Consider the following 115343-nt stretch of genomic DNA (forward strand, 5'->3'; position numbering starts at 1 on the left):
GGTTTAGGTGCATGTTTTTTATCAGCCATGGCCTTTGTAACTGTCAGAGCTTTAACCAGTACAGAACCACCTGAGCGTATTGTTTTTTATTTCTGTATTTTTGGTAGCTTAATTTCATCAATTCCAATGTTCTGGCATTGGCGCATTTTCACTTGGCACGAACTGGCATTACTGGTTGCCGCTGGACTTTTAGCAAACATTAGTCAGCTTTTTATGTCTTATGCGTACAGCTTAGCGCCAGCAGGACAAATTGGCCCAATGAACTACATCGCAATTGTTTTTGCAGGAATTTGGGGATTTATTTTTTGGCATGAATTACCGGATCTGTTTAGTATGATCGGCATATTTATTATTTTATTTGCCATTTTGCTCTGTAATCCATTTTTACAGAAAAAATTATTAACTCGATTTAAGTAACGGACTTAGCTCATTTAATTCATTTGCTGTATTCGATACTCATTCGGTGAAATGCCTGTCCAGTGCCGATAGGCTTTTCTAAAATTAGAGGTATCTGAAAAGCCAATTCTCTCAGCAATTTCATCTATAGATAAAGTCGTCTCTCGCAAATATTCATCCGCAAGACGGCGCCGAGTTTCATCTAACAACTCTTGATAAGTCAAACTAAAACCTGCCAAGCGCCGATGTAAAGTACGTTTTGAAATATGCAACCGCTCAGCCATTTCTTGAGCTGATGGAAAAAGCCCCGTTCCATCCAATAGTATTAAACGAATTGTTTTCACCAACTCAGGCTCTTCAGGTGCAGTAGTGCCTAACATCCGCTCACAAAAAGACTTACACATATCTGCGGTAATCGGGTTGGCATTTGGACAAGGCACATCTAGCCACTTTAAATCAAAGTGCCATTGCATCACTCCTGCATTAAACTGAACGGGACAATGAAAAACTTTTTCGTACTCTTCTGCGTAATCAGGTGCTGGATAAGGCAATAAAAGCTTCTTTGCTTGAAATGGCCCTTCAAGCACACGTTCAATTAAGGTTTGCATTGAGCTAAACCAAAATTCGCACACCAAAGGCAGAAGCTTGCCCAGTGCAATAATGTCCTGCCCTTCAAAAACAGCAGCGTCATCTCGAATATAAAAAGACTTCTTTAAAATAGGGCCTGCAAGCTTAATATGCCGAATTCCAAGCTCTACTGCTTGTCTAAAATTGCGCGAAGAATAGAGTGCATAACTATATACCCCGAAATCTGACAGCCGCTGCTTTTGTCCTGCACGTAGTCCAATTAAGGGATCGTGAGATAAACGTTGAATATTTTGAAATAACTGAATTTTTTGAAGTTGAGAAATATATAAAGAGGATTGATTCATGGTGTCTGGTGAAATATTTGTACCAGATAGAACATCTGGCATTGAATGACCTTGTGAACCCATTTCATCAAATAAACTGCTCAATCCCAGCAAATATGTATTAGAACCTAAGGATGTATTATCATAATTTCCTTCGATAATACTATTTTCATTTTTATAAAGATTATTAGGCATTTAACTTACACCATCCCTAGAGTGACGTGCATAATGGCACTAAATTACCTCTTGTTGTCTCAATTTAACATCGACCATACGACGCTTCAAGCATAAAGTATGATAAGCAAAAGTATGGAAGGAACAATAATGGAACGCTCCACTTTAAAAGAATATAGCGGCTCTGCCACTGAACATATGGAACTTATCTTTTCCAAACAACGTGCCAATTTTGAGGCGGACCCTTACCCAAGCCTTGAAACACGCCGTACAAAACTGCATCAACTCAAAAAACAAATTATTCGTTATCAAGATGCTTTAGCTGCTGCGATTAATTCTGATTTTAGTTCAAGATCACTTGATGAATCTAAGTTACTTGATCTGCTTGGTTCAGTGTTGGAAGCCGATCACGCGATTCATCATTTACGCCGCTGGATGCGTCCAAGTAAACGCCGTACCGAGCTTTTATTTTTATCAAATCGTTTAAGTGTGCAATACCAACCTAAAGGCGTGGTTGGTGTGATTGTGCCATGGAACTTCCCTGTTTATTTAGCACTTGGTCCGCTCATTGCCGCGTTAGCTGCAGGCAACCGAGTCATGATTAAGCTATCTGAAATTACACCGAACACCAATGCAATGCTAAGACGCATGCTCGCCGAAGTCTTTAATGAAGATGAAGTGGCCGTGTTTGGTGAAGAAATTACAGATCCAGCAAGATTTACCTCTTTGCCGTTTAACCACATTGTCTTTACTGGCTCTCCAGCTATTGGCAAAGTGGTCATGCGAGCAGCGGCTGAAAATCTAACGCCAGTTACACTTGAATTAGGCGGTAAATCGCCAGCAATTGTGGGCCGAAACTACCCGCTTGCCGATGCCGCCAAACGTATTACACATGGTAAAGCGACAAACAGTGGGCAAATCTGTGTAGCGCCTGACTATGCGTTGGTTCCTAAAGAAAGTATTGATGAATTTGTTGAAGCCTCTAAAGCAAGCTTTATAAAAATGTTTGGTCAAAACATCACAAACAATGAGAATTACACGTCCATTGTGAATGACCGTCATTTAAAACGTATTCAAGATATTTTGACCGACGCACAAGAAAAAGGTGCACGGATTATTCCTTGTGACACTTACAGCTTTGACCAACAAGGTCGTAGAATGCCTGTACAGATTGTGCTGAATTGCACACCAGATATGCGCATTATGAAAGAAGAACTCTTTGGCCCTATTTTACCTGTGGTTGCATACGATTCTTTAGATGATGCGATTACCTATGTGAAATCGGACGAACGACCTTTAGCGCTTTATTGCTTTACGCATAGCTCAGTAGAACGCGACCGGATTTTACGTGAAACTCATTCGGGTGGTGTGACCATCAATGATTGGGGCTGGCATGTAGTTAACCATGATGCTCCTTTCGGCGGTATCGGCAACTCGGGCATGGGGTCATATCATGGTGAAGAAGGTTTCCGTGAACTTTCTCATGCCAAAACTGTTTTTATACGACATCGGTTTTTCCCGACGCAGCTTTTCCACCCTCCTTATGGAACATTCCTACAAAAATTAGCAATCCGCTTTTTCTTGAAAAAAGGCGATCCAAATATTAAATAAGGATTCAAAAAAAAGCCTCGTTATGAGGCTTTTTTATTAGGTTTTACTTAATCAATGGGACGTAATAGAAAATTATGAAATTTACAGATCTTTATATAAGTATCTTCAAATAACTTTTCCATTTTAGGATTTCCATTATGATAGTCATCCCAAAATACTCCACTAAATTCTTTAGGTTCAATAGCAGTAGTTATGGTATCTTCCTGTTTATAAAATGAAATTTCCCAACCTTCAGGTATACTAGGATTAATTATTTCAAATTTAGAAATTTCTACAATAACAGGGGTACCGTCCGAATCACGGCGAACAGATACCTTTGTTTCATTTCGATATTCATTAAATTGCACCCCAAAACAGATGTATCTATTCCCAATAGTAAAATCGTACAAATTATTATCGTTACACTTAAGTATCATGGGTTTACTATTCCTTTTACTTTGTAATCTTTAGTTTTAAAATCAATTTAATTCATTTTAATATCTATGCCTATATTTAAAATCCTGAAATGCATTTCAGTCCTTATAAAAATTTTCTGAGTAAGTTTATTATTAGAATTTGTAACCCTAATCAAATTATCTTGAACAAAAAATTATAAGTTATTATTTTAAAAATAAAAAGCTAGGTCTCCCTAGCTTCGATATAAAGATTACCACACTCAATTTAAATATAATCAACCTTTTGTGCTTTTAAGATATCAAGCTGCATCATTTTTTTCTTTTTATATTTATAGGCAATAAACAAACCAATAAACCAGATTGGTGAACACTCAAGTGCAATTAAAGTGTCATGATCTAAAGCTAAAATTACGATAGTGAAAACTAAAAACAGCATCGTAAACCATGCCATAAATAATCCACCCGGCATTTTATATTGAGATTGAATATGTAATTCAGGGAATTTTTTACGATAGGAAATATAAGAAAGCACAATCAGCATGAATGTAAAAATACATAAAATTGAAGTGAGTGCTGAAATAATTGTAAACGCAGTCATAACATTTGGAACAATAAATAAAATAGATGTTCCCGCCGTCACACAAGCCATAGAAAACACAAGCCCTCTAATTGGAACCTTACTTTTCGATAATTTGCTAAAGCTTTTAGGTGCATCGTTGTCCAATGCTAGGCCATATAACATACGGCTGGTCGCAAAGATTCCACTATTGGCCGAAGATAGCGCTGAAGTTGCTACAACAAAGTTGATTAAACCCGCCGCAATTGGCAATCCAACCAAAGTAAACATTTCTACAAATGGGCTTTTTTCTGGTGAAACTTTTGCCCAAGATGTGACCGCAATAATACAAACCAATGCACCCACATAGAATAATAAAATACGTAAAGGAATAGAGTTAATGGCTTTTGGAAGTGATTTATGCGGGTCTTTGGTTTCAGCAGCAGTTGTACCCACAAGCTCAATACCCACAAACGCAAATATAGCAATTTGGAAACCAGCCAAGAAACCTGTTACACCATAGGGAAACATAGATTGTGTTTCAAACAAATGGCTAACCGATGCCTTAACACCATTTGGGGAAGTAAATCCGGTACTAATTAAGTAAATACCCGCAAGAATGAACAGAATAATGGCTGTAATTTTGATGAGGGAAAACCAAAACTCGAGTTCACCAAATAGCCGAACGGCTACAAAATTGAGTATGGTTAAGACTGCCAATGAAGTAAATGCAGGAATCCAGACAGGTAAATCGGGATACCAAAACTGCATGTACCCTCCGATCACAATCACGTCTGCAATAGCAGTAATAATCCAGTTACACCAATAGGACCAGCCCAGAAAAAAACCTGCCCACGGACCTAAATAAGCCGTTGCAAAATCGGCGAATGTTTTAAAATTAGTATTCGCCAGCAGCAACTCGCCCATTGCTCGCATTACGAAGAAAAAGAAGAAACCAATAATTAAATAGGTTAATACAATTGAAGTGCCTGAAATGCTTAATGTTTTACCGGAACCCATAAATAATCCAGTCCCGATTGCACCGCCAATCGCAATCATCTGAATATGACGATTGGTTAATGAGCGCTGCAATTTCTCTTCTTCTTGCTCAGTCATATGTTGACTACCAAGAAGATCTCCTTCCAGGAATTGCTTTCCGTTATTCTTACTCATGTAATATTTACTCCAATTTATAGCAACTGTCGTAAATGTTTTAATAATAAATAAATTATATGATTATTAATTTAGTCCACTAAATCATTTTAAAAATATTATTAAATCATTTAAAACCTTATAAATTCCTTTTTAAAAGCTATTACCTATAACAATAAAAATTAATCATAAATCCTTTCCTTCATTATTATATTAGCCTGACCTCTATCAATATAATTTCAGTAGACAATTAAAATATATAAATTAATTAAATATTTTAATTCTCTATATTTTATAGAATAGCGGTAGGCTAATGAATTCCAGCTCAGCGAGCAAGATTGTGTTTATCCATATACCAATCTTGCGTTAGCGATAATATAGTATTCCTTCTTAAATTTGGTGAAATGTATAGTATTTCTGCTTAATTAACAGCCATTCGTAAATGATCAGTCTCTTTGAGTTTGTTTGCCGCTTTTGGATTCGAAATGTGTCTAGCTCGAACACTTAGCATGCGAACGAAATCGCCATTTTTAGCATTCAATTGTTCTGCTTGTTCTTTTGTTAATTGCAATATGTTCTGATGAGGTTTGCTATACACAAGAATGGCGCGATAATTTTCATAGTCATCATTGGCCACAATGTAAGGTTCATCCCCTACCGCAATATTTTCAGGTTGTTCAAATTGGACCGTTACAGATTGACTTTCTTTAATCGCCCTTAAATTTTCAATATCGGCTTGCAATGTCGCCCCGCCATCAAAAATATCGACATATCCTTTATAGCGTAGCCCTTCTTCGAGTAAGAGGTTGTAGGCTGGTCGCGTGTTTGGGTGAACAATACCGATCGCAGCTTTAGCATCGTCAGGCAACATATCGACATAGAGTGGATGTCTTGGCATCAGCTCAGCAATAAAAGCCTTTTGCCCGACTCCACTTAAATAATCAGCTTTGGTAAATTCAATATCAAAAAACTTATGACCTACTGCATTCCAAAATGGTGATTGCCCATTTGCATCGGAATAACCACGCATTTCTGCCACAATGGTTTCTTCAAAATATTGGCGAAATGCCGACAGAAACAAGAAGCGAACTTTAGATAAAAATTTGCCATTTTTATTTAAGCGATAGTCCGGATCTAAAAATAAAGTACAAAGCTCACTACAGTTGGTGTGGTCATTACTCAAATATAGTGTTGGTAAAGCTTTATAAACACTTAGAGGTTCTGACGCATGAACTTGGGTCCCTACATGAAAATTGTACCAAGGCTCTTTTAAACCAAGTGCGACTTCAATACCACAGACCCCTACTACTTTGTTGAGTTCAGTATCTTCTAGAACAAATAAATAAACCTGATCTGCCTTTGGCAACTCACCTGCAACTGTCTTGCAAGCTCGGTCGATGCGCGCTGCCAATTTTTCTATATTGGGCTGTAAAGACGTCAAGCCAAAACCTGCTTTTTGAGCCAAGAGGTAAAGGTCATTAACATCTTTAGGTTCGATGTAGCGAATAATCATCATGCCACTTGTTCATCCTTTTGAAATGCTACGAAGCGAGCAAGCGCACGTTCAAAGCGTTTTAAGCCTTCATCAATATCAGCAAATGGAATAATCAGAGATGGTGTGAAACGTACAACATTTGGACCAGCAATAAGGCTAAGTAATCCTTCTTCACCCGCAAGGTTGTTAATATCTTTTGCTTTGCCAGCGAACTCTGATTTTAAGACGCAGCCAATGAGTAAACCTTGACCACGAATTGTTTCAAAGATTTCATGTTTTTCGTTTAATTTATTTAAAGCTTTTTTATAGTAATCATGGCGCGCTTTAACCCCGTTAAGCACTTCAGGCGTATTAATAAATTCAAATACTGCACCTGCAACTGCACTTGCTAACGGATTACCACCGTAAGTCGTACCGTGCGTACCGACTGAAAAATGCGGAGCAAATTTATCAGTTGTTAACATTGCACCGACAGGGAAACCACCGCCTAAAGCTTTTGCAGTCGTAAGCACATCTGGCATAACACCTGTGTTCATGTAGGCATAAAGTGCACCTGTACGGCCGACACCAGTTTGTACTTCATCAAAAATAAGTAAGGCACCAAACTGATCACACAGCTCGCGTAAACCTTTTAAAAATTCAATGTCAGCAGGAATAACGCCGCCTTCACCTTGGATCGGTTCAACAATAACTGCACATGTCTGCTCATTAATTACCGCTTTTGCTGCTTCCAAATCGTTAAAGGCAACATGGTTGATACCATTTGGAAGCGGCGCAAAGTCTTGTGAATATTTAGGCTGACCACCTGCCGAAACGGTAAATAAGGTACGACCATGGAAAGCATTTTTAAATGCCACAATGCCACTTTTACCAGCAATGCCACTGTCTAAACCGACTTTACGCGCTAGTTTCAATGCAGCTTCATTGGCTTCTGCACCTGAGTTACAGAAGAATACCTTGTCTGCAAATGTATTTTCAGTGAGTTGTTTTGCAAGGCGTAGAACAGGTTCATTGGTATAACCATTGCCTACATGCCAAAGTTTTGTTGCTTGTTCTGTTAAAGCATTCACTGCCACTGGATGCGCATGACCTAATGCGTTTACTGCAATTCCGCCTGCAAAATCAATATATTCTTTATTTTCTTGATCCCAGATACGTGAACCTTCACCACGTACAGGAATGAAATTTGCTGGTGCAAAAACTGGAACCATCCACTCGTTAAAGTCACTACGAGAAACTGCAAAATTATTCATTCTATCTAGTCCATTAAATTAAAATTATTAGGGTTAGCTGATGACCCTATTATTCAAAATCAAATTGATTCACAAAATTTGTATTTCAGTAAAAAATGAATTATTTTTTACCAATCTGATAATTGACAATTACAATATGGATAATATTGATCAAATTATTTTAGGTTTGCTTAAAGATAACGCACGGATGTCTGTTACCGAGTTAGCCGAAAAAGTTCACGTTTCGAGAGCAACGGTCAAAAAGAGAATCGAGTACTTAGAGTCTTCGGGCATCATTACCGGTTATACGGTACGGTTTAAGCCCAACGCAGAACGCAACGTTATCCGTGCATGGATGAGCATTATGGTCGAAGGGACTAAAGCGCAGTCTGTGATTAAAGAACTACGCCTAGAAAGTGCGGTCGAATGTTTGCATAAAACCAATGGCAAATGGGACATTTTGGTCGAGTTACGGTCTGACACTTTAGAAAACTTCGACAAAGTTTTAGAAAGAATCAGGAATATTTCAGGTATTTATAACAGTGAAACCAGTATTCTGCTGGCGAGCCATAAGACTTGATATTTCAGTTTAATTTCAAAGAATAAGAACAAAAAATTGATGAGCTAAGCATAAGGTTTGGCTCATCAAGCTGCTCTCTTCTAGTAAAATTCTTCTATTGTCATTCATCAAATCTACTGAACAAGTACAACAATGAACCTCTCCTAAAAATCTTCAATAAATTTTTTAATTTTTTTAAATAATCAAATCAAAAACTTAAAATCTAATTTAATCTAAATTCCAACTTTTTTCACTCATTCCCCTCATCAAAGCATTTGACAGAAAATTTAAAACATAATACATATAGTCTTATATGTTATATGTTAAAACCTAAGGACAAGGTATAAAAAATGGCTAACACTCAACTAAAACACTTTATTAACGGCGAATATGTTGCTAGCAAAGGAAATGATTATTTTGACTTGGTAAGCCCAGTGACTGGCGAAGTTTACGGTCAATCGCCTAATGCAACCGAGGCCGAAGTTGATGCAGCTTACGCTGCCGCAAAAGAAGCCTTTAAAATTTGGGGACGCAGTACACCTTCGACTCGTCAAAAAGCATTATTGAATTTGGCAGATGCTATCGAAGCAAATGCCGAGCGTTTAATTGAGGCTCAAAGCCGTAATACGGGTCAGTTAAAACACTTAATTGCATCTGAAGAAGTAGGTGCATCGGCAGATCAGGTTCGTTTCTTTGCAGGCGCTGCCCGCTTACTCAATGGCACAGCTTCAGGTGAATATTTAGAAGGTTTAACCTCTTCTATTCGCAGAGAACCAGTCGGTGTGGTTGGTCAAGTTACACCTTGGAACTATCCACTCATGATGGCTGTTTGGAAAATTGCACCAGCTTTGGCCGCTGGTAACACAGTGGTACTTAAACCAAGTGATACCACGCCTGAAAGTACCCTTTTACTGGCAGAAATTGCTGCACCGTTTTTCCCTAAAGGTGCATTTAATGTGGTGCTAGGCCAAGCTCAAGTGGGTTCAAAAGTTGTATCGCATAAAACACCTGCACTCGTTTCTATTACAGGTTCGGTTCGTGCAGGCTTACAAGTTGCAGCTTCTGCGGCAGCAAATTTAGCTAAAGCCCACCTTGAGCTTGGTGGTAAAGCACCTGTTGTTGTTTTTGAAGATGCCGACATCGATAAAGCTGTTGAGATGATTGCTTTAACGGGTTACTTCAATGCAGGACAAGACTGTACTGCTGCAACGCGCGTGATCGTTGCTGAAGCAGTTCACGATGAATTTTTAGGTAAATTAATTGAAGCGGCAAAAAATACACGCTTTGGTGAACCAGATGATCAAGACGCACTTTATGGTCCACTCAACAACGCTAATCAATTAAAGAATGTTAAAACCTTTATTGACAACTTACCTACTCACGCCAAAGTTGAAACAGGTGGCAAGCAAGCCGATCGTCCAGGCTTCTATTTTGAACCGACTGTGATTAGTGGTTTAAAACAACATGACGAAGCAATTCAAAATGAAATTTTTGGGCCAGTGATTACTGTTCAAAAATTTACAGATGAAAATGATGCCATTGAAAAAGCCAACGATATTGAATATGGCTTGGCTTCAAGTGTCTGGACTAAAGACCATGCACGTGCAACTCGCCTGTCTCGTGAACTTGATTTCGGTACGGTTTGGATTAACACCCATATTCCTCTAACTGCAGAAATGCCACACGGCGGCTTCAAAAAATCAGGTTATGGTAAAGATTTATCAGGTTACGGTTTTGAAGAATATACTCGCGTTAAACATGTAATGAGTTCAAATGAATAATAAAAATCAGATTTGAAAGGAGATCAAAATGAATAAACAAGAAATGAAAGACTTTGTGAGTAAGGCGCACCACGAGTTATTTAATTTACATGACACTACTGCTCTAGACCGCTATTTTTCGGAAGACTTTATTGAGCACTCTCCACTGGTTGCCAACGGTATTTCAGGATTGCGTCAACTGGTAGAAGACTGCCCCGACATGCAACATGAAGCTGTGCGTGTATTGGCAGATGGCGACTTGGTTGCAATTCATGGGCGCTTTCAAGGATTAGATGAAAACCCGTTAGTTGGCTTTGATATTTACCGAGTGAAAGACGGCAAAATTGTGGAACATTGGGATGGACTGGTAGCAGAAGCAGCTCCGAATGTGAGTGGCAGAACACAATTAGATGGTCCAACCGAAATCGTAACTCATCATGACCCAGAGGAAAATCGTGAGATTGTGACCTCTTTCTTTAAGAAGTCATTAATTGATGGTAATTACGAAGCATTTAAAGAATACACCCACGGCGATCAGTTCATTCAGCATAGCCCAGATATTGGTGATGGCGTTAAGGCAGTGATTGATTTTTTGAACAATATCCGTAATGAAGGGCAAGGTTTGGTATACTCCAAAACTCATCGCTCCATTGCTGATGGTCAATTTGTATTGACACATTCCGAAGGAAATATTGCTGGAAATCGACATGCCTATTTTGAATTGTGGCGTGTAGATAATGGCAAAATTGTTGAACTTTGGGATGCAATACCAGCTGTGCCTGAAGATGAACAGGCAGTCCATCAATATGGCGTGTTTTAATCATTTATCCGTTTCATTAAGCTAAGTCACTGACTTAGCTTTTAGAGAATTCGCCATGTCAGCATATACGATAATTTTTGCACCTATCGCTCAGGCAACTCGCTCGGAACAAGTTGTTGAACGCTTGGAAAATGCAATTATCTCTGGATTGCTCAAAAGCAATGAACAACTTCCTAACGAGGCGGATTTAGCTCGCTTAATGGGAGTGTCACCGATTACCGTTCGTGAAGCGTTAAATACTTTACGGGTAAAAGGTCTGATTGATACACGACGCGGACGAAACGGTGGAAGTTTTGTTTGTGAGTTACCTTCCGACTTACTCTTAAACAAACATCCTTTGCGTCAAGCTTCAAATGAATATCTTGCTGATCTAGGTGAATTTCATAGTGCAATTTTAAGCCATGGTGCCTATTTGGCAGCACAAAGAACCACTGAATATGAACTGGGCAAAATCAAAGAATTGATTGAGCAATTTGAACAAGCCGTTGAAGCAGACACTCGTGCCCAGCTTGATTTACGCTGCTTGCTCACTCTCACCTCTTTTGCCCAATCAGCTCGACTGGCAAATCAAGAGTTAACCATACAAGCCGAATGGGCTCCGCTCATCGCAGTGCTTTACCAAGATGATCAATTTCATCAATTGGTCGTCGCGCAATACCACCAACTTTTATCATCTTTTGTTCAAGGCAATGAAGATGATGCTGTTATTCAAGCACGAAAAATTATTTCGATGCTAACAGACCAAATGCTTCGATATAAGTTATCTATCGAATAAAAACAATAAAGTAGAGCGCTTATCAAATATCGAGTGAGAAATACGGAATTTTAGGAGTTATAGGAATGACCCAACATTTAGATATAGAAGAGCTTCAAAATTTGTTAAAGACGGTGGTTGAGGAAACGACAGCCATTACAGAAAAACTGGCAACTAAAGCGAGCAAAATTCTGTCAAAACATGAACCTGAAAAAACAAAAGATATTAAGCTTTCCGGTTCAGAACGTTCAGCTTTGCAAAAGGAAATTAAAAAGGCACTACAGGAAAGTCATTACAGTCAAGGCATCGGCTTTGCAAGTTATAGCCCTGCAACGCAAGAAGAACAAGATTATTGGACACTCGAATGGTGGTATAAAAAAGAAGATCAGTTACAACAAGCCAAACTTGAAAACTATCAAAATGCTCAGCGATTTTTAGATTTTCGCTCTTTTGAGTGGTTCCATAAACCTGCTCAAAATAAAAGTCCGTGCATCCATGGACCTTATGTCGATTATATTTGCAATGGTGCATACACCATCACCCTTGCCCATCCAGTCATGATTCGTGATCAATTTATCGGTGTGATTGCCACCGATATTTTAGTTTCCGCACTCGAAAAACTTCTCATGCCGAAGCTTAAAAACATTAAGCAAAAAGCAATCGTGATCAACGATTCTTCTCGCGTCATTACGTCAAATGACGTCACGATCAGGACAGGCACATTATTTAGAGAACAAAGCCCCGAGCAGGTTCTCTCACGACCGTGTCAATCTTTTCAATTGGTCGTTATCTAAAGTGAAGTCAAAAATACTAAATATTTGACCTTACTTTAGGGCATCACCAAAGCGAAACAGCACCTAAAGCCTCTGGCTTTTGTTCAAACTTTCTTCAAACAGACTTGCTCATTCAGGTCTTGGGGAAGTTTTGGCTCAAAAATAGCATCGCTTTTCCGGATGAAAAGCAAAACAACGAAATTTGAGGTTGAAATGACATGGAAAATAAAACGTCTTCCTTAAAAAAACTGTCTCTTTGGCAAGTCACGATTATTGGTATTGCCTACATGACGCCAATGACAGTGTTTGATACTTTCGGCATTGTCTCTGGAATTACCAATGGTCATGTGCCACTTGCCTATTTACTCGCACTTGGCGCCATGTTACTCACTGCTTGGAGCTATGCAAGATTCAGCAAAAATTCAGAAAAATCAGGCTCAGCATATAGCTATACTGCTGAAAGCCTAGGCCCTAAAAGTGGCTTTTTTGTCGGTTGGTGCTCCCTACTCGACTATCTGTTATTACCACTCATTAATGTTTTGCTTGCCGCAATTTATCTCACTGCCCTCATACCAAGTCTGCCTTACTGGTTTTGGGTGATTGTGTCAGCGAGCTTAGTCACCTTAGTGAACTGTTTCCGCATTCGATTACTGGCCAATTTAAGCCTATTGTTTGTGTTTGCACCCATTATACTCATGGTTATCTTTGTCTATTTAGTGATTCATGGCATTGGTTCTGCACAAGGCTATGATCATGTACTTACTTTAGCCCCACTCTGGCATGAGCACCAATCTTTACTACCGCTCGTGGCGGGCGCCTCAGTTTTGTGCTTTTCATTTCTAGGTTTTGATGCGGTTACTACGCTTTCAAATGAAACCAAGCAACCCACCAAAAATATTCCCCGAGCAGTCATGTTAACAACACTTGCTGGTGGATTCATTTTCTTTACCGCCGCTTGGTTTATTCAGCTTTATTTTCCAAATAATCTTCGCTTCCAGCACCCTACTGAAGCACTTCCTGAAATTGTGCTTTATGTCGGTGGTGCATTTTTTCAATCCATATTCTTATGCGGGCAAATTATGAACACCGTTGCCTCTGGCCTAGCCTCACATGCCAGCGCGTCACGTTTACTGTATATAATGGGCACTGACAATATTTTTCCTAAAAAGTATTTTGGGACAATTCATATCTCCTTAGGTACACCATTTTTCTCGGTTTTATTTGTTGGTCTTATTTCGATGTCCGCGGTTTTTCTAGATTTAGCACAAGTCGTAAGCCTCATCAGCTTTGGTGCTCTAGTCGCTTTTACAGCCGTAAACTTCTCGGTTTTTATGAAATTTTATATTAAAGATAAACAGCGCTCAGGGTTTAAAAATAAATTCTTAAACCTATTTTTGCCACTTATATCAGTCATCAGCATTATTTGCCTCTGGCTTAACCTTGACTCATCTTCACTGACTTTCGGATGTTTCTGGTTATCTTTAGGCATTCTTTTATTTATCTATAAAACGATTAAAAAACAAAGTATTGCTATTAGTAATGCTTATTAATTTTACAGGAACTTCATCATGAACATTATTTCTAAACCAAAGCTTCTAAAAGATGTGGAGTATAAACCAAGTAAATCTCTACAAATGGGTAAAGAATGGAGCTGGTTAAATCCAAAACATGCAAAATTCGACACAACAATTGAAAAAGACACATCGGTAGATAACCCAGCGAACTACTATGAAAGTTCACTTTCTGATTGGCATACATTTGACAGTTTAAAAGCTGATATTGAGTGTGATGTGGTTGTTATTGGTGGCGGTTTATTAGGTTCATCGACAGCCTTACATTTAGCTGAACAAGGCGTAGATACCGTTTTATTAGAAAAAAATCGTATTGGCAGTGCAGCCTCTGGCAGAAATGGCGGACAACTTACCCCCGGTTTGGCACGCTGGGAAGCTCAAGAAATGGCCGATCGACTGGGCTATGAAGATGCAAAAAAACTGTGGCATTTTACCTCAACAGAAGCCATGCAACTCATTGATGACATCTCAGAAAAATATCAACTCAACTTTGATCGAAAACAAGGTCATATCACTGCCGCCGTTCATGAAGGACATTTAGTGGGTCTAACCCAAGGTTCAGATGCACGAAAATATTTAGGTGAAGACCATACTCGCATTGTGGGTAAACACGAACTCATGGACTATATTAAGTCTGATTATTATACGGGCGGTTTAATTGATGAGTTGGGTGGACAAATCCATCCTTTAGCTTTAAACCGTGGCTTAATTTATGGTTTTTGCCAAAACGGCGGTTCTATTTATGAGCAAACAGAAGTTATTTCGATAGAAGAAAAACCAGATGGTATTTATGTTCAAACAGCCAATGCCGTCGTGAAAGCTAAAAAATCTGTAGTTTTAGCTGTTCACCATGCTTCGTTTAAACTTTTATCAGAACAAAACAATACGACTATTCCATTTTATACCTATGTAGCGACCACCGCTCCGTTAGAGCTTGATACAAAAGAGCTTCTGCCATTTGGGCATCCGGTTTATGACACTCAATTCCAGATTGATTATTACCGTCCTGTGTTTAATAACCGTTTATTGTTCGGTGGACAAGGCACAGGAACATGCTGGGGTCCAGAGAAAACCTTAAATTATCTAGAGCATCGATTTCATACGGTGTTCCCTCAAATTAAAAATTTAGAGATGGATTTTGTCTGGAGTGGAACGACTGATTTAACCGTAAATGGTGCAGTCGATAGCCGTAAGTTCGGCAATAAATTCCCGATTTACGCGGTTCATGGCTGGAGCGGTCACGGCGTTGCTCAGACCGTGCGTATTGGTAAAGCCATCGCAAGTGATTTTGTTGGGCAATCTAACGACTTTGAAATGTTATCTAAAATTGACCATCAAAATATTATATTTGGCCGCACACTTGCACCCGTTGTCATTCCACTCGCAAAAAGCATGTATGGCATTGGTGCAATGCTGAATCCCGGCAAAATGGTTTCTTTCTAATCTTTAAAAAACCTATTTTTCTTAAAAAAGGATTCGTACAGTTTTGTGCGGGTCCTTTTATTTACCTGAGTAAAATCCTTTTCAAACTAGGTTATCCCTAACCAATCTATTACAATAGCGCCAGCTTTTTAATTCAGCGCATATATTTTGAGCAACTCATCTTCCCAATTAAAACGTGGACTTAAAAATCGCCATATCCAGTTAATCGCTATGGGTGGTGCTGTCGGCACAGGACTATTTTTAGGTTCTGCACAAGTTATCCAATCTGCTGGTCCTTCCATTATTTTAGGTTATGCCATCGTTGGTTTGGTTGCATTTTTAATTATGCGCCAAATGGGTGAAATGATCGTAGAAGAACCAGTTGTAGGCTCTTTTAGTTACTTTGCACAAAAATATTGGGGAAGATTCCCCGGTTTTTTATCAGGCTGGAACTATTGGGTTGTCTATATTCTGGTCGCAATGACCGAGCTGACAGCAGTTGCTAAATATGTGCATTACTGGTGGCCCCATATTCCGGCATGGATATCGGCTTTATTTTTCTTTGTTCTAGTCACTTGTTTGAACTTGGGCAATGTTAAATTTTATGGTGAATCTGAATTTTGGTTAGCCATTATTAAAGTTGCTGCGGTCATTTCAATGATTGTGTTTGGACTATATTTATTGCTTACAGCCGGTAGCGACTCATTAGCTAGCTTTTCAAACCTATGGCAGCATGGTGGATTTTTCCCGCATGGGTTTTCAGGCTTGTTTTATATGCTCGCCTTCTTAATGTTCGCCTTTGGTGGCATTGAACTGATTGGAATGACTGCTGCTGAAGCTGAAAATCCAGAAAAAAGCATTCCACAAGCGATCAACCAAGTCATCTTTCGAATCTTGGTTTTTTATGTGGCTTCACTTGCAATCATCATGTCGCTTATTCCGTGGAATCAGCTTGACCTTGGTGGTTTAGATAAAAGCCCATTTGTCATGATTTTTAGCCAACTTGGAATTGGTTGGGCCGCACATTTACTTAACTTTATTATTTTGACTGCGGCACTTTCTGTCTATAACAGCGGTATGTATGCCAACAGCCGTATGTTATATGGGCTTGCAGTACAGGGCCATGCTCCAAAAGTTTTTGCACAAGTGAGCAAACAAGGTGTTCCTAAAGCTGCTGTTATCTTCTCTTCTATTTTGATTTTTGGTTGTGTATTACTGAACTATTTCGTACCAGAAGAAGCTTTAAGCTATCTCATGTACATGGCAGTGGCCGCTTTAGTTTTAAACTGGGCAATTATTAGCTTTACTCATTTAAAATTTAAGCATGCGATGAAACTTGAAAATAAAGTTGTCAAATTCCCTGCGCTATTTTCACCTTTGAGTAACTATATCGTTTTGATTTTTATTTGCATGATTTTATATATCATGTGGACTCAAGGCTTTGATAAATCCGTGATTTTACTTCCGATCTGGATCACTTTCATGTTTGGGTTATATAAATTTTTAAGTTGGAAAAAAGCGCTCTAGCATTCAAAAAAGGCTTATCCAAACAGGATAAGCCTTTAATCATTTAACAGCTCGTCACCCTAAGTAACTTCAGAAAATCTACTCAAAAAACCATTCACATTCTATTCATCATTGTTGAATGACCCTCTGCTAGAAACATTGATATGTAACCCTTCATCATTCTAAAGATTGGTTTTTAATGAGATAATTATTAAAGTACAAGTGTTTACATGATCTATAAATATTTGCGCTCATGTTCAGCTAAAATCAAAGCTGACAAGTTTATTGTTGCAATCACCGATCAGGCAAAGCGCTTAGTTATAAGTATTGATTTACCCACTCTTTGATTCAGCTCAATCAACTACGTCACTCAATGATGAAAGACAGGAAATTTTATGGAAAAAGCTCTGCAATGTCCTAAGTGTGGTTCTACAGAAGTTGAAGCACGTGACCATGACAAATTACTTAGAACAACTGGTGGTGTTTTACTAACAGCTGCTGGTACAACAGCAGGCACTGTGGGTGGTGCGGCAACTGGCGCTACTGTTGGGGCAGCTATTGGTACCGTTGCTGGTCCGTTAGGTGTGATTGTTGGCGGAACTGTAGGAACTTTTGTCGGTGCAATTAGTGCAGGAATCACTGGTGGTGTAGTTGGTAATATTTTTGGTAAAAAAGCGGGTGTGATGATCGACAAAAATATTTTTCAGGATTATCGCTGCCTAAAATGTAAATACCGTTTTAAATTAAAGAAGTAAAACGAATTAAGCAGGAGAACTAGTTGCTCTAGCTCTCCTGCTTAACCAAAAAATTTATAAACCATCTGGAATAATAATTTTTTATATAGCGCTCCATATCATTAATATATGAAGCAGCCTATTTTCAATAAATTAACACTTTAGCTAAAACTTTAATTTACTTAGCTACAACACCATCTTGTTGATACTTCGGTGAACGTGGACCATATAACAACCCCATACCCGGATTATAAGTCGTTGGGGTAAAAAGTTGAGTATTTACCATACTTGCTAATGGATAAGCCCGATCATTAAAGCTGCCAGCAATCTGTTCAACTAAAGCACCAACGACCATTCCGATTAAACCCGCGTTGCCATCATTACTTGCTTGAACAAGTTTTTTCTCGCCTGTCCAAATCACATCTCCAGTTTTTAAATCAACAAGCTTTGCATCAGCACTTACTGTCGCGACACTTTGAATGACTTGATATTTAGAGCCATATTCTTTAATTCGAATATATAAAGCAGCATCTGCGCCAAAAATCTCTTGTAATTTCTGAGGTGAGATAGACTGAGCATCGCTGCCATTAGTAACACCATTCTCTTTAAACATATTGTCTACAACAGAGATTGGAAAAACGTAATAGCCAGCTTCTGCAACAGGCGCCACCACAGTAGGCCAATAACTATAAGTCGCTTTTACATCAGGTGAATCATTGACTGGCGGCAATACCAAAATCGATTTTGGCATATGCGCTTTATAAGCCGTAATATCTTTATTCGGCGGTGGAGTAACAGCACATCCCGTAAATGCAAGGCTAGAAATAACCAAACCAGCAATTAAAAATTTCTTAATCATGATTTTGTATACCCACCATTTGCATTCATTTTTTGCAATAAACGATCCATTAAAACTGTAGACTCTGGATATACTTGACGTTCAAGCTGGAAATACTCGATTGCTTTTTGAGAATTATTTTCTTGTAAATATAATAATCCCAAATGAGCATATAAACCTGGTGGAACAGCTAAGCCCTTACCTTTAGTTTTTTCAATTTCAGCTTCTAATTTTGTGATTTGCGCACTTGGTGTAGCTTTCTCAGGTGCGTTATACATCAAATAGGTTTGATGAGTATAAGTTCCCCAATTATATAAAGGTTGAGGACCTGCGGCACAACCAACCAATCCCATAGCAAGAAAACTGCTTAAAAGAATTTTTTTCATCTAACACATATCCAAAATTATTGAACTGACCAACGGTTATTTTGAATATCTGCTACTAGATTATTAACTGCTTCACGAACAGCTAAATCGAGTACTTTGCCATTTAAAGTAGAATCATAAGAAGCTGTAGAGCCAAAACCTAATACTTCACGAGCACCTAATGCATATTCACCCGCACCTTGTACTGAATGCACAACTTCTGATGTTTTTACATCAACAACATTTAAATTAACTTTTGCATAAGCAACTTGCTCTTTACCGCGACCTAAAATACCAAATAATTGCTGATCGCCTACTTCTTTACGACCAAACTCAGATACATCACCAGTAATGACATAACGAGCGCCTTTAATAGATTGGCTTGTATTGCTATAATCAACTTCTTGTTTAATCTCAGATAAGTTGTCGCGATTTAAAACTGTAAAATAACCAGTTTGCTGTAAATGTGTCTCAAGAATAGTTTTCGCTTGCCCACCTAGACGATCTACATTGTCAGAGAAAACACCTCTCATATAACTAGAGCGATTATCAAATTTACCAATAGAAACTGGAGCTTTTACTCCGGTATATTTAATTTGAGATGTAGCTACAGCTACTTGTGGGCTTTGGATCGTTCTTGAAGTTTCAGTAGTTGAACACGCAATTAAACTGAAAGAACTCAAAGTAGTAATGATTAATATTTTTTTCATGGTTACTCTATAATGGTTACAAAATATAAAGAATACATATTATATACAAAAAGACTGTCAAACAATCCAGCAATTTAACCATTGAGTAAAAAATGCTATTTTTATTTTAGAAATATTTAATTAATAAAAACTCCTATTTTTATAGGAGCTTTTTGAATTTGGTTACAGTGATATATGTGTGCAAGCAATCTTATAAAATATTATAAATATAATGATAAATCGAGCAGCGATTATTGCTGGCCTTAGCTAAGCTTTTTAGTATCTTTTCTTAGCTCTGTTCTCACCACACCTACCCTAGAGTAATTAAAAAATAATCTAACAACCTTTCTCTTTCATCTGGCTTGTTTGGATCTAAAAGCTGAACCATTGCCCCATCAATCACAAATAAAAACATGTGTGCATCTTGTTTTGAAGCATTTACATGGGTTGCTAAAAGCAAATTATAGATTTCATTGATGAACCAGTTTCGATATTCAACGACCACCTGATACGCCTTTGGATGTGTCTTTGAAATCTCAAAAATAGCTTTAAAAGGCAAATGGTAGAGCCCTTCTAAATCGGCATGTAAAAAGTAAATTTTGCGAAGCTTTTCAAGCAGCGTTAAGTCTTTTTGAACATAGATGATTGAAAGCACTTCTTGTTTTAGACCATCTTTTTGGAAAGTCAGGCTCATTTCAATCAGCCTTTCTTTTGAGTGAAAGTAATTATAAAAAGTGGCTTTGGGAACTTTTACTGACTCAATAATTCGGTCAACCCCGACATTATGAAAACCATAGTTGTTAAACAAATATCTGGAAGTGTGAAGCACACTTAAAGCACGAAATGGGAGATCTGAATGTGGCATAGTTTTACCGTTATAAAAAATTCTTGTTGTATATAAATGAGATAAAAATGCCTTCACTCTTTTTTAAGCAAATAAAAGGCATAGCAAAGCCCATAAAGACTGTGCTTGGCACATCTCAAGTTTTATTGTTGATTAAGTTTTTGGTTAAGACGAATTAAAGTCCGCAAAGCCTAATGACTTTCAAACTACCCTAAAAGTTTAAGTTGTGTCGTTATAACTTTTGGCAAAGGCTGCCAAGAGATAATGAATGTGCAAAGCCAACTCCTTTTTATTGGGAGTTCTGCCAAAACATTAAAATTATGGTGGCAGAACGAAAGGGGGTTCGCAGACTGGAAACAAAGGAACCAGCACACCCGAAGGTGTCCCCCTTCCGCCCTACCGTAGAGAAAAAGGGGGCGAACGAGTTCCCGACACACAAAAACAAGAGTTTTGCATATCGACTTTGTTTTCCCGGTCTGCGACAACCGACTGGCAATGTGGCCAGCAGGCAAAGGATAGTGCTCTACCCTATTGCAGTCAAGCACACAAAACGACATTTGCTTTAAAATAGATCATTAAAAAGTAAGGATAAATAATGAGTGAGTTATTGTTAAAGAAGGGTTTATAAAAGAATTGAAATTTATATAGATATATTAGTTTCGACAGGTAAGATTAGAATATAAAAATGGAAAACCATGAAATGAAAATATCTTTATTAGATGTACAACAAGTATTCAATGATCTATTAAACCATAAAATCAGTCGAGACGATGCTGAAGAATGGGCAAGAAAAAGAATGAATGCACTGGATAACCAAGACTTAATTTTTGATCCTCCAATTAAAGAGGAGCTTCTTTGGAAAGCGGTAATATATTTAAGTGGTATTGGATTAAAGATATCTCCTGATAAGTACATGGAGGATGACATTGGCATTAAAGAAACATTTAATACTTATTGGAATCAATAATTTTTGCGAAGAAAGTTTATATTTTTTTAAATAGCCTATTTATGACAGACAGTTTGCATAAGGATATATTCTACTAAGTAAAGTGAGTAGTATGAAATGAATGATTCAGAAAAATTTTAGTTCAAATTAGAGTTACTACTAAATTTAAAATCGCAAGAAAACGCCAATACAACTTAAATCCTAATAAGTATGCTTCTCACGATAAGCTTTTACCTCGAACAAGCCAATAAGAAGGTAATAACAAATTGTTGTTTGCTTTTCATTCTATTTATTTCAATTTATAAAAAATATATAATATTCTCAATAGCTTTCTAATTATCTATTACTTTCAATAAAGAGAATAAAATGCAAGAACAAGCTTTACCCTCATCTCCTCAAGATTTGAATGAGGATCAAAATATTACGTCCCCACCCATTTCACAATCAGGAATTTATCATTTTAAGTTTCATGGTAAAGCCTCAGAATATTTTGGAATCTGGATCGTTAATATCCTTTTGACTATTATTACTTTAAGCTTATATGCACCGTGGGCTAAAGTTCGTCGCTTACGCTATTTCTATGGCAATACAGAATTTTTTGAACGTCGCTTTGATTTTACAGGGATTCCAACCAAGATTTTGATTGGACGTTTAATTGCATTAGGAATTTACGTCGTATTTGCAATTTCATCACAGTATTCAATGATTGCGACTGTGGTTGGACTAGTTGCGTTATATACAGCAGTACCTTGGTTAATTCGGGCTACTTTGCGTTTTACGGCAAGAAATAGTAAGTTCGGCAACACACGTTTTTATTTTGGTGGAACGATAAAAGAATCTTATAAAGTCTTTCTTTTGAGTATATTGGTATATATTTTCACATTAGGAATCTTTACACCAGTAGCTATTTGGCTATATAAAAAATATTATCTTAACAACTTATATGCTGGACAATTAAATTTTAAATTAAACGCAAATTGGTCTGCATACATGGCTGCATTTTATATACCCGTTTTTATTGCGCTTGGTGTAATTGCTATCTTTTCAATCTTTTACTTTGGTATTATCGGAACAATTTCTGGATTCTCATCGAACTCTGTAGTCTTCGGAATGTTTATGGTATATGCATTTATTGGATTATTTATTTATCCATTAATTGCTGCACGTCTTTTTATTACGACATGGAACAATACTACTGTTGGAAACAGTCAATTTAAAACAGACTGTAATCAATGGCGTTTTGCATGGATTGTAGCTTCAAACTGGATTGTAAAAATCTTAACTATAGGCTTAATGTCTGCTTGGGCTGCAGTTCGTATCCACAAATATCAGATTGAATCGATGAGTTTAATTTTATTAGATGATCCAGATCAAATGATGAATCTAGCTCAGCAAGAACAAAGTGCTTTAGCTGAAGAAATCAGTGATATTTTTGATATTGACATCTCTCTATAATAATCTGAGTTTAATAATTTATGTCCCAAGCAGTAGATATCATTTTCTATGATGGCATAGTCTCTAAACCTCACCGTGCTCAGATTTCAGCTCAATCTGAATCTGAAGTTCTAATTCGGTATGGTGAGCAATTAGAACTTCAGTGTCATTATCAATATACTGATATGAAATTGATTGGTGCGCTGGGGCAGTTACATCCAGTAATTGAATTATCTGATGATGCACGGATTGAATTTCATAGTGCATTACCTGAATGGTTTAATTATGCAACTAAAAAGGTTCAACATTCGATCTGGAAATTTGAACGCTCTCCAGCTCTTATTCTTTTTAGTGTAATTTTTGTGATTACTTTCGCGATCAGTCTCGTGAAATGGGGTGTTCCAGCTACATCCCATTATCTTGCTTTTCAATTACCTGAGAATACTTTAAAGAAACTAGGTGATGAAGCCGAGAATTATGTATTAAATAATTGGACTGCACCCAGCCAATTAGCACAAACTCAAAAAGACCAAATTACTAAACAATATTTGAATACTATTGCTGAAAACAGACCAGCCAAATTAGTCTTCCGTCAAGGTAATCAATTAGGAGCAAATGCTGTAGCATTACCTAATAATACGATCATCATCACAGATGAACTGATCAAAATGGCACATACTAATCAGGAAATCTTAGGCGTATTAGCCCATGAACAAGGCCATTTGATTTATCGCCATAGTTTACAACAAGGGTTAACTAGTTTAGGCCTAAGTGTATTATATATTGCAATGACAGGAGATAATTCAGACTTATTTACCTCATTACCTGCCGCTATGATTGGTGCAAATTATTCACGTAAATTTGAGTCCGAAGCCGATCTATATGCTTTACAGCTGATGGATAGGAAGCACATAGAAGTCTCGCACTTCGCAAATTTCTTACAACGTTTAAGCGATACAACAGAAGAAGGTATCGATAAAAAAAATCAGTCCAACCCGCCAACTTCTCAAGAAGAATCTTCAGCTAATAAACTATCTACAGCTGTTCTTGATACTTTATCTTCTCATCCTGCAACTGAAGAGCGTATTCGAATGGTCCATGATTTTGAGAAAAAACAAAAGCTAAATATTAAATAGTAGAAAGTGAGGATTCAGTCCCAAGACACTATGAAATATAAAATTAAGCTGAAGTCTTAATCTGCCCAACTCAATCCAAATTTTTATATGGGTTTCTAAGTACTAAAACATTTTTTTAAAGGCGCACAAAATAATTTATAGATTCACAAGCTCTATCTAGAAAATTTATGGTCTTTAGGAAGTGGAGCATCACATGGTTGATCCGTCTTTACATTGACCATTTTCACAGGCCCATCGTTGTAGATTGTTACCTTACAGCCTTTTACGACATATTCCTGTTGAATTCCACCATACATTTCATCCTCAGGAACAGCTGATGCAACATCACACGCCTCGTCAGCACGGCATGCAGCCTCATCTTCACCAACCTCTACAGCTTCTGCTCCAACTGCTTCCATTGCGTCTACAGCGCTCTCCTGCACTTCAGCATCTACAGCCTGTATCTTTGCTGCATATGTATTTGAAAGATTCATCATAAGAAAAATTGCAAGAAATGACTTACTACAGTGATTTATTAAATTCATGAACTATCCATATCTATTAATTTAAATTCAGCGTATACCGAGATCGATTTTACTTTGCAAGTTAGGGATGCAAAGGGGTTAGTATTATAAGGAGCTATTCTACCCATAATTATACATATAGCAGCAATAGTTGACCCGAAAGAATTCTTCAAACAATTACAAGATATTGACCATTATGAAGGTGTATTAACTAAAAATATAAAATTAAGCTGCATCTAAATCTGCCTAACTCAATCCAAATTTTTATACAGGTTTCTAAGTACTAAAAAACATACATATAAAAAAAGCCCCTGCTTTTAACAGGGGCTTTTCGAATTTGGCGGAAGCGGTGAGATTCGAACTCACGGAGGACTCACACCCTCGTCGGTTTTCAAGACCGGTGCATTAAACCGCTCTGCCACGCTTCCATGTGCGTAAGAATACAAAGCTTATTCATTTTATTCAAGAAAAAAATCACTGCTTTGTGTTCAAGTGCGTATTGTTTCATCAAATATTACAATCGAGCAGCTAATTCTGCACCATCTTTGATCGCACGCTTCGCATCTAACTCTGCTGCAAGCTTTGCACCACCAATAATATGATAGTTTGCTACGGTCGACTCACCCTCTTTTGGCATCAAGTCTTTTACCGACTCCTGACCTGCACACACCACAACAGTGTCTACACGTAAAAGTTGATCTTGACCATTATGTTCAATCCAAAGCCCTTCATCAGTGACTGCTTTATATTGCACACCACGGAGCATACGCACGCCATGCTTTTTAAGCTGTGCACGGTGTACCCAACCAGAAGTTTTCCCAAGCCCAACACCTAACGGCGTAGTTTTACGTTGCAGTAAGTAAATTTGACGAACTGGAGGTTCAATCTGGGCAGGTTGCATGCCTCCCTCAGAAACATAGTCAGGGTTCGGGTCAATTCCCCATTCACGTTGCCATTCGGCTAAAGGTTGAGGCTGTGGTTGATGTGGAGGTTTAAGTAAAAATTCAGACACATCGAAACCAATACCACCCGCACCAATCACTGCTACTTTTTGTCCAACTTCTGCCCCTTTTAAAACTTGAGCATAAGAAAGAACTTGTGGTGCATGGCTTCCTTCAATCTTTAATGCGCGAGGGATTACACCTGTTGCAACAATAACTTCATCAAAACCTTCGCGTTCAAGCTGCTCACGATTCACGCGAGTATTTAAACGTACATCCACGCCTGTTTTTTCGAGTTGGACTTTAAAGTAGCGAATCGTTTCATGAAATTCTTCTTTACCTGGCACTACCTTGGCAAAGTTAAACTGACCGCCCACATCTGAAGTGGCTTCAAACAAAGTGACTGCATGACCACGGCTCGCCGCAACGGTTGCTGCTGACATACCCGCAACTCCGCCACCTACTACCGCAATACGTTTAGGCTGCTTGGTTTTTAAATAAACCAGTTCAGTTTCATGACCTGCGCGTGGGTTAACCAAACATGACACACGCTTATTTTTAAAAGCATGGTCTAAACACGCTTGGTTACAGGCAATACAGGTATTAATTTCATCAACACGGTTAGTCGCCGTTTTATTTACCCAAAATGCATCGGCCAATAAAGGGCGTGCCATTTGAACCATATCCGCTTTGCCACTTGCCAAAATTTCTTCGGCAGTTTCAGGCATGTTAATACGGTTTGATGCAATAATCGGAATAGAAATATGTTGTTTTACATGGGCCGTGTAATCAACAAAAGCAGCACGAGGTACAGACGTTACAATGGTCGGAACACGGGCTTCATGCCAACCAATGCCGGTATTCAATAAAGTCACACCTGCCTTTTCTAGAGCTTTGGCAACAGTAACCACTTCTTGCATGGTGTTACCGTCATGAACTAAATCCAGCAAAGACAAACGGAAACAAATAATAAATTTCTCGCCAACTTTGGCACGAATCGCCTTAACAATCTCGACTGGAAAACGCATACGGTTTTCAATTTCACCACCCCAGCGGTCAGTCCGCTGGTTCACGTGGCTACTCAAAAATTGGTTAATTAAATAACCTTCCGAGCCCATAATCTCGACACCGTCATAGCCTGCTTTTTTGGCAATGTCCGCACACTGTGCATAGTCATCAATTGTGCTGAGAATATTTTTGTCAGATAGTTGACGTGGTTTAAATGGTGAAATTGGCGATTTAATCGGACTAGAAGACACCACAAAAGGTTGGTAACCATATCTGCCCGCATGCAAAATCTGCATTAAGATTTTAGAGCCATGTTTATGAACAGCATGCGTTACCAAACGGTGCTGAGGAACATCAAATAAGCTATTCATGGTTCCGCCAGCAGGTGCCAACCATCCTTGACGGTTCGGTGAAATACCGCCGGTCACAATTAGGCCAACCCCGCCTTTTGCGCGCTCTTCAAAATAAGCTGCCAGTTTTGGATAATTATAGAAACGGTCTTCAAGTCCCGTATGCATGGATCCCATCACCACACGGTTTTTAATAGTGGTAAAGCCTAAATGTAATGGTTTTAATAGATTGGCGTAACTTGTCATGCTGCGTCCCAATAGTTTTTGCAACTTGTTGCATAGTACTTTAATACTTTTTTTATGGTTTTGGATGACCAAGAGCAAAATTTTATCGAGGCTTATGGTCAATCCATCCAGCCCCAACCTATTGCTTTTATTTAATGACACTAATGAAATCTGGTTCTTTCTCCCATTTATATAATAGAAACAGCATAATCATTCCAAAAATGGTGACGCTTCATATTCATCCTATTTTCTTTTTAAGTTATTAAAAGTCTTTTCTTATTTGGACAACAATACTTCACTTACTTCTTCTCATTCTATAAGTGCGCTTAGTTTTTTATCAAATTAAAACTTCAAAGCAGAACAAGCGAATTAATGCTTTTTTTGCCAAAAAAAGCACCATGAATAGTGCTACAATAGCCGCCATTCAGAATTCTCGAGACCACCTGTACGGGGTCTTTTTTATAAATGTTAGGATTAGCAATGACTGATAATGCAACTATCTTGCAGCATGTACCAGTAGGCAAAAAAGTTGGGATTGCCTTCTCCGGAGGCCTAGACACTTCAGCTGCCCTATTGTGGATGAAACAAAAAGGCGCAGAGCCTTATGCATACACTGCAAACTTAGGCCAGCCTGATGAAGATGACTACGATGCAATTCCAAAGAAAGCAGAACAATACGGCGCTGTAAAAGCTCGCTTAATTGACTGCCGCTTACAACTTGCGCTCGAAGGTATTGCTGCAATTCAGTGTGGTGCATTCCATATCAGTACAGGTGGTGTTCCTTATTTCAATACGACTCCATTGGGTCGTGCAGTAACAGGTACAATGTTAGTTACTGCAATGAAAGAAGATGACGTTAACATCTGGGGTGACGGTTCAACTTATAAAGGTAACGATATTGAACGTTTCTATCGTTATGGTTTGTTGACCAATCCGAATCTTAAAATTTACAAACCTTGGTTAGATCAAAACTTCATCGATGAACTCGGTGGCCGTGCAGAAATGTCACAGTTCCTGATCGACAACGGTTTTGACTACAAAATGTCAAAAGAAAAAGCGTATTCAACTGACTCGAACATGTTGGGTGCAACTCACGAAGCAAAAGATCTTGAATACTTAAATGCTGGTATCAAAATCGTTGACCCAATTATGGGCGTTGCTTTCTGGAAAGATGACGTTGAAATCAAACCAGAAGAAGTGACCGTACGTTTTGCAGAAGGTGTACCTGTTGCATTGAACGGTCAAACTTTTGACAATCCGGTTGAGCTTATTCTTGAAGCAAACCGTATTGGCGGCCGTCATGGTTTGGGTATGTCTGACCAAATTGAAAACCGTATTATCGAAGCGAAATCTCGTGGTATTTATGAAGCACCGGGTATGGCCCTTCTTCATATTGCTTATGAGCGTTTGGTTACTGGTATTCACAACGAAGATACGATCGAGCAATACCGCATTAACGGTTTACGTTTAGGTCGTTTACTTTACCAAGGTCGTTGGTTCGACTCTCAAGCGCTTATGTTGCGTGAAACTGCACAGCGTTGGGTTGCTAAAGCTGTTACTGGTGAAGTTACTCTTGAGCTTCGTCGTGGTAATGACTACACCATCATGAACACTGAATCTCCAAACTTAACGTACGAAGCTGAACGTTTAACAATGGAAAAAGGTGATTCAATGTTCTCGCCTATGGACCGTATTGGTCAGTTGACTATGCGTAACCTCGACATTACCGATACACGTGCAAAACTTGGTATCTATACAGATGCTGGCTTGCTTTCAATCGGTCAAGGTTCTGCTATACCACAATTAGATAGCAAGAAAAAATAATTTTCTTAGCTCATAAAAAAGCCACCTACAAAGGTGGCTTTTTTATTTGAATGCTTTTACTTAAGCAATTTCTGGTAACTGTAAAGGCTGATAATAAATCTGATTACGTCCAAGCTGCTTAGCTCGATATAAAGCTTGATCAGCAGCATGAATTAAATTTTCCTGAGTGACTTTTAAGCCTTCTGTATAAACAGTAAAGCCTAAACTAATGGTAACCTGCTTAGAAACCAAAGATGCAGCATGAGGAATCGCTTGACGCTCAATGGCTTTATAAATATTGGCAGCCACAGCATAGGCACCTTGAGCGGGTGTTTTCGGTAAAAGAACGACAAACTCTTCTCCGCCATAACGGGCAACAAAATCAACATGTCGAATCGAATTTTTAATTGCAGAGGCAATAGATGAGATGACTTTGTCCCCCATCTGATGTCCATAAAAGTCGTTATAATTTTTAAAAAAATCGATATCAATAAATAAAACAGCCAATGGGCGCTGTTCTTGCTTTGCACGATAGTAAAAGAAGTCGAACATCTCATCAAAAGTACGTCGATTAGGAATTTTAGTAAGCGCATCTTGCTGACTTAAATGAAGCAATTCAGATGCCTCAATACGTAAAATCTGCTCGTTAAGTTCAGCAAGCTGATTATTTAAAAAAAGGCTTCTTTCTCTAGATGTGAGCATCGTGCTAATTGAAAAACCTAAAATACAGCTACCAAATAAAGCCCTTCCCAAAGCAATATAATCACAATTGGCTTGCAATAATAACAATAGAGAAAAAACAGCAATCGCTGCGATCAAACCTACATAAAGCATATGCAAAGGCTTTATACCGCTCAAAATAAAGCCAAGCATATATAGAAAAGAAAGCAGTAACATCGACTGATTTTTAAGAGCTGCATTTCCGACACTAAGAAGCAACATTGCATTGACAATAATGGTAAAAAATACAATCCCGCACGCAGCAATATAAAAATAATCGGTGAGTTTCTTAAACTTTGCAAAAACCCAAAATAGCAGTAGCGCACCTGCAATATTAATTGCACTTAATATGCAGTAAATAAAATCCCAAGTGATGTAAGGTACACCTATCACCAAATAGTCAGTAGGTAGCGCTAGCAAAATAAAAATGAGATAGGTTAAAACACCACTTGCTAAAAACTTGGAGATGTTTTGTTTGGTTCGTTCAAGATTTAAATGCCAGAACTTTTTTTCTAATTGATGAGGCAAAGGTGTATTGGCATAACGATGAGTATGTAGAGTTACCAGATATTCTATTTCTTCTTTTGCTTTGAGTAATTCATGTACATTCCCCCTATTTACCACTACTCAATTCCTAGCTCTTACACATTAACAAAATATAACATTATTTTTTAAGGCCTCTTGCGCTTTATTTTGCCATTTGTCCGTAATTCTCGTTACCATTTTCACACTTTATCGATTATCATTTGTTTTATTTCGAAGTTTGAACTGCCTTGAACTCTATTACCCTGCTCCAGCCAGATGATTGGCATGCACATTTACGTGATGGTTTAGCATTAAAACGTACCGTACCTGATTTGGCTAAACAGTTTGCTCGTGCGATCTGTATGCCAAACCTTGTTCCGCCAGTAAAAACTGTGGAAGAAGCATTGGCTTACCGTGAACGTATTCTTGCTCATGTTCCAGAGGGTCTCAATTTTGACCCGCGTATGGTGCTTTATTTTACTGACTTCACCTCACCAGATGAAGTTCGTAAAATTAAAGAATCTGGACATGTGAATGCCATTAAACTTTACCCAGCTGGCGCAACCACCAATTCTGATAATGGTGTGAGTGATATCCGTAAAGTTTATGCGGTTATTGAGCAATTAGAAGAGCATCAAGTGCCGTTATTACTTCATGGTGAAGTGACTCATAACCACGTCGATATTTTTGACCGTGAAAAACGTTTCCTTGACGAAGTACTCAACCCGCTTTTAAAACAGTTTCCAAAACTTAAAGTGGTACTTGAGCACATTACAACAAGCGATGCGGCTCATTTTGTTTTAGAACATGATCGAAATGTTGCTGCAACAATCACGCCTCAACATTTATTATTTAACCGTAATGACATGCTGGTCGGTGGTATTAAACCGCATTTCTATTGTTTACCAATTTTAAAGCGCCAAACACACCAAACAACTTTACTTGAAGTTGCGACGAGTGGTAACCCTAAATTTTTCTTGGGTACAGACAGTGCGCCGCACTCGCAAGATGCAAAAGAAAATGCGTGTGGCTGTGCAGGCTGTTATAGTGCACCTAATGCAATTGAACTTTATGCTCAAGCATTTGACCAAGTAGGTAAATTAGAACGCCTAGAAGGTTTCGCTAGCCATTTTGGTGCGGACTTCTACGGTCTACCACGTAATACTTCTACCATTACCTTGGTAAAAGAAGATAACCTTGTACCAGAATCTTTTGATTATTTAGATGATCAAAAAATTATCCCGCTGCATGCCGGGAAAACGCTGCAATGGAGAAAAGTGTGACACAAGAAACCTCTGTCCCGGTCATTGGCCAACGTTTTCGTGGCTTCTTACCTGTTGTTGTTGACGTTGAAACGGCAGGTTTTAATGCCCAGACAGATGCATTGCTAGAAATTGCGTGCATTCCAATTGTGTATGATGCTCAGGGACAATTTGTCCCTGGTCCAGCATTCCATGCACATATTAACCCGTTTGAAGGGGCTAACCTCGACCGCCGTTCGCTAGACTTTATTGGTATTGATCCATTCAATCCAATGCGTATGGCAATGGCTGAAGATGAACGGACTGCATTACGCCGTATTTTTAAATCGGTCAATGAAGTTCGTAAACAGCAACATTGTACGCATGCAGTGTTGGTCGGCCATAACGCCCATTTTGATCTTGGTTTTGTTCAAGCAGCGATTGCACGTACAAGCACAAAAAACCAGAACCCATTTCATAGTTTTTCAGTGATGGATACGGTTACTTTAAGTGCTGTTATGTTTGGACAAACTGTCCTTGCCAAAGCCTGCATTCAAGCTGGAATTGAGTTCGATGGTAAAGAAGCCCACTCTGCTTTATACGATACTCAGAAGACTGCTGAACTGTTTTGCTATATTTTGAACAAACTGTCTCCTTACCTACTTGACAGTTTGGTGGCGGCTTCTTAAGATACCGCCATCCTCAACGTCCCTATCGTCTAGAGGCCTAGGACATCGCCCTTTCACGGCGGTAACCGGGGTTCGAATCCCCGTAGGGACGCCAATTTCTTTTATAAGAAATTCATTTCATAATCAGATCATTTAAATTACATTATCTCACTTCAAATTTTATCCATGAGATAACTTAGTATTTTTCAAAATTTAAGATTTCAACTTTATTTCATCAATATGTGATAAAGGTTGTACTGTCGGATCATCTCTCTCAATAGTTATTGCATCAGCGACAAATTTTGTTTTTGTTTCACTTGAGTTTGATTCTATTGAAACTTGTAGTAACGAAACGGACGAAATCTTAAAATCAGCATGTATCTGTGCAAGCTCTGGTGTTCTTTTATAACGTATAACTTTAAAACCAGCTTCACGAATTAAAGCATCACGTTCTGCATCAAATTTCTCTTTTCCCTTATGACTTGAATCATCTAGTTCAACAATAGCGACAATATTGAATGATTTATCTAATACGACAAAATCAGCTACTTTCCGATTAAATAGATTACGTGTTGCGTATCCTTGTGCAGTCATAAAAGCGCTAAAAGCAACTTGTGCCAAAATAATATGTTCAGGTAAAGCTTCTTTTAGCTTCATAAATGTCGGTTGTTCATTCATGGTAATGATACGTTTTCCTTTGATTGGATTACGCTTTCCATTTCCACCTTTGCTTTCCCCTTTCTTTAAAATACTTAAAACTGCCAATATAATTATGACCAACAAAAACATGCCAATAAGCATAGACATTAAACTTCCCCTTGATAAAAGTAAAAAACATCTTAATTTTCAAAAAATCTAATTTAAAACGATTAGCTATGAAATATTCAATTGATTTTAAAGCTATTGTTTATATATTTGATGCTCTATTTTAAACTGTAATTTATACTTATTTAAGCCCATCTGTTTATACTTTTAATTTTTATATTCCTAAATAAAATACACTTGTCTAGATTTATCACTGCTTTAGTATTCCTTTTACACACATTTACAATATAATAATTCTTATTTTTATACTGATATTTATTATCAAAAGGTTTTAAATGGATCTTAAGCTTCGCCTCCTCTCCCTCAGCATTGCTCAATTCTGCTGTTTATCAACTGCTTTTGCAGAAACTGATAGTTCTTCCACGACTCTTGCTACGATTAAAATTAAAGCTCAACAGGCTTCTGACCAAACTTACAAAGTCGATAGCTCGAGTAGCGCGACACGTAGTGAAGTCGCATTAAAAGACACACCGCAATCGGTAAGTGTTGTAACCCAAAAAGTAATTGAAGATATTGGTGCGACACGCTTAATTGAAGCGCTTGATTTGGCAGGCGGTGTTGGACGAGCGAATAACTTTGGTGGTCAAGGCTTAACTGGTTTTAACCTTCGTGGTTTCACCAGTGGTGAGTTTTACCGTAACGGCTTCCCCATTAACCGTGGCTATCCAAATGCGCCAGACAGCAACACGATTGAACGTATAGATGTTTTACGTGGCCCCTCGTCTAGCTTATATGGTCGTGGTGATCCAGGCGGTACTTTTAATTTAATTTCAAAAACACCAAAGTCTGAGCAACAAACAACTTTAGGCGCTCAGCTTAACAGTGAAGGTTTATACCGCACCACTGTAGACACTACAGGCACCATTCCAAATGCAGAAAATATCGGTTATCGCCTAAATGTGATTGCAGAAGGCGGCGATAGTTATCGTGACCATATCGAATCTAAACGATACGGAATTGCGCCAGTCATTCAATGGCAAGCGACTGATGCAACTAAAGTAACCTTTGAAGCCGATATTTTACGGAATCAACATCCGCTTGATCGTGGGCATACGCGTTATCCTGCACAGAAGTCTTTTAATAGTTCACCAGAAACCTATTTGTGGGAAACAGGTAAATATAACAATCGACTCTACAATGATAACAACATGACTCAATTACGAGTTGAACATGACCTTGGAAATGACTGGAAGCTTAATGCGGGTGTGCAATATTTAAATGGCAAATTGCATGGCTATGCCGTAGAAGCAAATGGAATTCAGTCTGATGGAGAAACACTCGAAAGAAATTACAACTATCGCGAATTAAAATGGCAAGATACCGATGCCCAAATTAATTTAACAGGTAATTTCCAACTTTTAGGTTTAGCACATACCTTAGTGACTGGACTCGAATACGAAAACTATGATTACAAGTCATACATTATTCGTTCAGATCTAAAGTCAAATAACTACCCAATCAATATTTATAATCCTGTTTTAGGCCAACCTCTACCTGAGCTTAAAAATGTTACTACCCATGATCGTGAAAATTTAAAAACAACTGCCCTTTTTGTACAAGACCAAATCGATTTAAATGAACGTTTAAGTGCTTTATTGGGTTTACGCTTTGAGCACTATGAGCATGACTATAAAAACCTATTACCAAATACTGCAAACTGGAATACTAGTCACGATGCCTTTATTCCCCGTTTAGGGTTAGTTTTTAAAGCCCGTGACGATCTTTCAATCTATAGTAATGCAGCAAAGTCTTTTAAACCAAACACTGGCGCTAGCCGTAATGGAGAGGGATTTGATCCAGAAGAAGGCATGGCTTACGAGTTAGGTTTTAAATGGCAAGCGCTAGACAATATGTTGTCGGTTGACTCTGCTATTTTTTATGCTGAAAAAGAAAATGTATTAACTATCGATCCTGTTGATTCAGCTTACAAGGTTTCTGCTGGTGAAGTCCGTAGTCGTGGTATTGAGCTAAATATTACAGGTCAACTTACACCTGCTTGGAAAATTATTGGTGGATACGCATATACAGATGCTGAAGTGACTAAAGACAACACTTTGCAAAAAGGAACGTCTTTAGCCAATATTCCAAAGAACAGTTTTAACCTGTTAAATATGTATGAGTTTCAGGATGGTCCTTTACAAGGTTTAGGTCTAGGGGTTAATCAAAAATATATTGATAAGCGTGCAGGCCAAACAGCAAATAGTACCTACACCATGAAAGGTTATGCAGTTACCGACTTAGTTTCTTACTATCAAGCAACACCAAAACTTCGTCTTAACTTAGATCTGAAAAATATTTTCGATAGAACTTATGATGAAAGTGCCTTTAATTTATATGCATACCCAGGCGAACCACGTACTGTTCAGTTTGGTATGAGCTATACGTTCTAAAATAAATGCGCCATTTCAGCTTTTGAAATGGCGCATCGGATTAAGCAGATTTACGTGAATTCACGCGACCTTTTACCACAGCTGTAATATTGCCTTTGGCATAATTAAAAAAGACGACTAGTGGTGAAAGTTTCGGATTTGGCTTTTTGCCTTTACCAATGGTTTTAAATTGAGCGGCATACCAAATAATTTCCATGATTGCCATTTTATCGACAAAAGGTAGGCCTGTTTTAATTGGTTTTACTGCATAGCGTACGTCCTGCCCTGCAATTAAACGGTCTGTTAAATCAGTCTCAACTGCAAGCGGACGCGCAATACCAATAAAATCACAAGCCCCACTTGCGAGTGCTGCATTCATTCCTTCTACAGTACGGAATCCACCTGTCACCATGAGTTTACATTTAACATGTTGGCGGATCTTTTCAGCAAAATCTAAGAAATAAGCTTCACGAGCAATCGTGCTTGTCTTACGCTTATCAGCTTTAGCCCCTGCCATTGCAGGTGCTTCATAAGTACCGCCTGAAATTTCAATTAAATCAATACCAGCTTCATCAACTGCTTTAAACACTGAAATTACATCTTCTTCGCTAATTCCACCACGTTGAAAATCGGCAGAGTTCAGTTTGACTGAAATGATAAAATTCTCGGAGGTTGCTTCGCGAACAGCCTTATAAACTTCTAATAAAAAGCGGGTACGGTTTTCAACTGAACCACCCCATTGGTCGGTACGCTTATTCGTTAAAGGTGATAAGAACTGGCTAATCAAATAACCATGCGCACCGTGTAATTGCACTCCTTCAAAACCTGCTTTTTCACAAATACGAGCAGCGGTTGCAAATCGATTAATGATATCTAGAATTTCATCATGAGTTAATTCACGTGGCGTTCCAAACATAGTGGCTAAAGCTGGACTAAATGGTACTGCTGACGGCGCGACAGTCTCTTTATTTAATCCTTTTGGACACTGACGCCCTGGGTGGGACAATTGAATCAATTGCACCATTCCATATTTTTTACCTAATGCTGCCCACCCTTTTAAGCGCTCTAAATCACGTTCGGTTTCAATAACAACAACACCGGGTTCATTTTTTGCGGCTACATTGACCATGACGTTGCCTGTGATTGCACAGCCAAGCCCACCTTTTGCCCACGCCCCATATAAGCCTAAATGCAAGTCATTTGGTTGACCTTCATAATTTGCAAGCGCCTCACTCATTGCACCTTTAATAATTCGGTTTTTGAATGTGGTATTGCGAATTGTGATGGGTTGGGCAATCTGGTTCATGGTTAACCTCTTTTTTAGTTTTTTAGAGCAATTGCTCTAATTTAGACGAGTTATAGGGCATGTCAAGTTATAATCGATAGCTGACAATAGCATATGTCAATTTCAAAAAACATAAAAATATGCAACTTTTTGCATAAAATGCATAAATAAAATATTCCATTTAAAAACAATAATTTAATATTTTATTTTAAAAGCTTGCTTTAATTAATTGTCTTGTATATTCAGTCTTAGGCTTAGAAAACAACAGTTCTGTTTCCTGATATTCAACAACTTGTGCACGGCGCAACACCATAACTTTATGGCACAACGATTTGACTATATTTAGATCATGACTAATAAAGATATAGCTCAAATGTTCAGTTTTCTGTAATTGTCGTAAAAGTTTAATGATGGCTTTTTGCGTGGTTCGATCTAATGCAGAAGTGGGCTCATCCAAAATTAAAAGTTTCGGTTGAACGACTAAAGCTCTTGCCAAAGCAACCCGTTGACGTTGTCCTCCAGAGAGTTCGTGTGGGTAACGATGTTGAAAATCTTCAGGCAGTTCAACCTTCTTGAGAACAGATTTAACTTGTTCTTGAATTTGACTGTTTAATACTTCTTTTACTTTTAAACCTTCAGCAATAATCTGCCCAACCGTCATTCGAGGGTTCAAACTACCAAACGGATCTTGGAATACAAGTTGAAAATCAGATCTCGCCAAACGTAAAGCTTTGGGAGCCAACTGATTCAAATCTTGTCCTAAAAAATTAATCCGCCCTTCACTTTTAATGAGCCGCACTAAAGCCAGAGCCAAAGATGACTTTCCAGCGCCACTTTCCCCAACGACTCCAAGTGATTCACCTTGAGCAAGATCGAAGCTCAAACCTTCTATTGCAGTCACATAGCCCTGAACGCGATTAAAAATACCTTTTCTAATTGGAAATTGCACGCTAAGCTGTTGAACAGACAAAACATTCTTTTCTATTTCAAGAAGTTCTGCATTGCCAAAATCATGTTCTAATAATTGCTGTGTATAAGCGGTTTTAGGATTTGCAAAAATCTGGCTAAGCTCACCTTGCTCTACAACACACCCACTTTGCAATACAACCAGTTCATCGGCATATTGACGTACCAAATTTAGGTCATGGCTAATTAAAATAAGTGCCATTCCATATTTTGATTGTAAAGATTTTAAGAGTTCTAAAATCTGGATCTGTAAAATGATATCAAGTGCTGTAGTCGGCTCATCAGCAATTAAAATTTTAGGTTGCAGTGCCAATGTCATGGCAATCATGACACGTTGCCTTTGACCACCAGAAAGCTCATGTGGATAGCGTTTTAAAATCTGTTCTGGCTCACTAATTCCTACATCTGTGAGTAACTCAATGACTTGTTGTCGAACATTCTGTTTAGTCAAACCTAATAAAAAAAGGTTTTCACCTACAATATTTTCAACCCGATGTAATGGATTTAAAGCGGTGGCAGGTTCTTGAAAAATCATGGCAATTTGTCGGCCACGCACATTAGATTGAGCTTTTTCATCTATCTCAAGAATATTTTGGGAGCCAATCCAAACACTACCTGTTATTTCTAATTTTTCTTGTAGTAACCCCATGATTGCTAAACAGCTAAGTGATTTACCTGAGCCACTTTCGCCAACAATAGCCAGTGTTTTCCCTTCACTAAGCTGCAAATTAAGGCCTTCTAACAAAATCTTTTGATCGAGCGTTTGAATCGAAAGATGTTCAACCTTCAACAATGCAGGAGTAACATTTGTATTATTTTCTTGGGTCAAAAGCATCACGAGCAGCCTCCCCAATATAAATTAAAAGTGAAAGAACAATAGCCAGACTAAAAAAACCTGAAATCGCTAGCCATGGTGCATCTAAATTATTTTTACCTTGGAGCAACAACTCCCCTAACGATGCTGCATCGGGTGGTAAGCCATAGCCTAAAAAATCAAGAGCAGTTAAGGCACTAATATTAGTGGTTAAAATAAATGGTAACTGGGACAAGCTCGAACTGATTGCATTCGGCAAAATATGCTTAAAAATAATAACGCGGTCAGTCACTCCTAACACTTGAGCTGCACGAACATAATCAAGCTGGCGAGCTTTCAAAAACTCTGCTCTGACAATCCCCACTAAAACTGTCCAGCCAAAAAACAACATAATAAAAAATAGCCAATATACGTTTGGAACAAACATGCTGACCAAAATCATGACCATGAATAGCATGGGCAAGCCATTCCAGACTTCAACCAAACGTTGTCCCAATAAATCTACCCAGCCGCCATAGTAACCTTGAATGGCACCCACAGTAATGCCAAATAAAGCAGAACAAAAAGTTAAGGCCAAACCAAAAAGCAAAGATACTCTTAAACCATAAAGAATACGGGCAAAAACATCCCTTCCCTGATCGTCAGTTCCCAACCAGTTCTGCTTGGAGGGTGGTGATGGCACAGGAACTGCTAAATCTAAATTGGGAGTTTGATATGAAAATTTAATAAGTGGCCAGACTGCCCATCCCTGAGCATTAATCAGTTCTTGCACAGCCGGATCTTTATAATCTGCTTCTGTTTCAAACACCCCACCAAACGTCGTTTCTGGATATGTCTTAAACACGGGAAAATAGTAAGAATCTTCATACTTCACCAGTAAGGGCTTATCGTTAGCAATCAACTCTGCTGCTAATGACAAAATCAAAATTAGACTAAATAAAATAAAGCTGGCCCAACCTAATTTATGTTGTCTAAAACGTTGTAACCGTGTGCGCACAATCAAAGACATTATTTGCCTCCTTGTGCGTCAAAGTGAATTCGAGGATCAATCCATTGGTACAGCACATCACAAATGAGACGTAAAATTAGACTAAATAAAGTAAAGAAAAATAAGACACCAAAAATAACAGGATAATCCCGCTGGACAATTGCTTCAAAGCCTAATAATCCGACACCATCTAAATGAAAAATAATTTCTACAAACAGGTTACCCACAAAGAAAATACCCGCTAACACCTCTGGTAACCCTGCGAGCACGACTAAAATAGCATTACGAAATACGTGTCTATATAAGACTTGTTGACCATTTAACCCTTTTGCATAAGCAGCTAAAACGTAGGGTTTATTTAATTCTTCTAAAAATGAATATTTAGTTAAATACGTTAAACTGGCAAAACCACCTAATACCATCGTAATAAGTGGCAAAGTCATATGCCATAAATAGTCGGTAACTTTGCCCCAAAGACTGAGTTGATGAAAATTATCTGAAACAAGATTTTGTAATGGAAACCATTGAAAATAAGAGCCGCCTGCAAAAAAAACAATCAACAAAATGGCAAATACAAAACTGGGTACAGCATATCCCACCACAAGAACTAAAGAAGTTGAGCGATCAAACCATGAACCTTGTTGTCTTGCCTTCTTAATACCAAGCGGAATCGAAATTAAATAAATCAGAAAAGTACTTATCAGCCCCAATGAAATAGAAACAGGCATTTTGTCCCACAACAATTGCACGACTGGTTTATCTTTAAAAAAACTTTGTCCAAAATCTAAAGTTAAATAGCCTTTTAACATGAGAAAAAACCGTTCAGGAGCAGAATGATCAAAACCATACTGCGCCTTAATTTGTTCAACCATTTCAGGGCTTAGACCTTGAGCACCTTGATAATAAGTTTCTGAACTTAAGGCACGCCCGATTCCCAAATCGCTTTGTGCCTGATGTATTGCTTGCTCAACTGGCCCACCTGGCGCAATTTGCACAACCACAAAGTTAATCAATAAAATGACAAATAACGTAGGAATAATTAAAAGAAGTCGCATGAGAATATATGAACCCATATAACAGGATTTCCTTTATGGCAGGTGCTTTTTATTGTTGATGTAAATACTTAGCAACTTTTTTGGCTTTGTTTGCATCACTCCACCAATAATCTATTCCAGACGAAAGTGCTGGTTTAATTTTAGGTTGTTGATACATATTCCAATAAGCATACCAGTTTTCACCTTTACCATAAGTCGGAATTTGATAATAACCAGCCCTCAGCAATCGATCGAGAATACGAGTATAAATAATCTGTTGTTCACGATTTTTACTTGCAACGAGCTTGGAAATAACTTGATCAATTACTGGGTTGCGAATTCCCGCATAATTGTAATTTCCATCCTGTGCTGCCGCCTTGCTCCCCCAAAACTGAGTCTGCTCATTGCCTGGATTGAGAGATTGCGGCAGATTCATGGTGGTCATATCAAAGTCATAACGGCGGGTACGTTCTAAATATTGCGGAGCGTCGACTTGTCGTAAATTAACATCAATGCCTAACTTTTTTAAGTTACGGACAAAAGGCATTAATGTTCGTTGTTTGCCATCCTGTTGAATTAAAAACTCAAGCTGAACTTTTTTACCTTCAGGCGTCAACAACTGCCCATCTTTAACTTTATAGCCTGCTTGTATAAGCAGCTGCCGCGCAATTAATAAATTTTGACGGTTAAATCCACTCGCATCCGACACTGGATATTTCCAGTCTGCTAAAACACCGTGCTGCATGGTTGGAGATAACTTGGGCAATAACGGTTTTAACAACTCTAATTCAGACTTGGAAGGTCGGCCCGTTGCTGCTAATTCGCTATTTTCAAAATAACTTTGAAGGCGTTGATATTGACCATAAAACAAAGCTTTATTCTGCCATTCAAAATCATAGGCATAGGTTAAGGCTTGTCTAAAACGAATATCATTTAAAGATTTACGTCGAGTGTTAAAGACATAACTTTCAGTTGCAATAGGGTTGTGGTGACGAAACTTATATTGAGCAACCAGTCCTGCTTTTACGGCTGGAAAACGATAATCTGTTACCCATTTTTTAGGGTTAGTTTCTTCATGCAAGGTGTATTGACCAGATTTAAATCCTTCAAAAGCAATATCCCAATTTCGATAATAAACATATTTTAATCGGTCAAAATTATAACGTCCTTTATTAATAGGCAAATCTTTTGCCCAATAATTTGGGTTTCTTTTATAACTAATGCTTCTACCCGGATCAATTCGTTCAACCACATAAGGTCCCGAGCCAATAATCGCTTGTAAAGTAATTCGGCTAAAATCCCTTGTTTCCCAATCTGCTTTTGAATAAATGGGTAAGGTTGCCAAAATGAATGGCATTTTAGGGTTGTGCGTAGATTTAAAACTAAACTTTACTTGATGGGCATTTATTACTTCTGTTTTTGCCAAATCGGCAAGGTACATCTGCAAACCTAAATTTGACTTAGTCTGATAGGCATCAAAACTAAATTTAACATCTGCTGCTGTAACAGGCTGTCCATTACTAAAACGCGCTTTAGGGTTTAAATAAAAAGTAACAGACTGTGTTTTTTCTGGATCATAAGTAACTTTCTCTGCCAAAAGAGGATATAAAACCCCGACCTCATCTAGCGATTGGGTCATTAAAGTATCAAAAAGATAATTAACGCCTTCTGTAGCATTCCCCTTACCATTCATACTATTGAGGTTATCAAAAGTTCCTTGAGCCGCCTGACTTAACAAGCCACCTTTAGATGCATGAGGGTTTGCATATGGCATAGCCATCATTCCTAAATATTTAGGCTTGGAATGAATCGCTATATATGAGGTAGTTTGCTGTGCAGAAAAAACAGCATGAGAAACAACACTGAGCCCGACTAGCAGGCTCAGTTGAAAATATGATTTATGCATAAGTTGCTAATTATTTTATAAATTAGGTACTTTAATGACGTCGCCAATGCGAAGCTGAGTAGAAGGTGTCAAATCATTCAGCTCAGCCAAGAAATTGGTTTCTAAACCATATTTGCTAGCAAGACCAATTAACGTATCACCACGCTTCACTTTGTATTCCACAACAGTTTTTGGAATCACAATATTTTGACCACGTTGTAAGTTAGCACTTGCTTTTAATGCATTCATTTCAGCAAGTTCACGCACTGAAATACCCGCACGGCTCGCAATACTATTTAAAGACTCACCAGATTTAACAGTATATCTTTCAGTGTTTTTACCAGCCGCAACTGTTTTAGTTGACGACTTAGTATCAACTTTTGCTGTTTCAACGGTAGGCATATCACCTGTTAGCTTTAAACGTTGCCCTACACGAACACTACTGTTACGCGAAAGACCATTTAATGCGGCAAGGTAGTCCAACTGCAAGTGGTGACGGTTAGCAATATTACCTAAGCTATCACCAGATTTGACTGTATAGGTCTCTGGTATTTCTTCTTTCGTATTTTTAGAAGGTTTACTTGATGCTTCTTCAACCGTACCTGTGAGTTTTAAACGTTGACCAGCACGTAAACCAGCACTACGAGACAAACCATTTAAGTCAGCCAAATAGCCTGTTTGCAAGTTATATTTACTCGCAATCGCATTTAGGCTGTCCCCAGACTGTACAACGTATTGTTCCGGTACCCTTAGACCAGCAGGCACTTTTAAAGTTTGCCCAAGCTGTACATAACTACTCGTTTTTAAGTTATTTAACTCGGCTAACTCGGCTAGGCTAATTTTTGATTTAGTTGCAATACTCGATAAAGTATCACCACGTTGTACTTTATAGCCTTCTGTTTTATAAGAAACACTTAGCGTCGCTTTCTCAGATTTATTAGACGTCTTAGTTTCAGCAACTTCATCTACCGAAATATCTTGTGTAGGCACATTAATTTTTTGGCCTACCATCAAGTTACTGCCCGCAGTTAAACCTGGAGTTAATTCAGCAAGCTCCTGATTAGAGAGTGCATAACGGTCTGCAATCAATTTAAGGTATTCACCACGCTTCACAGTATAGCTTTTAGTTGCTATACGTCGTGCATTTGCCTGAGCCACTTTCGGCTCCGCTTTCGCACTTGAGCGGCTATTCTTCGGCTCTTTCAACTGTAGCTTTTGCCCAACAAATAGGCCATCGGTCACTGATAAATCGTTATATTCAGCCAATTGTTTGACTGACAAATTAAACTGGTTAGCAACACCGCTTAAGCTGTCGTTAGCCTCCACTACATATACATCTGGTTTAGCCGTACTTTTCGAAGTACTTTGAGTTTCTTGTGGTTTCGCATCATAAAGATAAAGACTAGTTCCTACAAACAAAGTCTTTTCTGGATCAATCTGGTTCCACTTAGCCACATCACGCCAGTTCACACCATTCTTCATGGCAATCACGGCTAAAGTATCACCTGGCTGAATTGTATAAGTACTACGCTTACCTTTAGGCTGTACAACTACAACATCAGTATCAGTTTTGATATAAGGCTTATCTTTATTACGTTGCCCATCTTCAGAGCTAGCTACAGTCGCATCTTCAGCTAAAGTTTTTGGATAAGCAAAACCTCTACTTACCTCTTTACCTTGTTGCTCTGCAACTGACTGGCTCGTCTGAATTGCGGTTAACCTAATTTTGCCATCATAAGGATCGACAATTTCAGTTCCTTGCGGCGCAATTGCTTTTAATTCAGCAACGACTTGATCTTTCTCTGCTTGAGTTGCTTGCGGTTGTAAAGCTTGATCTACAGTTTCTTTTGCGCCTTCAGCACGAACTGCAGCTAAAATCTTTTCACGTTCAGAAGCCGAAATTGGTGGCTCCATTTTAACAGGCTGCTTAATATTAGCTGCATTAGTGACAGCTACAGGAATACGCGGCGCACTCGGTACATCTGCCGATGCGGCAAAGGCAGCCAACGCATCTGAACCACGTGGTGTAGATTTTGAAGTCGTTGAACTATTCTTCACAGGTGAAGACGGTTTAACTGGCTGAACTTGCGTTGTAGGAGTTGTTTTTGTTGTTACTGTAGTCGAAGGGCTAACCGTAGGTGTAGACGGCGAAGTTACATTTGCCCACCAACCTGAGCCACCACCCGTTTTTTTCCCTTTTAATTTATTATCAATTGAAGGACTTAAATCTGCTGGAAGCAAAATACGCATTGGACTTGCAGGGTCCACTGCTTCACCACGATATCCTGGGTTTAATGCATAAAGTTCTGAACGGCTTAATCCTGCTACAGAAGCAATTTCATTTAAAGTTAAAGGCGCAGATAAAGTCACTTCACGGAAATGGGGTCTATTTGCAATAGGCGGTAGTTCTACACCATAAGCTTTTGGATTTTTAATAATTTGAGCAACAGCTAAGAAACGTGGAACATAGTTCATCGTTTCTTGAGGTAATTTTAGTGACCAATAGTCAGTTGGTAAACCCGCAGCTCGGTTACGGTTAATCGCCTGTTGAATACGTCCCGGGCCAGCATTATAGGCAGCCAAAGCAAGTTCCCAAGAACCGAATTGATTATAAAGGCTTCCTAAAAATTCATAAGCTGCACGAGTCGACTCAACCACATCGCGGCGCCCATCATACATACCTGTTTGCTTTAAGCCATAAATACGACCAGTACTTGGAATAAATTGCCATAGCCCTGCTGCTGCTGCACTACTTGTTGCAGCTGGGTCATAAGAACTTTCAATTACGGGTAATAACGCAAGTTCAGTTGGCAGTCCACGGCGCTCAGCTTCTTTCACCGTATGGTACAAATAACGACTGGCACGAGCACTCAAGCGATCGAGGTAAGGCTGACGAGAAATAAACCAGCTACGCTGAGCTTCAATACGTGAATCCCAATGATTCAAGTCCATTTTGAAACCAACAGACATACGCTTCCAGACATCACCGTGCTTTAAAATAAGCAGACGATCACCTTCTACAGCACGCATATCAGTTGCTGAAAGTAGGTCTTCTAAAGAGTCAAGACTACTTGCATCTAAATAACCTGCACCACTGACCTGTTTCGATTTAGAGGTTTTTGCAGATTGCGGAGTCGATGAACAGCCTGTTGTAATACCCAACGCAGCTAAAGCAGAGCTAAGTACGGTAATTTTGAACAATGATGCCGCAGATGGCTGCCACACAAATGTGGTTGGTTTATACATAAAAACTTCCAAACAACTCGCGTAATATTTTTTGGGGGTCTGCCGACAAACCCTAGGTCTTCGATGCCATTGTAGTAAAGCGTGCAAGATAGACAAGGCAATAAGTTAATGTCATTTGCATGGAAATGTTACAAGAAATTAAAAAAACCTTGCTTTGTTACGATGGAACCGAACTTTTTGCGTATACAATACACCATATTCAGTTCTTTTTCTTTTAGTTTAGGTTTCGATTTATGTCTCAAACAATCACACTGTATGTTGATGGTGCATGTCGCGGCAATCCGGGTTTAGGTGGTTGGGGCGCATATGTCATTACCGAGCAGGGTGAACATAAATTATTTGGCGGTGAACCGGATACAACCAATAACCGCATGGAGCTCACTGCTGCGATTGAAGGCGTTGCATTTTGCCCAACCGATGCTCATTTAATTATCTGGACAGATTCAAATTATGTGAAGCAAGGGATTACTGAATGGATTCATGGCTGGAAAAAGAAAAACTGGAAGGATGTAAAAAATCCTGACCTTTGGCAAAAATTAGATGCTGTCTGTGCAGGTCGAAATATTGAGTGGCATTGGATTAAAGGCCATGCTGGACATGCTGGCAACGAAATGGCCGATGAGCTTGCAAATATCGGAGCTGATCAAACTGCACTGCAAAAAAAAACAGTTCAAGCGACGGCCCTACAAGATATAAAAAAGCCTGAACAGGATTGGTTACTTGATGACCCCTTTGGGTTTGATATGGCAGAAGTAACCGAAGAAGATAATATTGATCTTGAACAGCCTGAAGAAGTTGAGATGATTATTGTGGACGAAAAAGTTATTGAAGTTGAACCTGCTGAGTCAAAAAGTAAGCAACCAATTAGTAATATTCATCCTCAAGTTGTTGTGACCGAAGCCAAACTAAAATTACAAGGGCCTCGACAACTGATTCTTGATACAGAAACCACTGGTTTTTATTTTCAAGATGGTGACCGCATTATTGAAGTGGGCGCCATTGAAATGATTAACCGGAAGCTCACCGGTAGCTCGATTCATATTTATATTAACCCGCAAAAACCAGTGGGTGACTCAGAAAATATCCATGGTATTAGTGATAATTTCTTAAAAGATAAACCGCTCTATGCAGAGATTGCCGATACGCTTTTTGATTATCTAAAAGGCGCAGAGATTATTGCCCATAACGCAACCTTCGATATGAACTTCCTTGATATGGAGTTTAGACGCGCAGGCCTTCCCGCGCTTTCTGAAGTATGTGAGGTAACAGATACGTTAGCCTTAGCGAAAAGCAAGCATCCAGGACAAAAAAACTCGCTTGATGCCCTTGTAAGACGTTATGAAATTCCAGCACGTGACCGTACTTTCCACGGTGCATTACTCGATGCTGAAATTCTTTCAGATGTTTACCTAGCAATGACAGGTGGGCAGGTTTCTTTTGATATAGATGCCTTATCTCAAAGTGAAAATAGCCTGAACACAGCAAATAAAACCAGAGTTCAAATTGAACTCCCCGTTATTCTTCCTTCCGAAGAAGAGCTAAATACACATGAGACTTGGGTCAAAGAATTTGAGAAAAAACATGGAGAACCTTGCCTTTTTGCAAAAATAAATTTTTGATTCTTTAGCGTTTTTAGCTTTTCCCCTTTGTAAGTTAAGTTATATTAGTCACATAGATTTTTAGCTCAAATTATCGAGCACTACGAATATAACAATTGATTTTTTTGCAAAGGGGAACGTTTATGTCTGAGCATACTTCGATTCATTTCGATCCAACAGCTTTACTCATCATTAAACATGAAATTGATCGTTCAATAAAACTGGTTGAAGGCGCAGTAAGTACTTTAATTGAGGAACAAACACTCCCTTTTAGCATTGATGATGCATTAGAACAATTTAAGCAATGCACTCAAGTCCTCCATTTAATTGATATCCCCTATCTTGCAAAAATCACTCAATATTCAACTGAGCTGATGCAAAAAATTATTGCCAAGCCAACGCAAATTAACACCAATGATGTGGTTGCGCTGAGTGAAGGCACGACCATGGTAAAACGATATATTGATTTTATCTGCCTGCGTGAATTACAAGTCCCTCAGTTTCTTCTTAATACTTTAAACAATTTAGAATTAGCTTTAAATAAGCCCCTGACATCTTCAGGACAAGCAATTGTTCCATTAATTGCAAATACTTCTCTTGAACTTCCTTTACCAGAAGTATTCATTAATGAAACAACTCAGTTTATTCATCAACTTTATAAGCTATCTCTACATCAATTTTTAAACAAGACAGAAGCTAATCATAATTTTCAAGCTTTTAAACTGATTGGTACTTATTTGGTTAGCATGGCAAACCATCAGCTAAGCCAACAATATTGGCAACTCGTAAATTATGCTTTCGACCATATTGATAACCTGCTTTTAAATGATTCACGCCTACGTGTACTCATTAATATTGAAAGTTATATTGGTCAGTTCTTAGCAAGTCCTAAAACTTTTAAGCCTGATTTGGCTGCACTTGCAGATATTTTAAGTATTGTTATCGCTCAAGAAGATGAAGTTGCGCACCATATTCGCAGCCAACTCCATATCGGTAAAGAAATACCTACAGACACTCAATTGCTCGTTTTAAGCCGTCATCTTTATGGGCCTGACTTTGATACCATGCACACAGTCAGCCAATTAATATTGAGCGAAATGAACAAAGTGCGTAATGATATTGAATATAACTATCAAAATATGTCGCCTGAAAAAGCACAGCAATTACAAACGAGTCTTTTGCAATTAGCCTATACATTTAAACTGCTTAATCTTGATGAAGCTGCATCTGAGCTTTCTCAACAAGCGAGCAGTTTAAGTCAGCTCAATATATTAAGTAATGAAAACTATGCTCAGCAGCTTATGGACAGCATTTTGTCGGCCATGAACTCAATTGGTATTTTGGTACGCCAATATACATCTAGTCGTTTACAGCTTAATGTGAACAATACAAATATTTCTTTAGATCGCCTTGATGAGGCACATCAAGCTTTACTCATCGAGACAAAAAATTTAATTGATTTTATTTGTCAGAGCCTTACGTTGTATGCAAATGATCCGACACAAAATATTGAAGCAATTGCAGGTTCATTAAAAGAGCTAGCGGGTGCAGCCGAATTTCTAGGAAGTACCATTCAACAAGATGCTCTACTTCAAACTGCTCAATTTGTTCAACAGCAACTTGAACAAAACCAGCCGTTTAATACAGACCAAATTCACTGTATTTTTAACGTATTAGCAGGCCTTGACATGTTGATTGACAATTTAAAAAATAAACAACCTGTTCTACAATCCATGTTTAATGTAGCATTGTCGAGTAGTCAACAACTTCAAAAAAAGGCAGCTTAATGTCTGAATTATCACTTGCTTATATTTTCCATCATCAACAATTACTGGTTGATCAAAACCTTCAACTACCCAAAGTCGAAAAGTTAGCAAGTGATTTACTTTTCACTCATGATGAGCAGGTCATTGCACGTGACTTACTTGCTGAGGAAGCTATCCCTGAAGGCTTACAATTAGTTCCAATTCGCCAACTCATTACAAGTTGGTCGAAAGAACAGTTTTTGCAAGCAAGCCGAGCTGTTCAGTTACTTGAATGGCGACGCAATCATAAGTTTTGTAGTCACTGCGGACACCCAACCGAAGTTCATCCAACTGAATATGCAATGGTATGCCCTTCTTGTCGTTATCACCAATATCCTCGTGTAAACCCGTGCATTATTACCGTCATTACTCGAGGGGATGATGAAATCTTACTGGCAAAGTCAGTCCACAATAAAACCAACATGTATGGTTTGATTGCAGGCTTTGTTGAAGTGGGTGAAACTCTAGAGGAAGCAGTACAACGCGAAGCTTTTGAAGAAGTAGGCCTACGACTCAAAAATGTTCAATATATGTCAAGTCAACCTTGGCCTTTCCCAAGTAACCTTATGGTTGCGTTTAGAGCAGAATATGAGTCTGGTGAAATTAAGCTGCAAGAAGAAGAAATTGCAGATGCACAATTCTTCAAAATTGATCAATTACCTGAAATTCCATTTAAAGGTAGTATTGCTCATTCAATGATTATGCAGATTACCCAAACTGGGTAATCTGTTGTGTTTTAAGCGATACTCTCGTTTAAAACACTTCCTCAAGAAAATGCAAAATAGTTCTTTTAGTCCTGAAATAATGACTAATAAAACTAGAAAGGCTGGCCAAGATTGTAATATGGCCAGTTTTAGGAATCACGGCAATATGGCTGTGATTTCCACTTTGCCTTAAAGCACGATCCAAATCTAAAGTATTTTCTTTACCGACAAGCTGATCATTTTCAGCCATGAGTAAGTAATGTTTAATACTATTTTGATTAACGAAATAATATGGCATCACTTCTTGATAAGAAATACTTTGGTCAAAAGCATCTTCGGCCATTGGATCGCCCTTATAGTCAAAATGATATGGGCCAGCTAAACCGAAAATCGCTTTGATATTGCCCAAACATTGAATAGCGTTTGGTTTTGGGTGATAAACAGCAGACATCACATTAAATGCCCCTGCCGAATGCCCCATAAGTACAATATTTTCTGTAGAAATTTCCAGTTTTCCTTGGTTTTGATGCAAATAATTCAATGCCTGAGTCAGGTCATCAACAAAACTTGGGAAAATATTTTTAGGTGCTAACTGGTAGTTAATAACAGCAACGTCATAACCTTCTTTGGCAAATGTCTCACCAATAAAAAGATAATCTCGTTTGTTACCATGCTGCCAAGCTCCACCATGCACAAAAACAATGAGAGGTTGATGAGTTAGCTTTTTAACTGATCGGTAAATATCCAAACGGTGGCGAGGCTTTAGACCATAACGAATATTTGGAACCTGTTCAAAACCATCTTTTGGCGTAAAACGGTTTAAAGCAAAACTCCCCAAATCATACAGGCGGAACTCTTTATAAAGACTTCGCGCCTGTTCAATTTTGCTTTGCAGTTGTTCAATCAGATTCATATATTACTGTGCAGTCGAAGCAGGAGCTGTTTGGTCAGGATCAATTGCAACAGGTGTTTGAACTGTTGGCTGAGCAATGACATTATTAATAATCGGTGTAGTCGTTGTGCTACCCGCACTCGCTGCTGGTGCAGGCGCCAAATCAATATTATCAATTAAAGTGACAATTTTGGTGACGTTACCGACGTTTTGTAAGACGCTATTTAAATCATTAATTTCAGCTGTATTTAAACGCCCCATTACATAAAGCACGCCGTCTTCGGTATGTACCAGAACCTTACTATCAGAAACCACAGGTGCCTTCATTAAAAGAGCACGTGTATTTGCTGTTACACCCGCATCTTGCATGATGGTGTTATAGCTGACTTTGTTACCCACCGTAATATAGTTATGTACAGCTTTCACATCACTCATGGCTTTAAGATTATCTTCTGCCAATTGTTTTAAGTACGGGTCTGGAACTTGGCCAGTTAATAAAACTGTACTATGGAAGCTTTCGATATTAATACGCGACTGCTTGAAACGTTGATCAAGTTTATAAATATTGATATTTGCTGTACGTTTAATTGAAGAGTCAATGAATACTTGGCCTAGACTACGGACACCACTATCTGTGCCCACTGGAGCTGTGCCTGTTCCACCAGAAATAAAACTTGCGCAACCTGATAAACTTGCGACACAAAGCATTGTTACAGCAATACGTTTTAACACTCCACCAGACTCCTATCAATTTCTTGGCTTGATCATAAAGCATCAGACTTAAATTTGCTCAAAAGAGTAATGAACTCTTAATCCAAAGTAAATGCATTTTCGATCCATTGCAGATCATAATGGAATTTTGAAAAGTCATGCTGTACTGTTTTTGCAATTTTCTGTGGAAAATCAAAACAAATCACATCAAAACGACAATAAAAATCCTGATAAGATGGATAGCGCTGTAAAAAACGCATCGCAGTTTTGATAATTTTCTTCTGTTTTGTCCACGTTACCATTTCACAAGCCTGCCCATAATTTCCTATAGTGCGTGCTTTTACTTCAACAAAAACTAACTCTTGCCCTCTTTTGACGATTAAATCAACTTCGCCACGGCGTGAATGGTAATTACTTGTGACCCACACATAGTTTTGTGCTTGTAAAAGGTTCAAAGCCGTTTGCTCTGCCCACTTCCCCAATTGCTGTGCTAATAACATTTTTATTTTCCCCAATTAAAAAGCATCCCTACATGTCTTTATACGTAACTTATTTTCTTAAATTCATCCGCCCTATCAAATCTGAATTGAACAAATGAAAATCAGATCACCTTCGAAAAGCTCAAGCTGGCAGACATTGTTCACGCCCAAATCATAATTTCGGGTAAACTACCCCATTAAAATTGTTTATCTGTACGGAGTAAAACCAAATGAGTGCTCAGTTATTTGTTGTAGCCACCCCAATCGGGCACTTAGATGATATGACTTTCCGTGCAATTGATATTTTAAAATCAGTTTCTATTGTAGCTGCCGAAGATACTCGCCAATCTGCACAATTATTTAAACACTATAATATATCGACTCAACTTACTGCATGTCATGATCACAATGAAAGTAATAAAATTGAGCAGTTAGTTCAAAAACTACTTGCCGGCGATAGCGTTGCGTTAATTAGTGATGCAGGTACACCGCTCATTAGTGATCCAGGGTTTAAATTAGTCCGTGCTGCTCAAGAGCATGGCATTAGAGTCGTTCCTGTACCAGGTGCATGTGCTGCGATTGCTGCTTTAAGTGCGGTAGGTTTACCGAGTGATCGTTTTAGCTTTGAAGGCTTTTTGCCATCTAGAGCTTCGCAACGTATTTCTCAATTAGAAAAACTTAAAAACGAAACCCAAACCTTAATTTTCTATGAAGCACCCCATCGTATTTTAGAGTCTGTTAAAGATATGGCTCAGGTATTTGGTGAAGACCGTCCTGTAGGGTTTGCACGTGAAATTACTAAAACCTTTGAAACCATCAAAAAAATGACGTTAAAAGATTTGGTCAGCTTCATTGAAAATGACCATAACCAAGAAAAAGGTGAAATTGTAGTGGTTGTGGGTGGTGCAGCTGCAAAAACAGATCTAGAGCAAGAAAAACTAGATGAGCTTTTAAAGCGCTTACTTCAAGACTTATCTGTTAAAGCAGCATCTCAACTTGCTGCCGATTTAACAGGCATTAAGAAAAAAATCGCTTATCAACGCGCGCTTGAATTAACTCAAGCTTAGTTAAAAATTAAGCATGGTGATGATGAATAGTCTGTGTCATCACCATGCCAAAATTTTGCATAATAATATTAAAGATAAAAACAACTTCAAAACTGGAATAAACTTTATGGCTTTTAAAAATACCTAAACGCTATCTCAATATGTGTTTTGCTGACTCCACAATAGTCTCCGTCAGTGCATCTAACTGTCTAGACTGCCTTTTCCAATGGTGCCAATATAACGGGATGTCGAGCTCAGCTTTGGGTATTACGTCCACTAAAGTTCCATTGGTTAATAAAGATTGCACCTGAAGCTCGGGTACCATGCCATATCCCAAACCCAACTGGATTGCTTTCACAAAGGCATCTGTAGCAGGGATAAAACTATAAGGATAGCTTTGCAAGGACAATCCATAATATTTCAGTAAGACCTCTGAATGCATAAGGTCTTTATGGTTAAAAATGACAGCTGGTGCATTTCTTAAAGTTTCTCGGTTTACGCCATGTTTGAACCAGTCGGCAGCAAATTCGGCCGAAGCCAACATTTTATAACGCATTTTCCCGAGCGGTTGAGCTAAACAGCCTGACATGACCTGCTCTTCTGCCGAGATACAGGCGTTGACTTGTCCAGTTTCTAATAAAGTATGAGTATGAGATTGATCATCAATTTTTAGTTCTAAAACTATTTTTTCTTTAAAAAGCGTTTGCTGGATGGTAGGTAAAAGCCAAGTGGCTAACGAATCTGCATTTGAAGCTAGAGCAATTTTATAGAACTCTGATTCAGATGATTTACCCATCAAACCTTGTAATAAGTTTTGCTCCATTAATCGTGTATGACGTAAATGCTGTAGTAGCGTTTGCCCAGCTTGTGTGAGTACACATGGACGACCACGTATAATTAAAATTTGGCCTAAATACTTTTCTAAGGCCTGCACACGTAAGGATACTGCCGAGGGCGTAATATATAAATGCTCTCCTGCCGCATCAAAACTTCCTGCTTCTGCTACTGCAAGAAAGGCTTCACATTGTTTGCTATCTAACATATCAAACCTAAATATTTTTTAGCCAAACCTAAATATTCTTAATTTTACTTATTTCTTAATAAAAAGTCAGATAATTCCTACATCTGATTTTTTCACCTTATTGTTATGTTCTCTCTTAGTATATTTTTTAAAGGTTTCGGTATTGGTAGCGGACTTATTGTAGCAATTGGAGCTCAAAATGCTTTTGTTTTAAAACAAGGCCTTAAACAGCAATATGTATTTTGGTTATGTTTAATCTGTGCGCTCTCCGACTCGATTCTAATCGCTTTTGGTGTATTAGGTTTTGCCGAAATCATGACCGCATCACCGATCTTAATTACGGTCGCTAAATATTTAGGGGCAACGTTCTTATTGGTTTACGGCGCGAAAGCATTCTACGCGGCCTTTAAGTCCACCCAAAGCATGGAGCTTGGTAGCGGTCAAAAACAGACTCTAACTCAAGCACTAGTGACCTGTCTTGCCTTTACTTGGCTCAACCCACATGTCTATTTAGATACCATTGTTCTGATTGGTTCAGTGGCAACCCAGCTAGAAGACAAAATTAGTTTTGCTTTGGGCAGCATTGTAGCCTCGTGGATTTTCTTTTTCAGTTTGGGCTATGGTGCAAGATTATTAAAACCGTTATTTACCAATCCAAAAGCTTGGAAGGTTTTAGACTTTATTATTGGTTGCGTTATGTGGAGTATCGCAATATCACTACTCATCTAGTTCATTTAAAACAGCAAAAAGTACCATGTTTGAATGGTACTTTTATGCACTCAAAACTATGCTTCTGAGCCCAACACCAGTTTTGACTGTTTTCTTTCTTGCTGTGACTGTTTTATAACAGCATAGCCAGAAGATACGCCCAAGTACGCAATGACAAAGGCAACAAATAAATCAGGAAATACACTACCTGTTCCAAATACTCCAACCGCCGCTAGAATTACCGCAACATTGGCAATAGAGTCGTTTCTGCTGCACAACCAGACAGAACGCATATTGGCATCTCCATCACGGAATGCGTAAAGCATAAGCGCGACAGAAACGTTAGCAACTAAAGCCATCACGCCAATTGCGCCCATCACCATAGCTTCGGGTGGAACACCATGAAAATATGACCAGACCACTTTTCCAATGACAAAAATACCAAAAGCTGCCATCGTTATTCCTTTCACTAATGCCGCCGTTGCACGCCAATATAAGCTCATCGAAAGAACGACTAACGATAACGCATAGTTCGCTGCATCTCCGGCAAAATCTAATGCATCTGCCCACAGTGAAACTGATTGGGCTTTATAACCCCCAAAAATTTCTACCACAAACATCAATGCATTAATGACAAGTGCAATCCATAACGCTTTTCTAAATCGTGGACTCACTTTCTTTGAAGGAGAACATGTCGAAGCACAACCACATCCAGCCATTTTATTTCCTCAAGAACTCTTTTATAGTGATTAGAAACCCTTGAGTAGCTCCAGAGTCAAGCCTTATGAATCTTTCTATTGGTCAATTATCAAAAAAAGCGGATGTTCCAATTGATACGATCCGTTATTACGAAAAAGTAGGTGTACTTGATCGTATCCAACGTTCAGAAAATAATTATCGTGTTTATACTGAGCAAACACTGGGTGACCTATTGTTTATTAAGCATTGCCGTGAACTCGATATTTCACTCAGTGATATTAAAACATTAAAAGAAATGAAAACTCAGCCTAAACAGGCATGTACAAAAATTGATAACTTAGTAGATAAATACTTAAATGAAGTATCAGAAAAAATTGAACGATTATTGCTTTTAAAGGAATCTTTAATTGATTTAAAACAGCACTGCTCTACCAATCGAACAGTAGATGAATGTGGGATTTTAAAAGAACTGCAAAGCTCTCTTTAAATCTATTTTGATAAATTCATACAAATAAAAAAGCACCACTCATGTGATGCTTTTTAAGATTAATGATCGCTATGTTCATCTGGGGGAACTTCGGTAATTCTCCCACCCCGAGCTAAAAATGCGGCGATTTCATCTTCCAGCGCTTGGCGCTGTTTCTGTTTAGCAGTGACAGTCAGCGTTTCTGCCGCAGCAAGATCAGTATCACTCATACTGCCTGCTTCTTCATCAGCCGCACCGCTTTCAGCTGCTTTCGCTTCATCTTCATCTACAGCAGAATCTTCTGCATCTTCATAATCATTGATATCTGACATTTCACACTCCCCAGAATGATTTTATTGCATCATTGCTATGGTCCCAAGACCTCAGAAATTTAGCAACCTCTTTGCATTTAGCAAAGAGCCAATTTGGTCAATTACGTATCTTTTATAACCAAATTGGTAATGATATATAAATGATTGTTCAAAAATTATCTACTGGCATTTAATTCGCTCAGTAGAATAGGCCCAGTAAATATTTTAATGCCTATAGCGGGTACTTTGTAAAGCCCCTAAACCATTTGCTTGTTGCATAAATCGCTCTTTTAAAGCAGGAGTCTGCTCAACCTGCTTAAGCCCCATATTGCGAGCCCAAACTATTGGAAATAATTCACTACTTTCAAGCCAACCAATTGCCGACATGCTATGCATCATTGCATCATTCTGACCTTTACGGCGATGCTCATAACGCATTAAAGTTTGTTCATGAGCCCATGCACCACGGTTTAAATCGTGAAGCAGTGCATCACACAGCACTGCTGCATCCAGACAGCCGATATTTACCCCTTGTCCAGCAAGTGGGTGAATCACATGTGCAGCATCACCAAGCAAAGCTAAGCCTGCTTTTACATATTGTTTTGCAGCACGAGCTTTCAGCGGAAATTGTGCTCTAGAACGAACTTCTAACACCTCACCCAACATGTGTTGACTTTGTTGAGTTAAAAGCTGCATAAAATCGGTATCGTTTAAAGCTGAATATTCATCGGCATAATCATCTGGTAGTGTCCAGACAATTGATTGCCAGTAGCCGTTTTCAGTTTCTTCAAGACTTGCCATAGGTAAGTATGCCAAAGGTCCTGTAGGTAAGAAAATTTGACGGGCAACATAATGATGAGGTTTTGCAGTTCTAATGGCACAGCTAATCGCTGCTTGTTTGTAATCCAGTACATCGAGGTCAATAAAAGCCTGTTCACGAACAAATGAATTAGCGCCATCTGCACCAATAAGCAGTTTAGTTTTAAGCGTAGTACCATCTGCCAATTGAATATGCCAACAACCAACACCCTGCTCAATACGAGTAACACGCACTTGGGTACGGTAATCTGTAAGCTGTTGCAACATTTTTTGTTGAATAGCGACATTCAGTACACTTGGCTCTACCATAGAACCCAAGGCTTGCTCTGGCATCGGTCTTTGTTGCGACTCTTGGCCAAAATTAATTTCACCATAGCCATTAAGATTCCAGACTTGCATGCCTGTATAAGGCATTTGGCGTGCAAGATCATCCCAAACATTTACCGTTTTCAGCAAATGAATAGTCGCTTGGCTGAGCGCTAAAACACGTGGATTCATCACGCTTAATGTTTTCTCAACATCAAGTACAGGAGCCGCATCAAGCACTGTGGGCTGTACGCCACCTTGCGCAAGTAATAAAGCAGTTAAACCACCAACCAATCCACCACCAACAATGACGACATCCAACACTTCACTCATGCTTTTAACCCCATTGCATAGTTAGCCACCAATGGTTTTACACCCGGAATGACATCAAATGCGATTAAACCCGTATTACGAATTAATTTTAATAATGGATTTTGGTTACTAAAACCACGGACTACAGTGTCACAGAACTTAATTACTCGCTGCTGATCTGATAATCGAGCTTGTTCATAGGCAAGTAAGTTATCAGGGGCACCTAGATCATCAGAACTGGTTAACTGATTCACTAAATAACGCACTAAAACATCTGCATCACGTAGGCATAAATTAAAACCTTGTCCTGCAACCGGATGAATTGTATGTGCTGCATTCCCCATTAAAATAACGCGGCCAACAGCTTGTTTATGGGCAAGCACTTGTGAAAGTGGATAACTAAAACGCTTACCCGTTTTTTCAAATTTACCCGCTCGATCACCGTAGGTTTGTTGCAAAGCACTTAAAAAGTGTTGGTCATTTTCTTCACCTAGCCATTCATTTTCGGTGCCTTTTTTCACAGGCCATACGACCGAGCGGCGGTACTCACCAGGCAAAGGCAATAAGGCTAAAGGGCCTAAAGCACTAAACCGTTCAAAACCTACCTGCTCATGCGGTTTTGATGTCTGAACCGTAGTGACAATTGCAACCTGATCATAATCATGGACATCCACACCAACGCCAATTGCCTGACGACAAAAAGAATCGCGTCCATCAGCCGCAATTAATAATTTTGACTCAAGTTTTAAGGTTTCTTCACCACGTTGAGCTTCAATATGCACTTGTTCAGCATCTTGAGTTAAAGCCGTAACTTGTACGCCATCAATCAGCTCAATCAAAGGTTGTTGACGCACTTGAGTTAACAGAACACGACCAAGCCAAGCATTTTCAATCACTTGCCCAAAGCTTTCAACTTTTTCTTGCTCTGCGATTAAGCGTGCTTTACCAAAACTGCCTTGCTCAGTAATGTGAACTTGTAAAATTGGAGTAGCATGTTGCTGTAATGCATCCCACAACCCTAGCTTCTGATAAATCTGTACGCTACGACGTGATAAAGCCGTATTACGTGCATCAAAACTCGAATGGTAAGGGGCAACATTTTGATCATCATAGTTTGGGTATTTCACAGCTTCTAATAGCTTTACCGCAATATTGGCCTTCGCCAGCATGAGCGAAAGGCTCAAACCAACCATACCCCCACCTACAATAATCACTTGTTGTTGCATCGAGTTTTGCTCCTTGGGCGAATACGTTTAATTATGCTTTAGCTTGCGCCATTAAATGTTCAATATCTGCAATATCTTTAACTACATTAGCAGTTAAAACTCGTGGCCCTTTCGATGTTGCGACCACATCATCTTCAATACGAATACCGATACCACGCCATTTTTCATCTACAGTTTCATCATCTGGCGCAATGTATAAACCAGGTTCCACTGTAATAACCATACCCTCTTCGTATTGACGCCAGTCTTCACCTTTTTTGTAAGATCCAACATCGTGTACATCCATACCTAACCAATGTCCTGTGCCATGCATATAAAACTGACGGTATGCTTCGGTTTGGATAAGTTCGTTAACTTCGCCTTTGAGCAAACCTAAATTAACTAAGCCTTCAGTTAAAATTTTGACTGCAACTTCATGAGGTTCACGGTAAGAATTACCAATACGAACTGCGTCAATGGCCGCATATTGGGAAGCCAATACAACTTCATATAATGCTTTTTGCTCAGCACTAAATTTACCATTTACTGGAAAAGTACGGGTAATATCCGAAGCATAGAATTCATATTCACATGCAGCATCAATCAAGACTAAATCACCATTTTTTAATGGCTTATTATTTTCAACATAGTGCAAAACACAAGCATTCGCACCACCGCCTACAATACTGTTATAAGACGGGACACAACCATTTTTCCCAAAAATATAATTGAGTTCAGCTTCAAGAGCATATTCCATCATTTCTGGGTGTACCGTTTGCATCGCACGAGTATGTGCCTCGGCACTAATGTTTGCAGCAATTTGCATTAGCTCAAGTTCTTGTGGTGACTTGACCAAACGCATTTCATCAACAATACGGTCGAGCTGGAGCAATTGAGCTGGAGCACTCTCATGTCGGTGTTCGTCATCTGCTTTTTTAATCCACTGACTCACCCGCGCATCAAACGCAGCATTGTGCCCAATTCGATAATAAAGACGCTCTTTATTTAATAATTTTTCAATAATCTCTTCATCAAGCAAATCAATTACGTATGCTTCATCAGCATCATAGTCTTCAACTGCACCATCAACTCCAGCACGAAAACCATTCCAGATTTCCATCTCACGATTGCGTTCACGGCAAAAAAGACTATAGCTATAATCATCGTCCTCGAAAGTTTCAATGACAGCAACCGCCTCAGGCTCAGCAAAGCCCGTCAAATAGAAAAAACTACTATCGGCGCGGAATTTATAATCCGCATCACGATTACGGTACATTTCCTCACGCGTTGCAATAATTGCAATACTGTTTGGACCCATTTTTTCTGCCAGACGGTCTCTACGATGTCGAAAATCAGCTTGAGGCAATTTCATAATGATCTACTTGATTTAGAATTTTAAAGTTAAAAAATAAAATACAACCAATAACACATCGCCTCAATTAACTTGGGCGATGTGGAGTAAACATTTCTACAATAGTTTGCTCTGTGTCTACAGCAGCAGATTTAATTTTTGCATGAAAGTTTTTCAATAAAGAACTTTCAGATACAGTGATTTTTTTTCTACCAATAGACAAGCTTACAGGTATTAAGCGTACAAATTCATACAATTCTTCGTAACTGCTTTCACCTTCCTCATCATTATCAGAGTCTTCAAATTCGACTGCTGCAATATCTTGAAGGTTCTCAATCAACTCACGTTCATCATCACGAATATGACCCGATGCCAACCCAAAACCTAATACAACACCTGCACACCAATCTGATAATGCTTGTACACGCTCTTGAAGTGGGTGCTCATCATCAGGAAGCATTGGTAAATAATCTAATTCATCATCAGATATAGCGTGCACAACATCTTCTGCTTCATCAGTTAAAAGTACTAAAGCATCTTCACTTAACGCTGGCACATTAAGGGTTGTTAAAATTTGTGACCATTCTTCACGCGTTGGCGCTTCTGTCACACAAACAATACCTGTTAACAAACCATGTAACTCACTAGGGCTTGAAATTTCTTCAATTCCTTCAAAATGAGCGTTCCAATCTGTCCAGCCTGAAATATCGTCTTGCATTCGTTTATCCAATCTCTATACTTTGTATATATTACCTTTGATTGCAATTCTGTGCGACCTCGTTATGTTAGAACAATTACAGCGGCTACAAGCGCATATTAGCGTATTAAAAACACGCTTACATCATTTAGAGAGTGAACATGCGACACTCTCAGAAGCTAAAGAACTGGCTGAAACAGAGCATCACGCACAAGTTGTGCAAAAAAATAGTATTATCACTAAAAAACAAGAGGAAATTGAGTCGGTAACTGAGCAACTATCTCAGTTAAAAGGTCAATTTCAGCAATTGAATCAGGATGCTAACACACTTGCTGAACGTTATAGCCGACTAGAAAAAAGTACGACTGATTTAAAAAATCGTTTTCAAGAAATTCTTGCCGAACGCAATGAATTACGTGTGGCAAAAGAAAAGTTACAAGCCCACCAGCGTCAAACCCAACAGGAGCTTCATGATTTACAACAAGATCGTGATCGTTTGTTACAAAAAAATGAGCTTGCTAAATCAAAAGTTGAAGCCATTATTCAACGTTTAGGAATTTTAGGTACTGCCCAAGATCAGCATACTCAAGAAATTCAGCAACTTGCCCATCCAAATGCTGAAACTGGTGAGGAGACCCAATCATGAGTGAACAAGTCATGGTAGAGCTTAGGCTGATTGAGCAGACCTTTAGACTCGCGACTACTTTAGATAAAAAAGATGAACTTGAACGTGCAGCAGAACTTCTCAATGAGAAATTTAATGAAATGCGCCGTAGTGCTCCACGTGTTGAGCACAATAAACTGGTCATTATGGTTGCTCTACAATTGACTCAAGAAGTACTAAGCCTTAATAAGTCTTTGCAAGAATACACTCACTGTGAACGTTTACTGCAAACAATATTGGATGATGTTGAACAAATTGTTTAATAAACAATCTACAAGAAAATGCCTTGCTCTATGAATAATAGATGCAAGGCGTTTTTTATTGAGGCTATCTAGCACATTGAAAATTAATTTATGCTTGTGAGTGTACAAAGCTTCATCAAACGCAAACTAAGTTTACAGTTCCAGAGGTTTAGGTGATTGCCAATAGGGTCAGATCGGTTATACTTAAGTTGTCTCTGGGATGTTCGCCAGCGGGTCTATTCCCCTGCCGATACTTAAACTTATGGATGTGTTCTGTATATTTAGAGTGTATGCCTACCTTCGTGTAGGAAACCCAGCAAGTATACGTCGCGTCCACCTTGAACTCATCGGGTTCAGGGTAACGACACATGCAGCGGCATCTTCGGAGCATTTATTTACTTATAAAAACAATAACTTAAGACCAGCAACACCCTTTTAAAAACCTATTATTGTCCACCCAAACAATCAAAAATAGGCTTATAGTAGGCTTCAAAAATATTGTGGTATATTGCTGCGTATCGTTTCGTACTTTCTAAGTCACCATGACCCAAAGATATAAACTTACAAAAACATTTATCGACAACATCCCGCTCGAAGAAACGGGAACTAAATTTTATCGTGACTCAGTTACTATTGGTTTTGGTTTAATTGCAACAAAGTCAAAAACTTATTTTGTTGAAACGAGAATGCCCGATGGCCGAAACAAAAGGAAGTCCATTGGTAAACATGGCGTATATACTCTTGAGCAAGCACGCACGGAAGCTAAAAAAATATTGTTAATGATGCACCAAGGCATTGATCCAGTTGCTCAAAAAAGACAATTAAAGAATGACTTTAAATCCGAAAAGGAAGCAAACGAATTAATTCCAACGCTTGAACAGGCCTATGAAGTCTACAAAACTAAAAAGAAGCTAAGCGCTAATACGATTGATGCTTATGACCGATGTGCCAATGATTATTTTAAAGATTGGAAAAACATCAAAATTACTGAAATTACTCAGAAAATGACTTTAAATAAGCATATGGATTTATCTGAGCGAAGTTTAGCGCAGGCAAATCTTGCAATGAAGTTTTTATCAGCTGTTTATAACTTCAATGCCTCAATTCTATATAACGATAATGATGAAAAAATTATCACAGAAAAAAGCCCTGTTGGGGTTATCTATAAAGAGAAGAAATGGAACAAGATAAAACGCCGTAAGGGATATATTCGAGCAGACCAGATACATGACTGGTCACTTGCTGTGTGTACAACATGGTGGGCAGGCAACCAAAATCTAAATCATCGTGCATACACAAATCAGGACTTCTTACTCCTATTGATCCTAACCGGATTCCGCAGAGAAGAAGGCGAAACACTGGAATGGGCAAATGTTGACTTAAAATATGGAACTATAAAAATTCAGGACCCTAAAAATCATGAAGATCTTCTCCTACCGATGGGAGAAATGCTTTGGTATATATTGGCTGAACGAAAAAAACTTACTGGCAATAATAAATACGTGTTCGCTGGCGATACGCTTGATTCACATATCGTTGATAAGCGTGAAGCTCGCCATACGATTACTGAAACAACTGGTATTCAATTTACATTTCATGACTTGCGGAGAACCTTCGGAACAATCGCAAATAGTTTAGCGATTGGTAGTTACACAATTAAAAAACTCATTAATCACATGGTTGGTGATGATGATAATGATGTAACCGATGGGTATGTCCAAGTGACTTTTGATGATCTTCGTAAAGCTATGAATATGATTGAAAATGTTGTGTTATCTGATATTTCAAAAGCTTTGATAAAAAACAGAATCTACTTTGAACAAAAATCAATAAGGAATATGAAAGAAAAATGGATTGAGCATAACAATATTATTATAAGCAGATATTCTGAATAGTTGGGCTGATTACGATGGTCCTAAATATTAAATTACTTACTAAAAAGTTGAGAAATAGCAAATGAAAGATTGGGTTTACTTTTATATCGAACACACAATTAAATATGGTGAACCATTCTATAAAGAAATAGGCTGGTCATTAGGTTTGAAAAATAACTACATAGTTATGAGCATAACTCAAAATTAAAAAGGATGATGTAGAGTTTAAAGCTATTAACTGATAAAATTAATAGCTTTAAATTTATATTATACTGGCTTACTTAAAACTAGAATATATTTTCCATTTATAAGTTTCGAAATAGAATAATTTGTCATTACTTCAGAATACCCTTGTTCAATTAAAAAATTATTTATAAGACTTTCATTTAACTCTTGCCCTTGCAAGTTAATACCGTTAAAAGGAAAATTCCACTCGTGCTCTAAAAATCCTGCTTTATTTATAAACGTAGTCTTTAGCTCACCATTTGTAAAATATGTCAATACATAAGGATGCCTACCAGCGTGCACCACCCCATTAAAGCTATTTGTAAACTTTCCTATTTGTTTAAAATCTGGACTTCCAATTAAATTCTTTTTATATGATTTGCATTTAATCATTTTCCCAACTGAATCCAACAATAATGTAGCTTCCATATAATCAGGTTTATATTCATCCTCATTTATATATAATTTACTATGTGGTTTTGTTTTTATACTTACTGAGCCATAAGGTTCAATAATTATTGGTGGATCACACTTTTCAACCTCAAGTATGTATTGTTTATCAAATACAGCATATATACCAAAAATAGGAACTGGTTTATCTTTATAGTTTATTAATACAATATCGTCAATTCTCTCTGCAGATAAAGAATTCCAAGAACTATTATAATATGCAGCTACGGAGTTCCCTATTTTTTTCGAGGATAAAAGAATTGTTATTGCTGTTGATAAAACTATGATTAAAGGTCTAAAGTAGTCATCAACAATCTGAATTATTTCTGCTATATCCATTGCTTTTACCCCATAAATGACAATTTTAAAATGTTTATATCATACAAAAATTCTAAAGATATTAATTATTTTCTCTTGCATAGTAATTACTAGAAGATAGAAATGGGGTAATGATAATGTGTGCAAACTATGAACCTATATCAAAAGACCGGGTACACCTACTAGATCTCTTTGAACCTACTTTCGAATATAAAGCGGATGTTTACCCGGGTTACGACTGCCCTCTTATATTTTCCAATGATGGCCATATCGAATGGCGGCAAGTAAAGTTCGGTATGATTCCGCCGTGGAACCATGATCTTAAGTTTTCTAAGTTCACATATAACGCTAGAACAGAAACAGTAAATAAAAAGCCTAGCTTTCGTCATGCATGGGCTAAAAGTCAGTTTGCATTAATACCAGTCGAAAAGATTTATGAACCAAGATATGTAAATGGCAAAGCAGAACGCTGGGGAATTTATAGAGAAGACGGCTTACCTTTTACTGTTGCAGCAATTTACGATTCAACTGTTATTGATGGGCAGCAAGTTCGATCAATGTCGATGTTGACTATCAATGCAGATAACCACCCTTTCATGAGTCAATTCCATAAGCCGGAAGATGAAAAGAGATCTATCATCGTTATTCCTGAGGAGTATCGAGAAGATTGGTTGAACTGCAAGAAAGAAGATGCAGATCAATTTTTCTTTGAGATGCCTATCGCGGAATTTACGTCGAATTATTTTCCAAAGACCAATAAAAAACCGCCAGCCTAAGCCAGCGGTCTTAAAATTAGTTAATATAAAACAATTTAGTTAGTACAGCTTGAAGTAATCAGCCACTTGAAGTAAGTCAGCTATTAAGCTTAATACTTTCACGCCGAAGATAAATATCTTCGTCATAGCAATCTCCGTCTAATGAAGCATTGCCTTATGCCAAGTTTTGCGCTTTAATAACGTTACTGCGTAGCGAATTTTATCGCCGAAGTCAGCGTCGAAAACGTCGCGGACTAGAGTTAAATTTCACATCGCAATCTCCGTCGTTAAAGTCAATAACGTTGTCAGCGTTACAGACTTCAGCGAACTGTGTTGTAAAGCAATGCAGATAAGTTTTACTACCCTCAGTTGATAAGTTCCGGCAAGAAGTAGTCAACTGAGGGTAGCTCCAATTCCTTCCAAAATTAATCAATAATAAATTACCGAGTTTCATGGCTTGGAATATAGAAGCATTGTGCCCTATGTGCTTAAGATATGGGATTTTTTCTAGTAGAGCAATCTTGACTTTATAGTAATTTTTTATCTTTTTGATATATCGGTATATACCATAGCAAAACTATTAAAAAACATGTTTAGATAACTTTGTGGATAAGTCAAAAATCAATAACTTACGCAAGAATTAATGTTTACTGAAATTTCTTGATATAAATTCATTTTAACTTTCATACACTTTATTTCGTGTTTTACTTATTTTTAGAGTAATTTCCGACCAAATACATTTTTGGCAACGACACTCTTTGACTTCTATTTGTTTATCCACAACTTTTTAAATTTGAATTTCAACTGTGCTCTAGCATATCATCTTGAATACGTTACAAATTCAAGCTAGGGGATATTCTATGAGCGAAATTGCACCATCCATTATCCAGATAAAACCGTACCTTACCCAAGGTATTGTTTTATCTGAGGCCTTATCTATCAAGCAAGTTGTTCCAACAACACACATGCTTGTGCCTTATGCTTTAGAGAAGATCAACGCTGGCTTTCCATCCCCTGCCCAAGATTACATCGACAAAGCTCTCGATATGAACGAGCACTTAATAAAAAATGAAACTGCTACGTTTATTGTCAAAGTTGCTTCGCTTTCTATGTTAAATGCAGGCATTGATATTGATGATGAACTAATTGTCGATCGCAGTCTCGATGCAAAACACGGTGATATTGTTGTTGCGCTTATTGATAATGATTTTACTGTTAAGCGTCTAATGATCGATGAAAAAGGCCAATGGCTAAAAGCAGAAAATCCAGATTACAAAGATATTCATTTATTAGATGGTCAAGAGCTGCTTATTTGGGGCGTTGTCACCTGCATCATTAAAATGATTAGAAACTCATGAAACATGAGAACAAAGTCTTTTTCTTGATTGACGTCAATAACATGTATGTTTCATGTGAGAGAGTCTTTGACCCAAGTTTGAACAATAAGCCTGTAATTGTTCTGAGCAATAATGACGGTTGCGCCGTGGCGCGCAGCAACGAATCCAAAGCCCTAAATATAAAAATGGGTGTGCCGTTATTCCAGATCAAAGATATTGTTCAACAACATAACGTAATCGTACTTTCAAGCAACTATGCAATGTACGCAGAAATGTCACGGCGCTTTCATAAGATTCTTAGCTCGTACGTAACCGCAGAGGAAGTTGAACCTTATTCGATTGATGAGTGCTTTGTTGATTTCACCGCTTATGAAAAGAACTTTGATTTAGAAAAAGTTGGCCAAGAGATGCGTCAACAAATATGGAAATGGCTAGGTCTTCCAGTCTGCGTAGGTATCGGCAGAAGTAAAACAGAATCAAAGATTGCCAATCATATAGCGAAAAAGAATGCTGGTTTTAACGGTGTTTGTGATTTAGTAAATATGGATCCTTGCAATAAAGAATATTACTTTTCACAGATCGATGTGGGCGAGGTTTGGGGAGTTGGCCGCAAGCATGCTAAAAAACTTCACAGCATGGGAGTTAGAAGTGTTTTAGATTTAGCCTGCACAGAGGCTAGAGAAATGCAGAGACAGTTTTCTATTGTTATGGCAAGGACGATAAACGAATTACAAGGCATCTCATGCATTGAAATTGAAGACACCCCACCCTCTAAAAAGCAAATAATAAAGTCATGTTCATTTGGTGCCAAAGTTACAGAGCTCTATGACCTAAAAGAAGCAATCGGGATGCATGCTCAAGAAGCCTGTAAAAGGCTAAGAGATGATGAGTCTCTATGCGGCTGTTTAATTGTTTTTGTTCAATCAAGCCCATTTGATGAAAGTGCTCCTTTTTATAATAAATCCATAAGTTATGCGTTTCCTGAGCCTACCGATTGCGCCTTGGATTTTGTTAAGGCCGCAGTGGTTATGGTAAGCCACATATTTAAAGAAGGTATCAAATACAAAAAATGTGGCGTTGTGCTGACATGCTTAGAGCCAAAATCAGGCCACACATATGGCCTTCTCACTGACTTTGAACAAATAGAAAAGAAAGAACAGCTAATGGAGGCCCTTGATAGTGTTCATACAAGGTTCGGCAAGAAGAAGATAGGTATTGGGACTTGCTATGTGCCTAGCCGAAATTGGTCGATGTCTAGAGATAAGTTAAGCAATGATCCTTTTAGGTGGGATGAGTTATTGACAATTAAAAACTAATTATCAAATATATATCAAACTTCTTTAGAAAAATTATGACATGAACCAAATTGAACAGACTCAAAGTGATATTGATACATTAATAGGAGAAGTTGATAGTTTTTCAGCACTCATCCAGAATAAAGCAAAAGAATATAATCAAATGTATTCTGGAATAGGAATGAGTAATCCATGGGATGCTGAAATAAAACCTTATATTGATAACTTTATTACAACTTACAAAATAAAAAAGAACTTATACTCATATGCAAGTCTTACAAAAATTAAAGATGATTTAAACCGTATAGTAAATAAATTAATGAAACTACACGATTCCTTTGAATCAGATATACCCCTTGTAGAAGGTATTGATTTACTAAGAAAAATTCAATATGAAACTAAAGAAACATTAAACCAATTTTATGAATATGGCACAGAGAACGAGTTATCTGAAACGGAATTTAATTATTTACTAGAAGAAATTTCAAGAATTAGGCCAGATATTACCAGCTCAATAAACAATGAATTATACAACAAACTAAATAAAACCAACAAAATAAAACTTTCCAAAAATTTAATAAAAATTTTTAACAAATTAAATAATACTAAAACTAGTAATGACATTGAAGAAATCAATGACTTAGTAACCAATATTGAAAATATATTTCTATGGGTTGAACTAGATGACAAATCAAAAGAAATACAACAATCCCTAACACAAATGAGCGAAAATTCAATAATTTATAACATTTCACCCATAACAACAGGTTATGAAGATGAATGTGAAAAATTAACAAAGAAAATAGATGCTCTAAATGTAATTATAATCATATTATTATGCTTATTAATTACAGTATTTTTAATCAAGATTATTGCACCATTTATTATTGCATTAATTCTTAAAGTTATGAAAGTAGATTTCAATTATTCTAATGATATTTACTCTTATGTTAGTTTCATTTCATTAATATTATCAATATCTGCTTTGACTGCTTATTTTGTAAGGGACAGAAATAGATTAATTAAAATTCATGATCAATATAAAATAAATGTTTTAGAACTTTCAACTTTACCTAAATACATGGGTGATTTAGATCGAGTTCAAAAAAGACAATTATATATTGACCTTTCACATAATTTTTTCCGTGGGTCAGCACCTAATCAAGATAACAATAAAAACTCAAATAATGAATTAGAAGGATTATCAAAGTCCATAGCTGAACTTTCTAAAATAGTTTCAAATTTAAAAGGAATAATAAAATGAAGTGTATATATTGTAAAAAAGAAGTAATAGGTAAAGAAAAAACTAATGAACATGTAATTCCTCAATGGATAATAAAAAAATTAGATATAAAAAAAAAGCAGTTATCTTTTACCTCAATATCAGAAAAGCTTGAAGTCTTTAAACCAACCACTCCTATTCCACATACTTTTACCCATAAAGTTTGTGCAACCTGTAATAATGGATGGTTATGTGATATTGATGAATCATGTAAAGATCTCCTAGAAGTTATGATAGATGGAAAGGAGGCTAAAGACTTTCTTAATCGAGAGAGTGTAGAAAAACTAAGAACTCTTATATATAAGATTTTTCTAAATTTCTTCGCTACTAGTCCAAGCTCTTTTAAAGAAAAAAAATTAAACTTTTATCATGATTTTTTTAAAACAAAAAAACCTCCAGAAAATGTCTACCTCTTTGTTACACCATTTATAAATGACAAAATTTTCAGTATGAATCATTTAGATGGATGGCAACAATTATATGAGAATCAAATTATTGATGATGATGGGTCAGGTTTAAGATTTAAATTTTATTTACAATTAGGTGAAACAGCTTTGGTTTTGTGCAGTTCGGGTGATAAAAGAAATATGATTGTTTACGATGAGAGATATTTAATCCCATTATATATAAGCCGTTTTTCTATACCTACAAATTTCGAACAGACTACACCTGACTTTCATCCAGCTCTAAGAACTGAAGTTAATCATTTTTTATATGATTCTATTCGTGTTTCGAGAGCATTAATTTTTAAGTAAACATTCACATATATTTTGCTAGACTAAAATTCGTCTAGCAAAATAATTTTTAATAGATCATGAAATACGATTAGCAATCCAGCCATAAAAGAATTGCTCTTGCGTTGGATTTCGCTCACAGATTTCGATGTAGCGTTGACCTTGCATGATATTCAGCACTCGAACTAATACCTTTTCGCCCTCTTTCCCACGTTTGGCCAAATAGGTCTTTAGAGCTCCCAAAGTTGTTGAGCCATAAACTCCATCAACAACAAGATCAGGAAAACCAGCTTTACCTTGGTTATTCAGCAAGTTCAATGCACGTTGTAATAGTGGTTTAGTAAATCCGGTACCACAATTCACACCTGTATCTAAAAGCTCTTCAGCAACTAACGAGCTAATTACATTCACCTGATCAAACCGTGGATCTGTCCAGTACTGTTTTTTATAAATTGCCTTTGCAGTTTCAAGCGGCAAATCCTTCATGTTTCCTTTAAATCCGTTTGCTCGAGCAACTGCTTCAGTAATACCGTATTTAGTAGCACCACCTCGATCAGCAGGGTTATTTACATAACCACCTTCACGTTTAATAAGTTCTTCAAGATATTGTTCAATATTCATTTCAATTTCCTTTAGATGTAAAAAAAACCGCCCGAAGGCGGCATTTAAAGTTGAATAGTTACTGTTGATTTGAATCTTCAGTTTCTTTCTTTTGTTTATTGGTAGATCCAAAATAGAAGGCAATCACAGCACTTGATAACCCAAGCAACGTGCCTAGTGACACGTTTAATAAATCACGGTTTTTGTCTGGATATTCAATAAAGAACAAACCAAGAACACAGAGGAATGACATGGCAATAACCATGTACGCCAAATATGTCCGAGTGTTTTCACTACTCATCACCATCCCCTTTTAAACGTTTTTTAGTCAGCTCATATTGCTTCGTTTGAAGCGCATGAATTTCGTCCTTACGCTTCTCATCTCGTTTTTTGAAATAAAGATTTGTTAGGTAGGTTGCTATACCGATTAAGATTGAAAAGACAACGGCCCAATCAATTTTGCCTATTACACCGATCAAGCTGCCTCCTACTACATAGCCATAAGTAAATTTTGTTGCAGTAGCAGCCGCCGTACTTGCAGCAGCTTCTACTACACTATTTGTTTGATCGTTCATGCATGCCTTCCTCCAGATCGTAGGCAAAAAAAACACCCGTTTGGGTGCTAAGAATTAATTTAAATTAACCTTCAGAAGTACTTTGAGTAATCTGATTAGTATAGTTCCAGACTGTGTTTTCCCATACATCACGTACTGCTACACGAATGTAATATGGTGTTGTTGGTTGTAACCCTCCAAAAGTAGTTGTTAATTCTGTGCCCGTCCATGAAGGCGGCATTTGTGTAGGATCGAAATTAGAAGTACTGCTGAGCCATACTGCATAATCTTTCAGGTCTGGTACTTCGCTCGGTACCCAATTCAATGTAATAGAATCTACCATTGCGGCTGTATAAACATTTAGGAGTACTGGCGGTACCGGATTACTAATACTTAGTTCAGCATACGTGCTGATCTGGTCACCGTTCTTACTTGCTACACGGATTGTATAAGCTCGGCCTATTCCATCAGTTTTAGCCTCTTCAATCGAATAGCTGTAATCCGTATTTGTTGTATCAACTTGACGAATCATTGCCCCATTCGACCAAACTTGCACTCGATAACCATCTGCCCCGGTTGAGCTTTGCCATTGAACCTTAAACGTGGTACCAACAAACGGCGATTGCAGCGATAGACCTTTCACACCCGCAGGACGTCCACCAGACAATGTATAGCTATAAGCGGTTACCTCATCTAATGTTTGCTCTTTTCGCTCCAATCCATTAAAGCTAGTGAACTTTAAGAAGATCTGTTTACCTACCAGATTTTCATTATATGGATATTCAAAAATAGCTCGATCAAGACGAACAAAAGGCTCACCAGCATTATGAATCTGAGCATCATCAAAGCGTCCACGCAGGACATCACTTAATGTATAAAGGCCTGTCCCGGTTAACGTAGCCACTTGATAATTAAAATACTCGTCACCTACTTTACATAGCGTTTGATCGGCTTGAGCATCTTGTAAGGTCCCGCTGAAGATGCGACTTGCTGTATTGAGCTCAACTTGCAAGGCTGTATCATCTGCATCAATCGCTGTGACAAGCTGGCCATAACGTGCTGAACCATAAATAGTACCGATCATTTCATAAGTCGTATTATCAAGGCTGGCCCAAACGTTACAACCACCCCAATTAATACCACCTGAAACAGCCACCCAAACTTGATTCTTGCCATCTGTTAGATCTAGCGGAGGTTCGAATATAGCTGGAGCATTCACATTACCCGGTTCTTCGTTGCCGCCTTGATAACCATTAGAAGCTTGTGAATCATATTCAATAGCGGATCTTGAACCAACGGCTAATTCTTCAGCCGTGATCGTTAATTCACCGAACTCATCTTCCTCAATACGTGTGATACGTACAGGAAATTGATTTAGGCCCAGAGCTTCATCAGTAATGGTGACAATATCCATTGGTTCTAAACGGCAATACTTCCACCCCAAAGAAAATTCATATTCATTACGCACATAAAGCAGTCGCTGTAAGCGAAGTTGCGCCGCATGACGGGCTATTTTTGGCTCACAAAAGTAATGGCTTTCTACTGGATCCTCAGTACGTAAGCCGAACATTTCAATGTTTGCTTGGTCCTTGGCCTCAGTCGTTTCTGTGTTGTACTGGTTGTAACGATTGATGTATTCAATCTGCACATGATTATAAGCATCCGTATCACGACTACGGCGTACTCGTACTGGCTCATCGTCACTAATAAAATCATCATCAGTTAAGTGATAAACCGGTGTGAGATCCGGAGTAAAAGTAATGCCGTTACCAGTAATTGCAGAATCACCAAAGGATCTAATTTTTAAACCATCTGGACTTGGTACAACAGCACAATTTACAGCTTCGACAATCTCATTGATTGTTTCATATGCTGGCCGTTGTTCAGTAAATGCTGGGCTAATTAAAAGATTTGCTGCACGGCAATATGTGCGGAACTCTTCTAAATCTGCCATATTCAAATTAGGTGCAGCACCGTGCCGAGGATGTGTAATAAAGTCTTCTATCACATCAGCCGGATTAGCATCATCAATAGAATCTGACAGAGTAATTGTGCTAATCACTTCAAAGTTGTGATTTGAAAGACTGGCACTATTTCCCATCTCATAATTAGCACATGCTACATATCCCAAAAATGGATAGTTAATTGCCTGATCTGGATGCTTAGAAACTAACCAGCCCCACGGCGGGTTATTGTTCCCATCATATAATTCAAACTTTAGCTGATCGATTGGATCTAGCGTAATAGATCCCTCCAGCTTTGGTATGTACTGTTCTTTATCAACCCAAATCAGGCCAATCTTTTTAATCTGATTTTCACACAATCCAAGCATGAGTGAAGCACTATAACTAAATGTTGTATTGCTGGTTTTAGTACTCCCACCTTTACCGCCTGATTTCTCAACAGTAGTGTGAGGCGTTGCTAAGAAATCACCGTACCAGAACATGTTCGCAGCCACACGAGTTTTACCATACACAAGAGGCTGGCAAAGCCCGTAAGCTGATTGTTGAATCCGCATAGAGTTAATACGGGTATCAGTAGTACTAATCGTGGTACCGCCAAATAATCCACCCATTATTTCAGCCTCTTCATACGAAAAAAGCCCGCTATACGGCGGGCTAAACTTCCTTTTGTTCCATCTTGGATAATGACTCCCTGATGGAGATAACTGTGAATGACCTGCGGCCATTCGATGACAATTGCACCATGACTGATACATTTGCCAAATTGATATAAAACGATGTCACCCGGTTGTGGTGGCCCTTCTACTGGATCACATACACCTAAGATAAGTTCTAAATAACGTTGCCCCATCTGATGCATGTGCCAATCAGGAGGATATGGCCGTGGGTCTAAATGATCAATAAGCCCTACTTTCTCGTAAACCTCACAGATTAAAGTTCCACAATCTACCCCAACTCCTTTTACTCGCCCTTGGTGATGATATGGAGTACCTAGCCATTTAAGCGCCTCTTTTACTGCTTCAAGGTTCTTCATAGTTAATACATCATGCGTTGAATGATTTGGCTACAAATATAGTTCGACTGTAACTGTTTACCTGCTGAGTTAGGATGAAGTCCATCGCGCAAGAATGTTCCCGCATCTGGATCAGATGGGTTTTGTTTCCATATTTCAAGCTCTTTGATAATCCCTGAATTACTATATTGATCAATAACATTGAAACAATAACGTTTAGCCATTTTGACTAAATTTTCATTCATGTTTTTACGTGCGACTGTTTCTTCATCAGCCCGCTGCAAGGGGTTACAGTAAAAGCATACAGCGTTAGGAAATGCCAATTTTAATGACCATAATGCCCAACGCATCGCCTCTAGTGTCAATGCACGATTAAGATCAGTTAGCGAGGTTTTGCTCATTGCTGTATCAAAGTCACCGGTGTTAACACCAGCATCATTAGTGCCGCAGGCCATCACGATAATTTCAGGAACATAACCGCTATTAATTAACCAATTCACCTGATTCGACATAACTTGCCAAGTTAATTGACCTGAATACTCACGAAACGCAGCTCCACTTCTTGCCGTGTTTCGTAAGTCTGCCATTTTTAATTGATCAAAAGCATAAGTAACCCAATTCTCGTACCAGTTATGACTGTCAAATATTTGATTATCTACATCTGAAGTTACTGTAATGGAATCACCAAGAGTCGCCACTCTTCTATTATATGCACGTGATACTTGTGAAGATGAACCTGTACCACTCCCTTTTATCAACTCAATTCCATTAATAGATGACACACCAGCTTTATATGGCTCATATGCCGAAGCAGTAGGCCCTTTCTCAATTTGGGTACTGCTGGTATCTAATACAGTTGCACTCCTTTGTAGCAAACTGATTTGAATATATTTTGCATTAGATGGAATTGTTATGGTGTGAGTGGTATTAGGATTTGGAACCTGTCCACGACTTATGTAAACCTTATTTTCATCAAGGAAACGATAATAGCGAGGAATTTCTGGGTTCGGCTGTAGTCCACTAAGAGTAATATTTTGAACACCACCAACATTAATTAGATCTGTAGTGACACTTTGAGCTTGAGGCAATAAAGATCCATCATTATAAACTTCAATACCCATTAAAAGAGTACTGGAATTAAGCATGTTTTTAGCTAACGCATCATAACCTAGCTTTAATTCTGTCTGTTTAATGTGTGTGCCATGAATACCCAAAATATCGCCACGACTAAATGCAGAAAATGGAGTAATTACGCTTCCGTATTCAATTTGGGCAGTCGAAATGTTTAATGGATCTGGGTTCCGCTGTTTGATTGAAAGTTGAAACCATTCAGCATTAGCGGGAACTGTCAGAACTTTCTGGTTTACCGCCCCGATATTTGAAACCGCACCGACCACATTCTCATCTTTATCTAAAAATCGATACAAACGAGCAATTTGAGTGTTAGTTTGCAAACCTGAAATCGCAATTGAGGTTGCACCGCGAACATCAATATATTCAGTAGTAACACTGTTGGCTTCAGCAATGACACCATTCGTACTATGAATTTCAAACCCTACTAATAAATTGCTTGGATCAAGCACATTCTTAGATTTAGAACCATATATAGGACGAGTTAGGGTTTTAATAATTGACTTTATTGAAGCAGTAATTGAAGTGGTTAAAACACTATCATCAGAAAAATATTTCCAAGTGGTCCAAGTATTATCAGCTAAACATAGTGTCATAGCCATTGCGTTAGCATTTGGGCAAATTACTAGTTGAGCTACTACAACCGACGAAACAGGGAAAACAATTACATGGCCCCATTGGTTGGTAAAGTTCGGGCGATTAGCGCTGTTATTCCAAACAGTCCCATCTATAAATGTATAGATTCCTAAAGATTTAAATGTACGAAAATCGGTAGCTGTATTTACTACAGTAGGTTTAATAAATTTATTAGCATTAAATGCATCTAAACCAACCACATTATCTAAAAACTGTTTTAGTGCAGTTTTAAAACCTTCTTCAGTAACAGCGGATCCTGTCAACTGATCAATATTAGGTAAAGCCATCTTATAGCCCCATAAAAAAAGCCCCGCTAAATGCAGGGCTTTGGTTAAAGATAAATATGTTTAAACAGAAGTTTCAGGAACTGGTACAAATGGCGCACCACGAAAGCGAGCACGGTTATTAAATCGATTCGTACAAGTATCAAGGCGCTTATCACAACCAGGATAAACACGAATGGCTTCACCTATTTCAGGCATGTCTAATAGAGGTAAAGTAAGAAGCAATGCACCAGCCTCATGCAAACGTACGGTACGTTTAATACCGATATTTGCACCCTCTAAAAACTCTACAACCCCTTGCGTAAACCATCCTTGTGGCTGACTCAACTCACATATGATTCGGTTAGGTGTGCTATTTACGCCAATAGTGGTATTTATGGCGAAATCAGAATTGAGTAAGCCACATGCGCTATCAAACAATGTATTTAAGCAGCCGGGCGTATATAAGTTTCTCGGCATCTGAAGCTTTAAGTTATCAACGTCAGAAACTACACTTGCGTTAATTTCATAGCGATCGAGCTCAGGCTCAACAATACGACCTTCAAATAAAACTAACGTGCCGGCACTGGTGTCAGTTGGTGTGTACATATCCATAAATATACGTTCCAACTTAAACCGTGCGCCGTCTAATATACCGTTGTGAAAAGCCTGAGCTACAGGCACATCGCCGAATTTGGTACTTTCATTGGTTTCAATCGTGATAGATAAATTGTCCACCTCAATCCCCAAAGAAAGGCTAATTCCATCTCGGCTAATGACTGGACCATCAGCACGAAATTCCTTGCCCTGAACAATTAAATTAACGTCATAGCTTGTATAGCGATACTCAATACCTTGAATAGTCGTGATAGTGTACAGATCGGCCATAATGAACTGATCAGCATCTAACAAAGCTATAAGTTGTGGTGATGCTTGTCTCATATCTTTGTACCTAACGATCCAATTAACTCGACTTTTCCAGCCTTCCAGAGCTTATGCATAAAGTTGACGTATTGTTGCGTGTCATCTTTAAAACGGCATCGATAGTAATAGGTGCCGGTGATGTTCAATTCGATACCTGCTTCGACTGGCTGGGAAAGAATATATTTTCCATCAGCAGTAATTTGTGCAGTAGCTGTATTCCACATACGTTTAGATGTATTCGTATCCCACATCGATTTAACAGGTGTTTGGTTCCACATATTCGGATCTACAGCAACCACCGTCTGCTCTTCGGTGTTGCCTAGTGGCAAAGGTGTGTCGTACATCAATTTGTAGAGCTGGTAAATAGTTGTGGCACCATCCCCAACAAATGAACAATCAAACTGATTGTCGTCTGGTAACTTATAAAGAAATGAATCAAACGCCCCACGGCGTTCTAAATAAAAACCTTGTAGTTGCTGCAATTCTTTTCTCCCCTTATTTTCCCGCAAGAATGCGTAAGACAACGAGATTTCATATTTCGGTATGGCCTGAAAGCTTGCACGAAGCTCTCGGCCATTAATGGATGTCATGATCTTTGTATTGAACATGGGGGTAATTGATGTATCCCATTCAAGACCGGGTAACTCTGGAAATAAAACGTTAGACACTTATACCCCCTTATTTACCATTCTTACCGAATCCACGAGCGTAACTATTCAAACCATTAGCGACCGCACGACCATTTTTCTTTAATAAACGCTCAATACTTTTTGCATCAACTGCGCTGATATGAATACTCGGCCCACCTCCACCACCTTCAGCCGCTGCGGCTGCTCCAAAACTAGCACCACTACGCATAGCTTTACCCATTTCACGGATTGTATTTGCATGTTGTGAAGGTAAAACCATTTCGTCTTCATGAAGCTGTGTAACAGGGTTCACACCGGATGGAATGTCGTAACCGCCTCGAGCAGATTTGATCTTGCCGGCTAAGCCAGCAACTAAGCCGAACGCCGCAGCACCGGCACCCACGGCGAGAACTGGACCAATATAAGGAATAGAAACCATGGCTTTAAATGCGCCCGCCATCGCCTCCCAAGCTGACATCATGATGCCTTTGACAGCTTCAGCAGCTTTTAAACCTAAACGAGTTAAACCACCTGCAGCAGTAACACCAGTTCGTGTTGCTTCACCTGCGATCGTTGCCCCCGTTTGAGCCGCTTGACCAGTAGCTTCAGCCGCCGTTTCAGCACCAACGAAACCAAGCTTTCGAGCTAACTTAATCGCTTGGATTCTGAGCCAGCCTTGGAGCTCCTTAGTAGCCGATTGCAATGCAAATGCCCCCATGTCAGCAAGTACCGCTTTAGTTGCGTTACTCCATGTCAGTGTGCCATTCATTAAAGATTGAATGCCTTGATCCCAAAGATTAGAAAGTCGAGAAGTGAAGCCGCCAAACTTATCCTCAAAATCCTTCATTTCTGCGTCACTGATTAGGCCCATAGACTTAGTATCAGCAACACCTTGGTCAGTCTCTAAGTCCGAAATGTTGTTTGTGATTTGGTTTTGATTGCCCTGTTTTCCAGTGATTCCTGTTTGCTCGTTCTCAAGTGCTAGACGCTCTAAAAGACCTTGCCGCTTAATTTCACGTAATTGATCTTCGAGCTGCTTCTCTAATTGAACTTTGCGAACATTCGATATTTTCTTGGCATCATATTCAGCCTGAATTCGTGCCGCCTCAATTTCATATAGGCGCTGTGCTTGCTGTTGATAATTTTCTATCTGTTCTTCACGAGCTTTTTTGTATTCCTCAAACTCTTTTAAACGGATAGTAATGATCTTGTCTGAAGCATCCTTTTCAGCTTTAACCTTTGCAGCAGCTTTTTCATCGGCAGTCATCTTAGATTTTTCAATCTCATCTAATGCCTTTTGAAGATCTAAAGCGACTTTCTTTTCTTCAGATGCATATTTATACCGAATATCAGCAAGTGCTTTAGCTGCCTGTTCAGCTTGACGCACAGCATCGGATTTGCCCTGTTTTGACTTATCTGATTTACCACCATCAGGATTGAGTGCCTTATTTTGTCCGATACCAGAAGTAACCCCTTTACTGCCACCTCTGCTACCAAGTTGAGCATTTTGGATATCTATTTTTGCTTGAGATAAACGATCAAATGAGGGTGTACCACTAAAGATACTGGATGCTGAGTTAATTGCGGCTTTGGTGGTACCGGCAATATCAACAACGGTATCTTTGGTTTCAGTCCAGATTGCCTTAACTCCACCAGCCAGAGCCTTACCTTTAGCCAGAATCCCATCCGCATTTACAAAGTTTACAGCAGTACTTCCAATGGTCCTTAGGTTACTCATCACACCAGACATTAAACGCACAAGATTTTGCAACCCAGCTCCAAGCCCAACAATAACAACCGCTACGCCTTTGGCAACTGAGCCTAACGCCTGAATAACACCTGTAAAAGCTCCACCTTTTGTGGTGCCATTCATAAAATGGCTAATAACACCGCTTAAAGCGGGCATCACTGCTTGAGCCAATTGATTTTTTAAACCAGCGTACTGCATTTGAAGTACTTCGGTTTGTGCCTTCAATTCAATGGACTTTTGTATTGCCTCATCACCAGTAATAATCCCTGCTTCTTCCATCGCTGACTGGTATTCTTTCCAAAGCTTACCGCCATCCTGCAAAATAGGAATCATAGCTGTAAGATCAGATCCCATACTTTCTAAATAAAATGACATTTGCTGCTGGTTGACTCCAGCTTCTTCCAGCTTATCAACATACGTTTGTAATGCCTCCACGCCATCCATCTTGGACATTTCTTCTGCAAGCTTTTTCGCACCTGCCGCACCACCTTCTGTTTTAACGGCAATTTGCTCAAAAAAGTCCATTGCACCACCAGAACCTACAGATGCAAATTCTCCAAGTTTTTCATTGAAGTCTTTCATCATGTCTGAGACTTTTTCTTGGGAAAACCCTAAAGTTTGGGCTGCGCCAGATAATCCCTGAAATGTTTGTATCGAAGTATTCGCCAGAGCTGAAAATCTTGCGAGTTCAACATTATTATTTGCAACTTCAATCGCTAGCGTCGCCATACCTGCAGCAGCTACTGCTGCTCCTCCCACAGCTAAACCCGCAACTGCCCCAGCCGCAACCAGTGCACCGCCACGTAGAACTCCTAACTTGGAAGCAATACCATCAAATGCTGAACCTATTTTTGAACCGCCGAATGCTTCACTAATTTGGTTACTAAATCCTTCTGAGATAGACTTAGAAACATCATCGAACTGTTGCTTAACACTTGAAAGGTCAAATTTAAATTTAACCCCTTTGGTAGAATTTTCAATTTGTTTGGCAGAAGCAGAAACAATTTTTTCTGCATCATCCATGCCTTTTTTAAGCTCGGATGTTTTCGCACCCACATGTACTTCTACGCGATTGTTACTTGCCATACGAACCTCTTAGGCATTAAAAAACCACCCGAAGGTGGTCTAGTTGAATTAAAAAGCACTGGAAGATGCTATATATTTTATGAATCTGGAAATACTGCGTTCTTAAATAGATTTATGCTTTTCGCCTTTTTGTTTATTTCAATTTTTTCAAGGATCACACCCATCTTCTCGTCATGACTTCTTTTGTGAAAAATTTCAATCTTTTCTGCTTTCTTAAAATCTTCAAATGCAGGGTAAACAGTATTGTTAAAAAAATAAGGCTTTAATTGTTTATTATCGACTTTATAAGCCACAACGGCATTCTTTAATTCATTAACTCGGTAATCATCACCGTAACTCTTAGCTTCCTTAAGAGCAAAATTCCTCTCAACTAACCATAAATTTTCTAAATTGATTTGATAACCACTACTGACATAATCCACCCTAATATTTGGATATTTATAGTTCCCAGCTGTGAATAACGGAATAGCTCCTCTATTCTCATAAACTTCCTTGAATGGCCCACTGTCAAACTTTGCATAGGCTTCATCTTTAAATAATTTATATATTCTATTTAGATCATCTGCCTTAATAAATAATTCATTGCCGTTATATGCGACTTCATAATCTGGGCATTTAAATTTATATTTCTTTTGATTAGAGGTAATAAAATCACCCAAAACAACTTCACGTGAAGAATTTGGAAATTCTGCAATGGTTTTATATTTGGCAAAAATATAAACTTTGTCATTCACACCAGATATTTCAATTTTAACATTGTTGCAATTTACTCCCTCAATTATTGGTAAATCTTCCCCATAAACAAAACTGTTAAATAATCCCAATACACCTATTAATAACATCTTTTTCATGATTTCACCGATTGTTATAAATTAAGAGTAATTTAACAAACCAATTACATTTTGTCATACCAAGTTAAATCAGGGCAGCCTTAACCACCCTGTGGGAAACCTTCCAAAACTTCCAGCATATCGACTTCGTCATCATCTGAGATGGTGATTGCTGGGCTTGTCTCTTCAATTCCAGCGAAAGCTTCTAAGATACGGCAAAGACGCTGTATTCCAATATGTGCGGGAGGGTTACTTTGCTGATATGCACTTAGTGCTCTCAATCTAGGCAGATCCATTTCATCACGAACATAGTCATAATCTTTACCCATGGTTAGCACTAAATGCGTGTACAGCTCCTCCCAGTTTATTCCCCCGAAGATTCACCTGCTGGTTTACCTGAACCTGTATATTCCAAACCTGAGGTCTTTGTTACTATTGATAATACCTCTTCCATGTTACCCATATCTAAGAGCTCATCAGAAACATATTCACGGGTAATATCTGGATAATTCCGCTTTAAACAAACATGAGCCATATCCACAATTACAGATGTCGGAACATTGTTTGAGCTTAATTGTTCTTGGAAACGCTCAATCGTACCCAATGGTGCCGGAGCAAAAATCCAAGTCTGGCCAGCAATTTCTTTACTATTACCACGCGGGTTTTCAACTTGCTTAAATTGCATTTGGTATTACTCCGATAAATCGATTTTGAAAACACGGTTAAGGTCATCAGCCATAGGCTGGAATTCAAACTCAGGAATGTCGTAATCGTCCTGTTTTGAACTAAACCCAAGCTTGTTACTGGTACAGCGGTAAAAATTCATCTGCATGAATTTACCCTTGTAATCCCGCTGAAGATCTAAGGCAAACTCAGGGGTATAGCCCATATCTAAGTTAGATACAGTGATTGACTTTCCACCTGCGACCGTTGCGGAATAACGGAAGCTAATAAAAACTATCTTCCCTACATCGGCAGTAGCAAATGTATACGCACCTGTTGCGTTATCCACGCTGTATTGCCCTGTCGTTGGTGCTGAAGCTACACGCTTAAGTGGAATTGCCTTCCCATCTGTAACACCCAAATCCTTTACAAAAGTGCCAGCATTAGGAACTACAGGTGTAACCAATCCACCCGCTAGAATAGTTTCACCATTAATTGTTTGGGATACTGTCTCGATTCCACCTTCAGCAACAACGCCACCGAAGAAAATAGAATTGAGTAATGTTCCGTTAATACGGCCGAACGATGCTTTACCTTTAATAGATCCTTTACCACGTGCAGCATCTACGGCGAACTGTCCACGACCAAAGAGTTCTTTTAAATCGAAACTAATGTCGACACCTACCGACTGCAATACCCCTACTTCTACAGGTGTGGGATTACTAATCGGCTGTCCATAAACATCTTGAATCGGTGTAGCAAAGATTTTGCCGGCACCAAATAAATATTGAGCCATTTATTTTGACCTCTCTAAAATGACAAAACCGCCATCGAGGCGGTCATAAAATGAATGTTTTGTTAATTGGTTGTGAGGATCCGGATAGGAATAATGGCAATCGCCTGATCATCCAGCATGTTTTCTACTGCTTCATATACTTCAACTGTGCCTTCGATCCAGCAATGTTCCACCAAACCACCCAAGGTTTGATATTCGCTAAATTCTGGATGGTCTGGCTGAATAGCTTCACGTACACGATCGATGAAAATATTCATCTGTGATGATGGGGGTTTAGCGCTATCGGCCTCATGGATATAGAGATAGACCTCGGCAGCAAGTTCAACTTTTGAATCTAAACCATGTACCGGCACTTCTTGCTGATTGCCTTGTGTAATAAACATGGCTGGGCGTTGTTCTGCTGTGACATGGTTAAAGTGACGTAAACGGCGACTAACCGTAATCAAACCTTCTACCCTTGTACTTAATCGATCAAACAATGCTTGATAGATTGCTTCACTATCCACCTGCTATACCTCGCTGAATTGCTGCATCAATATTTTTCGGCACAATCTTGGACACAATATCCAATGAATCACGCATGAATCGTAACTCTCTAAAACGAACATTCCTTGAATGAGCCTTAATATTGACTTGAACTGGAGATATAGGACGGCCAAAAGCTTGCTTAATTGTTCTTAGATGGGCTTTCACCCCCATAGAGCCATTTAAACCAAACTCATGAGCAAAAGCATAAGGCACTAGAGCGCCACCAGCTCCCACCGTCCCCTCTATCGAATCTTTATCCTCATCCACTTTAGATGAAACGGAACCACGCAAGCGGCCAGACTGTACATTAAGCCGTTGACCACTCAACATATCTTCCTGAACAATCCGCTGTAAGCGCAAAGTAAGAGCGTTAATCGTGCGTCTTACTTCAAACCTAATGCGATCATTCATCTCATCAAAGTTGACTCGAGTCTCAACACGATTATCACTCATGGCCTATTACTCTTTAGCAGAGGCCGCCGATTTCTTTGGCTCAACCACATCAATGTAACGCTCAAAACCTAGAGGCTTTAACATATTAATAATGTCGTCCTCAGATTCTAAAACACCATTTTTGATATCTAGGTTTTGACCTGCAATAACGATTTTTGATGGCTTATAGCCTTCGGGTGCCTGATATTTAAAAGGCATGGGAATCTCCTATACGACAAAAGAACCAACACCTAAGCGATTAGGGTTTGTGCCTTCATCATCAATTGGAATTGAATTTTTTAAAGCAAGATAGCGCTGACCATACATACTTAGATCATAGAAAGCTTCTTTCGATGATCTGGAATAACTCACGCTTTGACCCGCAATTGTCATACTCGAGGCGGTACCAAAAGCGGCACCATTGCCGCTTGCGGTACCTACTTTAAGAATATGTGCTGCATATAGACCTACAGCACGTTCCTTTAATGCCCCGAACTCAATTTGAGACACAACTAAATTCGCTTCTTCTAAGGCATCCTGAATTTTTGCATCAGATAAATTGACTAAGGCTGTATCAGTCGCGAACTTCTCGCGAAACGTTTGTACGTCCATAGGCCCGCCTTATTCCTTAGCTTGAGCTAACTTAGCTTGTAACTGCTCAAGTGTTTCATCTTCACTGAAGGTTACTTCAAGCGCTGCAAGTTCAGCTTTCACTGTGGCCAAAGCTGCTTCATCTGCTGCCTTAGCGGCGTCATTGGCTGCATCTGTTTGCTTACCTCCTTTGCCACTAGTTTTACCCGCGGCTTTTGGCTCATCATCTGGAATTTCCTGAATATCAAGATCACCAGATTCAACAAGATGCTTGGCAAATTTATTCTTTTGCAGTTCCTTATGCTGAGCTGCTTCAAGCGCAACGGCGATTCCTGCTGGCAAAGTTGCTACACCTGCAAAAACAAAAGCGGCATTAGAGCCGCTGTATGTGTATGAATATTTAGCCATGTGGTTTTAATCCTTATGCATGGTCAAAGTAACGAAGCGAATCAACACGCTTCAGCCAAACGCCTTGGTATTTGTAGTGACCTGGCACAAGCACATCTAAGCCCTTTGGTTGCGCTGTCAAGAATTCAACGCTGTTACCTTTAAACTGGATGCATGACGGATCACGACGATAGATGATGGAGCGGTCAGCACCAGCTGTACCTTTGCCATTACCACGACCAGAACCACGGATGGTTAATGGTTTGCCTTGAGTAGCGAAAATATTCTTTTCTGTTACCCAGTCAAGGAAAGTCTTACCACCCGAGTCAGCGACAATACGGTTAGCAAGATTCGAATATTGATTCGATGCAAGGATGTAGGTATCAGGTTCAATCGATGCATCACCATCAAACTGATTTGTTGCATCTGCAAGCGATTTATTGAAGTCCGAAAGGACCTGTTCGATTGTTGCAGTAGCCCAGTTGTATTGCGCCGTCACTACCGTTACGCCAGTCTGGTTGAGGAAGCCGTTTACCTGAGTGAGCTGACCACTTGCATTGGCTGTGGTGTAGCCATACCAAGCCACATTCGACATGTGTTTTTCAGCAGCCAAGTTTGCAGCCTGAACTTTGTCAGCTTCAAGTGCAAGGTTCATTGCCTGAGCTGTCGCCAACTCTACAATGGAATATTGGTAACCAATCGTGCCGACTTTCACAGGTAACTGCACAGTGTCATATTCCACTTCTGCAAGAGGGATATCATCACCAGTGCCTGAATGGTCCTTACCAATACCAACACCTTTTTTACGTGACAGGATTTCACCACCCCCAAATGCAGCCTGCACATTGGTTACCGGAATGAATTTGGCATAGTCCAGAACTTGTTGAAGCTGTGGAGTGATTTCGTTTTGCTCTTCAATCTTAATGAAAAGCTGTGCCAATGCATCCATATTGAATGCATCACCTACCTGTGCCTGAATGGCGTATGAAATCGGCGTTAAGCGTGCTTTCATTTTTACTAATTTGCTCATGTTCTATTACGCTCCACGAAGATTAAGAAGGGCCAAACCATCTGCACCAGTTACAGATTCCCATACTGCACCTGGTAGTAATGTTCCGTCAGTAGCGGCATTTGAAAGTGAACCCAACGGCGCTGCTGTGGTACCGTTTGCAGTTTTCACATAAACAGCAGCAGTAATGTCTGTGATTGGTGCAGTAGGTTTAACCCAAATCGCACCTTCAAACATTACTGGCAATATGTCAGCAGCCTTATAAGCTTCTTTCCCAGCCGATGTTTTGCCAGTCTTGCCCACGCCGTGTCGTACAACCACACCAAAACGGGTTGGTGTAGCACCAGTAACTGCCGTTACAGATTTGCCATCAGTCGTGCGTACCACCACATCGCCGTCATTGACTAAAGTTGTGCCTGAAAGCGGTAATGACAGTACAACTTCTTTGGCAGTTAAACGGCCACGCTGACCAACTACCGCATTTAATTGCTGAACCATGGTTCAAGTCCCCCTTAGATTGTTTTATATGCAGCAGACTTGTCATAACCCTTATTTTCTTTAGGGTCCTGATTGTTGGTTTGCTGTTGTTGCTGGTGATTAAGCGCATCGCCAACCGGATTAGATGGGTGTGTTCCCTTCACAGCAGACAATGCGCGGAAAGTTGTGTCGATCTGATCAGGTTTAGCATCGCCTACCGATACGCTGCCCAATAAAGCAGTTACCAACGCATCACCCGCTTTAGCCGCAATTACATCGCGCTTGATTTGCTCACATGTGCAGCCTTCGGTTTTAACTGTTGGCACCAATGCTTTAGCATCGGCAATTACAGCGGTACGTTCAGCAGCAGCTTGTTCAAGCTTTTCAGGCGTCATCTGGTTCTTTTCCAGATCACCGACTTTCTGCTCAAGAGTTGTTTTATCGGTATGCAATTGATCTACGACTGCTTGAACGGCGTTAAGTTCATCACCGATCGAAAATTGCTTATCCCCGACTTTAAGCTTTGCAGCTTTTAAACTTTCGAGCTGCTCTTGTTGCTGCTTTAATGCATCCGCCAAGGGCTTGTTATCGCCAATGTCAAAACGAATACCGTTTACACTTACTTCCATTGTTTTCCCCTTTGGAGTTTGCTTTTCGTCACCGATGCGGCAATCACCACCACAGCGCCCGTATTTAACAAGTGCTACGTGATTGCCAATAAAGTTAATAAATTTTGCTTGGTACACCGTGCCATCTGGCGCCGTGCCCTGTTCTAAAACTAATGTGGCTGCATAACCAAGCGACATTTCTAATCGCTCATTGTTTTGGATTAAATCAATGCTGTCTTTATCTTTAATGAGCAAGTCGCCCACTAGATATTCGCCTTCTTGGCGGACGTTCTCACAATAGCCAATGTGATAGTCCTTCCAGTTGGCTGCATTAATTTCATTCTTGGGTGGGTGATAATCTGTAGCATCAGCACCATCCCAACTTTTAATCGCAGCCGGCTTAAAAAGCTCTTCAGCAGGTGTGTAGACGTTAATCGTCTGATCTGCTGAAAAGCCTTCTAAGTTTGGGAACTCATACGCATAATACTGACGTACCTGAGGTGCTTTTCCCAAGCGAACATTTACACATTTCAAATAACCTTCTGGGGTAAATGAGCGTGTGGATTCACTCGGAGCAAAGTCACCTACCTTGAAGCGGTAAATGTTTTTCATAAATTGCGCTCAATAAAAAACCCACCAGATGGTGGGTTAAAAATTCATTTTTAAGTTTCAGAAGGTCCAATAAATTCTTTCATTCAAAATTTATTGTAAATCTATGACCCGTTTCCTTAATTAAATACACAAATCTTTGATTAGCAGCATCCATTTGTAAGCCGATAGTTGCTACTTCAGTAGTTCTTTTCTGAGGATCAGCTTCTACTATTTGGTCTATATTTGAAACAATTCTATTAAAATCATTTTCGAAATTAATTAAGACTTGTTGAACATTAATAATTGCCTGAACTGGAGAACCACTAGAAACAACACCTAAACCAGGAGGATAATATTCAGTACCATCTTGAACTCTGACTGCGACGTTGTAACCTTTACTTCTCAAAATACGATATTGTTCTTCCGTTAATGGCTCACCATTCGAGTCACATTTAAATTTCATAAGAATATTGGGCCAATTCGTATGAATAGTTTCAATGATATCTAAATCACACCAATCACCATGTGAAAAAAATCCAACAATATGTGCTTCAGAATTAGAAAAATGTATAAATAATAAATCCGAAGTTCTGGATACAAACCCATCACTCTCCAATGTTTCTCCTAAATGAAAGTGCTGAATTCGCCAATGAGATAACATGTCATCATCATAATCTAGCCTTTTAAGATTTCGACTTTGATATTTGTTTAGCGGATTACCAGCTTTTATATCTGAAACTATTTTTCTATATGCAGATAAATGCTCTGAAGGAATAACAAAATTTGGTGGTTCAATTACTTCTCTAGGATGTGCATCAATAATTCTGTATTTATAACGATGATATAAATGCATTGGATTATTATTAACTGCCCTATAATTTCCAAATTCACTAATTAACTTTTGATGACAATAGGCCTCATAGTCTTTTGGAATTTCGTTTTTAACTTCCACATTCACCCCCTGAGTAAATTAAATCGATTAAGTCTATATTTCTATGGATTAAAATCTCATAAATTACTTAAGTTAATCAATTAAAATATCCTCATAATTAGGCAATGCCGTGCACCGACATCGGATAGGCTGACCGGGATGTCCACCATCTGGCGGTGAATCCCATCTGAAAGTCTTGCCCTGCTTATGTTGGTGATCTGGCCTCACACGCTCATCTTTCGCCGTTTGCCATGTATATGTCTCAACACCCATTGAAAGCTGTCTGGCTTGGTTAATTTGGCCGTTAATCTTACCCATCTGATCACTAGCAATAAGACGTGCACGATAATCAGTAGATAACCCTAACTGCTTAATTGCTTTGGCCAACTCTTCATTCGTTTGTCCAGTCTGCAAGGCATTGGTGATTAGCACTTCGAGCTTATCGGCGTATTGCTGCGGAATAGACTTAATCAAACTGACATTAGCGGTAATATTTAGATCTACTTCATCCTGAATATCAGCAGCTCGATAAAACGGCGTAAGATCCACACCAATAATTGATTTGGTGTGCTCTGCAATTTGCTTGTCAACTTCCTTTTGGGTGTCAGTCACAACTTTTGTGGCCAAAGGTCGGGAAATCTCAACAACATATTTTGTGAGCTTTTCCCTAAACGCCGTCATCATGTCAGAGAACCAAGCATCACCTATGTTTTGGCCTACCGTCGGAATAACTAATTCCTTTGCTTGTTCCTGACAATATCTAGATATAGCCAGTAATTGCCGTGTGTAGTAAAGCTCTACACGACGATTTACATGTACTGCTCTAGGCTTAGACGCTTTTCGCCCTTTCTTCCGTTTCTTAGCTTGCTGGAGGTGGGGTTTTAGGATCTGTATTATCGTCGTCATTAGGCTTCACCATTGTCTCAAGCTCTTTGATGTGATCTTCATCAATCACTGAATAAACACCGTCAATGAGTAACTGACGCGCTATCTGAGGTTCCGTAATGACACCCATCTGAAGATATTTATCGTCACGTTCTGCGTTAGCTTTCTCAACCTCAGCACGAACCTTAGCGTCCAATTGCCATAGCGGATTAAATACAACGTCTAAACTTGGAATCTGACGACCAAATGTAGCTTGGCAAATTACTCTTAAAAGCTTCAACATGAATGGCTTTAATGACCAAGTCTGCTTGGTTGATATAGTGTCGTAATAGTTCCGAGTGTCATGCTCACCTGTGGCATTCATACCCGCAGGTGATTGACCGAATAAAACCGTATATGGCATTTCGGCCGCTCCAGAAGTTTGAATCGAATATTCACGCATAAGGTCAGGTAAACCACCAAAGCTATAAGATTTAGAGTCGTACTCCTCCTCTTTATCCAAAACGATCATGCCGTTTAGACCTTTAAGCAATCCAACACTAAGAAAGCGTTCTGCTACACCTTTTAGATCCTCTTTGATCTTATCAACCAAATGCGGTGTTCTAATTACATCAATTTTTGATTCATGGACTAAACTAGCAGTGGCTTTCTTAACTGCCGCATGATCAAGCAGATCCTCATAAACTTCCTGTAAAACACTTACAGGCTCTTCATTGACCACATCTGCATGCCCAAATTTAATTAAGCGTGTGTGGTGGATCCGTTGGTTAGATTTGCCATCGAGTTTAAGCTTGTAAAATTCAGGTTGCTTTAGAAGCCCGCAAGCCTCATTTGGTGGCAAGTACTTTGAAGTATCGGCTTCAATCTGCTTTTTCTTGAGTACCGTGAAAAACTCTAAACGACCAACACCCAGTTTATTTAGATCGAATGGTTGATCCAAGTTGCCACCGTCCACCGTACCTAGAAGCACATAGCAAACGCCATATAAGCGAGAAAGGATCAAGCTAGATAAGAGGACCCCATCTAAATTAAAAGCCTTACACGCCTCTTTAAGCTTCTCTAATTCATTATCCTGAATCCCTTCATAGAACCACCCAGCTCGGAGCATGTCGCTTGCTGGTCGATTCACAATGCGTTTGGCTAACCAGTGTTGATACACCGCCTCTAATTGCTCATCAGGAATAACTTTCTTAACGAATGTACCGTGTGAAGCTTTGTCACGTTCGGTACCAAGATTTGAGACAAAGTTTGTATATGCCCCTGCATCGCCAATTGCATCGGACTTTTTATCTTCAGCCATAATTTCCTCTAATCAAATACAGTTGGCTTGCTTGCTAATGAATCGTTAATTGCATCAATGGTCGGATCCCACTGGTCATCATGGTCATGTGACCAATCAGCAGTGAGCCCTTCAATCTCTTCAACGTAGTTCAATAGCCATGGTGCTTCTGCTGGTAATAAGACTCGGCCATCTTCAACATAAAGAATTACATCCATAGTCCTCGATAGCTTGTCATCGCCACGCTGAATAGCCCGAATAGGTAATGTTGTTTCTTTAGCAATGGTTTGAATTAATCCGGTACCACTCGCCTTATCCTCTACAGCCATATACCGAAGCTTGCCGATTTGGGTATTGCCATCTTTGTGTTTTTTAATGAAGTCCTTAGCAACTTTTAATAGCGCTGGCGCTTCCCATTTGCCACGCTTCACATCGATGATATAAAGATTATTGTCATAGCCAAGGCCAGCACATATGAATGCTGAATAGTCGTTATGCTTCTTGACCTTCTGTGCTGTATCAGCCCATATTCCGCGCCACTTAAGAACAGGTAATTCAAGATATCGCGGGAACCATTCAGATTTAACAAGATCACCACCGAGCTTTTTAGGTTCTTGCTGATATTGGCTTGCAAACGTGTAACGAGATACCGTAGCGCCATCTTTGTCTTGACCACCCTTTTCGAGCTGTAATAAAGATTGCAATGATTCTTTTAAGGGCCAATAGCTTTGACGGCCTTTGGCATCTCGCTCAACATCACGTGGAATTTTGCTCTGTATTTTTTCGGGTAACTTACTGATGTACTCATCGTCAATAAGTGCTGGGATGCTAATTTGATCCCATGCACCAGGCACATTACCCGTTAGCACAAAGTTAGTCGGATCCTCAACGTGCAAACGCTGCATGATCAGAATAATGGGGGTATCAGATTTAGCTTTACGTGAGTTGACCGTGTTTAGAATCTTACGGTTAGCTTTACGTCTAGCGGTCTGGCTAAATGCATCCTCAGGCTTTAATGGGTCATCCAGAATAATCGCACCGGTAAACCCTTCATTCGCTAATGTACCGGCACGGCGACCAGTGACCTGCCCACCCATGGATGCAGAATAAACATGACCAGCGTCATAACCATCGACCGTAGTTTTCCAACTCGATTTAGCATCGGTACTGGTAGAAATCTTTACTGGCCATAAATTCTGAAAGTCTTCGGACTTAACAATATTTCTTGCTGTTGCTGATACATCCTCTACAAGGGATTGTGAGAAAGACAAATACAAAAAGCGTGAACGCGCATTACGCGCTATGCCACGAGCAATAAGGTTTGTTAATAATTCAGTTTTACCGCTACCCGGTGGAACGTTAATTACTAAGTTTTTAACCTTTCCAGCAATCACCTCGTCAATCTTGTCGGCAATATATTCATGATGCCAATTGACCGAAAACTTAAAACCCATACGTGGTAAGAAAAAAGCACGTGTGAAAAATAAATGTTCTTTCTCACACTTAATCCGCTTAGCTTTGGTTTTAACAGGATCAATATTCGTTCTCGAGTTCATCTATCGCCTGCCTTACCTGCTCATCGGTAGCAGTCACATAGGTAATATTTTCGCTTTGTAATGGACCACCGCCAGCGCCAGTTACTTCTTTTCGATTGGTATAAAGTCCACCAACCTCTTTTGCTGCCTGCTCTAATAAGCTCGGCACAATGACAGGGTTCTCTTTGAACTGTTCAAGGTCGATGAATCGTTGTAATCGCTTAAGGCGGTATGCAATGTTAGCTATAGGAATTGCACTCAGGTTATCGTTCATTTCCTTGCGAACTCTGTAGAACTCAGTTTTAAATTCTTCGCTTAGGTCTTGCCCTGTTTTCTTAGTCGGGTCGTATGCTTCACACTGCTGTTTAGTGACGGTAATACCAAATTCTTCTTGGACGCCCTTCGCTGTTTCAGAGGGTGTCTCATAGGTAGCAAGTGACCGTACTATATAGAGTTTTACCCGTTTATTTAGCCTTGCCATTTTTCTCTATCGTCCAAGTACGTCCAAGTAGAGTGGCAAAAAAATTTAAACCACCTTCAAGTTACAAGTGCCACAAGCGTAATGAACATCAGCACGTGACAGCTGCGGTCTTTTATTAGCTGCTTCAACCATCCGCATAACATCCTCACTGGCACCATAACGGCGAACAACGCCTGTAAATTCTTCAACATCGTGACCTTGTATTGCTAACTTTGGCATGCCTGTTTCTCTATTGAAGGCAGGTGTACCGTATTTATCTTTCATCTGTGCAATATGATAAAGCTCGTGTTCTACTAAGGCACAAAAATTCACATCACCCGCTATACGTGAATATGAAGCATCAAAAGTAATCAGATATTCAGGGACATATTCGAACCATTGGATATATTGTTCTTCTTGTCGTTCTTTCTTCCAGCCACCAGCATTAATCATGACTTTTTCAGTAGTACCAATGACCTGACGACCTTGCTTTTTAAAGCCTGATCTAGCCCACATCACAGCAATATCAGGATATCGAAATGAACGTAAGTGCATGTGGTCAACGTTAAATAATTTTGATTTTGGATCTAGAAATACTTTGCCTATCCATTCCCACATTTCAGGTGCTGGAGCAAAGTTAGGAGTACCTATTTCAAAAATCCATTCTGGAGGCATTGGCCGAATTGGTACATGAAAACTAACTTCGTTATTCATATTTCACCCATTAAAAAACCCACCGAAGTGGGTTCATTTATCAGATTCTCAATAAAAAATTAAAACAGTTAACAACCAACATTACATTGTTTATATTTATCTAAAGCTCGCTCCCTACAAGTATCACCACCACCTCCATTAGAGCATTGCTTTATCTCTTCTTGATAGGTTTTATAACAATCACTACAACTTCCAGCTAAAGCTAAAGTGGATAAAGTTGCTACAGCAAATGTTAAAAGTATTTTTTTCATTTTTTCATACCTTTTTTGATTATTGTCTTATTAATATAAACCTTTAAAAGTACGATGGCATAATTTTTTTCAAAAATAATATATATTTATCTTAATTAATTATAAAAAATAAAAAGCCCCGCCAATAATCGATATTTAGCGAGGCTTCAAGTGCCGGAAAACGATAAAACTAACTTTTAGATGATCGAAGAATCTCTAATACTTTGTTTGTTAGATCATGAAGATCAACGCCGTGAGGATGCCAGAACTGATACATAACATTATCGCGATTGTAAATTTGCAAGTAATATGTTGATGTGAAGCTTGGGTCAATTTCTGATGCTTTAAATATCTTCACATCCTTTTCAAGTTCTTGACCATCCAATTCACCGCCAACACAAAGCGTCATTTTATTTACCAGTTTTAATTCAGACTGGACTATAACACAAATGAAAGTCGTAAAAAGAAAGTTGTAGATACCTTAAAAGTTTTCAGTTTTTTCTTTTAAAAGGTTCATAACATTATTTTTAAATTTATTAATTGATTCCTGTAGATCGATATATTCTTTAGTATTTGGCAAAATTGGTTGTCTTTTAGTATGATGATTTATCGACATCGTTCCTACCAGATCATTAATTTCTTTCATGTTTTTAAATATTTCAGTCGCAATTGGCTCCAAACCTACAATCAAAGTTTCAAGTTTAAAAGTTACTGAGCCAAGATCAACAGTAGTATTTGATATTTTCTCTAGTGACTTTTTATAATTTTCATCAATCATAGTTGAATTATTAGTAGAGGGATTTGCAATTACAAATGTCTGTACTAAATTAATTTGTCCTCTTACGATTAATAAATATTCAATACTAGCTTCTCTAACATCATTTAGCCATTTTTTACGAATTTCGATTTTAAATCTGTAATCCTCTAAATTAGCATCAGTTTGCTTTTTTAATAAGGCTTTTATTTCTTCAAGTTCTTTATCATTTTCTATTTTTAGATCACTTTTAAAACTTTCTAAAGACATATCATATTCATGCTTAATACTGTTTTTTAGGCGCTCTAAAAACCAATTTCTGACCATAAACACTACTAACCCTAAAGTTAATGATGGAGCTAGCGTAAAACCTAGAAATTGTAAAATATTCATTTTTGTTCCAAGTATCAAAATCATCTCTACCTATTGGAAACAAAAAAGCCCACCAAATGATGAGCTATTTAAAATTTGGCGCAGGGGTTTTGGGGGATACCTACAGCACATGGCTACACATAAAGTTCTCAATTTACTCAGTCATAAGCGTGGTTGATGTACCCTGCATCACACCCAAAACACCCAACGCATACATACAAATACTTTTCAATTTGTTATTCATTTTAAATCCCCCATAATTTTAAAAATTTTACGAATAGACTTTAAACTTCCAATCCATCCTGCGAGGTACATCAAAACTTCAAGCACTGAGTAAATATCAAACCCCACATGAGTAGGAGCAGGTGTCAAAACCAGCTTCCCGACGTAGAGTTCTTAAAATACTATGTGAATTACTATAACTTCATCCACTATGGCACAAATATGCCATATCATGTCTAGACAGTCAATCTTCTATCAAATAATCTCGAAATCCAATTATTTTCAATATTTGTTGAATTATTTTTAAATCCTCATTAGCTGAAGAAATATTATTTGGGTAATAATATAAAGTAGTTCGTTTTTCAGTTTCTCCAATACTTCTTACCTCACCAAAAACATCAAAATATTTTTCAATTTTCTTAATATCACTTTTACTCAGTTTTCTGAAGCGCACAGGAATTTTCATAGTTAAACTCAGTTTTTTAATCTTTTATCATGTCCTGCTAAATAAAATCTAGCGCAACTTACCATAATCGCAGCTTGTGCTTTAGACTGGTTTGTTTCTTGGGCAACTTTAACTAAACCTTTATTTTCAACCTTATTTTTAATTAAGCAGATTAGTGCAAATTTAGTGGTGAAATCTGTGTTCACTGAGTTCAATAAACTACGTAATAAAGACTGCACTTGATCGGCTTCAAAATCATTAATCTCACATCGAATATATGATTTTCCCTTAGAAAGTTCTTTATCCGCTTCACGCATCAACCAGTAAATTTGATTGATATGAAGTCCGTCCGGTAGATCACCGCCTTTCATTCTAACTGTTTCACACCAAGCGCCAAACTGCTCTAACCAACCATCAATAGTATATTTTGACCAGTCCATTTGTTGTGTTTTTAAAGCTGCACTCATTTCTCACCCACCAATTGCTCAATTTGTTTAATCGCCACGCCTGCTTTAACTTGCTCTGTACTGAACCGTAAAACTGTAAAACCCATGGTTGCTGTGGAGTTGTATTTCTCCATATCCCCGATGTAACCTTTGCCTCTTGTGTGACGTCCACCACCTGCCATCCAGATACCGCCCTCTACTTCCACCAGAATCTTTGTGCCGGTAATCAGAAAATCTGCTCTCCATTTACGTTTTGGATGGAATTTATATTCCTGCTCAAAATCAATTTTGCAGGCTTTAAGATGTGTTGCTAACAAAATCTCCCCTACACTTGGTTCACGTGTTTGCTTTGCTGAACGGCGCTTTTTACTTTTCTGAATAGGAAATATTTCACGGTATTCAGCAAGGCTCATTGATGTCATGCAGCCCCCTTTCCAGTGAAACCAACTTGAATGAGGTATGGCATTAATTTTTGTTGTTGCTCAGGATCTGCAAGCTTTACAGCGATACGTGCGGCTAGTTGTTCATAGGACTCGTTTCCTTCCGCATATTTACTTGCGAATTCAGGAAGCACAGAAAGTTTTTGAGCGAAGGAGTAAATCTGTTTAGAACTAAGTGTGTTTGATTCCCCCTGCGGGACTCGAACCTGTGTACCAACGTTATGATTCTTTGATTGTTCACGTGCTTGGTATTTGCCACATGCGTTGATTAACCAATCTGCAAAGTGATAATTCATGAGTTCATCACAAAGATTCTTCTGAGCGTTGTAGAGTTCAAATGCTCGTAACTCACGATCGAACCAAGTTGCGTTTTTGATCTGCTCGTAAGTTTCCTGATCAGTTGCCAAAAGAATTTCTTCACCAAGTTTTTTTAAACTCAACCATGTTTTTTTATTTTTAGATTCTATTGATAGATTCTTTGAAAGATTCCGTGTCCCAACGTTGGGACTGTTTAACGGAATTGTTGGGACTCTTTCATGGAATTGTTGGAACTGTTCCGTTGTTGGAACTGTTCCATTGTTGGGACTGTTTATTTCGTCATTTTCAGTGTCAAAGTGTACCCTTGTTGGTACTGTTTCTCTGCCTTTAACTCCGATCAAAAGATAAACTTTTACCTGTTTAGTTCTACCTTCACGCTTACCTGTATCGATAATAAATCCGTCCTCAATTAGCTCATCAATAATTTTTAAAACGGTCTTACGGTCCATCTCTGTGTCTTCCACTAAACGAGCAATACTTGGATAACACTCATGTGTTTCACCAGCTCTATCAGCCAACGAAAGAAGGACTAATTTTTTAAGTGGCTTTAATGCGCCACCCGCCTTTTGTTTTTGACGGGTTTTCCAAGCCCAAACTGTTGCATCTAAGCTCATAGGCCTTCCCCTAAATATTCATATGCGCTTGTAGCCACAATTGAAACTTGTCCATTTCCAATGGCTTTAAGTCGGTCCACCCGATTGGCCACCCCATCAGCCACTCGACCCAGTTCGGGTTCAATCGCCCACCATTCCCACCCTCTGGCGAAACTGCTGTATTGAGACGGATCTGACGACCCTTCGCTTTGCGCTCGGCTAAGGACTCGTTGCTCCACTTGTTTGCATCGCTCGCAGTCGGGGTTGGAAAGTTTATGACCGCACCCGGTAAACCGTTTCTCGGATGAGAACTTATATTTCCACGCTTGTTCCAATCGGATGCTTTTGGGGTTGGCCACATCTTTACAGTTGATTCCAGACAAGGGCTTTTCCTGCTCCGCTCGGATGGACAATCCATTCTCTTCGCATCCGATGCTTTGGGAGTAGGCAACAATCCAGATTCGGTCACGGATATGGGGCGCTCCAAAGTTAGATGCTGAAAAACGTGCCCATTTCGCGTCATACCCCATTTTGGCAAGGTCACTGATGACTCTTGTAAGTCCTCTGGAAACAAGCATTGGTGAGTTTTCCACGAACACGTATCGAGGTCGAACTTCACTGATAATTCGTGCCATTTCTGACCAAAGCCCAGAGCGTTCACCTTCGATTCCTGCACCTTTTCCTGCTGACGAAATGTCTTGGCACGGAAAGCCGCCAGATATAACGTCAACAATTCCTCGCCATGGTTTTCCGTCAAAAGATGTAATGTCAGACCAAATTGGGAAAGCTTCGAGAATTCCATCATTCTGTCGTTGCGCCAAAACTTGTGCGGCGTAGGCATCACGTTCAACTGCGCAGACTGTGCGCCATCCCAAGAGGTAAGATGCGAGTACTCCGCCACCAGCGCCTGCGAAAAGAGCCAACTCATTCATCTATCCTCCTCTTCATTCATCTGAATGAAAGTGCTACCTAAGTAACGGATCCTTTTAGCCCGATATAAACTTGAGATAATTTGCCCAGCATGGAAAATTGGCATTCTGTGCTGCACAGAAAGTGCATGCATAAACTCATCACGTTTTACTGCTGCATTATTTTCATCACGTTTTTGGTCTCGCAAATTCTGCTTACGTACTTCAAGCAATCCTTCTAAAGTTCTAAGAGCTGGTTCATACCACGATTGAATAATTTGCTGACGCTTCTGCTCTTGCAGATTGTCTTTATTCGTTTGATTTGGTAAATTAGTTTGCATATTCATTGACCTCAAAATTAATGAATCCATAACCACTCCTGTTCGCGCAGGTAGTGGTTTTTTAATATCCGAGCTTTTCTTTTTGCCCACTGATTTCGTCATGAAATAAGTCATCTACCGTTTCAATACGATTCATCCAACTTTTGGACATTACTAAAAGTGCAGCAACTCTTTCTTTATCAATACTTTGATAATCCTTAGGTACAACCTTCAATCCAAGTAAACTCAATAGCTCGCAAAACATTTCAATTTCATTCAAGCCATTGTTTTTCTTGTCAGTTTTAAGCCGAGTTATAGTGCTTGGATCTACACCTAGTTGCTCAGCAATCTCTTTTTGATTGCCCATATCAAGACCATGCAATATGCGAGAAACGTCATTTCTGGCACTTGCAGATAGTTCGACTGATAATTTGCTCATGGTTATTCCTAAGCGGTTAATGTTCCAAGGTTTTTGTTTAAACCCATTTGAGGGCGTAGTTCTATCCAGATATCTTGATAACTATCTGGGAAAAGTTCTTTTCTGGTGGTCAACCCAAGATCTTCGGCAATTACTGCAAGTCTAATTTTTCTATCTAGGGGTATAGCTTTCCATCCACTTACAGATGAAGGAGCAATACCCAGAAGTCTTGCTACCGCTGTGACACCACCCAATACATCAATAAGTTGTGCGTCATTCATAACGTGCTCCTAATTTTCCACCAATTATTAGGTATTCCTTATATTAAATCAATAGGAATACCTAATTTAATTTATGTTAGGATTTCCTAATATTGTAAGGATGGTTTTATGAATACTCTTGCTGAACGCCTTAGATACGCTATGGAAGTTTTACCGCCTAAGAAAATCAAAGGTGTTGATCTTGCTCGCGCTGTTGGAGTTAAACCCCCATCAGTAAGTGACTGGCTATCGGGTAAATCTAAGAGCATGGAGGGAGAAAACCTTCTGCGCACAGCAAAGTATTTGAATGTAAGTGCTACCTGGTTGGCTACAGGTGTAGGAGAGCCAATTGAGGAACAGGATAAAAATAAAAAAAATCCTGTAAATAGTGATAGTGGAGATCAATTCAAAGTTATTGATATCGAAGCTTTCAAAAAGAAGTACAACATTTCCGAGTCAGATGAAGCAGTACTATTCTCAAATATTATTGAAAAGCCATTCACCCCAACTTTAAAGCGATGGGTTCCAGTAAAAGCTTATTCAAAGATGGGGATGGATGGATACTTCGTTGACATGGGTTTTGAAGGAAATGGCGGTGATGGTTATATTCCCACTCATACAGCTGGTACAAAAGCATATGCAGTAAAAGGAACTGGTGATTCAATGTTTCCTGCTATTCGTAATGGCTGGTATGTAGTATGTGATCCTGATGCAGAACTGGTGCCTATGGAGTTTGTTCAGGTTTGCCTTAAAGATGGGCGATGCACAATTAAAGAGTTTATTGGTATTCAAAACGATGTATTAAGCTTAATAGCAGTGAATGGTGGTGAACGTCTCACATTTAATATGAATGAGGTTGAAAGCATTACAGCTATCACAGACATTGTGCCACCTAGTCAACATAAAAATGAACACCCCAATGGCTACTATAATGATTGATGGATTTTTCCACTCTAAATTCCAACAAAATCAACATGTCAATAATTGTGGTTGTGGTAGCTCATAATTGATTATTTAAGTATTAAATTCCAAGGAAAACTAATGATCGCAACACTTAATAAATCCAAAACTACACTAACGATTAATCGTCAAGAGTTTAAATTGGCCTTAGGTAAAATTGGTGCAGGAATTGATAAACAAATTGCCTCTCTTAAGAAAGCCAAGCAAAACTATGACGCTTCTGAAATAGCACGCGAGGTTATTAACGAAGCCAATATTTTTGAAGCTATTATTGAAGGTTTTAACGAAGCTGAAGAAACTAATCTAAAGCTAGCCGATATAACCAATCTTGAAGTAGCTCAAGAATGGATTGATGAGTTTTTGGAAAAGTATTCTGGGTTATGATGCGATTGAGATAGTGAAGCAATGAAAGAAATGATCTTCAAAAACACATACAAAAATCCTTTTACTATTATTTGTATTTATTAGATTTAATCACCACCCTAATTAACATAATTATTGATCAAAATATGAAAAAAATTGAAGTTAATTCCCGCAATATCAGCCATGTTCTTTACCAACACTTCTTATTGACAGTAGTGCTTAGAACTGGTGAAAGGTTTATTTATAGACTTCTTGAAGCAAGCACATTTAAAGAATTTATTGATTCAGAAGACAAAGATAAATTTTATAGAAGCCATATTGAAGCTAATAAGAAATTTAAGCGGATTCAGCTTTTTGTGTAATTGAAACCACGAACAGACACAGTCTTTTTCAACCCACCCTCATGGTGGGTTTTCTTTTGTCTATAAAATCCTAAAAATTAGGTTTATCTAATTTTATTAGGAATACCTATTGACATATTAATTAGGTTTACCTAATATTTATCTCACAGACAACAAAAAAGCACACCGACTCTCTGACCTTTCGATGTGCTTTGCAAACTTTGCGAGATAAGTATGAAACAAAACACTATCCCTAGTCAAACGACTGCACGCTTATATCAACACCCAACTGTTGAAGAACAGCGCCCTTCTCGTTTTGCCACTTTCAAAGCTAATTCAATCGACTTTCTAAAGTTTATTGCCCTTTCATTCGTTCTTTGGGTGATTGCTGTAGCTGCAGCAACTTGGATGATGGGAGGCTAATCATGTCTAACTTCAAAAAGCATCCTGACGGCTATAAGTCTTATTTAGGTCTTGACCGCTTAACGAGCCTCTACTCCGTTCGCATCGGCTGGCTGGTATATGCATCAAATGCTAATGGCTCAGTGCTTTACAAAGTTAAGGACTCAATTAAAACGCCTTTAGACGTTGAAAAGTTCAAATCCGACTATCCAAAAGTGTGGGAAGTACTCACTCAAGAAATTGATTTTCAGCGTAGAAAGCAGCTCGCTATAAAGCTACTTGAAACAAATATCTCTTCACATGACCGCAAAACGTATAAGCAAAAACGCGGCTTTACTGGTTCAAGATAAGGATAAGAAAAATGACAGTTTTCTTTAAAAAAGCAGAACGTAAAAATGCGAAATTGCGTTTAGCAATTGCAGGGCCTACTGGCTCAGGTAAAACCTTTACTGCGCTATTACTAGCTAAAGGTATAGGTGGTCGTATTGCTGTCGCTGACACTGAAAATAGTAGCGCCGAACTTTATGAAGATTTGGTGGAATTTGAACATGCCAATATTCAACCTCCATACACACCTGAAAAATTCATTCAGGTAATTAAAGCTGCTGAGCAAGCAAATTTTGACACCCTTATTTTAGACAGTATTACTCATGAATGGTCTGGTGTTGGCGGTTGTCTTGAGATTGTTGACCAATTAGCTTCTAACTCATTTAAAGGTAACTCTTGGGGTGCATGGAGCCAAGTAACTCCCCGCCACCGAAAGTTCATTGATGCAATGTTGCAGTCAAGCATCAACATCATCGTGACCATGCGCTCAAAAATGGAAACCATACAGACCAACGATAACGGCAAAAAGAAAGTTGAAAAAGTTGGTATGAAGGCTGAACAGCGCGATGGTATTGAATATGAATTTACTACTGTTTTAGACCTAACACATGACAATGTTGCGATGGCAACTAAGGACCGTTCCCGCCTGTTCCTAGATCCTCGTCAATTGGGTGAACATGACGGCATTTTATTAAAACAATGGCTACTCTCAGGATCTGCTAATGCATGTATCAATGGAAATCAGTATTTAGAACTTGAGCATTTAATGCATCAAGCGGGAATTGATATTGAAAATTATTGTGCAAAGCGTGGTCTAAATAGTCTTCACGATGTGAAACAGCAAATATTTGAAGAGACGTGTGAAAGTATTAAAAAAATTATTCAACGTACTGAACAAGCTCAACAAGCAAATGAGCAGCAGCTCAAGGATCAGCAAGAAAAGACTTTAGAAACTGAGTACCAACTAGCTCTCAATCACATTGAAGTAGCTAAATCTATTAATGACTTAGATTACCCAGCTAAGTATTTCAAGGGTACTAAGTACGAACAAAACATTCTAAATGCATGCACAGCAAAAAAGGACATGGAGGGTTGGAGCGCTTAAGTACCTACATCTTTAGGTATGTTGCCAAACTACATGGCAACGGCACTCTAAGGGGTCGTATTGAAGCGACCTCTGCCCTCCACGCCAAACAACGTGTTATGCAGAGTAATGAGCTTATTAAAGATGCTCATATCTCTTTACTCAAGAATCAGGCTTCAGCACGTAAAAATGATTTTGAGGGAATAAAACAATGAAAGAAGCACTCTACGGAACAAATATTTTATGGTTTTTAATTTATGTGTATTGGTGAGGTAATCTAAATGAAATGTATTGATAAAAAAGCTGAGATTGAAAAGTTCAACGCTGCTAATGATGATGCAGAGTTTTCACCAGAATCTCTTGCGGCCATACTTGATGTGTCGACCTCTTGGCTGCAAAAAAAGCGTTGTGAAGGTGGTGGTATTCCATTTTCTAAAGTTCACTACAGAAAAATATTCTATAAAAAATCCGATGTGTTAGCCTATATAGAACGACATCGCATCCAATCAACATCACAAATGGCGGTTTAACCGCCTTTTTTATTGTAAAAATTTAGTAGGCAAACAATAGGCTAAAAACTCATAAAAATAGGCAAATTAAGAGAAATAGGCAGATAGTAGGCAAATAAAGTATATTATCGTATCATGACATAAGCTTTAATATTGTTTCAGGTATTTTCATTAAAATACAAAAACTTAAAAATGCTTTTCATGTACTTAAATATGATCTAATATCGTTTCGTGGTGCTATAAAATCATTTTTACCCGAGAACTCATCGGGTTCAGGGTAACGACACATGCAGCGGCATCTTCGGAGCATTTAGTTTTAACTTTAAGAAAAATTCAAAATATTTATTTTAATTTAGCTTTTCATACAGACCTTTCAGTCTAAAATTTTCTTTTTAAACATTAAATTGCAGCTTATATATTTAATTTATTCAACTCTCTCTAATTTTATTTTTATTAAGGCACTCTTCATACCAACCTGTTTGAAAATCTTCTATTGCTTTTCTTTTAAAGAAACCTGTTCTAAATACTTTGACAGAGTAAGCTGAATTAATTAAATCTTGATAAAGTTGTTTTGCTTTTGGATCTTCGAGACCATTCGCTATCTGTTGTAAGTCTTGAGATGGAACTTTTTGTTGACGTGCCTCCATGACAGTATAAGCAACTTTTTTCACCACATTACAAATCTCGGGATCACTTACGTTTTCGTCGGCATGACAACTTAAAGACAAAAAACCAAGAAGAAACAATTTAAACTTCATGACCCTACCTTATCTTTATAGTTTAAAACGAATGACAGAATTTAATTATTAAAAAAGAAATAGAAAATTTCTCACTATTTCTTTTTAAAAGATCACGCTGGATTAATTACGTAAAAATAAATAATAAGCCCACCCAATACGGTTGAAGCAATGGTTAAGTATGTACCGACTGTATTAAAACTCTGTAAGAATTTCAAGATTTCCATATCTAGAACCCCTAAATTAGCGACTATAAAAACAAAATGAAATTTATCATAACTCAATAATGCCAATCAATTCACATTTGTCGGATTTTTTGAGATTTAAAACATCAATTAGCTTATTGGTTACAACTAACCGCAAAGGCTTCTTTGTAGTAGTCAGTTGCACTCTTCAAATCTAACAATAATTTTTCTTCGCTATAAGGTTTGGGTGAAATTTTTATTAATGCGGGCATATATTGGGTTTTATAAACTTCTGGATAATCATGGCACAAGATTTTGACTTTAACCTCTTGTGGTGTTTTCGGATTATCCAATTGATCTAGAAATTCTCCGATTTTACGGTCAGACTCTTCAAATTGAGCTTTATAGTCAACTTCAGCAGCTTCAGGCTCCGCTTGTTTTGCACACCCACCAAGTAGCAATACGGCGCTTATTGTAATGGTTAAAATTTTTAACTTCATAGGCTTAACAATTTCATATTCATCTTTTTAAATATTCTTAACTCATTAAATGTAAATAAATACTGGTAATACGTAAAGAAATAGAAGGTTTTATCGTTAAAAGAAGATCTATCACATCTGTTAAGGCAATTAATCAAATAAATTTAATGTTATCTTCCAATTACTCTTCTAATTCCATAAAGCTATAAAAAAATAGGTATAATTTTGCACGACTGTTCTCAAATCTTTGTTAGATTTACATATGAATGAACTTGGTTTTATTAGAAAAAATTTAAGATCTAAAAGGCGCTCTTTAACTCTCTTTGAGCAAAAACAAGCTCAGCTTAATGTTCTCCATCATTTAAATACGCTTGCTATTTTTCATTCATCAAAAAAAATTGGTTTATATTTACATGCCTTTGGAGAGGTTCATACAGAACTTCTCATAAAGCTGTGTTTTCAAAAAAATAAAAAAGTTTATTTACCGATGATTTGTTCTATGAATCAACGTCTAGTTTGGGTAAAAATATCTAGAAACCAATATTTAAATCGACGTTTTTCTCATCATCCATTGGGCATGAAAGAACCCATGGCAACTCGAGGAGAACATGTATCAAAAATTGATTTACTGTTGATGCCACTTTTAGCTTGTGATCAATACGGTACGCGTATTGGTATGGGAGGCGGCTATTATGACCGTACATTGGAAAATGCAAAACATAAGCCATATCGTTTGGGTCTAGCCCATCAATTTCAATTTATTGAGCATACTTTAAAACGTCAAAGTTGGGATCAACCATTAGATGCTTTACTCACCCCTCAACATATTTATTATTTTAAAAGATAATATCGATATGAAAATTAAAAATCAGTCTTGATTTTTCATGCCCCTAAAAGCATAAAAGTAACCACCCTAAGGATGGTTACTTCTACGTGACAGACCGCTTTACCAACTTATATTAACATGTCTATTTAATGCTCAACATTAAATAAGTTTTGCATTATTGTTAACTATACACTGCTTATAAATGGCATAAGAAAATGATTATTTTCTATCCGAATGCCTTTTTTGTTATATGAATATTTTATAATTGTTAAGCTACATTACTTATCCTTTCTACAAAATTTTATTCTTCTTAAGAATTAATTCATTGATTCATAATATTTTTAAAAAAAGTTGACTAAATTAGTCATTTTTTCCACATTTTCTATTGAAAGGCCCTTGTAATTTTCAAAATACACATCACTATAAAAACATGGCAACCTCGTTGTCACTCATTAGGAGTGCCCATGTCTGAACTTATTATGAATGAAAAAACTGACTTAGAGCCTCAGGTTCCAAGTGTATTACCACTTTTAGCGTTACGCGATGTAGTGGTCTATCCACACATGCAAATTGCGTTATTCGTGGGTCGTGAAAAATCGATCAATGCAGTTGATGTGGCTCGTAACAGTGACAATTTAGTATTTGTAGTTGCGCAAAAAGATTCGCTTACAGAAGATATTGATCACGATAACCTTTATCAGTACGGAACTGTCGCTAAGATTGTTCAGGTCGTAAATCATGAAAATGATGAAAACTGTATCAAAGTACTGATTGAAGGGTTACAGCGCTCTAAGCTTGAAAAAATTATCGATGAAGATAGCCATTTGACTGCTGAACATAGCTTAAGTCCAATGACAATTGACGTAGATAAAGCTACCCAAGAAACTCGTTTACAAGAGTTACGTACTTTATTTGCTCAATATGCTGAAGCAAAATTACGTAATGCACGTGAACTGGTTGCAGCTGCTAATAAAATTGAAGACTTACTACAACTTATGTTCTTCGTGGCAACACGTGTGCCTCTAAATATTGAAATTAAACAGAAGTTTTTAGAGTACGATGAGTTTGAAGCACATTTACAAGAGCTTATGAGCTACTTGGTGAATCAATCTGCTGAACAGCAAATTGAACAAACTTTGCATGACAGCGTAAAACGCCAAATGGAAAAAAACCAACGTGAATACTTTCTAAATGAAAAAATGAAAGTTATTCAACGTGAACTTTCTGACATGAATGGCGGCGCAGAAGATGACGTTGCTGAAATAGAAAAACGTCTTGCTGAAGCTGATTTACCTGAACACGTACGTAAAAAAGCTGAAGCTGAGTTCCGTAAGCTTAAAGCAATGCAACCTGCATCTAGTGAAGCGGCTGTTGTACGTAACTATCTAGAAGTAATTTTAGATACGCCGTGGAATAAAGCGAGCAAAGTCAGCATTAACCTTGCGAAAGCTCAGGAAATTCTTGATACAGATCATTACGGCTTAGATGACGTTAAAGATCGTATTGTTGAATACTTAGCTGTTCAGTCACGTGTTAAAAAACTCAAAGGCCCGATTCTATGTTTAGTAGGTCCTCCTGGTGTAGGTAAAACTTCACTTGGTGAATCAGTTGCAAAAGCAACAGGTCGTGAGTTTGTTCGTATGGCACTCGGTGGCGTACGTGACGAAGCTGAAATTCGTGGTCACCGTCGTACTTATATTGGTGCGATGCCAGGTAAAATCGTACAGTCTTTAACAAAAGTTGGTGTGAAGAACCCTCTGTTCTTACTCGACGAAATTGACAAGATGGCACAAGACTACCGTGGTGATCCAGCTTCTGCATTGCTTGAAGTACTTGATCCATCACAAAACAGTAAATTCAACGATCACTATTTAGATCTTGATCTTGACCTGTCTGAAGTGATGTTCATTTGTACTGCAAACAGTATGAATATTCCTGAAGCATTGCTTGACCGTATGGAAGTTATTCGTCTACCGGGTTATACCGAAGATGAAAAAGTGAACATTGCTGAACGTTACCTTGTTCCAAAAGCGATTAAGAACAACGGTCTACGTCCAAAAGAGTTAACAATTCATGAAGAAGCAATTCGTGATATTGTTCAGCGCTATACACGTGAAGCTGGTGTACGTAGTTTAGAACGTGAAGTGTCTAAAATTGCGCGTAAAGTGGTAAAAGAAGCCGTAAGTAAAAAGTCTAAAAACTTACAACTTGATGTTACCTCTACCAATCTTCCAGAATACTTAGGTCCACATAAGTTTGACTTTGGTATTGCAGAAGATGAAGCGCAAGTAGGACGCGTAAATGGTCTAGCTTGGACATCTGTAGGTGGTGAGTTACTTACCATTGAAGTTGCAGCTGTAAAAGGTAAAGGTAAATTCATTACTACCGGTTCACTCGGTGATGTCATGAAAGAGTCTATTACTACAGCAATGACTTTAGTACGTACACGTGCCGATGAGCTAGGTATTGAAGCTTCTCGTTTTGAAGAAACTGATGTACACGTTCACTTACCAGAAGGTGCAACACCAAAAGATGGTCCATCTGCTGGTTTAGCGTTAACCACTGCCCTTGTATCAGCATTTACAGGTATTGCGATTCGTCCAGATATTGCAATGACTGGTGAAACAAGTTTAGGTGGTCGTGCAATGCGTATTGGTGGCTTAAAAGAAAAACTTCTTGCAGCACACCGCGGTGGAATCAAACTTGTATTTATTCCACAAGACAATGTTCGTGATTTGGCAGAAATTCCAGCCAATGTTAAAGAAGGTTTAGAAATCAAAGCTGTAAAAAGTATTGATGACATCTTGCCTTTAGCATTAGTGTCAATGCCAAAACCTTTACCAAAAACACCGATTGTAAAACCGGTGGAAGGTTCAAAAGCAGCACGTCACTAATTAAAATGTGAAAAAAAGAGAGCTTCGGCTCTCTTTTTTTTGTTACACAATTTGATTGAAAAATATCCAACCATCCTCATAATAGGTATTAAGAGTATTTAATTAAATTAAGTGCTCTTCGTTATCTATTCTTTTATAGATAGCCTTGTTTTTATTCTCTATGATCATCTGAACTCCAGACAGATGATCATTTGATCGCAGTCCAACACTGTTTTTTGGACTGCGTTTTTTATGTCTATTTTACTACCACGAACTGATCTATTCCTCAGGTATAATGCCCAAGCTGTTTTGAATGAATAGATAATATGAAAATTCGTATTCTGACCATTGGTCAAAAAATGCCTGCTTGGGTTCTCACTGGTTTTGAAGATTATTTCAAACGCATCCAACCTTTTGTGCAAACTCAAGTCATTGAACTTCCTATGGCCAAACGTGGTAAGAATGATTCAGAAGCAGATATTTTAAAATATTGCCAAATTGAAGGCGAAAGTATTCTAAATGCGTTAAAACCGAATGAAACTTTAATTGCCCTAGAAGTCGGTGGTCGAGAACTTAGTACAGAAAAGCTGGCTGACACCATGAAACAGTGGATGCTTGAAGGTAATGATGTAGTACTCGCGATTGGTGGCCCAGATGGCTTGTCGGATCAAGTACGCAAAGCTGCTGCATGGCATTGGTCACTCTCAAAACTAACCATGCCTCACCCTTTGGTACGTGTATTATTAATTGAGCAACTCTATCGAGCGATGACTATTAATCATAATCACCCCTATCACCGTGCATAAAAACAACAACCGTTTCATTTTAGGAACAATCCGTTGAGATCAGGATACTTTTAACATGTCCTGATTTTGGCATAATGACTATTATTCTGCTTTTCAACTCAGGTGTAATGCAATGGAACTACAAACCCTTCCCGGACTGTTTATTTCACATGGTTCCCCCATGCTTGCACTTGACCCAGAACAAGTAGGGCCTGCTCTACATCGTTTAGGTACAAATCTTCCCACACCAAAAGCAATCATTGTGATGTCTGCACATTGGGAGAGTAAAGCACTTGAAGTGTGTATTTCGACTCGTCCCGAAACATGGCATGACTTCCGCGGCTTTCCTAAAGAACTATATGAAATTCGCTACAGCGCACCTGGGCAACCAGAACTTGCCGAAGAAATCTTAAAATTACTGGCAGATGCTCATTTTGTTGCACATGCGAATAGCACCCGTCCTCGTGACCATGGCGTATGGATGCCTCTATTACATATGTATCCTGACGCAGATATTCCTGTGGTCGAAATTTCTTTGCCAACAAATTTAAGCGCACAAGAAATTTATCGTATAGGACAGACTCTCGCGCCTTTACGCGACAAACAAATTTTACTCATTGGTTCAGGGAGTATTACCCATAATCTTGCAGAGTTATCTTGGCAAGGAGACAACTCTAAAGTTCCTGAATGGGCTTCAACTTTTAGAAATACTATTGTTAATAAACTTACACATCAAGATTATGATGGCGTACTCGAATGGCAGTCATTGCCTTATATAAAACGTAATCACCCAACCCTTGAACATTTTGCACCTTTGTTTTTTGCTATGGGTACAGGTAATCGCTTTACGATTGTTCACAGCAGCTTCACAATGGGCTCACTAGGCATGGATATCTATCGTTTTGATTAATTATTAGCAAATACCCCGTTTTTCGGGGTATACCATTATTTTTGTTGAAAATTAGAATAACTTACAAACTTATACATTTTAAAAACCGAAACAATCAAATGTTTACATTTTCTTTTTTTAAGAATGTTTTAAGCTTACTGCTGTTGTTTTTTTACTTGAAGTTTTTTAAATGAAAATTAAATATTTAATTCTTGCGTTACTACCTTTTTCTTTAATGGCGTGTCAAACAGTTACTAATACTCCTGCTCCAATTGTATCTGAGCAACAACAAAACCTTGCAACCACTTTAGGTGAATATGCTTGGACCTATCAAAATGTAAAAGCTTCTAAACCACTTATTCTTAACTTTAATGCAAACAGTCAACTAAATATTAATACAGGTTGTAACGGTCAGGGTGGTACTTGGAAGGTTGAAGGTAACCAACTTGTTACCTCTAGTCTTGTTTCAACTATGATGGCTTGTCAAGATGACTTGATGAAGCAAGAGCAACTCTCTACTAGCCTCTTTAGTGAAGCAAAATTACCAATCGAAATTAGCAACAATAATGGTCAGGTAATTTTAAGCGTGACAGATAAAACTGGTCAAAAGCACATTTTCCAAGGTCAAAAAGCAGTTAATACTCAAGCTTTAACAGATTATTCTTGGTCGTATCAGCCAGAAAATACAAAAAAACCAATCGTTCTTAACTTTACTAATGACCGTTTGTCTATCGCAACAGGTTGTAACCGTCAAGGAACAACTTGGAAAGTTGAAAATAATACGATTGTAACGGCTGACGTAATGTCAACTATGATGGCTTGTGAACCTGCTTTAATGAAACAGGAACAATTCTCTAGTAGCCTCTTCCAAAAACGTGCGATTCCATTTGAACTCAATACAACAAATGTTGATCAACCAACATTAACTGTTGTTGATGCGCAAGGTCAAAAATATACTTTCACAGGTAAAATGACACCTGAAGCAAAATATCAATCTGAAGGGAAAACTGTCTTCCTAGAAGTTGCTCCACAAACTAAATCATGTACTGGTGTAGCACCACAAACATGTATGCAAGTTCGTGAAATTAAATATGATGACAAAGGCGTTAAAACTTACGCTGACAAAAACTGGTCATTATATTATGGTCAAATTGAAGGTTTTGAACACAATCCAGACCAACGCGTAATTTTGCGTGTAAAACGTTTTGAAGTGAAAAACCCAGCAGCAGACCAATCTAGCCTAGCAGATGTGTTAGATATGGTTGTAGAGCAAGAGTTAGTTAAAAAACCTAAAAAATAAGTTTTTAGACTAAAAAAATCCGATGCTCATGCATCGGATTTTTTATTTCTATTCTTAGAAAATACCTTGAGCAAGCATTGCATCAGCCACTTTTACGAAACCTGCAATATTGGCACCATCCACATAGTTAACTGTACCGTCTTCTTTGGTACCGTATCTTACGCAATTGGCATGAATGTCTTTCATAATTGCATGTAGACGCTCATCGACCTCAGCATGTGTCCAGCTTAAACGAATTGCATTTTGAGACATTTCTAAACCAGACGTTGCTACACCGCCCGCATTTGAGGCTTTTCCTGGTGCATACAAAATTTTAGCTTCGATAAAGTGTTCAACTGCTTCAAGTGTAGATGGCATATTAGCGCCTTCAGCGACGCAAATTACGCCATTTGCAATAAGCGTTTTAGCATCTTCACCAGTTAATTCATTTTGCGTAGCACATGGTAAAGCAATATCAACAGGAATATGCCAAGGGGTTTTACCTTCAAAATATTCAAACCCATGTTTAGAAGCAAATTCAGAAATACGGCCACGTTTAATATTTTTAAGATTCATGACTTCAGTAAGCAATTCATCTGTAAAACCATTTTTTACATAAACTGTTCCGTTAGAGTCAGACAAAGTAACAACTTTTGCCCCTAAGAACATAGCCTTCTCTGCCGCATATTGCGCAACATTACCTGAACCAGAAACAGACACTGTTTTACCAACGAAAGACTGCCCACGCGCTTTGAGCATTTCTTCTGCAAAATAAACGGTACCATAGCCAGTTGCTTCAGGACGCATTAAGCTACCACCAAATGAAATTCCCTTACCGGTAAAGACACAAGTGGTGTCATTACTCAGCTTTTTCATCATGCCTGCCATATAACCGACTTCACGTGCCCCTACTCCAATATCTCCCGCAGGAATATCAGTATTTGGACCCAAATGACGGTACAGCTCAATCATTAATGCCTGACAGAATCGCATAATTTCAGCATCAGATTTTCCTTTAGGATCGAAATCTGAACCACCTTTCCCCCCACCCATTGGTAAGGTTGTTAGTGAGTTTTTAAAAGTCTGCTCAAAACCTAAAAATTTTAAAATTGATAGATTGACCGATGGATGGAAACGCATTCCACCCTTGAATGGACCAATTGCTGAATTGTATTGAACACGGAAAGCTCGGTTAACTTGAGTCTGACCTTGATCATTCATCCATGAAACACGAAATTGAATAACTCGCTCTGGTTCAACAAGGCGTTCTAACAATCCCTGCTCTGCATACTCTGGATTTTTTTCAATAAAAGGCCACAAACTCGTCATGACCTCTTCGACAGCTTGCAAAAATTCAGGTTGATGCGGATCACGCGCTTGCACGTAATTCAGGAATTCATTCAGATTGTTGTATTTCAATGCACGGTCCTCAGCATAGTCATGAATTAAATTGGTGCAATACATTATTAAATGCATCATTTAGCAGCAAAATATTAAATCTCTTTCCATCAATTTTAACAATAGTTATTTTAAATTATTTTATTTATCTTAATTATCAAAAGCTTATTTTTAGAAAAACTACTTAAAGATAAGAAATAGTAATTTAACTTTTCACTTTTATTGATCTATTATTGTGCAATATAAGCTACATTTTAGGTCAATTAAAAACCCGATAAATTCGTTAAAATCCATTGACCTTACTTAGGTTTTTCTTCATTATCGCATCGTTTTAACCGAGCTATTTGCCCACTATGAATTCATCTATTTCTCTCATACGCGAGATTGATGCGTTATTACCACAAACACAATGTGGTCTATGTGGACATCGTGATGGATGTCTACCCTACGCAAAGTCGATTGCTGAAGGTGAAGAAGCAAATAAATGTGTTCCAGGTGGACAACCTGTTGCTGATGCACTCGCAAATCTATTAAATCGTCCTCTATTAACCGCTGAAACTAGCGTATGGCCTGTACAAACGGATGGTCGTCCACAGCGAATGAAAGCGATTATTCGTGAGGATGAATGTATTGGCTGCACCAAATGTATTAGTGCTTGCCCTGTAGATGCTATTATTGGCAGTGGTAAGCTCATGCATACCATTTTGACCGACTTATGCACGGGTTGTGAGTTATGCATTCCACCTTGTCCAGTAGACTGCATTGATCTGGTTGAAGACACACAAGCCTTACCCAATGAACAACAGCGTGCCGCAGAACAAAATGATTTAAGGCAACGCTACTACTCACATATTCAACGTGAAGAAAAGCGTCGCAGTCACCGTAAAGGGCCTGTGGTACGTGCTGAAATTGATACTCAACTGTTTGCGCAGTTTTCTCAGGCACTTGATGAACTACCTTCTATTGAACTCATCGAAAAACCCAAAGAAGCTGTGTTAACTGATGCGAAAACTACAATTGAGTTAGCCAAAATCCGCACCCAAATTAAGAAACTGGAAAAACAGCTCGATGTGCGTGAAGACGCAAAAAAACGTCTTCAACTCGAAGAACTACAACAGCAACTCATGCAATTACAGGAGGTCTGAATGGCTGTCAAAAATATGACGAAAAAGCAGATTCAAATTTTCTTTGAACGCCTTCGCGAACAACGGCCGTCTCCTCAAACCGAGTTAAAATACTCATCCTCTTTTGAGTTACTCATTGCAGTTATGTTGTCAGCTCAAGCCACCGACGTAAGTGTGAATAAGGCAACTGATAAACTTTACCCAGTGGCGAACACGGCTGAGAAAATCTATAACTTGGGCGTAGATGGCTTAAAGGAATATATTAAAACAATTGGTCTTTATAACGCTAAAGCCGAAAATGTCATTAAGACCTGTAAGATTTTAATGGAGCAATTTAACGGTGAAGTTCCAAGCAACAGAAAAGACTTAGAGGCCTTGCCAGGTGTGGGGCGTAAAACCGCAAATGTTGTTTTAAATACAGCTTTCGGACAACCTACCATGGCCGTCGATACGCATATTTTTCGAGTTGGAAATCGAACTGGCTTAGCCTTAGGTAAAAATGTACTTGAAGTTGAGCACCGTTTAATTAAGGTCATTCCTAAAGAATTTATTTTAGATTCACATCACTGGCTCATATTACATGGCCGTTATTGTTGTATAGCTCGTAAACCTAAATGTTCTGAATGTGTGGTTGCTGATGTTTGTAACTGGCCTGACCGTTTTGAATTTGGCGCGCAAAAACAAATTGCTATTAAAAATATTGAAACTTAAAAATATGGTTGGGTATGTTACCTATACCCAATCAATCTTACTTTAGACGCTTTTTCTGATTACGCTCTTCTTTTGCTTGTTTTTGTACCTGCCTAAGCATTTTATAGCTCTGATAACCCAAAAATATGACGAGTGCCAGACTTAGCAATACCACCAAAATCAATATGATTTTCATATTGTTCTCCTGCACTGAGTGAAAGAAAAGAGCCCTCATGATGAGAGCTCCTTGTCACAAATAATATTTTAATTATTTATCTAAAATATTAAACAAGTCTGTTTGTACATCTTCAATTGTACGTAAACCATTAAGCTTGTCATAAGTCGGCGCATTCTCACCAGATGCAGCACGGCTTTGATAGAAGCCAACCAATTGCTCGGTTTCTGTATGATAAGACGCTAAACGTTTACGGATCGTTTCTTCTTGGTCATCTGGACGTTGAACAAGATCTTCACCAGTTTCATCATCTTTACCTTCCACTTTAGGTGGGTTGTAAACTGTATGATAAACACGGCCAGAAGCTGGATGCTGACGACGACCAGAAAGACGTTGTACGATTTCTTCATCAGGAACATCAATTTCAATCACGTGATCAATGCTAATCCCTTCTTTTTCCAAAGCTTCAGCTTGTGGAATAGTACGTGGGAAACCATCGAAAATGCAGCCATTTGCGCAGTCAGGTTGAGCAATACGTTCTTTTACTAAACCGATAATAAGTTCATCTGAAACCAAACCACCAGATTCCATTACACTTTTAGCTTTTAGACCTAATTCAGTACCTTCACGAATTGCAGCACGGAGCATATCACCGGTTGAAATTTGTGGGACATTGTAGCGCTTACAGATCAACTGAGCCTGAGTCCCTTTGCCTGCCCCAGGTGGTCCGAGTAAGATAATGCGCATAAAAAACATCCTCATTTAAAACAATGAATGTGAAGCCTGGCAGAAAAAGTCTCGTTAATCTTCAATAGATTCTGCCCGACGTCGAATTATAAGAAAGCCACAAACAAATGTATTGTACCAGCAATAAATCCGGTTACCCCACCTAATACAATAAGAATCCACTCATCCTCCTGAAATGCAGGACGCAATAAATTCTGAAACTCTTTTGGTGTCAGTTCGCGAATACGCTCTTTAAACATTTGAAAAATCTTCTGTGCCCGGCTTGCGTTTAGTGCAGGGTCACATACGGGTCCCATCGTAATTTCAATTGAACGATCAATCAAGTCCGTCTTTAATCTTGCGTACTCTCTAGGTCCTAAAGAAAGCTGTAAAGATGTACGAACTAACGGTGTTTCCATAATTTC

At 38.5% G+C, this 115343-nt stretch carries 122 protein-coding genes, 2 tRNA genes and 1 other RNA gene (2 of these 125 running past the window's edge); 49 read left to right on the top strand and 76 right to left on the bottom strand.

All coding sequences use genetic code 11. The features are described 5' to 3' along the window. Positions 1 to 417 carry the 3' portion of a DMT family transporter gene (locus tag AC2117_RS12955; protein WP_133974618.1) on the top strand. Its footprint begins 480 nt before the window's first position, so 417 of the gene's 897 nt are visible here — the last part of the coding sequence; its start codon lies beyond the left edge, outside the window; it ends in the stop codon at positions 415 to 417. Positions 418 to 431: 14 nt separating this feature from the next. Here AC2117_RS12955 and AC2117_RS12960 read toward each other — a convergent pair whose 3' ends face one another. Next, positions 432 to 1502, bottom strand: coding sequence for an AraC family transcriptional regulator (locus AC2117_RS12960; protein WP_133974620.1), 1071 nt, complete (start codon positions 1500 to 1502; stop codon positions 432 to 434). 129 nt (positions 1503 to 1631) lie between these two features. Here AC2117_RS12960 and AC2117_RS12965 point away from each other — a divergent pair, with 129 nt between their 5' ends. Further along, a complete protein-coding gene (locus AC2117_RS12965) occupies positions 1632 to 3092 on the top strand; it encodes a coniferyl aldehyde dehydrogenase (RefSeq protein ID WP_133974621.1) in 1461 nt (486 codons plus the stop codon). Between the two features lie 47 nt (positions 3093 to 3139). On the opposite strand, the gene AC2117_RS12970 is transcribed toward AC2117_RS12965, so the two are convergent. The 4 genes from AC2117_RS12970 to AC2117_RS12985 form a co-directional block, all read right to left on the bottom strand. Then, positions 3140 to 3508: a hypothetical protein gene (locus tag AC2117_RS12970; protein ID WP_133974623.1), complete on the bottom strand. Its 369-nt coding sequence runs from the start codon at positions 3506 to 3508 to the stop codon at positions 3140 to 3142. Positions 3509 to 3752: 244 nt separating this feature from the next. Beyond that, positions 3753 to 5216: an amino acid permease gene (locus AC2117_RS12975; protein ID WP_197730918.1), complete on the bottom strand. Its 1464-nt coding sequence runs from the start codon at positions 5214 to 5216 to the stop codon at positions 3753 to 3755. A gap of 400 nt (positions 5217 to 5616) precedes the next feature. Next, a complete protein-coding gene (gene astA / locus AC2117_RS12980; protein WP_133974625.1) occupies positions 5617 to 6711 on the bottom strand; it encodes an arginine N-succinyltransferase in 1095 nt (364 codons plus the stop codon). Next, entirely contained in the window at positions 6708 to 7943 is a 1236-nt protein-coding gene (locus AC2117_RS12985; RefSeq protein ID WP_133974627.1) for an aspartate aminotransferase family protein, read from the bottom strand. The genes astA and AC2117_RS12985 overlap by 4 nt, the downstream gene beginning before the upstream one ends. A gap of 136 nt (positions 7944 to 8079) precedes the next feature. Here AC2117_RS12985 and AC2117_RS12990 point away from each other — a divergent pair, with 136 nt between their 5' ends. The 9 genes from AC2117_RS12990 (at position 8080) to AC2117_RS13030 (ending at position 17842) form a co-directional block, all read left to right on the top strand. Next, the gene (locus tag AC2117_RS12990) at positions 8080 to 8502 is read left to right on the top strand and encodes an Lrp/AsnC family transcriptional regulator (protein ID WP_002120489.1); all 423 of its coding nucleotides are present in this window, start codon (positions 8080 to 8082) and stop codon (positions 8500 to 8502) included. Between the two features lie 329 nt (positions 8503 to 8831). Next, positions 8832 to 10262 (top strand): gamma-aminobutyraldehyde dehydrogenase, encoded by a 1431-nt coding sequence (locus AC2117_RS12995; protein ID WP_133974629.1) that lies wholly within the window; start codon positions 8832 to 8834, stop codon positions 10260 to 10262. A gap of 28 nt (positions 10263 to 10290) precedes the next feature. After that, the gene (locus tag AC2117_RS13000; RefSeq protein WP_003652774.1) at positions 10291 to 11061 is read left to right on the top strand and encodes a nuclear transport factor 2 family protein; all 771 of its coding nucleotides are present in this window, start codon (positions 10291 to 10293) and stop codon (positions 11059 to 11061) included. 55 nt (positions 11062 to 11116) lie between these two features. Then, positions 11117 to 11836: a FadR/GntR family transcriptional regulator gene (locus tag AC2117_RS13005; protein ID WP_133974631.1), complete on the top strand. Its 720-nt coding sequence runs from the start codon at positions 11117 to 11119 to the stop codon at positions 11834 to 11836. A 65-nt stretch (positions 11837 to 11901) separates the two neighbouring features. Continuing rightward, entirely contained in the window at positions 11902 to 12609 is a 708-nt protein-coding gene (locus AC2117_RS13010; RefSeq protein WP_133974633.1) for a cache domain-containing protein, read from the top strand. Between the two features lie 197 nt (positions 12610 to 12806). After that, positions 12807 to 14138, top strand: a complete 1332-nt coding sequence (locus tag AC2117_RS13015) for an APC family permease (RefSeq protein WP_133974635.1) — start codon at positions 12807 to 12809, stop codon at positions 14136 to 14138. An 18-nt stretch (positions 14139 to 14156) separates the two neighbouring features. Next, positions 14157 to 15602 carry an NAD(P)/FAD-dependent oxidoreductase gene (locus tag AC2117_RS13020; RefSeq protein ID WP_133974637.1) on the top strand — a complete coding sequence of 482 codons (1446 nt, stop codon included), beginning with the start codon at positions 14157 to 14159 and terminating at the stop codon, positions 15600 to 15602. A 147-nt stretch (positions 15603 to 15749) separates the two neighbouring features. After that, the gene (locus AC2117_RS13025) at positions 15750 to 17108 is read left to right on the top strand and encodes an amino acid permease (protein WP_133974639.1); all 1359 of its coding nucleotides are present in this window, start codon (positions 15750 to 15752) and stop codon (positions 17106 to 17108) included. 374 nt (positions 17109 to 17482) lie between these two features. Continuing rightward, positions 17483 to 17842, top strand: coding sequence for a hypothetical protein (locus tag AC2117_RS13030; protein ID WP_133974641.1), 360 nt, complete (start codon positions 17483 to 17485; stop codon positions 17840 to 17842). Between the two features lie 157 nt (positions 17843 to 17999). Here the strand turns inward: AC2117_RS13030 and AC2117_RS13035 are convergent, their stop codons facing one another. From AC2117_RS13035 to AC2117_RS13050, 4 genes are all read right to left on the bottom strand, one after another. After that, complete coding sequence (locus AC2117_RS13035) at positions 18000 to 18680, bottom strand: DUF799 domain-containing protein (RefSeq protein WP_133974643.1); 681 nt, start codon at positions 18678 to 18680, stop codon at positions 18000 to 18002. Next, a complete protein-coding gene (locus tag AC2117_RS13040; RefSeq protein WP_092707479.1) occupies positions 18677 to 19045 on the bottom strand; it encodes a DUF4810 domain-containing protein in 369 nt (122 codons plus the stop codon). Before AC2117_RS13040 ends, AC2117_RS13035 begins: the two co-directional genes overlap by 4 nt. 17 nt (positions 19046 to 19062) lie before the next feature. Continuing rightward, a complete protein-coding gene (locus tag AC2117_RS13045) occupies positions 19063 to 19734 on the bottom strand; it encodes a CsgG/HfaB family protein (protein WP_133974645.1) in 672 nt (223 codons plus the stop codon). A gap of 289 nt (positions 19735 to 20023) precedes the next feature. Beyond that, positions 20024 to 20578, bottom strand: a complete 555-nt coding sequence (locus AC2117_RS13050) for a TetR/AcrR family transcriptional regulator (RefSeq protein WP_133974647.1) — start codon at positions 20576 to 20578, stop codon at positions 20024 to 20026. 679 nt (positions 20579 to 21257) lie between these two features. Between AC2117_RS13050 and AC2117_RS13055 the strand changes: the two genes are divergently transcribed. From AC2117_RS13055 to AC2117_RS13065, 3 genes are all read left to right on the top strand, one after another. Then, positions 21258 to 21524 carry a hypothetical protein gene (locus AC2117_RS13055; RefSeq protein WP_133976362.1) on the top strand — a complete coding sequence of 89 codons (267 nt, stop codon included), beginning with the start codon at positions 21258 to 21260 and terminating at the stop codon, positions 21522 to 21524. 345 nt (positions 21525 to 21869) lie between these two features. Then, positions 21870 to 22958, top strand: coding sequence for a YjgN family protein (locus tag AC2117_RS13060; RefSeq protein ID WP_133974649.1), 1089 nt, complete (start codon positions 21870 to 21872; stop codon positions 22956 to 22958). 20 nt (positions 22959 to 22978) lie between these two features. Beyond that, on the top strand, positions 22979 to 24073 hold the full coding sequence (locus tag AC2117_RS13065) for a M48 family metallopeptidase (protein WP_133974651.1): 1095 nt from the start codon (positions 22979 to 22981) through the stop codon (positions 24071 to 24073). 152 nt (positions 24074 to 24225) lie between these two features. On the opposite strand, the gene AC2117_RS13070 is transcribed toward AC2117_RS13065, so the two are convergent. From AC2117_RS13070 to AC2117_RS13080, 3 genes are all read right to left on the bottom strand, one after another. Then, positions 24226 to 24549 carry a hypothetical protein gene (locus AC2117_RS13070; protein WP_133976363.1) on the bottom strand — a complete coding sequence of 108 codons (324 nt, stop codon included), beginning with the start codon at positions 24547 to 24549 and terminating at the stop codon, positions 24226 to 24228. Between the two features lie 365 nt (positions 24550 to 24914). Then, a tRNA-Ser gene (locus AC2117_RS13075) sits at positions 24915 to 25004 on the bottom strand. 86 nt (positions 25005 to 25090) lie between these two features. After that, positions 25091 to 27121 carry an NADPH-dependent 2,4-dienoyl-CoA reductase gene (locus tag AC2117_RS13080; protein WP_133974653.1) on the bottom strand — a complete coding sequence of 677 codons (2031 nt, stop codon included), beginning with the start codon at positions 27119 to 27121 and terminating at the stop codon, positions 25091 to 25093. Positions 27122 to 27565: 444 nt separating this feature from the next. Between AC2117_RS13080 and argG the strand changes: the two genes are divergently transcribed. Continuing rightward, entirely contained in the window at positions 27566 to 28924 is a 1359-nt protein-coding gene (gene argG, locus AC2117_RS13085; RefSeq protein ID WP_100222880.1) for an argininosuccinate synthase, read from the top strand. A 60-nt stretch (positions 28925 to 28984) separates the two neighbouring features. On the opposite strand, the gene AC2117_RS13090 is transcribed toward argG, so the two are convergent. Continuing rightward, complete coding sequence (locus tag AC2117_RS13090; RefSeq protein ID WP_133974655.1) at positions 28985 to 30247, bottom strand: diguanylate cyclase; 1263 nt, start codon at positions 30245 to 30247, stop codon at positions 28985 to 28987. A 149-nt stretch (positions 30248 to 30396) separates the two neighbouring features. Here AC2117_RS13090 and pyrC point away from each other — a divergent pair, with 149 nt between their 5' ends. The 3 genes from pyrC to AC2117_RS13105 all read left to right on the top strand — a co-directional run bounded on the left by pyrC (position 30397) and on the right by AC2117_RS13105 (position 32172). Then, on the top strand, positions 30397 to 31431 hold the full coding sequence (pyrC, locus tag AC2117_RS13095) for a dihydroorotase (protein WP_004641891.1): 1035 nt from the start codon (positions 30397 to 30399) through the stop codon (positions 31429 to 31431). Beyond that, positions 31416 to 32078 (top strand): ribonuclease T, encoded by a 663-nt coding sequence (gene rnt, locus AC2117_RS13100; RefSeq protein ID WP_003652803.1) that lies wholly within the window; start codon positions 31416 to 31418, stop codon positions 32076 to 32078. Before pyrC ends, rnt begins: the two co-directional genes overlap by 16 nt. Before the next feature lie 18 nt (positions 32079 to 32096). Then, positions 32097 to 32172, top strand: a tRNA-Glu gene (locus tag AC2117_RS13105). A gap of 98 nt (positions 32173 to 32270) precedes the next feature. Here the strand turns inward: AC2117_RS13105 and AC2117_RS13110 are convergent. Continuing rightward, positions 32271 to 32864: a DUF2726 domain-containing protein gene (locus AC2117_RS13110; RefSeq protein WP_133974657.1), complete on the bottom strand. Its 594-nt coding sequence runs from the start codon at positions 32862 to 32864 to the stop codon at positions 32271 to 32273. Positions 32865 to 33157: 293 nt separating this feature from the next. Here AC2117_RS13110 and AC2117_RS13115 point away from each other — a divergent pair, with 293 nt between their 5' ends. Then, the gene (locus AC2117_RS13115; RefSeq protein ID WP_133974659.1) at positions 33158 to 35272 is read left to right on the top strand and encodes a TonB-dependent siderophore receptor; all 2115 of its coding nucleotides are present in this window, start codon (positions 33158 to 33160) and stop codon (positions 35270 to 35272) included. 40 nt (positions 35273 to 35312) lie between these two features. On the opposite strand, the gene AC2117_RS13120 is transcribed toward AC2117_RS13115, so the two are convergent. From AC2117_RS13120 to AC2117_RS13145, 6 genes are all read right to left on the bottom strand, one after another. Beyond that, a complete protein-coding gene (locus tag AC2117_RS13120; protein WP_133974661.1) occupies positions 35313 to 36557 on the bottom strand; it encodes an NADH:flavin oxidoreductase/NADH oxidase family protein in 1245 nt (414 codons plus the stop codon). A gap of 187 nt (positions 36558 to 36744) precedes the next feature. Further along, complete coding sequence (locus AC2117_RS13125; protein ID WP_133974663.1) at positions 36745 to 38340, bottom strand: ABC transporter ATP-binding protein; 1596 nt, start codon at positions 38338 to 38340, stop codon at positions 36745 to 36747. Beyond that, a complete protein-coding gene (locus AC2117_RS13130) occupies positions 38315 to 39325 on the bottom strand; it encodes an ABC transporter permease (protein ID WP_133974665.1) in 1011 nt (336 codons plus the stop codon). The genes AC2117_RS13125 and AC2117_RS13130 overlap by 26 nt, the downstream gene beginning before the upstream one ends. After that, on the bottom strand, positions 39325 to 40377 hold the full coding sequence (locus tag AC2117_RS13135) for a microcin C ABC transporter permease YejB (protein WP_197730919.1): 1053 nt from the start codon (positions 40375 to 40377) through the stop codon (positions 39325 to 39327). The genes AC2117_RS13130 and AC2117_RS13135 overlap by 1 nt, the downstream gene beginning before the upstream one ends. 31 nt (positions 40378 to 40408) lie before the next feature. Next, the gene (locus AC2117_RS13140) at positions 40409 to 42244 is read right to left on the bottom strand and encodes an extracellular solute-binding protein (protein WP_197730920.1); all 1836 of its coding nucleotides are present in this window, start codon (positions 42242 to 42244) and stop codon (positions 40409 to 40411) included. Positions 42245 to 42259: 15 nt separating this feature from the next. Beyond that, positions 42260 to 45469 carry a LysM peptidoglycan-binding domain-containing protein gene (locus tag AC2117_RS13145; RefSeq protein WP_133974667.1) on the bottom strand — a complete coding sequence of 1070 codons (3210 nt, stop codon included), beginning with the start codon at positions 45467 to 45469 and terminating at the stop codon, positions 42260 to 42262. Positions 45470 to 45702: 233 nt separating this feature from the next. Between AC2117_RS13145 and dnaQ the strand changes: the two genes are divergently transcribed. The 3 genes from dnaQ to nudC all read left to right on the top strand — a co-directional run bounded on the left by dnaQ (position 45703) and on the right by nudC (position 49597). Further along, a complete protein-coding gene (gene dnaQ / locus AC2117_RS13150; protein WP_133974669.1) occupies positions 45703 to 47088 on the top strand; it encodes a DNA polymerase III subunit epsilon in 1386 nt (461 codons plus the stop codon). A gap of 122 nt (positions 47089 to 47210) precedes the next feature. Further along, positions 47211 to 48854 (top strand): chemotaxis protein, encoded by a 1644-nt coding sequence (locus AC2117_RS13155; RefSeq protein ID WP_133974671.1) that lies wholly within the window; start codon positions 47211 to 47213, stop codon positions 48852 to 48854. Beyond that, complete coding sequence (gene nudC / locus AC2117_RS13160) at positions 48854 to 49597, top strand: NAD(+) diphosphatase (protein WP_133974673.1); 744 nt, start codon at positions 48854 to 48856, stop codon at positions 49595 to 49597. The genes AC2117_RS13155 and nudC overlap by 1 nt, the downstream gene beginning before the upstream one ends. Positions 49598 to 49625: 28 nt before the next feature. On the opposite strand, the gene AC2117_RS13165 is transcribed toward nudC, so the two are convergent. The 3 genes from AC2117_RS13165 to AC2117_RS13175 form a co-directional block, all read right to left on the bottom strand. After that, on the bottom strand, positions 49626 to 50489 hold the full coding sequence (locus AC2117_RS13165) for an alpha/beta hydrolase (protein WP_133974675.1): 864 nt from the start codon (positions 50487 to 50489) through the stop codon (positions 49626 to 49628). A gap of 3 nt (positions 50490 to 50492) precedes the next feature. After that, positions 50493 to 51200, bottom strand: coding sequence for a BON domain-containing protein (locus tag AC2117_RS13170; protein WP_042898263.1), 708 nt, complete (start codon positions 51198 to 51200; stop codon positions 50493 to 50495). Positions 51201 to 51277: 77 nt separating this feature from the next. Continuing rightward, complete coding sequence (locus AC2117_RS13175) at positions 51278 to 51679, bottom strand: YraN family protein (RefSeq protein WP_003652834.1); 402 nt, start codon at positions 51677 to 51679, stop codon at positions 51278 to 51280. Positions 51680 to 51888: 209 nt separating this feature from the next. Here AC2117_RS13175 and rsmI point away from each other — a divergent pair, with 209 nt between their 5' ends. Beyond that, positions 51889 to 52725 (top strand): 16S rRNA (cytidine(1402)-2'-O)-methyltransferase, encoded by an 837-nt coding sequence (gene rsmI, locus AC2117_RS13180; RefSeq protein WP_133974677.1) that lies wholly within the window; start codon positions 51889 to 51891, stop codon positions 52723 to 52725. 130 nt (positions 52726 to 52855) lie between these two features. Here rsmI and AC2117_RS13185 read toward each other — a convergent pair whose 3' ends face one another. Further along, positions 52856 to 53746, bottom strand: coding sequence for a LysR family transcriptional regulator ArgP (locus tag AC2117_RS13185; protein ID WP_133974679.1), 891 nt, complete (start codon positions 53744 to 53746; stop codon positions 52856 to 52858). A 105-nt stretch (positions 53747 to 53851) separates the two neighbouring features. Here AC2117_RS13185 and AC2117_RS13190 point away from each other — a divergent pair, with 105 nt between their 5' ends. Further along, positions 53852 to 54454 (top strand): LysE/ArgO family amino acid transporter, encoded by a 603-nt coding sequence (locus AC2117_RS13190; protein ID WP_133974681.1) that lies wholly within the window; start codon positions 53852 to 53854, stop codon positions 54452 to 54454. 56 nt (positions 54455 to 54510) lie between these two features. Here AC2117_RS13190 and AC2117_RS13195 read toward each other — a convergent pair whose 3' ends face one another. After that, positions 54511 to 55152 (bottom strand): cation transporter, encoded by a 642-nt coding sequence (locus AC2117_RS13195; protein WP_133974683.1) that lies wholly within the window; start codon positions 55150 to 55152, stop codon positions 54511 to 54513. A 65-nt stretch (positions 55153 to 55217) separates the two neighbouring features. Here AC2117_RS13195 and AC2117_RS13200 point away from each other — a divergent pair, with 65 nt between their 5' ends. After that, complete coding sequence (locus tag AC2117_RS13200) at positions 55218 to 55619, top strand: MerR family transcriptional regulator (RefSeq protein WP_133974685.1); 402 nt, start codon at positions 55218 to 55220, stop codon at positions 55617 to 55619. A gap of 59 nt (positions 55620 to 55678) precedes the next feature. On the opposite strand, the gene AC2117_RS13205 is transcribed toward AC2117_RS13200, so the two are convergent. The 5 genes from AC2117_RS13205 to AC2117_RS13225 all read right to left on the bottom strand — a co-directional run bounded on the left by AC2117_RS13205 (position 55679) and on the right by AC2117_RS13225 (position 60620). Then, positions 55679 to 55930: a hypothetical protein gene (locus tag AC2117_RS13205; RefSeq protein WP_133974686.1), complete on the bottom strand. Its 252-nt coding sequence runs from the start codon at positions 55928 to 55930 to the stop codon at positions 55679 to 55681. Between the two features lie 204 nt (positions 55931 to 56134). Further along, positions 56135 to 57367 (bottom strand): FAD-dependent monooxygenase, encoded by a 1233-nt coding sequence (locus AC2117_RS13210; RefSeq protein WP_133974688.1) that lies wholly within the window; start codon positions 57365 to 57367, stop codon positions 56135 to 56137. Continuing rightward, positions 57364 to 58572, bottom strand: coding sequence for a 2-octaprenyl-6-methoxyphenyl hydroxylase (ubiH, locus tag AC2117_RS13215; protein WP_133974690.1), 1209 nt, complete (start codon positions 58570 to 58572; stop codon positions 57364 to 57366). The genes AC2117_RS13210 and ubiH overlap by 4 nt, the downstream gene beginning before the upstream one ends. A gap of 31 nt (positions 58573 to 58603) precedes the next feature. After that, positions 58604 to 59923 (bottom strand): Xaa-Pro aminopeptidase, encoded by a 1320-nt coding sequence (pepP, locus tag AC2117_RS13220; RefSeq protein WP_133974692.1) that lies wholly within the window; start codon positions 59921 to 59923, stop codon positions 58604 to 58606. A 67-nt stretch (positions 59924 to 59990) separates the two neighbouring features. After that, a complete protein-coding gene (locus AC2117_RS13225) occupies positions 59991 to 60620 on the bottom strand; it encodes a UPF0149 family protein (protein WP_133974694.1) in 630 nt (209 codons plus the stop codon). A gap of 64 nt (positions 60621 to 60684) precedes the next feature. Here AC2117_RS13225 and AC2117_RS13230 point away from each other — a divergent pair, with 64 nt between their 5' ends. From AC2117_RS13230 to AC2117_RS13245, 4 genes are all read left to right on the top strand, one after another. Continuing rightward, positions 60685 to 61245, top strand: coding sequence for a hypothetical protein (locus tag AC2117_RS13230; RefSeq protein ID WP_133974696.1), 561 nt, complete (start codon positions 60685 to 60687; stop codon positions 61243 to 61245). Then, complete coding sequence (locus tag AC2117_RS13235; protein WP_003652859.1) at positions 61242 to 61526, top strand: cell division protein ZapA; 285 nt, start codon at positions 61242 to 61244, stop codon at positions 61524 to 61526. Before AC2117_RS13230 ends, AC2117_RS13235 begins: the two co-directional genes overlap by 4 nt. Positions 61527 to 61714: 188 nt before the next feature. Beyond that, positions 61715 to 61898: non-coding RNA, 6S RNA (ssrS, locus tag AC2117_RS13240), on the top strand. Positions 61899 to 62047: 149 nt separating this feature from the next. Continuing rightward, positions 62048 to 63400 (top strand): tyrosine-type recombinase/integrase, encoded by a 1353-nt coding sequence (locus AC2117_RS13245; RefSeq protein WP_133974697.1) that lies wholly within the window; start codon positions 62048 to 62050, stop codon positions 63398 to 63400. Positions 63401 to 63646: 246 nt separating this feature from the next. Here AC2117_RS13245 and AC2117_RS13250 read toward each other — a convergent pair whose 3' ends face one another. Next, positions 63647 to 64393: a hypothetical protein gene (locus AC2117_RS13250; protein WP_133974699.1), complete on the bottom strand. Its 747-nt coding sequence runs from the start codon at positions 64391 to 64393 to the stop codon at positions 63647 to 63649. 116 nt (positions 64394 to 64509) lie between these two features. Between AC2117_RS13250 and AC2117_RS13255 the strand changes: the two genes are divergently transcribed. The 5 genes from AC2117_RS13255 to AC2117_RS13275 all read left to right on the top strand — a co-directional run bounded on the left by AC2117_RS13255 (position 64510) and on the right by AC2117_RS13275 (position 69796). Beyond that, a complete protein-coding gene (locus AC2117_RS13255; RefSeq protein WP_133974701.1) occupies positions 64510 to 65148 on the top strand; it encodes an SOS response-associated peptidase in 639 nt (212 codons plus the stop codon). Between the two features lie 839 nt (positions 65149 to 65987). Continuing rightward, complete coding sequence (locus tag AC2117_RS13260; protein ID WP_133974703.1) at positions 65988 to 66485, top strand: LexA family protein; 498 nt, start codon at positions 65988 to 65990, stop codon at positions 66483 to 66485. Then, positions 66482 to 67780, top strand: a complete 1299-nt coding sequence (locus AC2117_RS13265) for a Y-family DNA polymerase (RefSeq protein WP_133974705.1) — start codon at positions 66482 to 66484, stop codon at positions 67778 to 67780. The genes AC2117_RS13260 and AC2117_RS13265 overlap by 4 nt, the downstream gene beginning before the upstream one ends. A gap of 40 nt (positions 67781 to 67820) precedes the next feature. Further along, entirely contained in the window at positions 67821 to 69023 is a 1203-nt protein-coding gene (locus AC2117_RS13270) for a hypothetical protein (RefSeq protein WP_133974707.1), read from the top strand. After that, positions 69020 to 69796, top strand: coding sequence for a hypothetical protein (locus AC2117_RS13275; protein WP_133974708.1), 777 nt, complete (start codon positions 69020 to 69022; stop codon positions 69794 to 69796). Before AC2117_RS13270 ends, AC2117_RS13275 begins: the two co-directional genes overlap by 4 nt. A 57-nt stretch (positions 69797 to 69853) precedes the next feature. Here AC2117_RS13275 and AC2117_RS13280 read toward each other — a convergent pair whose 3' ends face one another. The 38 genes from AC2117_RS13280 to AC2117_RS13465 all read right to left on the bottom strand — a co-directional run bounded on the left by AC2117_RS13280 (position 69854) and on the right by AC2117_RS13465 (position 98787). Then, positions 69854 to 70396 carry a glycoside hydrolase family 108 protein gene (locus AC2117_RS13280; protein WP_133974710.1) on the bottom strand — a complete coding sequence of 181 codons (543 nt, stop codon included), beginning with the start codon at positions 70394 to 70396 and terminating at the stop codon, positions 69854 to 69856. A gap of 58 nt (positions 70397 to 70454) precedes the next feature. Next, positions 70455 to 70676 (bottom strand): hypothetical protein, encoded by a 222-nt coding sequence (locus AC2117_RS13285; protein WP_111849279.1) that lies wholly within the window; start codon positions 70674 to 70676, stop codon positions 70455 to 70457. Further along, a complete protein-coding gene (locus AC2117_RS13290; protein WP_133974712.1) occupies positions 70669 to 70950 on the bottom strand; it encodes a phage holin in 282 nt (93 codons plus the stop codon). The genes AC2117_RS13285 and AC2117_RS13290 overlap by 8 nt, the downstream gene beginning before the upstream one ends. A 64-nt stretch (positions 70951 to 71014) precedes the next feature. Beyond that, positions 71015 to 73504, bottom strand: coding sequence for a phage tail protein (locus tag AC2117_RS13295; protein ID WP_133974714.1), 2490 nt, complete (start codon positions 73502 to 73504; stop codon positions 71015 to 71017). Continuing rightward, positions 73504 to 73926: a C40 family peptidase gene (locus tag AC2117_RS13300; RefSeq protein WP_133974716.1), complete on the bottom strand. Its 423-nt coding sequence runs from the start codon at positions 73924 to 73926 to the stop codon at positions 73504 to 73506. The genes AC2117_RS13295 and AC2117_RS13300 overlap by 1 nt, the downstream gene beginning before the upstream one ends. A 2-nt stretch (positions 73927 to 73928) precedes the next feature. Next, positions 73929 to 75959 (bottom strand): GDSL-type esterase/lipase family protein, encoded by a 2031-nt coding sequence (locus tag AC2117_RS13305; protein WP_133974718.1) that lies wholly within the window; start codon positions 75957 to 75959, stop codon positions 73929 to 73931. A gap of 60 nt (positions 75960 to 76019) precedes the next feature. Continuing rightward, positions 76020 to 76877 (bottom strand): DUF2163 domain-containing protein, encoded by an 858-nt coding sequence (locus AC2117_RS13310; protein WP_133974720.1) that lies wholly within the window; start codon positions 76875 to 76877, stop codon positions 76020 to 76022. After that, complete coding sequence (locus AC2117_RS13315; protein WP_133974722.1) at positions 76874 to 77527, bottom strand: DUF2460 domain-containing protein; 654 nt, start codon at positions 77525 to 77527, stop codon at positions 76874 to 76876. Before AC2117_RS13315 ends, AC2117_RS13310 begins: the two co-directional genes overlap by 4 nt. A gap of 10 nt (positions 77528 to 77537) precedes the next feature. Beyond that, positions 77538 to 80324: a phage tail protein gene (locus AC2117_RS13320; protein WP_133974724.1), complete on the bottom strand. Its 2787-nt coding sequence runs from the start codon at positions 80322 to 80324 to the stop codon at positions 77538 to 77540. 77 nt (positions 80325 to 80401) lie between these two features. Further along, a complete protein-coding gene (locus AC2117_RS13325) occupies positions 80402 to 81175 on the bottom strand; it encodes a hypothetical protein (protein WP_133974726.1) in 774 nt (257 codons plus the stop codon). Between the two features lie 80 nt (positions 81176 to 81255). Further along, positions 81256 to 81483 (bottom strand): hypothetical protein, encoded by a 228-nt coding sequence (locus AC2117_RS13330; RefSeq protein ID WP_171459093.1) that lies wholly within the window; start codon positions 81481 to 81483, stop codon positions 81256 to 81258. 35 nt (positions 81484 to 81518) lie between these two features. Beyond that, the gene (locus tag AC2117_RS13335) at positions 81519 to 81839 is read right to left on the bottom strand and encodes a hypothetical protein (protein ID WP_133974730.1); all 321 of its coding nucleotides are present in this window, start codon (positions 81837 to 81839) and stop codon (positions 81519 to 81521) included. Positions 81840 to 81845: 6 nt separating this feature from the next. Beyond that, complete coding sequence (locus tag AC2117_RS13340; RefSeq protein ID WP_133974732.1) at positions 81846 to 82613, bottom strand: hypothetical protein; 768 nt, start codon at positions 82611 to 82613, stop codon at positions 81846 to 81848. Between the two features lie 62 nt (positions 82614 to 82675). Further along, complete coding sequence (locus tag AC2117_RS13345) at positions 82676 to 83119, bottom strand: hypothetical protein (protein ID WP_133974734.1); 444 nt, start codon at positions 83117 to 83119, stop codon at positions 82676 to 82678. After that, positions 83112 to 83594 (bottom strand): hypothetical protein, encoded by a 483-nt coding sequence (locus tag AC2117_RS13350; protein WP_133974736.1) that lies wholly within the window; start codon positions 83592 to 83594, stop codon positions 83112 to 83114. The genes AC2117_RS13345 and AC2117_RS13350 overlap by 8 nt, the downstream gene beginning before the upstream one ends. 6 nt (positions 83595 to 83600) lie before the next feature. Continuing rightward, entirely contained in the window at positions 83601 to 83792 is a 192-nt protein-coding gene (locus tag AC2117_RS13355) for a hypothetical protein (RefSeq protein ID WP_133974738.1), read from the bottom strand. Between the two features lie 9 nt (positions 83793 to 83801). After that, a complete protein-coding gene (locus AC2117_RS13360) occupies positions 83802 to 84185 on the bottom strand; it encodes a DUF4054 domain-containing protein (protein WP_133974740.1) in 384 nt (127 codons plus the stop codon). A 9-nt stretch (positions 84186 to 84194) separates the two neighbouring features. Further along, complete coding sequence (locus AC2117_RS13365; RefSeq protein ID WP_133974742.1) at positions 84195 to 84572, bottom strand: hypothetical protein; 378 nt, start codon at positions 84570 to 84572, stop codon at positions 84195 to 84197. A 13-nt stretch (positions 84573 to 84585) separates the two neighbouring features. Then, entirely contained in the window at positions 84586 to 85581 is a 996-nt protein-coding gene (locus AC2117_RS13370; protein WP_133974744.1) for a DUF2184 domain-containing protein, read from the bottom strand. A 6-nt stretch (positions 85582 to 85587) separates the two neighbouring features. Beyond that, complete coding sequence (locus tag AC2117_RS13375; RefSeq protein WP_133974746.1) at positions 85588 to 86058, bottom strand: hypothetical protein; 471 nt, start codon at positions 86056 to 86058, stop codon at positions 85588 to 85590. 14 nt (positions 86059 to 86072) lie between these two features. Next, on the bottom strand, positions 86073 to 87257 hold the full coding sequence (locus AC2117_RS13380) for a DUF2213 domain-containing protein (protein ID WP_133974747.1): 1185 nt from the start codon (positions 87255 to 87257) through the stop codon (positions 86073 to 86075). Positions 87258 to 87336: 79 nt separating this feature from the next. Then, a complete protein-coding gene (locus tag AC2117_RS13385; protein WP_133974749.1) occupies positions 87337 to 88188 on the bottom strand; it encodes a hypothetical protein in 852 nt (283 codons plus the stop codon). Between the two features lie 72 nt (positions 88189 to 88260). Continuing rightward, positions 88261 to 89073, bottom strand: coding sequence for a phage minor head protein (locus AC2117_RS13390; RefSeq protein WP_133974751.1), 813 nt, complete (start codon positions 89071 to 89073; stop codon positions 88261 to 88263). Continuing rightward, positions 89027 to 90352, bottom strand: a complete 1326-nt coding sequence (locus AC2117_RS13395) for a DUF1073 domain-containing protein (RefSeq protein WP_133974753.1) — start codon at positions 90350 to 90352, stop codon at positions 89027 to 89029. Before AC2117_RS13395 ends, AC2117_RS13390 begins: the two co-directional genes overlap by 47 nt. Before the next feature lie 8 nt (positions 90353 to 90360). Continuing rightward, complete coding sequence (gene terL, locus AC2117_RS13400) at positions 90361 to 91887, bottom strand: phage terminase large subunit (RefSeq protein WP_133974755.1); 1527 nt, start codon at positions 91885 to 91887, stop codon at positions 90361 to 90363. After that, positions 91865 to 92347: a DUF2280 domain-containing protein gene (locus tag AC2117_RS13405; RefSeq protein WP_133974757.1), complete on the bottom strand. Its 483-nt coding sequence runs from the start codon at positions 92345 to 92347 to the stop codon at positions 91865 to 91867. Before AC2117_RS13405 ends, terL begins: the two co-directional genes overlap by 23 nt. 45 nt (positions 92348 to 92392) lie before the next feature. Beyond that, positions 92393 to 93040: a putative metallopeptidase gene (locus AC2117_RS13410; protein ID WP_133974759.1), complete on the bottom strand. Its 648-nt coding sequence runs from the start codon at positions 93038 to 93040 to the stop codon at positions 92393 to 92395. Between the two features lie 68 nt (positions 93041 to 93108). Then, positions 93109 to 93291 carry a hypothetical protein gene (locus AC2117_RS13415; RefSeq protein ID WP_133974761.1) on the bottom strand — a complete coding sequence of 61 codons (183 nt, stop codon included), beginning with the start codon at positions 93289 to 93291 and terminating at the stop codon, positions 93109 to 93111. Between the two features lie 169 nt (positions 93292 to 93460). Next, positions 93461 to 93679 carry a hypothetical protein gene (locus AC2117_RS19100; RefSeq protein WP_133974763.1) on the bottom strand — a complete coding sequence of 73 codons (219 nt, stop codon included), beginning with the start codon at positions 93677 to 93679 and terminating at the stop codon, positions 93461 to 93463. Positions 93680 to 93751: 72 nt separating this feature from the next. After that, positions 93752 to 94417 carry a resistance protein Rx N-terminal domain-containing protein gene (locus AC2117_RS13425; RefSeq protein WP_133974765.1) on the bottom strand — a complete coding sequence of 222 codons (666 nt, stop codon included), beginning with the start codon at positions 94415 to 94417 and terminating at the stop codon, positions 93752 to 93754. A gap of 445 nt (positions 94418 to 94862) precedes the next feature. Beyond that, the gene (locus AC2117_RS13430; RefSeq protein WP_133974767.1) at positions 94863 to 95084 is read right to left on the bottom strand and encodes a hypothetical protein; all 222 of its coding nucleotides are present in this window, start codon (positions 95082 to 95084) and stop codon (positions 94863 to 94865) included. Between the two features lie 8 nt (positions 95085 to 95092). Then, complete coding sequence (locus AC2117_RS13435) at positions 95093 to 95530, bottom strand: hypothetical protein (protein ID WP_133974769.1); 438 nt, start codon at positions 95528 to 95530, stop codon at positions 95093 to 95095. Next, the gene (locus tag AC2117_RS13440; protein WP_133974771.1) at positions 95527 to 95931 is read right to left on the bottom strand and encodes a DUF559 domain-containing protein; all 405 of its coding nucleotides are present in this window, start codon (positions 95929 to 95931) and stop codon (positions 95527 to 95529) included. The genes AC2117_RS13435 and AC2117_RS13440 overlap by 4 nt, the downstream gene beginning before the upstream one ends. Next, positions 95928 to 96881, bottom strand: coding sequence for a helix-turn-helix domain-containing protein (locus AC2117_RS13445; RefSeq protein ID WP_133974773.1), 954 nt, complete (start codon positions 96879 to 96881; stop codon positions 95928 to 95930). The genes AC2117_RS13440 and AC2117_RS13445 overlap by 4 nt, the downstream gene beginning before the upstream one ends. After that, positions 96878 to 97792: a DNA cytosine methyltransferase gene (locus tag AC2117_RS13450; RefSeq protein WP_133974775.1), complete on the bottom strand. Its 915-nt coding sequence runs from the start codon at positions 97790 to 97792 to the stop codon at positions 96878 to 96880. Before AC2117_RS13450 ends, AC2117_RS13445 begins: the two co-directional genes overlap by 4 nt. Beyond that, positions 97789 to 98109, bottom strand: coding sequence for a hypothetical protein (locus AC2117_RS13455; RefSeq protein ID WP_171459094.1), 321 nt, complete (start codon positions 98107 to 98109; stop codon positions 97789 to 97791). The genes AC2117_RS13450 and AC2117_RS13455 overlap by 4 nt, the downstream gene beginning before the upstream one ends. 61 nt (positions 98110 to 98170) lie before the next feature. Next, positions 98171 to 98527, bottom strand: coding sequence for a helix-turn-helix domain-containing protein (locus AC2117_RS13460; RefSeq protein ID WP_133974777.1), 357 nt, complete (start codon positions 98525 to 98527; stop codon positions 98171 to 98173). 8 nt (positions 98528 to 98535) lie between these two features. Then, entirely contained in the window at positions 98536 to 98787 is a 252-nt protein-coding gene (locus tag AC2117_RS13465) for a Cro/CI family transcriptional regulator (protein WP_133974779.1), read from the bottom strand. 108 nt (positions 98788 to 98895) lie between these two features. Here AC2117_RS13465 and AC2117_RS13470 point away from each other — a divergent pair, with 108 nt between their 5' ends. From AC2117_RS13470 to AC2117_RS13505, 8 genes are all read left to right on the top strand, one after another. Next, positions 98896 to 99705, top strand: coding sequence for a S24 family peptidase (locus tag AC2117_RS13470; protein WP_133974781.1), 810 nt, complete (start codon positions 98896 to 98898; stop codon positions 99703 to 99705). Positions 99706 to 99807: 102 nt separating this feature from the next. Further along, positions 99808 to 100110: a hypothetical protein gene (locus AC2117_RS13475; RefSeq protein ID WP_133974783.1), complete on the top strand. Its 303-nt coding sequence runs from the start codon at positions 99808 to 99810 to the stop codon at positions 100108 to 100110. A gap of 125 nt (positions 100111 to 100235) precedes the next feature. Beyond that, positions 100236 to 100451 carry a KTSC domain-containing protein gene (locus AC2117_RS13480; protein WP_032063116.1) on the top strand — a complete coding sequence of 72 codons (216 nt, stop codon included), beginning with the start codon at positions 100236 to 100238 and terminating at the stop codon, positions 100449 to 100451. 213 nt (positions 100452 to 100664) lie between these two features. Further along, on the top strand, positions 100665 to 100853 hold the full coding sequence (locus tag AC2117_RS13485) for a hypothetical protein (protein WP_133974785.1): 189 nt from the start codon (positions 100665 to 100667) through the stop codon (positions 100851 to 100853). Positions 100854 to 100855: 2 nt separating this feature from the next. Continuing rightward, positions 100856 to 101182 carry a hypothetical protein gene (locus AC2117_RS13490; protein WP_133974787.1) on the top strand — a complete coding sequence of 109 codons (327 nt, stop codon included), beginning with the start codon at positions 100856 to 100858 and terminating at the stop codon, positions 101180 to 101182. An 11-nt stretch (positions 101183 to 101193) separates the two neighbouring features. Then, positions 101194 to 102264, top strand: a complete 1071-nt coding sequence (locus tag AC2117_RS13495; protein ID WP_133974789.1) for an ATP-binding protein — start codon at positions 101194 to 101196, stop codon at positions 102262 to 102264. Then, positions 102225 to 102458, top strand: a complete 234-nt coding sequence (locus AC2117_RS13500; RefSeq protein WP_227549201.1) for a hypothetical protein — start codon at positions 102225 to 102227, stop codon at positions 102456 to 102458. The genes AC2117_RS13495 and AC2117_RS13500 overlap by 40 nt, the downstream gene beginning before the upstream one ends. A 66-nt stretch (positions 102459 to 102524) precedes the next feature. Continuing rightward, the gene (locus AC2117_RS13505) at positions 102525 to 102773 is read left to right on the top strand and encodes a helix-turn-helix domain-containing protein (RefSeq protein ID WP_133974791.1); all 249 of its coding nucleotides are present in this window, start codon (positions 102525 to 102527) and stop codon (positions 102771 to 102773) included. A gap of 407 nt (positions 102774 to 103180) precedes the next feature. Here the strand turns inward: AC2117_RS13505 and AC2117_RS13510 are convergent, their stop codons facing one another. From AC2117_RS13510 to AC2117_RS13520, 3 genes are all read right to left on the bottom strand, one after another. Next, entirely contained in the window at positions 103181 to 103510 is a 330-nt protein-coding gene (locus tag AC2117_RS13510; protein WP_042898253.1) for a hypothetical protein, read from the bottom strand. Positions 103511 to 103602: 92 nt separating this feature from the next. After that, positions 103603 to 103716: a hypothetical protein gene (locus AC2117_RS13515; RefSeq protein WP_128814522.1), complete on the bottom strand. Its 114-nt coding sequence runs from the start codon at positions 103714 to 103716 to the stop codon at positions 103603 to 103605. 113 nt (positions 103717 to 103829) lie between these two features. Then, entirely contained in the window at positions 103830 to 104174 is a 345-nt protein-coding gene (locus AC2117_RS13520; RefSeq protein WP_133974793.1) for a hypothetical protein, read from the bottom strand. Positions 104175 to 104415: 241 nt separating this feature from the next. Here AC2117_RS13520 and AC2117_RS13525 point away from each other — a divergent pair, with 241 nt between their 5' ends. From AC2117_RS13525 to AC2117_RS13545, 5 genes are all read left to right on the top strand, one after another. Next, entirely contained in the window at positions 104416 to 105000 is a 585-nt protein-coding gene (locus AC2117_RS13525) for a 5-formyltetrahydrofolate cyclo-ligase (RefSeq protein WP_197730921.1), read from the top strand. A 443-nt stretch (positions 105001 to 105443) separates the two neighbouring features. Then, on the top strand, positions 105444 to 107873 hold the full coding sequence (gene lon / locus AC2117_RS13530) for an endopeptidase La (RefSeq protein WP_133974795.1): 2430 nt from the start codon (positions 105444 to 105446) through the stop codon (positions 107871 to 107873). Between the two features lie 305 nt (positions 107874 to 108178). Continuing rightward, positions 108179 to 108658, top strand: coding sequence for a 23S rRNA (pseudouridine(1915)-N(3))-methyltransferase RlmH (gene rlmH / locus AC2117_RS13535; protein WP_003652981.1), 480 nt, complete (start codon positions 108179 to 108181; stop codon positions 108656 to 108658). A 112-nt stretch (positions 108659 to 108770) separates the two neighbouring features. Next, complete coding sequence (locus AC2117_RS13540; RefSeq protein ID WP_133974797.1) at positions 108771 to 109547, top strand: dioxygenase; 777 nt, start codon at positions 108771 to 108773, stop codon at positions 109545 to 109547. Between the two features lie 169 nt (positions 109548 to 109716). After that, positions 109717 to 110826, top strand: coding sequence for an META and DUF4377 domain-containing protein (locus tag AC2117_RS13545; protein ID WP_133974799.1), 1110 nt, complete (start codon positions 109717 to 109719; stop codon positions 110824 to 110826). Between the two features lie 54 nt (positions 110827 to 110880). Here the strand turns inward: AC2117_RS13545 and gdhA are convergent, their stop codons facing one another. Then, entirely contained in the window at positions 110881 to 112284 is a 1404-nt protein-coding gene (gdhA, locus tag AC2117_RS13550) for an NADP-specific glutamate dehydrogenase (protein WP_133974801.1), read from the bottom strand. Between the two features lie 272 nt (positions 112285 to 112556). On the opposite strand from gdhA, the gene AC2117_RS13555 reads away from it, so the two are divergent. Further along, the gene (locus tag AC2117_RS13555) at positions 112557 to 113348 is read left to right on the top strand and encodes an RnfABCDGE type electron transport complex subunit B (protein ID WP_133974803.1); all 792 of its coding nucleotides are present in this window, start codon (positions 112557 to 112559) and stop codon (positions 113346 to 113348) included. Then, positions 113349 to 114038, top strand: coding sequence for an endonuclease III (gene nth / locus AC2117_RS13560; protein WP_197730922.1), 690 nt, complete (start codon positions 113349 to 113351; stop codon positions 114036 to 114038). Between the two features lie 37 nt (positions 114039 to 114075). Here nth and AC2117_RS19240 read toward each other — a convergent pair whose 3' ends face one another. The 3 genes from AC2117_RS19240 to AC2117_RS13570 all read right to left on the bottom strand — a co-directional run. Further along, positions 114076 to 114213 (bottom strand): hypothetical protein, encoded by a 138-nt coding sequence (locus AC2117_RS19240; RefSeq protein WP_162234628.1) that lies wholly within the window; start codon positions 114211 to 114213, stop codon positions 114076 to 114078. Positions 114214 to 114285: 72 nt separating this feature from the next. Then, on the bottom strand, positions 114286 to 114939 hold the full coding sequence (adk, locus tag AC2117_RS13565; protein ID WP_003652994.1) for an adenylate kinase: 654 nt from the start codon (positions 114937 to 114939) through the stop codon (positions 114286 to 114288). A gap of 86 nt (positions 114940 to 115025) precedes the next feature. Beyond that, positions 115026 to 115343, bottom strand: partial view of a hypothetical protein gene (locus AC2117_RS13570; RefSeq protein ID WP_133974805.1) — the final stretch only. It continues 996 nt past the right edge of the window; the window shows 318 of its 1314 coding nt (coding positions 997-1314); its start codon lies off the right edge, out of view; the stop codon is at positions 115026 to 115028.

The organism is Acinetobacter calcoaceticus (assembly GCF_900520355.1).
Classification (GTDB): domain Bacteria; phylum Pseudomonadota; class Gammaproteobacteria; order Pseudomonadales; family Moraxellaceae; genus Acinetobacter; species Acinetobacter calcoaceticus_C.

Bases quoted from the DNA above. Each gene is read 5' to 3' on its own strand.
- AC2117_RS12960 (WP_133974620.1), bottom strand. From the start codon at position 1,502: ATGCCTAATAATCTTTATAAAAATGAAAATAGTATTATCGAAGGAAAT.
- AC2117_RS12965 (WP_133974621.1), top strand. From the start codon at position 1,632: ATGGAACGCTCCACTTTAAAAGAATATAGCGGCTCTGCCACTGAACAT.
- AC2117_RS12970 (WP_133974623.1), bottom strand. From the start codon at position 3,508: ATGATACTTAAGTGTAACGATAATAATTTGTACGATTTTACTATTGGG.
- AC2117_RS12975 (WP_197730918.1), bottom strand. From the start codon at position 5,216: ATGAGTAAGAATAACGGAAAGCAATTCCTGGAAGGAGATCTTCTTGGT.
- astA (WP_133974625.1), bottom strand. From the start codon at position 6,711: ATGATGATTATTCGCTACATCGAACCTAAAGATGTTAATGACCTTTAC.
- AC2117_RS12985 (WP_133974627.1), bottom strand. From the start codon at position 7,943: ATGAATAATTTTGCAGTTTCTCGTAGTGACTTTAACGAGTGGATGGTT.
- AC2117_RS12990 (WP_002120489.1), top strand. From the start codon at position 8,080: ATGGATAATATTGATCAAATTATTTTAGGTTTGCTTAAAGATAACGCA.
- AC2117_RS12995 (WP_133974629.1), top strand. From the start codon at position 8,832: ATGGCTAACACTCAACTAAAACACTTTATTAACGGCGAATATGTTGCT.
- AC2117_RS13000 (WP_003652774.1), top strand. From the start codon at position 10,291: ATGAATAAACAAGAAATGAAAGACTTTGTGAGTAAGGCGCACCACGAG.
- AC2117_RS13005 (WP_133974631.1), top strand. From the start codon at position 11,117: ATGTCAGCATATACGATAATTTTTGCACCTATCGCTCAGGCAACTCGC.
- AC2117_RS13010 (WP_133974633.1), top strand. From the start codon at position 11,902: ATGACCCAACATTTAGATATAGAAGAGCTTCAAAATTTGTTAAAGACG.
- AC2117_RS13015 (WP_133974635.1), top strand. From the start codon at position 12,807: ATGGAAAATAAAACGTCTTCCTTAAAAAAACTGTCTCTTTGGCAAGTC.
- AC2117_RS13020 (WP_133974637.1), top strand. From the start codon at position 14,157: ATGAACATTATTTCTAAACCAAAGCTTCTAAAAGATGTGGAGTATAAA.
- AC2117_RS13030 (WP_133974641.1), top strand. From the start codon at position 17,483: ATGGAAAAAGCTCTGCAATGTCCTAAGTGTGGTTCTACAGAAGTTGAA.
- AC2117_RS13035 (WP_133974643.1), bottom strand. From the start codon at position 18,680: ATGATTAAGAAATTTTTAATTGCTGGTTTGGTTATTTCTAGCCTTGCA.
- AC2117_RS13040 (WP_092707479.1), bottom strand. From the start codon at position 19,045: ATGAAAAAAATTCTTTTAAGCAGTTTTCTTGCTATGGGATTGGTTGGT.
- AC2117_RS13045 (WP_133974645.1), bottom strand. From the start codon at position 19,734: ATGAAAAAAATATTAATCATTACTACTTTGAGTTCTTTCAGTTTAATT.
- AC2117_RS13050 (WP_133974647.1), bottom strand. From the start codon at position 20,578: ATGCCACATTCAGATCTCCCATTTCGTGCTTTAAGTGTGCTTCACACT.
- AC2117_RS13055 (WP_133976362.1), top strand. From the start codon at position 21,258: ATGAAAATATCTTTATTAGATGTACAACAAGTATTCAATGATCTATTA.
- AC2117_RS13060 (WP_133974649.1), top strand. From the start codon at position 21,870: ATGCAAGAACAAGCTTTACCCTCATCTCCTCAAGATTTGAATGAGGAT.
- AC2117_RS13065 (WP_133974651.1), top strand. From the start codon at position 22,979: ATGTCCCAAGCAGTAGATATCATTTTCTATGATGGCATAGTCTCTAAA.
- AC2117_RS13070 (WP_133976363.1), bottom strand. From the start codon at position 24,549: ATGATGAATCTTTCAAATACATATGCAGCAAAGATACAGGCTGTAGAT.
- AC2117_RS13080 (WP_133974653.1), bottom strand. From the start codon at position 27,121: ATGACAAGTTACGCCAATCTATTAAAACCATTACATTTAGGCTTTACC.
- argG (WP_100222880.1), top strand. From the start codon at position 27,566: ATGTTAGGATTAGCAATGACTGATAATGCAACTATCTTGCAGCATGTA.
- rnt (WP_003652803.1), top strand. From the start codon at position 31,416: ATGGAGAAAAGTGTGACACAAGAAACCTCTGTCCCGGTCATTGGCCAA.
- AC2117_RS13110 (WP_133974657.1), bottom strand. From the start codon at position 32,864: ATGTCTATGCTTATTGGCATGTTTTTGTTGGTCATAATTATATTGGCA.
- AC2117_RS13115 (WP_133974659.1), top strand. From the start codon at position 33,158: ATGGATCTTAAGCTTCGCCTCCTCTCCCTCAGCATTGCTCAATTCTGC.
- AC2117_RS13120 (WP_133974661.1), bottom strand. From the start codon at position 36,557: ATGAACCAGATTGCCCAACCCATCACAATTCGCAATACCACATTCAAA.
- AC2117_RS13130 (WP_133974665.1), bottom strand. From the start codon at position 39,325: ATGTCTTTGATTGTGCGCACACGGTTACAACGTTTTAGACAACATAAA.
- AC2117_RS13135 (WP_197730919.1), bottom strand. From the start codon at position 40,377: ATGGGTTCATATATTCTCATGCGACTTCTTTTAATTATTCCTACGTTA.
- AC2117_RS13140 (WP_197730920.1), bottom strand. From the start codon at position 42,244: ATGCATAAATCATATTTTCAACTGAGCCTGCTAGTCGGGCTCAGTGTT.
- AC2117_RS13145 (WP_133974667.1), bottom strand. From the start codon at position 45,469: ATGTATAAACCAACCACATTTGTGTGGCAGCCATCTGCGGCATCATTG.
- dnaQ (WP_133974669.1), top strand. From the start codon at position 45,703: ATGTCTCAAACAATCACACTGTATGTTGATGGTGCATGTCGCGGCAAT.
- AC2117_RS13155 (WP_133974671.1), top strand. From the start codon at position 47,211: ATGTCTGAGCATACTTCGATTCATTTCGATCCAACAGCTTTACTCATC.
- nudC (WP_133974673.1), top strand. From the start codon at position 48,854: ATGTCTGAATTATCACTTGCTTATATTTTCCATCATCAACAATTACTG.
- AC2117_RS13165 (WP_133974675.1), bottom strand. From the start codon at position 50,489: ATGAATCTGATTGAACAACTGCAAAGCAAAATTGAACAGGCGCGAAGT.
- AC2117_RS13175 (WP_003652834.1), bottom strand. From the start codon at position 51,679: ATGTTATTAGCACAGCAATTGGGGAAGTGGGCAGAGCAAACGGCTTTG.
- rsmI (WP_133974677.1), top strand. From the start codon at position 51,889: ATGAGTGCTCAGTTATTTGTTGTAGCCACCCCAATCGGGCACTTAGAT.
- AC2117_RS13185 (WP_133974679.1), bottom strand. From the start codon at position 53,746: ATGTTAGATAGCAAACAATGTGAAGCCTTTCTTGCAGTAGCAGAAGCA.
- AC2117_RS13190 (WP_133974681.1), top strand. From the start codon at position 53,852: ATGTTCTCTCTTAGTATATTTTTTAAAGGTTTCGGTATTGGTAGCGGA.
- AC2117_RS13195 (WP_133974683.1), bottom strand. From the start codon at position 55,152: ATGGCTGGATGTGGTTGTGCTTCGACATGTTCTCCTTCAAAGAAAGTG.
- AC2117_RS13200 (WP_133974685.1), top strand. From the start codon at position 55,218: ATGAATCTTTCTATTGGTCAATTATCAAAAAAAGCGGATGTTCCAATT.
- AC2117_RS13205 (WP_133974686.1), bottom strand. From the start codon at position 55,930: ATGTCAGATATCAATGATTATGAAGATGCAGAAGATTCTGCTGTAGAT.
- AC2117_RS13210 (WP_133974688.1), bottom strand. From the start codon at position 57,367: ATGAGTGAAGTGTTGGATGTCGTCATTGTTGGTGGTGGATTGGTTGGT.
- ubiH (WP_133974690.1), bottom strand. From the start codon at position 58,572: ATGCAACAACAAGTGATTATTGTAGGTGGGGGTATGGTTGGTTTGAGC.
- pepP (WP_133974692.1), bottom strand. From the start codon at position 59,923: ATGAAATTGCCTCAAGCTGATTTTCGACATCGTAGAGACCGTCTGGCA.
- AC2117_RS13225 (WP_133974694.1), bottom strand. From the start codon at position 60,620: ATGCAAGACGATATTTCAGGCTGGACAGATTGGAACGCTCATTTTGAA.
- AC2117_RS13230 (WP_133974696.1), top strand. From the start codon at position 60,685: ATGTTAGAACAATTACAGCGGCTACAAGCGCATATTAGCGTATTAAAA.
- AC2117_RS13235 (WP_003652859.1), top strand. From the start codon at position 61,242: ATGAGTGAACAAGTCATGGTAGAGCTTAGGCTGATTGAGCAGACCTTT.
- AC2117_RS13245 (WP_133974697.1), top strand. From the start codon at position 62,048: ATGACCCAAAGATATAAACTTACAAAAACATTTATCGACAACATCCCG.
- AC2117_RS13250 (WP_133974699.1), bottom strand. From the start codon at position 64,393: ATGGATATAGCAGAAATAATTCAGATTGTTGATGACTACTTTAGACCT.
- AC2117_RS13255 (WP_133974701.1), top strand. From the start codon at position 64,510: ATGTGTGCAAACTATGAACCTATATCAAAAGACCGGGTACACCTACTA.
- AC2117_RS13260 (WP_133974703.1), top strand. From the start codon at position 65,988: ATGAGCGAAATTGCACCATCCATTATCCAGATAAAACCGTACCTTACC.
- AC2117_RS13265 (WP_133974705.1), top strand. From the start codon at position 66,482: ATGAAACATGAGAACAAAGTCTTTTTCTTGATTGACGTCAATAACATG.
- AC2117_RS13270 (WP_133974707.1), top strand. From the start codon at position 67,821: ATGAACCAAATTGAACAGACTCAAAGTGATATTGATACATTAATAGGA.
- AC2117_RS13275 (WP_133974708.1), top strand. From the start codon at position 69,020: ATGAAGTGTATATATTGTAAAAAAGAAGTAATAGGTAAAGAAAAAACT.
- AC2117_RS13280 (WP_133974710.1), bottom strand. From the start codon at position 70,396: ATGAATATTGAACAATATCTTGAAGAACTTATTAAACGTGAAGGTGGT.
- AC2117_RS13285 (WP_111849279.1), bottom strand. From the start codon at position 70,676: ATGAGTAGTGAAAACACTCGGACATATTTGGCGTACATGGTTATTGCC.
- AC2117_RS13290 (WP_133974712.1), bottom strand. From the start codon at position 70,950: ATGAACGATCAAACAAATAGTGTAGTAGAAGCTGCTGCAAGTACGGCG.
- AC2117_RS13295 (WP_133974714.1), bottom strand. From the start codon at position 73,504: ATGGGTGGATTATTTGGCGGTACCACGATTAGTACTACTGATACCCGT.
- AC2117_RS13300 (WP_133974716.1), bottom strand. From the start codon at position 73,926: ATGAAGAACCTTGAAGCAGTAAAAGAGGCGCTTAAATGGCTAGGTACT.
- AC2117_RS13305 (WP_133974718.1), bottom strand. From the start codon at position 75,959: ATGGCTTTACCTAATATTGATCAGTTGACAGGATCCGCTGTTACTGAA.
- AC2117_RS13310 (WP_133974720.1), bottom strand. From the start codon at position 76,877: ATGAGACAAGCATCACCACAACTTATAGCTTTGTTAGATGCTGATCAG.
- AC2117_RS13320 (WP_133974724.1), bottom strand. From the start codon at position 80,324: ATGGCAAGTAACAATCGCGTAGAAGTACATGTGGGTGCGAAAACATCC.
- AC2117_RS13325 (WP_133974726.1), bottom strand. From the start codon at position 81,175: ATGAAAAAGATGTTATTAATAGGTGTATTGGGATTATTTAACAGTTTT.
- AC2117_RS13330 (WP_171459093.1), bottom strand. From the start codon at position 81,483: ATGGGTAAAGATTATGACTATGTTCGTGATGAAATGGATCTGCCTAGA.
- AC2117_RS13335 (WP_133974730.1), bottom strand. From the start codon at position 81,839: ATGCAATTTAAGCAAGTTGAAAACCCGCGTGGTAATAGTAAAGAAATT.
- AC2117_RS13340 (WP_133974732.1), bottom strand. From the start codon at position 82,613: ATGGCTCAATATTTATTTGGTGCCGGCAAAATCTTTGCTACACCGATT.
- AC2117_RS13350 (WP_133974736.1), bottom strand. From the start codon at position 83,594: ATGAGTGATAATCGTGTTGAGACTCGAGTCAACTTTGATGAGATGAAT.
- AC2117_RS13355 (WP_133974738.1), bottom strand. From the start codon at position 83,792: ATGCCTTTTAAATATCAGGCACCCGAAGGCTATAAGCCATCAAAAATC.
- AC2117_RS13360 (WP_133974740.1), bottom strand. From the start codon at position 84,185: ATGGACGTACAAACGTTTCGCGAGAAGTTCGCGACTGATACAGCCTTA.
- AC2117_RS13365 (WP_133974742.1), bottom strand. From the start codon at position 84,572: ATGGCTAAATATTCATACACATACAGCGGCTCTAATGCCGCTTTTGTT.
- AC2117_RS13370 (WP_133974744.1), bottom strand. From the start codon at position 85,581: ATGAGCAAATTAGTAAAAATGAAAGCACGCTTAACGCCGATTTCATAC.
- AC2117_RS13375 (WP_133974746.1), bottom strand. From the start codon at position 86,058: ATGGTTCAGCAATTAAATGCGGTAGTTGGTCAGCGTGGCCGTTTAACT.
- AC2117_RS13380 (WP_133974747.1), bottom strand. From the start codon at position 87,257: ATGAAAAACATTTACCGCTTCAAGGTAGGTGACTTTGCTCCGAGTGAA.
- AC2117_RS13390 (WP_133974751.1), bottom strand. From the start codon at position 89,073: ATGACGACGATAATACAGATCCTAAAACCCCACCTCCAGCAAGCTAAG.
- AC2117_RS13395 (WP_133974753.1), bottom strand. From the start codon at position 90,352: ATGGCTGAAGATAAAAAGTCCGATGCAATTGGCGATGCAGGGGCATAT.
- terL (WP_133974755.1), bottom strand. From the start codon at position 91,887: ATGAACTCGAGAACGAATATTGATCCTGTTAAAACCAAAGCTAAGCGG.
- AC2117_RS13405 (WP_133974757.1), bottom strand. From the start codon at position 92,347: ATGGCAAGGCTAAATAAACGGGTAAAACTCTATATAGTACGGTCACTT.
- AC2117_RS13410 (WP_133974759.1), bottom strand. From the start codon at position 93,040: ATGAATAACGAAGTTAGTTTTCATGTACCAATTCGGCCAATGCCTCCA.
- AC2117_RS13415 (WP_133974761.1), bottom strand. From the start codon at position 93,291: ATGAAAAAAATACTTTTAACATTTGCTGTAGCAACTTTATCCACTTTA.
- AC2117_RS19100 (WP_133974763.1), bottom strand. From the start codon at position 93,679: ATGACGCTTTGTGTTGGCGGTGAATTGGATGGTCAAGAACTTGAAAAG.
- AC2117_RS13425 (WP_133974765.1), bottom strand. From the start codon at position 94,417: ATGAATATTTTACAATTTCTAGGTTTTACGCTAGCTCCATCATTAACT.
- AC2117_RS13430 (WP_133974767.1), bottom strand. From the start codon at position 95,084: ATGAAAATTCCTGTGCGCTTCAGAAAACTGAGTAAAAGTGATATTAAG.
- AC2117_RS13435 (WP_133974769.1), bottom strand. From the start codon at position 95,530: ATGAGTGCAGCTTTAAAAACACAACAAATGGACTGGTCAAAATATACT.
- AC2117_RS13440 (WP_133974771.1), bottom strand. From the start codon at position 95,931: ATGACATCAATGAGCCTTGCTGAATACCGTGAAATATTTCCTATTCAG.
- AC2117_RS13445 (WP_133974773.1), bottom strand. From the start codon at position 96,881: ATGAGCTTAGATGCAACAGTTTGGGCTTGGAAAACCCGTCAAAAACAA.
- AC2117_RS13450 (WP_133974775.1), bottom strand. From the start codon at position 97,792: ATGAATGAGTTGGCTCTTTTCGCAGGCGCTGGTGGCGGAGTACTCGCA.
- AC2117_RS13455 (WP_171459094.1), bottom strand. From the start codon at position 98,109: ATGCAAACTAATTTACCAAATCAAACGAATAAAGACAATCTGCAAGAG.
- AC2117_RS13460 (WP_133974777.1), bottom strand. From the start codon at position 98,527: ATGAGCAAATTATCAGTCGAACTATCTGCAAGTGCCAGAAATGACGTT.
- AC2117_RS13465 (WP_133974779.1), bottom strand. From the start codon at position 98,787: ATGAATGACGCACAACTTATTGATGTATTGGGTGGTGTCACAGCGGTA.
- AC2117_RS13470 (WP_133974781.1), top strand. From the start codon at position 98,896: ATGAATACTCTTGCTGAACGCCTTAGATACGCTATGGAAGTTTTACCG.
- AC2117_RS13475 (WP_133974783.1), top strand. From the start codon at position 99,808: ATGATCGCAACACTTAATAAATCCAAAACTACACTAACGATTAATCGT.
- AC2117_RS13480 (WP_032063116.1), top strand. From the start codon at position 100,236: ATGAAAAAAATTGAAGTTAATTCCCGCAATATCAGCCATGTTCTTTAC.
- AC2117_RS13485 (WP_133974785.1), top strand. From the start codon at position 100,665: ATGAAACAAAACACTATCCCTAGTCAAACGACTGCACGCTTATATCAA.
- AC2117_RS13490 (WP_133974787.1), top strand. From the start codon at position 100,856: ATGTCTAACTTCAAAAAGCATCCTGACGGCTATAAGTCTTATTTAGGT.
- AC2117_RS13495 (WP_133974789.1), top strand. From the start codon at position 101,194: ATGACAGTTTTCTTTAAAAAAGCAGAACGTAAAAATGCGAAATTGCGT.
- AC2117_RS13500 (WP_227549201.1), top strand. From the start codon at position 102,225: ATGCACAGCAAAAAAGGACATGGAGGGTTGGAGCGCTTAAGTACCTAC.
- AC2117_RS13505 (WP_133974791.1), top strand. From the start codon at position 102,525: ATGAAATGTATTGATAAAAAAGCTGAGATTGAAAAGTTCAACGCTGCT.
- AC2117_RS13510 (WP_042898253.1), bottom strand. From the start codon at position 103,510: ATGAAGTTTAAATTGTTTCTTCTTGGTTTTTTGTCTTTAAGTTGTCAT.
- AC2117_RS13515 (WP_128814522.1), bottom strand. From the start codon at position 103,716: ATGGAAATCTTGAAATTCTTACAGAGTTTTAATACAGTCGGTACATAC.
- AC2117_RS13520 (WP_133974793.1), bottom strand. From the start codon at position 104,174: ATGAAGTTAAAAATTTTAACCATTACAATAAGCGCCGTATTGCTACTT.
- AC2117_RS13525 (WP_197730921.1), top strand. From the start codon at position 104,416: ATGAATGAACTTGGTTTTATTAGAAAAAATTTAAGATCTAAAAGGCGC.
- lon (WP_133974795.1), top strand. From the start codon at position 105,444: ATGTCTGAACTTATTATGAATGAAAAAACTGACTTAGAGCCTCAGGTT.
- rlmH (WP_003652981.1), top strand. From the start codon at position 108,179: ATGAAAATTCGTATTCTGACCATTGGTCAAAAAATGCCTGCTTGGGTT.
- AC2117_RS13540 (WP_133974797.1), top strand. From the start codon at position 108,771: ATGGAACTACAAACCCTTCCCGGACTGTTTATTTCACATGGTTCCCCC.
- AC2117_RS13545 (WP_133974799.1), top strand. From the start codon at position 109,717: ATGAAAATTAAATATTTAATTCTTGCGTTACTACCTTTTTCTTTAATG.
- gdhA (WP_133974801.1), bottom strand. From the start codon at position 112,284: ATGATGCATTTAATAATGTATTGCACCAATTTAATTCATGACTATGCT.
- AC2117_RS13555 (WP_133974803.1), top strand. From the start codon at position 112,557: ATGAATTCATCTATTTCTCTCATACGCGAGATTGATGCGTTATTACCA.
- nth (WP_197730922.1), top strand. From the start codon at position 113,349: ATGGCTGTCAAAAATATGACGAAAAAGCAGATTCAAATTTTCTTTGAA.
- AC2117_RS19240 (WP_162234628.1), bottom strand. From the start codon at position 114,213: ATGAAAATCATATTGATTTTGGTGGTATTGCTAAGTCTGGCACTCGTC.
- adk (WP_003652994.1), bottom strand. From the start codon at position 114,939: ATGCGCATTATCTTACTCGGACCACCTGGGGCAGGCAAAGGGACTCAG.